Origin of the sequence: Paenibacillus kribbensis (assembly GCF_001705305.1) — a bacterium.
GTDB lineage: Bacteria > Bacillota > Bacilli > Paenibacillales > Paenibacillaceae > Paenibacillus > Paenibacillus kribbensis_B.
Genome location: NZ_MCBP01000011.1, coordinates 57,672 through 173,014 on the forward strand (window position 1 = coordinate 57,672; position 115,343 = coordinate 173,014).

Annotated in this window: 105 protein-coding genes, 1 tRNA gene and 2 pseudogenes (2 of these 108 cut by a window edge); 71 read left to right on the top strand and 37 right to left on the bottom strand. The window is 48.2% G+C overall.

The window, feature by feature from the left end; translation table 11 throughout:
- From BAZ21_RS18915 to BAZ21_RS18935, 5 genes are all read left to right on the top strand, one after another.
- Positions 1 to 93, top strand: the 3' portion of a protein-coding gene (locus BAZ21_RS18915; protein WP_068504032.1) for a bifunctional 2',3'-cyclic-nucleotide 2'-phosphodiesterase/3'-nucleotidase. 2,010 nt of this gene lie to the left of the window's left edge; the window shows 93 of its 2,103 coding nt (coding positions 2,011–2,103); its start codon lies off the left edge, out of view; its stop codon occupies positions 91 to 93.
- Between the two features lie 264 nt (positions 94 to 357).
- The gene (locus BAZ21_RS18920) at positions 358 to 1,404 is read left to right on the top strand and encodes an EAL domain-containing protein (RefSeq protein ID WP_068504034.1); all 1,047 of its coding nucleotides are present in this window, start codon (positions 358 to 360) and stop codon (positions 1,402 to 1,404) included.
- A 402-nt stretch (positions 1,405 to 1,806) separates the two neighbouring features.
- Positions 1,807 to 2,817, top strand: coding sequence for a zinc-dependent alcohol dehydrogenase family protein (locus tag BAZ21_RS18925; protein ID WP_068504036.1), 1,011 nt, complete (start codon positions 1,807 to 1,809; stop codon positions 2,815 to 2,817).
- A 31-nt stretch (positions 2,818 to 2,848) separates the two neighbouring features.
- Positions 2,849 to 4,006: an SMP-30/gluconolactonase/LRE family protein gene (locus BAZ21_RS18930; protein WP_068504038.1), complete on the top strand. Its 1,158-nt coding sequence runs from the start codon at positions 2,849 to 2,851 to the stop codon at positions 4,004 to 4,006.
- Between the two features lie 18 nt (positions 4,007 to 4,024).
- Entirely contained in the window at positions 4,025 to 4,813 is a 789-nt protein-coding gene (locus BAZ21_RS18935; protein ID WP_068504039.1) for an SDR family oxidoreductase, read from the top strand.
- A gap of 325 nt (positions 4,814 to 5,138) precedes the next feature.
- Here BAZ21_RS18935 and BAZ21_RS18940 read toward each other — a convergent pair whose 3' ends face one another.
- Positions 5,139 to 6,230, bottom strand: a complete 1,092-nt coding sequence (locus BAZ21_RS18940; RefSeq protein ID WP_068504041.1) for a hypothetical protein — start codon at positions 6,228 to 6,230, stop codon at positions 5,139 to 5,141.
- Positions 6,231 to 6,364: 134 nt separating this feature from the next.
- On the opposite strand from BAZ21_RS18940, the gene BAZ21_RS18945 reads away from it, so the two are divergent.
- Complete coding sequence (locus BAZ21_RS18945) at positions 6,365 to 8,065, top strand: glycoside hydrolase family 13 protein (protein WP_068504043.1); 1,701 nt, start codon at positions 6,365 to 6,367, stop codon at positions 8,063 to 8,065.
- A 116-nt stretch (positions 8,066 to 8,181) separates the two neighbouring features.
- Here BAZ21_RS18945 and pdaA read toward each other — a convergent pair whose 3' ends face one another.
- Both pdaA and BAZ21_RS18955 read right to left on the bottom strand, forming a co-directional pair.
- Positions 8,182 to 8,979 carry a delta-lactam-biosynthetic de-N-acetylase gene (pdaA, locus tag BAZ21_RS18950; protein WP_068504044.1) on the bottom strand — a complete coding sequence of 266 codons (798 nt, stop codon included), beginning with the start codon at positions 8,977 to 8,979 and terminating at the stop codon, positions 8,182 to 8,184.
- 233 nt (positions 8,980 to 9,212) lie between these two features.
- Positions 9,213 to 9,557, bottom strand: coding sequence for a hypothetical protein (locus tag BAZ21_RS18955; RefSeq protein WP_068504046.1), 345 nt, complete (start codon positions 9,555 to 9,557; stop codon positions 9,213 to 9,215).
- Positions 9,558 to 9,783: 226 nt separating this feature from the next.
- Between BAZ21_RS18955 and BAZ21_RS29085 the strand changes: the two genes are divergently transcribed.
- Positions 9,784 to 9,936 carry a hypothetical protein gene (locus BAZ21_RS29085; protein WP_176718177.1) on the top strand — a complete coding sequence of 51 codons (153 nt, stop codon included), beginning with the start codon at positions 9,784 to 9,786 and terminating at the stop codon, positions 9,934 to 9,936.
- Between the two features lie 125 nt (positions 9,937 to 10,061).
- Here BAZ21_RS29085 and BAZ21_RS18960 read toward each other — a convergent pair whose 3' ends face one another.
- On the bottom strand, positions 10,062 to 11,843 hold the full coding sequence (locus BAZ21_RS18960) for an alpha-glycosidase (protein WP_068504048.1): 1,782 nt from the start codon (positions 11,841 to 11,843) through the stop codon (positions 10,062 to 10,064).
- 150 nt (positions 11,844 to 11,993) lie between these two features.
- Between BAZ21_RS18960 and BAZ21_RS18965 the strand changes: the two genes are divergently transcribed.
- The 5 genes from BAZ21_RS18965 to BAZ21_RS18985 all read left to right on the top strand — a co-directional run bounded on the left by BAZ21_RS18965 (position 11,994) and on the right by BAZ21_RS18985 (position 16,516).
- Complete coding sequence (locus BAZ21_RS18965) at positions 11,994 to 12,668, top strand: response regulator transcription factor (protein ID WP_068504049.1); 675 nt, start codon at positions 11,994 to 11,996, stop codon at positions 12,666 to 12,668.
- Between the two features lie 113 nt (positions 12,669 to 12,781).
- Complete coding sequence (locus BAZ21_RS18970; RefSeq protein ID WP_373441563.1) at positions 12,782 to 14,098, top strand: sensor histidine kinase; 1,317 nt, start codon at positions 12,782 to 12,784, stop codon at positions 14,096 to 14,098.
- Between the two features lie 59 nt (positions 14,099 to 14,157).
- Complete coding sequence (locus BAZ21_RS18975; RefSeq protein WP_068504054.1) at positions 14,158 to 15,075, top strand: ABC transporter ATP-binding protein; 918 nt, start codon at positions 14,158 to 14,160, stop codon at positions 15,073 to 15,075.
- Positions 15,072 to 15,788: an ABC transporter permease gene (locus tag BAZ21_RS18980; protein WP_068504056.1), complete on the top strand. Its 717-nt coding sequence runs from the start codon at positions 15,072 to 15,074 to the stop codon at positions 15,786 to 15,788. The genes BAZ21_RS18975 and BAZ21_RS18980 overlap by 4 nt, the downstream gene beginning before the upstream one ends.
- A complete protein-coding gene (locus BAZ21_RS18985; protein WP_068504058.1) occupies positions 15,788 to 16,516 on the top strand; it encodes an ABC transporter permease in 729 nt (242 codons plus the stop codon). The genes BAZ21_RS18980 and BAZ21_RS18985 overlap by 1 nt, the downstream gene beginning before the upstream one ends.
- A gap of 477 nt (positions 16,517 to 16,993) precedes the next feature.
- Here the strand turns inward: BAZ21_RS18985 and BAZ21_RS18990 are convergent, their stop codons facing one another.
- The gene (locus BAZ21_RS18990; protein ID WP_068504060.1) at positions 16,994 to 17,953 is read right to left on the bottom strand and encodes an L-lactate dehydrogenase; all 960 of its coding nucleotides are present in this window, start codon (positions 17,951 to 17,953) and stop codon (positions 16,994 to 16,996) included.
- Between the two features lie 534 nt (positions 17,954 to 18,487).
- Between BAZ21_RS18990 and BAZ21_RS18995 the strand changes: the two genes are divergently transcribed.
- The 3 genes from BAZ21_RS18995 to BAZ21_RS29405 all read left to right on the top strand — a co-directional run bounded on the left by BAZ21_RS18995 (position 18,488) and on the right by BAZ21_RS29405 (position 20,448).
- Positions 18,488 to 19,237 (top strand): MerR family transcriptional regulator, encoded by a 750-nt coding sequence (locus BAZ21_RS18995; RefSeq protein ID WP_068504062.1) that lies wholly within the window; start codon positions 18,488 to 18,490, stop codon positions 19,235 to 19,237.
- 155 nt (positions 19,238 to 19,392) lie between these two features.
- Positions 19,393 to 20,214, top strand: coding sequence for a serine/threonine protein kinase (locus BAZ21_RS19000; RefSeq protein ID WP_068504335.1), 822 nt, complete (start codon positions 19,393 to 19,395; stop codon positions 20,212 to 20,214).
- A gap of 114 nt (positions 20,215 to 20,328) precedes the next feature.
- Positions 20,329 to 20,448, top strand: coding sequence for a YjcZ family sporulation protein (locus BAZ21_RS29405; RefSeq protein ID WP_218061431.1), 120 nt, complete (start codon positions 20,329 to 20,331; stop codon positions 20,446 to 20,448).
- Between the two features lie 205 nt (positions 20,449 to 20,653).
- Here BAZ21_RS29405 and BAZ21_RS19005 read toward each other — a convergent pair whose 3' ends face one another.
- From BAZ21_RS19005 to BAZ21_RS19015, 4 genes and pseudogenes are all read right to left on the bottom strand, one after another.
- A complete protein-coding gene (locus BAZ21_RS19005; protein WP_068504064.1) occupies positions 20,654 to 20,833 on the bottom strand; it encodes a hypothetical protein in 180 nt (59 codons plus the stop codon).
- Positions 20,834 to 20,941: 108 nt separating this feature from the next.
- Positions 20,942 to 22,495: a gluconokinase gene (gntK, locus tag BAZ21_RS19010; protein ID WP_068504066.1), complete on the bottom strand. Its 1,554-nt coding sequence runs from the start codon at positions 22,493 to 22,495 to the stop codon at positions 20,942 to 20,944.
- Positions 22,496 to 22,536: 41 nt separating this feature from the next.
- Positions 22,537 to 22,644: pseudogene (locus tag BAZ21_RS28070) on the bottom strand (GntT/GntP/DsdX family permease); the annotation flags it as partial.
- A 150-nt stretch (positions 22,645 to 22,794) separates the two neighbouring features.
- Positions 22,795 to 23,490, bottom strand: coding sequence for a GntR family transcriptional regulator (locus tag BAZ21_RS19015; RefSeq protein ID WP_068504068.1), 696 nt, complete (start codon positions 23,488 to 23,490; stop codon positions 22,795 to 22,797).
- 192 nt (positions 23,491 to 23,682) lie between these two features.
- On the opposite strand from BAZ21_RS19015, the gene map reads away from it, so the two are divergent.
- A complete protein-coding gene (gene map, locus BAZ21_RS19020) occupies positions 23,683 to 24,429 on the top strand; it encodes a type I methionyl aminopeptidase (protein WP_007428495.1) in 747 nt (248 codons plus the stop codon).
- Positions 24,430 to 24,656: 227 nt separating this feature from the next.
- On the opposite strand, the gene BAZ21_RS19025 is transcribed toward map, so the two are convergent.
- Together BAZ21_RS19025 and BAZ21_RS19030 are read right to left on the bottom strand one after the other, a co-directional pair.
- Positions 24,657 to 25,154 (bottom strand): CcdC family protein, encoded by a 498-nt coding sequence (locus BAZ21_RS19025; RefSeq protein WP_068504070.1) that lies wholly within the window; start codon positions 25,152 to 25,154, stop codon positions 24,657 to 24,659.
- A gap of 166 nt (positions 25,155 to 25,320) precedes the next feature.
- Positions 25,321 to 25,797, bottom strand: a complete 477-nt coding sequence (locus tag BAZ21_RS19030; RefSeq protein WP_068504072.1) for a disulfide oxidoreductase — start codon at positions 25,795 to 25,797, stop codon at positions 25,321 to 25,323.
- Between the two features lie 237 nt (positions 25,798 to 26,034).
- Here BAZ21_RS19030 and BAZ21_RS19035 point away from each other — a divergent pair, with 237 nt between their 5' ends.
- Entirely contained in the window at positions 26,035 to 26,661 is a 627-nt protein-coding gene (locus BAZ21_RS19035; RefSeq protein WP_068504074.1) for a nitroreductase family protein, read from the top strand.
- A gap of 95 nt (positions 26,662 to 26,756) precedes the next feature.
- Here the strand turns inward: BAZ21_RS19035 and mprF are convergent, their stop codons facing one another.
- Positions 26,757 to 29,399 (bottom strand): bifunctional lysylphosphatidylglycerol flippase/synthetase MprF, encoded by a 2,643-nt coding sequence (gene mprF, locus BAZ21_RS19040; protein WP_068504076.1) that lies wholly within the window; start codon positions 29,397 to 29,399, stop codon positions 26,757 to 26,759.
- A 176-nt stretch (positions 29,400 to 29,575) separates the two neighbouring features.
- Between mprF and BAZ21_RS19045 the strand changes: the two genes are divergently transcribed.
- Positions 29,576 to 30,337, top strand: a complete 762-nt coding sequence (locus tag BAZ21_RS19045; protein ID WP_068504078.1) for an AAA family ATPase — start codon at positions 29,576 to 29,578, stop codon at positions 30,335 to 30,337.
- Positions 30,338 to 30,540: 203 nt separating this feature from the next.
- Entirely contained in the window at positions 30,541 to 31,743 is a 1,203-nt protein-coding gene (locus BAZ21_RS19050) for an MFS transporter (protein WP_068504080.1), read from the top strand.
- A 66-nt stretch (positions 31,744 to 31,809) separates the two neighbouring features.
- Here BAZ21_RS19050 and bioC read toward each other — a convergent pair whose 3' ends face one another.
- Genes bioC through bioA form a run of 5 tightly spaced genes read right to left on the bottom strand, consistent with a single transcriptional unit; the run spans position 31,810 to position 36,681 of the window.
- Positions 31,810 to 32,676 (bottom strand): malonyl-ACP O-methyltransferase BioC, encoded by an 867-nt coding sequence (bioC, locus tag BAZ21_RS19055; RefSeq protein ID WP_068504082.1) that lies wholly within the window; start codon positions 32,674 to 32,676, stop codon positions 31,810 to 31,812.
- A complete protein-coding gene (locus BAZ21_RS19060) occupies positions 32,666 to 33,397 on the bottom strand; it encodes an alpha/beta fold hydrolase (RefSeq protein ID WP_068504086.1) in 732 nt (243 codons plus the stop codon). Before BAZ21_RS19060 ends, bioC begins: the two co-directional genes overlap by 11 nt.
- Positions 33,382 to 34,563 (bottom strand): 8-amino-7-oxononanoate synthase, encoded by a 1,182-nt coding sequence (bioF, locus tag BAZ21_RS19065; RefSeq protein WP_256021879.1) that lies wholly within the window; start codon positions 34,561 to 34,563, stop codon positions 33,382 to 33,384. Before bioF ends, BAZ21_RS19060 begins: the two co-directional genes overlap by 16 nt.
- Positions 34,547 to 35,317 (bottom strand): dethiobiotin synthase, encoded by a 771-nt coding sequence (gene bioD / locus BAZ21_RS19070; RefSeq protein WP_068504090.1) that lies wholly within the window; start codon positions 35,315 to 35,317, stop codon positions 34,547 to 34,549. Before bioD ends, bioF begins: the two co-directional genes overlap by 17 nt.
- The gene (bioA, locus tag BAZ21_RS19075; RefSeq protein ID WP_068504092.1) at positions 35,314 to 36,681 is read right to left on the bottom strand and encodes an adenosylmethionine--8-amino-7-oxononanoate transaminase; all 1,368 of its coding nucleotides are present in this window, start codon (positions 36,679 to 36,681) and stop codon (positions 35,314 to 35,316) included. The genes bioD and bioA overlap by 4 nt, the downstream gene beginning before the upstream one ends.
- A 176-nt stretch (positions 36,682 to 36,857) precedes the next feature.
- On the opposite strand from bioA, the pseudogene BAZ21_RS29795 reads away from it, so the two are divergent.
- Positions 36,858 to 37,328: pseudogene (locus BAZ21_RS29795) on the top strand (lactonase family protein).
- Positions 37,329 to 37,365: 37 nt separating this feature from the next.
- Positions 37,366 to 37,911 carry a lactonase family protein gene (locus BAZ21_RS29800; RefSeq protein WP_256021884.1) on the top strand — a complete coding sequence of 182 codons (546 nt, stop codon included), beginning with the start codon at positions 37,366 to 37,368 and terminating at the stop codon, positions 37,909 to 37,911.
- A gap of 111 nt (positions 37,912 to 38,022) precedes the next feature.
- On the opposite strand, the gene BAZ21_RS19085 is transcribed toward BAZ21_RS29800, so the two are convergent.
- Together BAZ21_RS19085 and BAZ21_RS19090 are read right to left on the bottom strand one after the other, a co-directional pair.
- Complete coding sequence (locus BAZ21_RS19085; protein WP_068504094.1) at positions 38,023 to 38,979, bottom strand: ArsR/SmtB family transcription factor; 957 nt, start codon at positions 38,977 to 38,979, stop codon at positions 38,023 to 38,025.
- Between the two features lie 245 nt (positions 38,980 to 39,224).
- Complete coding sequence (locus BAZ21_RS19090) at positions 39,225 to 40,178, bottom strand: hypothetical protein (protein ID WP_068504096.1); 954 nt, start codon at positions 40,176 to 40,178, stop codon at positions 39,225 to 39,227.
- 143 nt (positions 40,179 to 40,321) lie between these two features.
- Between BAZ21_RS19090 and BAZ21_RS29805 the strand changes: the two genes are divergently transcribed.
- The 3 genes from BAZ21_RS29805 to BAZ21_RS19100 are packed head-to-tail and all read left to right on the top strand — an operon-like array spanning position 40,322 to position 42,850.
- On the top strand, positions 40,322 to 40,474 hold the full coding sequence (locus BAZ21_RS29805; RefSeq protein ID WP_256021889.1) for a hypothetical protein: 153 nt from the start codon (positions 40,322 to 40,324) through the stop codon (positions 40,472 to 40,474).
- A complete protein-coding gene (locus BAZ21_RS19095) occupies positions 40,471 to 41,103 on the top strand; it encodes an NAD(P)-dependent oxidoreductase (RefSeq protein WP_068504098.1) in 633 nt (210 codons plus the stop codon). The genes BAZ21_RS29805 and BAZ21_RS19095 overlap by 4 nt, the downstream gene beginning before the upstream one ends.
- A 34-nt stretch (positions 41,104 to 41,137) precedes the next feature.
- Positions 41,138 to 42,850 (top strand): bifunctional ADP-dependent NAD(P)H-hydrate dehydratase/NAD(P)H-hydrate epimerase, encoded by a 1,713-nt coding sequence (locus BAZ21_RS19100; protein WP_068504100.1) that lies wholly within the window; start codon positions 41,138 to 41,140, stop codon positions 42,848 to 42,850.
- Here the strand turns inward: BAZ21_RS19100 and BAZ21_RS19105 are convergent.
- Positions 42,834 to 43,328: a hypothetical protein gene (locus BAZ21_RS19105; protein WP_068504102.1), complete on the bottom strand. Its 495-nt coding sequence runs from the start codon at positions 43,326 to 43,328 to the stop codon at positions 42,834 to 42,836. The genes BAZ21_RS19100 and BAZ21_RS19105 overlap by 17 nt on opposite strands.
- Before the next feature lie 166 nt (positions 43,329 to 43,494).
- Here BAZ21_RS19105 and BAZ21_RS19110 point away from each other — a divergent pair, with 166 nt between their 5' ends.
- Positions 43,495 to 44,331 (top strand): HAD hydrolase-like protein, encoded by an 837-nt coding sequence (locus BAZ21_RS19110; RefSeq protein WP_068504105.1) that lies wholly within the window; start codon positions 43,495 to 43,497, stop codon positions 44,329 to 44,331.
- Between the two features lie 193 nt (positions 44,332 to 44,524).
- On the opposite strand, the gene BAZ21_RS19115 is transcribed toward BAZ21_RS19110, so the two are convergent.
- Positions 44,525 to 45,475, bottom strand: coding sequence for a beta-ketoacyl-ACP synthase III (locus BAZ21_RS19115; RefSeq protein WP_068504106.1), 951 nt, complete (start codon positions 45,473 to 45,475; stop codon positions 44,525 to 44,527).
- Positions 45,476 to 45,722: 247 nt separating this feature from the next.
- Between BAZ21_RS19115 and BAZ21_RS19120 the strand changes: the two genes are divergently transcribed.
- Together BAZ21_RS19120 and BAZ21_RS19125 are read left to right on the top strand one after the other, a co-directional pair.
- The gene (locus tag BAZ21_RS19120; RefSeq protein WP_068504108.1) at positions 45,723 to 46,400 is read left to right on the top strand and encodes a MarR family transcriptional regulator; all 678 of its coding nucleotides are present in this window, start codon (positions 45,723 to 45,725) and stop codon (positions 46,398 to 46,400) included.
- Between the two features lie 171 nt (positions 46,401 to 46,571).
- Positions 46,572 to 47,378, top strand: a complete 807-nt coding sequence (locus BAZ21_RS19125) for a patatin-like phospholipase family protein (RefSeq protein WP_068504110.1) — start codon at positions 46,572 to 46,574, stop codon at positions 47,376 to 47,378.
- A gap of 108 nt (positions 47,379 to 47,486) precedes the next feature.
- Here the strand turns inward: BAZ21_RS19125 and BAZ21_RS19130 are convergent, their stop codons facing one another.
- Positions 47,487 to 48,518, bottom strand: coding sequence for a ribonucleotide-diphosphate reductase subunit beta (locus BAZ21_RS19130; RefSeq protein WP_068504113.1), 1,032 nt, complete (start codon positions 48,516 to 48,518; stop codon positions 47,487 to 47,489).
- Positions 48,519 to 48,538: 20 nt separating this feature from the next.
- Positions 48,539 to 50,872 (bottom strand): ribonucleoside-diphosphate reductase subunit alpha, encoded by a 2,334-nt coding sequence (locus tag BAZ21_RS19135; protein WP_068504115.1) that lies wholly within the window; start codon positions 50,870 to 50,872, stop codon positions 48,539 to 48,541.
- Positions 50,873 to 51,360: 488 nt separating this feature from the next.
- Here BAZ21_RS19135 and BAZ21_RS19140 point away from each other — a divergent pair, with 488 nt between their 5' ends.
- Complete coding sequence (locus BAZ21_RS19140; RefSeq protein WP_068504118.1) at positions 51,361 to 51,714, top strand: MTH1187 family thiamine-binding protein; 354 nt, start codon at positions 51,361 to 51,363, stop codon at positions 51,712 to 51,714.
- Between the two features lie 74 nt (positions 51,715 to 51,788).
- Positions 51,789 to 51,860, top strand: a tRNA-Thr gene (locus tag BAZ21_RS19145).
- A 169-nt stretch (positions 51,861 to 52,029) separates the two neighbouring features.
- Here the strand turns inward: BAZ21_RS19145 and BAZ21_RS19150 are convergent.
- The gene (locus BAZ21_RS19150; protein ID WP_068504120.1) at positions 52,030 to 52,878 is read right to left on the bottom strand and encodes a hypothetical protein; all 849 of its coding nucleotides are present in this window, start codon (positions 52,876 to 52,878) and stop codon (positions 52,030 to 52,032) included.
- A 482-nt stretch (positions 52,879 to 53,360) separates the two neighbouring features.
- On the opposite strand from BAZ21_RS19150, the gene BAZ21_RS29810 reads away from it, so the two are divergent.
- Positions 53,361 to 54,137 carry a fibronectin type III domain-containing protein gene (locus BAZ21_RS29810; protein WP_256021900.1) on the top strand — a complete coding sequence of 259 codons (777 nt, stop codon included), beginning with the start codon at positions 53,361 to 53,363 and terminating at the stop codon, positions 54,135 to 54,137.
- Between the two features lie 627 nt (positions 54,138 to 54,764).
- Here BAZ21_RS29810 and BAZ21_RS19160 read toward each other — a convergent pair.
- Positions 54,765 to 55,691, bottom strand: coding sequence for an SPRY domain-containing protein (locus tag BAZ21_RS19160; RefSeq protein ID WP_068504121.1), 927 nt, complete (start codon positions 55,689 to 55,691; stop codon positions 54,765 to 54,767).
- A 250-nt stretch (positions 55,692 to 55,941) separates the two neighbouring features.
- Between BAZ21_RS19160 and BAZ21_RS19165 the strand changes: the two genes are divergently transcribed.
- A complete protein-coding gene (locus BAZ21_RS19165; RefSeq protein WP_373441562.1) occupies positions 55,942 to 56,169 on the top strand; it encodes a hypothetical protein in 228 nt (75 codons plus the stop codon).
- A 216-nt stretch (positions 56,170 to 56,385) separates the two neighbouring features.
- On the opposite strand, the gene BAZ21_RS19170 is transcribed toward BAZ21_RS19165, so the two are convergent.
- Complete coding sequence (locus tag BAZ21_RS19170) at positions 56,386 to 57,039, bottom strand: acetylglutamate kinase (protein ID WP_256021904.1); 654 nt, start codon at positions 57,037 to 57,039, stop codon at positions 56,386 to 56,388.
- Between the two features lie 295 nt (positions 57,040 to 57,334).
- On the opposite strand from BAZ21_RS19170, the gene BAZ21_RS19175 reads away from it, so the two are divergent.
- The 10 genes from BAZ21_RS19175 (at position 57,335) to BAZ21_RS19220 (ending at position 68,342) form a co-directional block, all read left to right on the top strand.
- Positions 57,335 to 57,937 (top strand): dienelactone hydrolase family protein, encoded by a 603-nt coding sequence (locus BAZ21_RS19175; RefSeq protein ID WP_068504123.1) that lies wholly within the window; start codon positions 57,335 to 57,337, stop codon positions 57,935 to 57,937.
- Between the two features lie 51 nt (positions 57,938 to 57,988).
- Complete coding sequence (locus tag BAZ21_RS19180; protein WP_068504125.1) at positions 57,989 to 59,728, top strand: sigma-54-dependent transcriptional regulator; 1,740 nt, start codon at positions 57,989 to 57,991, stop codon at positions 59,726 to 59,728.
- 238 nt (positions 59,729 to 59,966) lie between these two features.
- Positions 59,967 to 60,854 (top strand): 4-hydroxy-tetrahydrodipicolinate synthase, encoded by an 888-nt coding sequence (gene dapA / locus BAZ21_RS19185; RefSeq protein ID WP_068504126.1) that lies wholly within the window; start codon positions 59,967 to 59,969, stop codon positions 60,852 to 60,854.
- Positions 60,855 to 60,864: 10 nt separating this feature from the next.
- Positions 60,865 to 62,034 (top strand): iron-containing alcohol dehydrogenase, encoded by a 1,170-nt coding sequence (locus BAZ21_RS19190; protein ID WP_068504128.1) that lies wholly within the window; start codon positions 60,865 to 60,867, stop codon positions 62,032 to 62,034.
- A gap of 13 nt (positions 62,035 to 62,047) precedes the next feature.
- The gene (locus BAZ21_RS19195; RefSeq protein ID WP_068504131.1) at positions 62,048 to 63,325 is read left to right on the top strand and encodes a four-carbon acid sugar kinase family protein; all 1,278 of its coding nucleotides are present in this window, start codon (positions 62,048 to 62,050) and stop codon (positions 63,323 to 63,325) included.
- Between the two features lie 2 nt (positions 63,326 to 63,327).
- Complete coding sequence (gene pdxA / locus BAZ21_RS19200; protein WP_068504133.1) at positions 63,328 to 64,323, top strand: 4-hydroxythreonine-4-phosphate dehydrogenase PdxA; 996 nt, start codon at positions 63,328 to 63,330, stop codon at positions 64,321 to 64,323.
- 119 nt (positions 64,324 to 64,442) lie between these two features.
- Positions 64,443 to 65,861, top strand: a complete 1,419-nt coding sequence (locus BAZ21_RS19205; RefSeq protein ID WP_068504135.1) for a sodium:solute symporter family protein — start codon at positions 64,443 to 64,445, stop codon at positions 65,859 to 65,861.
- 18 nt (positions 65,862 to 65,879) lie between these two features.
- Positions 65,880 to 67,067: a sialidase family protein gene (locus BAZ21_RS19210; protein ID WP_068504137.1), complete on the top strand. Its 1,188-nt coding sequence runs from the start codon at positions 65,880 to 65,882 to the stop codon at positions 67,065 to 67,067.
- A gap of 27 nt (positions 67,068 to 67,094) precedes the next feature.
- Complete coding sequence (locus BAZ21_RS19215; RefSeq protein ID WP_068504139.1) at positions 67,095 to 67,553, top strand: YhcH/YjgK/YiaL family protein; 459 nt, start codon at positions 67,095 to 67,097, stop codon at positions 67,551 to 67,553.
- A 39-nt stretch (positions 67,554 to 67,592) separates the two neighbouring features.
- A complete protein-coding gene (locus tag BAZ21_RS19220) occupies positions 67,593 to 68,342 on the top strand; it encodes an SDR family NAD(P)-dependent oxidoreductase (RefSeq protein WP_084011754.1) in 750 nt (249 codons plus the stop codon).
- Between the two features lie 26 nt (positions 68,343 to 68,368).
- Here BAZ21_RS19220 and BAZ21_RS19225 read toward each other — a convergent pair whose 3' ends face one another.
- Complete coding sequence (locus BAZ21_RS19225; RefSeq protein ID WP_068504142.1) at positions 68,369 to 69,058, bottom strand: ArsR/SmtB family transcription factor; 690 nt, start codon at positions 69,056 to 69,058, stop codon at positions 68,369 to 68,371.
- A 113-nt stretch (positions 69,059 to 69,171) separates the two neighbouring features.
- On the opposite strand from BAZ21_RS19225, the gene BAZ21_RS19230 reads away from it, so the two are divergent.
- The 3 genes from BAZ21_RS19230 to BAZ21_RS19240 all read left to right on the top strand — a co-directional run bounded on the left by BAZ21_RS19230 (position 69,172) and on the right by BAZ21_RS19240 (position 73,066).
- Positions 69,172 to 69,792 (top strand): flavin reductase family protein, encoded by a 621-nt coding sequence (locus BAZ21_RS19230; RefSeq protein WP_068504144.1) that lies wholly within the window; start codon positions 69,172 to 69,174, stop codon positions 69,790 to 69,792.
- 154 nt (positions 69,793 to 69,946) lie between these two features.
- Positions 69,947 to 71,239, top strand: a complete 1,293-nt coding sequence (locus BAZ21_RS19235; RefSeq protein WP_068504146.1) for a homocysteine synthase — start codon at positions 69,947 to 69,949, stop codon at positions 71,237 to 71,239.
- A 159-nt stretch (positions 71,240 to 71,398) separates the two neighbouring features.
- The gene (locus tag BAZ21_RS19240; RefSeq protein ID WP_068504148.1) at positions 71,399 to 73,066 is read left to right on the top strand and encodes a CoA-disulfide reductase; all 1,668 of its coding nucleotides are present in this window, start codon (positions 71,399 to 71,401) and stop codon (positions 73,064 to 73,066) included.
- Here the strand turns inward: BAZ21_RS19240 and BAZ21_RS19245 are convergent.
- Positions 73,051 to 73,419, bottom strand: a complete 369-nt coding sequence (locus tag BAZ21_RS19245; protein ID WP_068504150.1) for a VOC family protein — start codon at positions 73,417 to 73,419, stop codon at positions 73,051 to 73,053. The genes BAZ21_RS19240 and BAZ21_RS19245 overlap by 16 nt on opposite strands.
- Before the next feature lie 142 nt (positions 73,420 to 73,561).
- Between BAZ21_RS19245 and BAZ21_RS19250 the strand changes: the two genes are divergently transcribed.
- The 7 genes from BAZ21_RS19250 to BAZ21_RS19275 all read left to right on the top strand — a co-directional run bounded on the left by BAZ21_RS19250 (position 73,562) and on the right by BAZ21_RS19275 (position 79,837).
- Positions 73,562 to 73,891 carry a hypothetical protein gene (locus tag BAZ21_RS19250; RefSeq protein WP_068504152.1) on the top strand — a complete coding sequence of 110 codons (330 nt, stop codon included), beginning with the start codon at positions 73,562 to 73,564 and terminating at the stop codon, positions 73,889 to 73,891.
- A 264-nt stretch (positions 73,892 to 74,155) separates the two neighbouring features.
- Positions 74,156 to 74,278 carry a hypothetical protein gene (locus BAZ21_RS29815; RefSeq protein ID WP_256021920.1) on the top strand — a complete coding sequence of 41 codons (123 nt, stop codon included), beginning with the start codon at positions 74,156 to 74,158 and terminating at the stop codon, positions 74,276 to 74,278.
- A gap of 139 nt (positions 74,279 to 74,417) precedes the next feature.
- Positions 74,418 to 74,726, top strand: coding sequence for a hypothetical protein (locus BAZ21_RS19255; RefSeq protein ID WP_068504154.1), 309 nt, complete (start codon positions 74,418 to 74,420; stop codon positions 74,724 to 74,726).
- A gap of 724 nt (positions 74,727 to 75,450) precedes the next feature.
- Positions 75,451 to 76,953 (top strand): HD-GYP domain-containing protein, encoded by a 1,503-nt coding sequence (locus BAZ21_RS19260; RefSeq protein ID WP_068504159.1) that lies wholly within the window; start codon positions 75,451 to 75,453, stop codon positions 76,951 to 76,953.
- Between the two features lie 173 nt (positions 76,954 to 77,126).
- Complete coding sequence (locus tag BAZ21_RS19265; RefSeq protein ID WP_068504160.1) at positions 77,127 to 78,572, top strand: ATP-binding protein; 1,446 nt, start codon at positions 77,127 to 77,129, stop codon at positions 78,570 to 78,572.
- Between the two features lie 49 nt (positions 78,573 to 78,621).
- Positions 78,622 to 79,341: an NAD(P)H-binding protein gene (locus BAZ21_RS19270; RefSeq protein ID WP_068504162.1), complete on the top strand. Its 720-nt coding sequence runs from the start codon at positions 78,622 to 78,624 to the stop codon at positions 79,339 to 79,341.
- A 115-nt stretch (positions 79,342 to 79,456) separates the two neighbouring features.
- Positions 79,457 to 79,837, top strand: a complete 381-nt coding sequence (locus BAZ21_RS19275; RefSeq protein ID WP_068504165.1) for a RidA family protein — start codon at positions 79,457 to 79,459, stop codon at positions 79,835 to 79,837.
- Between the two features lie 104 nt (positions 79,838 to 79,941).
- Here BAZ21_RS19275 and BAZ21_RS19280 read toward each other — a convergent pair whose 3' ends face one another.
- Complete coding sequence (locus BAZ21_RS19280; RefSeq protein WP_068504166.1) at positions 79,942 to 80,697, bottom strand: hypothetical protein; 756 nt, start codon at positions 80,695 to 80,697, stop codon at positions 79,942 to 79,944.
- A 247-nt stretch (positions 80,698 to 80,944) separates the two neighbouring features.
- On the opposite strand from BAZ21_RS19280, the gene BAZ21_RS19285 reads away from it, so the two are divergent.
- From BAZ21_RS19285 to BAZ21_RS19295, 3 genes are all read left to right on the top strand, one after another.
- Entirely contained in the window at positions 80,945 to 81,895 is a 951-nt protein-coding gene (locus BAZ21_RS19285) for a bile acid:sodium symporter family protein (protein ID WP_068504170.1), read from the top strand.
- Positions 81,896 to 82,157: 262 nt separating this feature from the next.
- Positions 82,158 to 83,282 (top strand): NADH-dependent flavin oxidoreductase, encoded by a 1,125-nt coding sequence (locus BAZ21_RS19290; protein ID WP_068504172.1) that lies wholly within the window; start codon positions 82,158 to 82,160, stop codon positions 83,280 to 83,282.
- Positions 83,283 to 83,391: 109 nt separating this feature from the next.
- Complete coding sequence (locus tag BAZ21_RS19295; RefSeq protein WP_141695003.1) at positions 83,392 to 83,958, top strand: GNAT family N-acetyltransferase; 567 nt, start codon at positions 83,392 to 83,394, stop codon at positions 83,956 to 83,958.
- Here BAZ21_RS19295 and BAZ21_RS19300 read toward each other — a convergent pair.
- Positions 83,924 to 85,549, bottom strand: coding sequence for a response regulator (locus BAZ21_RS19300; RefSeq protein WP_068504176.1), 1,626 nt, complete (start codon positions 85,547 to 85,549; stop codon positions 83,924 to 83,926). The two genes, BAZ21_RS19295 and BAZ21_RS19300, sit on opposite strands and share 35 nt — an antisense overlap.
- 6 nt (positions 85,550 to 85,555) lie before the next feature.
- Complete coding sequence (locus BAZ21_RS19305; protein ID WP_068504180.1) at positions 85,556 to 87,370, bottom strand: sensor histidine kinase; 1,815 nt, start codon at positions 87,368 to 87,370, stop codon at positions 85,556 to 85,558.
- Between the two features lie 207 nt (positions 87,371 to 87,577).
- Between BAZ21_RS19305 and BAZ21_RS19310 the strand changes: the two genes are divergently transcribed.
- From BAZ21_RS19310 to BAZ21_RS19320, 3 genes are all read left to right on the top strand, one after another.
- Entirely contained in the window at positions 87,578 to 88,459 is an 882-nt protein-coding gene (locus BAZ21_RS19310) for a carbohydrate ABC transporter permease (RefSeq protein ID WP_068504182.1), read from the top strand.
- Positions 88,460 to 89,296, top strand: coding sequence for a carbohydrate ABC transporter permease (locus BAZ21_RS19315; protein ID WP_068504184.1), 837 nt, complete (start codon positions 88,460 to 88,462; stop codon positions 89,294 to 89,296).
- A 222-nt stretch (positions 89,297 to 89,518) separates the two neighbouring features.
- Complete coding sequence (locus BAZ21_RS19320; protein ID WP_068504341.1) at positions 89,519 to 90,817, top strand: ABC transporter substrate-binding protein; 1,299 nt, start codon at positions 89,519 to 89,521, stop codon at positions 90,815 to 90,817.
- Positions 90,818 to 90,926: 109 nt separating this feature from the next.
- Here the strand turns inward: BAZ21_RS19320 and BAZ21_RS19325 are convergent, their stop codons facing one another.
- Positions 90,927 to 91,820 (bottom strand): AraC family transcriptional regulator, encoded by an 894-nt coding sequence (locus BAZ21_RS19325; protein WP_068504186.1) that lies wholly within the window; start codon positions 91,818 to 91,820, stop codon positions 90,927 to 90,929.
- Positions 91,821 to 91,981: 161 nt separating this feature from the next.
- Between BAZ21_RS19325 and BAZ21_RS19330 the strand changes: the two genes are divergently transcribed.
- On the top strand, positions 91,982 to 92,899 hold the full coding sequence (locus BAZ21_RS19330; protein ID WP_068504188.1) for a DMT family transporter: 918 nt from the start codon (positions 91,982 to 91,984) through the stop codon (positions 92,897 to 92,899).
- A gap of 57 nt (positions 92,900 to 92,956) precedes the next feature.
- Entirely contained in the window at positions 92,957 to 93,289 is a 333-nt protein-coding gene (csaA, locus tag BAZ21_RS19335; protein WP_068504190.1) for a chaperone CsaA, read from the top strand.
- Between the two features lie 372 nt (positions 93,290 to 93,661).
- Here the strand turns inward: csaA and BAZ21_RS19340 are convergent, their stop codons facing one another.
- Positions 93,662 to 94,201, bottom strand: coding sequence for a dihydrofolate reductase family protein (locus BAZ21_RS19340; protein WP_068504192.1), 540 nt, complete (start codon positions 94,199 to 94,201; stop codon positions 93,662 to 93,664).
- A 108-nt stretch (positions 94,202 to 94,309) separates the two neighbouring features.
- Between BAZ21_RS19340 and BAZ21_RS19345 the strand changes: the two genes are divergently transcribed.
- The 9 genes from BAZ21_RS19345 to BAZ21_RS19385 all read left to right on the top strand — a co-directional run bounded on the left by BAZ21_RS19345 (position 94,310) and on the right by BAZ21_RS19385 (position 104,695).
- Positions 94,310 to 95,254 (top strand): helix-turn-helix transcriptional regulator, encoded by a 945-nt coding sequence (locus tag BAZ21_RS19345; protein WP_068504193.1) that lies wholly within the window; start codon positions 94,310 to 94,312, stop codon positions 95,252 to 95,254.
- Between the two features lie 143 nt (positions 95,255 to 95,397).
- Positions 95,398 to 98,535, top strand: a complete 3,138-nt coding sequence (locus BAZ21_RS19350; RefSeq protein ID WP_068504194.1) for a DEAD/DEAH box helicase — start codon at positions 95,398 to 95,400, stop codon at positions 98,533 to 98,535.
- 20 nt (positions 98,536 to 98,555) lie between these two features.
- Positions 98,556 to 99,269, top strand: a complete 714-nt coding sequence (locus tag BAZ21_RS19355) for a phosphoribosylglycinamide synthetase (protein WP_068504196.1) — start codon at positions 98,556 to 98,558, stop codon at positions 99,267 to 99,269.
- 150 nt (positions 99,270 to 99,419) lie between these two features.
- Positions 99,420 to 100,325 (top strand): M15 family metallopeptidase, encoded by a 906-nt coding sequence (locus tag BAZ21_RS19360; RefSeq protein ID WP_068504198.1) that lies wholly within the window; start codon positions 99,420 to 99,422, stop codon positions 100,323 to 100,325.
- 327 nt (positions 100,326 to 100,652) lie between these two features.
- Positions 100,653 to 100,946, top strand: coding sequence for a hypothetical protein (locus BAZ21_RS19365; protein WP_029390178.1), 294 nt, complete (start codon positions 100,653 to 100,655; stop codon positions 100,944 to 100,946).
- Positions 100,946 to 101,284 carry a hypothetical protein gene (locus tag BAZ21_RS19370; protein WP_068504200.1) on the top strand — a complete coding sequence of 113 codons (339 nt, stop codon included), beginning with the start codon at positions 100,946 to 100,948 and terminating at the stop codon, positions 101,282 to 101,284. The genes BAZ21_RS19365 and BAZ21_RS19370 overlap by 1 nt, the downstream gene beginning before the upstream one ends.
- A gap of 1 nt (position 101,285) precedes the next feature.
- Complete coding sequence (locus BAZ21_RS19375; RefSeq protein ID WP_068504202.1) at positions 101,286 to 102,746, top strand: glutathionylspermidine synthase family protein; 1,461 nt, start codon at positions 101,286 to 101,288, stop codon at positions 102,744 to 102,746.
- A 136-nt stretch (positions 102,747 to 102,882) separates the two neighbouring features.
- Positions 102,883 to 103,296, top strand: a complete 414-nt coding sequence (locus BAZ21_RS19380) for a DUF350 domain-containing protein (protein ID WP_068504204.1) — start codon at positions 102,883 to 102,885, stop codon at positions 103,294 to 103,296.
- A gap of 322 nt (positions 103,297 to 103,618) precedes the next feature.
- A complete protein-coding gene (locus tag BAZ21_RS19385; RefSeq protein WP_068504206.1) occupies positions 103,619 to 104,695 on the top strand; it encodes a Gfo/Idh/MocA family protein in 1,077 nt (358 codons plus the stop codon).
- An 87-nt stretch (positions 104,696 to 104,782) separates the two neighbouring features.
- On the opposite strand, the gene BAZ21_RS19390 is transcribed toward BAZ21_RS19385, so the two are convergent.
- Both BAZ21_RS19390 and BAZ21_RS19395 read right to left on the bottom strand, forming a co-directional pair.
- A complete protein-coding gene (locus BAZ21_RS19390; protein ID WP_068504208.1) occupies positions 104,783 to 105,283 on the bottom strand; it encodes an NAD(+) diphosphatase in 501 nt (166 codons plus the stop codon).
- Between the two features lie 131 nt (positions 105,284 to 105,414).
- A complete protein-coding gene (locus BAZ21_RS19395; RefSeq protein WP_068504213.1) occupies positions 105,415 to 106,884 on the bottom strand; it encodes an MFS transporter in 1,470 nt (489 codons plus the stop codon).
- A 164-nt stretch (positions 106,885 to 107,048) separates the two neighbouring features.
- Between BAZ21_RS19395 and BAZ21_RS19400 the strand changes: the two genes are divergently transcribed.
- On the top strand, positions 107,049 to 107,471 hold the full coding sequence (locus BAZ21_RS19400) for a MarR family winged helix-turn-helix transcriptional regulator (protein ID WP_068504214.1): 423 nt from the start codon (positions 107,049 to 107,051) through the stop codon (positions 107,469 to 107,471).
- 214 nt (positions 107,472 to 107,685) lie between these two features.
- Here BAZ21_RS19400 and BAZ21_RS19405 read toward each other — a convergent pair whose 3' ends face one another.
- Positions 107,686 to 110,892 carry a fibronectin type III domain-containing protein gene (locus tag BAZ21_RS19405; protein ID WP_068504221.1) on the bottom strand — a complete coding sequence of 1,069 codons (3,207 nt, stop codon included), beginning with the start codon at positions 110,890 to 110,892 and terminating at the stop codon, positions 107,686 to 107,688.
- A gap of 1,067 nt (positions 110,893 to 111,959) precedes the next feature.
- On the opposite strand from BAZ21_RS19405, the gene thrS reads away from it, so the two are divergent.
- On the top strand, positions 111,960 to 113,873 hold the full coding sequence (gene thrS / locus BAZ21_RS19410; RefSeq protein WP_068504222.1) for a threonine--tRNA ligase: 1,914 nt from the start codon (positions 111,960 to 111,962) through the stop codon (positions 113,871 to 113,873).
- A gap of 93 nt (positions 113,874 to 113,966) precedes the next feature.
- On the opposite strand, the gene BAZ21_RS19415 is transcribed toward thrS, so the two are convergent.
- On the bottom strand, positions 113,967 to 114,770 hold the full coding sequence (locus BAZ21_RS19415; RefSeq protein WP_068504223.1) for a GTP pyrophosphokinase: 804 nt from the start codon (positions 114,768 to 114,770) through the stop codon (positions 113,967 to 113,969).
- 266 nt (positions 114,771 to 115,036) lie between these two features.
- Between BAZ21_RS19415 and BAZ21_RS19425 the strand changes: the two genes are divergently transcribed.
- A protein-coding gene (locus BAZ21_RS19425; protein ID WP_068504228.1) for an S-ribosylhomocysteine lyase crosses the window boundary here: on the top strand, positions 115,037 to 115,343 show its 5' portion. The gene runs 155 nt beyond the window's last position; the window shows 307 of its 462 coding nt (coding positions 1–307); the start codon lies at positions 115,037 to 115,039; the stop codon falls past the right edge of the window.

Genomic DNA, 115,343 nt, shown 5'->3' on the forward strand with positions numbered 1-115,343 from the left:
CCTGCGAAAGCAACGGCGAAGCCGGCTGTTAAAACAACCAAACCTGCAGCTGCTAAACCAGCTAAAACAACCAAGCCAAAGGCTTCCAAGTAAGTTTGCCCTTCCGGCTTCAGGTTTAATCAGAGCAAAGCAGCAAGTCTCTATTCGGGAGACTTGCTGTTTTTTTTGCCTTTTATGAAAAATAATATTGAAATTGAAAAATGGTGCAAAAGGCTTTGTCTCTTGTCGTACATACACTTAAGTCCTAAGTTTCGACTAGGAACGAGCTTGTTTTTCTTGATTTTATAGTACTTTTGTTCTAGTTATTTGTGATATAATGGTGAAAAAACCGGAAAATTGTTCCCAGGGAGGACCATTATGGCATGCAGCAGTTGCAGTATCATATTACCTATTAGAGATCAAGGATTGCTGAAGATCAGGCACCCCAGGGTGTCGCTTAATCCGGCATTAGATGGCTTGGGTATACTACCGCAACAATGCTGCGAGGACGGAATAGTGTTTAAGTATGACAGCCATTCAGAGCTGGAACAACTGGTTAGCGGACTGGCTCGTCTTCCCCAGGAATGGCTGCTACATATGGAGGCTGTGGTGACCGGGCTGAATCATGTGGAAGGATATGAGGACTGGCTTCTATTTAGCCAATTGCAAGCCAGAATTCAACACCCGGATATGATGAGTATCATTAGGGATAAAAGCTTTTCAAGCCACATGCAGCCTATTGTTGACCACAACCTGAACATTATCGGGTTTGAGTTTTTACTGCGTCCGTCACATTCGGAGCGGCCCTTTCAGCCTTTTCGGCTGTTTGAAATTGCCCGTGAAGCCGGCTTGCATGCTCATTTGGATCGCTTGGCTCGTATTTCCGCTATTGAAAAAAGTGCAGCATGTCTCCCTGCGGGGATTAAACGGTTTATTAACTTTCTCCCTTCAACCATCTATAATCCAGCCTATTGCTTGAATCATACCTTTGAGACGATTGATCGGTTGTCCATGAATACGGAGGATTTTGTGTTTGAGGTCGTAGAGACGGAAGAAATTGACGACCTGAATGTTTTGCATCAAATTTTTGAACAATATCGCACTCGAGGAGTTTCAGTGGCACTGGACGATGTGGGGGCAGGATATTCTACGACAGAGCTTATGAATTGCCTCCAGCCGGATTATGTCAAAATTGATCGAAGTTTAATTGATGGCTGTCATCGCAACAGTGATCAGCAGCGACAAATTACGGGGATCGTGGAATCGGCTTCTCGCTTTGGCGGCAAGGTGCTGGCTGAAGGCGTTGAGCGGATGGAGGATTTTGAATTTTGTCGTGAAGCCGGTGTGTCCCTGGCTCAGGGTTATTTGTTTGGCAAGCCGGAGCCCCGCCCGCCCTCCGATTTTGTACTTAGTAGAGTAGTGTAGTCATGAGCACATTTAAATCGGCGTAGTTTATAAAAAGTGGAGCTTAAATGGGGCTGTCCCATAAGCAAGTTCCAATCATATTGGACAGTGCTTATACCACCATGAATGTAAAAAAAACGCGAGTGCAGAGGTTATTTCACCCCTGCAACTCGCGTTTTTTGGTCCATGCTTGCTCACCTGAGCAAGCTATGAGCAAGCGAAAGCCACCCTGTCTTCAATTTAACTTGGGTAAGGAACATTAAAAACCCGGGAGCAGTATACGACACGTTTTATTTTTAAAGTAAAGATTGACGTTTTGAAGACAAATCGATACAGTGTATTATACAAGAAACATTGTTTCTTGTATAATACACTGTATCCATACTGGGTAAAAAATTGAACATCGCAGGGAGGACAACCAAAATGAAAGCAGTGCAACTGAAAAACGGTTTTGGCTTTGAAGAATTAACCTTGACGGAACTCGACATACCGATGCCGGGACGGCTGGAAGTTCTGATCCGCATAAGGGCAGCATCTCTAAATTACCGGGATTTGGTGATTATTAACGGAGTAATGCCGGTCGACATTCAATTTCCATTCATTCCGTTATCCGATGGAGCGGGTGAAATTGTAGCTGTGGGCGAAGAGGTGACAAAATTTCAGGTTGGACAAAGGGTAGCGGCAAATTTACAGCAGAAATTCATTGGCGGGAGCACGAGAGCGGAGGTATTAAAGGACAGTCTGGGAGGGCCACTCAGTGGAGTGGCGGCTGAATATATTGTTCTGCATGAAGAAGGAGTCGTCGCCATTCCGGATCACCTTTCTTGGGAGGAGGCTTCCACTTTGCCGATTGCGGCATTAACCGCATGGAGCATGCTGATGGAATCCGGCGGGCTGCAAGCAGGGGATACGGTGCTCTTGCAAGGAACAGGCGGTGTTTCCATCTTTGGGCTTCAATTCTCTCTGATGGCGGGAGCACGGGTAATTATCACATCGAGCAGCAATGACAAGCTGGAACGGGCAAAAACTCTCGGCGCATGGCAGACAATCAACTATTCGGAAGTTCCCGAGTGGGATAAAGCGGCTCTGGAGCTGACAGGAGGAGTCGACCATGTCCTAGATGTGGGGGGAGCGGCAACAATGGCGCAATCCATCAATGCACTTCGTACCGGAGGGACTGTGAGCATGGTCGGATTCTTATCGGGCTTGACCATTCCTAAGTTCGATGTCACCAGCATTTTGCAGAAGGCTGCGACGATTCGCGGCAGTCAAGTCGGTAACCGGGAACATTTCGAAAACATGAATCGTGCCATTTCCCACCATCGTTTACATCCTGTCATCGACCGGGTATTCCCGCTCAGCCGAATCGGCGAAGCCTTCACGCTTTTGGCCGAAGGGAAACAGTATTTCGGTAAAATCGTCGTTCAATTATAAATATTATTCACATCACATAGGAGGCACTCTAATGCCCAGTAAACCTGATTTGTCTGTCAAAGATTCTCAAGGAAGAAAGAATAAGAAACCGCGTAAATGGGTACGCAGAACCGGATTATCGTTGCTGGCGGTAATCCTTCTGGGAGTGGTTATTTTTATGCTCATCCCTTCCCCTGTCCAGCCTGCAAAATGGCTTGCACCTTCGGCCCCCTCTTTTGAAGAAGCGGGTCCATGGCAACAAAACAACAAACTCAGCTCCGCAGAGCTTGTTACAGATGCCCCTAAGTTTCCGGAATTTATCACCTTTGACAAGGAAGGTAATTTATATACGGGAGACTCGGACGGGAAAATTTATAAGGTTGCCTTTGATACAAAGGGCAATCCGCAAAAGGCCCAGCTATATGCAGATACCAAAGGAACGCCCAATGGACTTATGTTTGACGCAAGTGGAAATCTGATCGTTACGGATGTTAAGAAGGGGCTGCTGTCGGTAGATCCTTCCGGAAACGTGACGGTGTTGGCCAATCAAGTCGACGGCACACCGATCTATTTGGCCAACGAGCTGGATATTGCCAAAGACGGCACCATTTATTTTTCTGACACCTCCAATTATGGCAGTGTAGTCTTCAAAGAAATCGCCGAGAACAAGCCGCATGGACGTTTGCTGAAATATGATCCGGCGACCAAGCAGACGACAGTTCTGTTGGAAGGCCTTTATTTTGCGAACGGAGTTGCCTTGTCTGCGGACGAAGATTTTGTGCTTGTGGCAGAGTCGTATCACTACCAATTGACCCGATACTGGCTCAAAGGGCCGAAGAAGGGGACTTCGGATATTTTTGCGGATAATCTCGCCGGTTTTCCAGATAACATTACGCGTGATGATCAAGGCCATTTCTGGGTCGGTCTCTTCACGACACGTATTCCCTTTGTAGATCAGATGCATGGAAGCCCGTGGCTGGCTGGAATGATGGCCAAATTGCCTCAATCGCTGCTCAGCGGTGCAAGCGCACCAGTGAAGCATGGGCTTGCTGTGGAGCTTAATCCACAGGGTGGACTCATCGGAAGCTGGCATGATCCTGAAGGTTCGCTTTATGGGGTAACTACGGCTGTAAACCATGACGGATATTTATATATAGGTACAGCTCCTGGAGGTAGCCAGGGTGTTCATCGCGTGCTTTTAAGCAATTAAGCTTGGGGAGGGTTTAATATGATATTGGATGAGTTGAAATTATCATGGAATGCGAAGGAAAGCCTGGCCGGGAAAGTAGCTTTGGTAACAGGCGCAAGCAGCGGTATTGGGGCATCGATTGCAAGAAAACTGGCAAAGCGAGGCGCGTATGTAGCTGTATTGGCACGCCGTCAGGAGCGATTGGACGAATTGGTTCGCGACTTGCACCAAGAGGAATTGTACGAGGTCATGGCAATACCTGCCGATATCCAAAAAGCTAAAGACGTACAGCAGGCGGTCCACACCATTCTTGAACACTGGGGGCGGCTTGACATTATTGTTGCCAATGCCGGCTTCGGGTATCGAAGCCCTTTGGCAGAAGTGGAACTGGAAAGATGGGAGGAGCTTTACAAGACGAATGTGCATGGTCTTGTCCTGACACTGAAGTACGGACTTCAGCCAATGAGGGAACAGGCCAAGGGGGATGTTGTTATTGTCTCTTCTATTGCAGCGAAGGAAGTGGTTGCCGGAGGAGGGCTATACAGCGCTACCAAGTACGGCGTTAGCGCCATAGCCTCCGCATTGCGTTTGGAGACCAATACGCATGGAATTCGTGTAACTGCGATTCACCCCGGGGCGGTGGCGACGGAATTTTCGCAGGTGGCGGGATATCCCGAGCAGGAGATTCGGGCGTTTGCTTCGAGCGTTTTGCCGCTGCATCCCGATGATGTCGCAGAAGCTGCCCTTTATGCACTGGAGCAGCCGGAGCATGTCAACATTCCGGAGTTGACCATTATGCCTTCGAGGCAGGCCCAGCGGTTCAAATAGAGCGGTATTTATTCTGCTCACAAACGGACAGTAATTTTTAAAGTCCCGATATAACGACCTAGAATGATTGAGCCGGAAAGTGTGTTGGAGGGGGATGCTTTCGCTTGACCATAACCTGCTCAAATGGGCGAGCATGATTCAAAATGCGCGAGTTATAAGGGGAAATAACCCTTGAACCCGCGCTTTTTTTTACGCTAATGACGAAGCGTGCACTGTCCAATAAAGTTTAAAACCGGCTTTTGGAATAGTTCCATTTACTATAGAGAAGATAATATCTGTGAAAATTTTGGCTCCACGTTCGCTCATCCAGTCATCGTGAGCACAGCTATAGCGTGATAACGTACAGACCTAGCGGCGTAGTTGCACTACCTGCCACCATGAAGCTGAGAGCATAGCTGGACCTGCCGGGGGGAACGCTGATATCAGCCAATCGGCATACCTTGGTATTATCTTGTAGCAGAGGAATACCATATACGCGATTGTCTATGCGTACAGACCCGGCGAATGCACCCCCGCGTGGGTTCGCATAAATCCGCACGGTACGCATCTCGTCACTGTCATTAACGATGGGAATGGTCGCGTTGTATATGGTGCCGAATTGTCCGCGGTTGTCCAGCGCAGGGCCCAGCTCGCTGCGTGCCCCGGTAAACAGCAGATCGGCAGGAGTCTCGCCGTTCAGTTTTTTAGTGGCACACGCCCGATAATTGGCGCTTTGCCCTACCACGTATACCGGCATCCGCGCATTCGTTTCGGAAAAGGGCCATACCCCCCGTGGATGCGCCTGCGGTGGAGGTACGGGAAGAAGCGCATCCGTATGAATCTGGCGCAGGTCGACCCGTGTGTCCTTGCTGACCACGGTGCGAATGACGTAGTCCAGCGTACCGTGGCCTTCGCCATATTCCACGGTGAAGTCATAAGTGAATCCGACCAGCGATCCTTCAGGCAGCTCGAATTCCTCCAACAGGGTGGTGCCTCTGCCGAATTTATGACGGTCAACGGGCTTCCGACGTTTCATCGTACCCGCCAAACATCTTTTGGCAATGGATTGCCCGACATCTATAATCCAGTTGCCATCCTCAGGCGCAATCTCTAGAGCGCGTTCCATATGGCGTACTTCCAGCACAGCATGATTTTTGTTTTCCACCGTAATGCCTAGCTTAACGGGGCCTCCAATTTTGTTGTAATGCCAGCCGAAAATGCGGTGCTTGACCGTTCGGGTTGTGGTACGAACCACATCATGCCACAGGGTGGCTTGCTCGGTAGGTACAGTTACGTGGGTAAGTGTCTCCGGGTTATCGCTAAGCATCAGGCGGCGGGTTCCCCCTTCGGTGGCTGACTCCACATCCACATGGATATTTGGCGGGATTACAGCAGACTCTACAATCAGATCTCTAGGCTCCTTGGATCGATGATTCACATGAATTCCTCCTTTGATTTAAGAATGGCATCGCTTCTGGTTCATGTATATGCTGTCTTATTCCTTCAAAAGGTATTGCGTGTATGTTAACAGCATAAGCTATTGGATGTACAGAGAAGCTACAGGAGGGAAACATGCTTAAAAAAATATGGTGGAAGAAAGCTGTGGTATATCAGGTATATCCCATCAGCTTTCAGGATTCTGATGGAGACGGAAAAGGAGATTTGCGGGGTATCCAGTCCAGACTGGATTATCTGTGTGAGCTGGGTATTGATGTAATCTGGATTTGCCCGGTGTACAAATCGCCCAATCATGATAACGGCTACGATATTAGTGATTATTATGCCATTATGGATGAGTTTGGGACGATGGATGACTTTGATGAACTCCTGCACAAGGCGCATGAACGAGGCATCAAAATTATGATGGATCTGGTATTAAACCACACATCAGATGAGCATCCGTGGTTTACGGAATCACGCTCATCCAAGGATAATCCGAAGCGGGATTACTACATATGGCGAACAGGCAAAAATGGCGGATATCCGAACAACTGGGAATCGTATTTTTCTGGTTCTGTGTGGAAATATGACAAGCTTACAGACGAATATTACATGCATTTGTATTCCGAGCACCAGCCGGATTTGAACTGGGAAAATGAAGAGATGGTAGGCGAGCTCTATCGTATGGTGGAATGGTGGCTAAAAAAGGGGATCGATGGTTTCCGTTTTGACGCCATTGCCCATATTGTCAAAGCCGAAGGACTGCCGGATGCTGATAATCCCGATAAAAGAACATTGGTGCGAGCCTATCAGCTTTTTTCCAATCTGGAGCAGGTACATGATCTTTTGCGCATGCTGAATGAAAAAGTGCTGATGCGCTATCCCTTAATGACCGTCGGTGAGACCTCTGGTCTGGGCCCGGAGCAGGCGCTTGATTATGTGGGTGACCAACGGCATGAGCTGAATATGGTTTTCCAGTTTGAGCATATGTTTGTCGATGCCCAAGGACAAGGGACTGAAAAATGGAAATTCAAGCCGTGGACACTGGTGGAGCTGAAACAAATTATGAGCCGTTGGCAGACTGTGCTTCATCTGGAAGGATGGAACGCCAATTATTTGAACAATCATGATCAGCCGCGTGCCCTGTCACGATTTGGGGATGATGGGCAGTATCGTGTGGAGTCAGCCAAAATGCTGGCAACCTTCACACATATGCTCGAAGGTACGCCTTATATTTATCAGGGTGAGGAAATTGGCATGACCAATATCGCATACCCGTCGATTGATGATTACCGGGATGTGGAGACGTTAAATTATTATGAGCAGCAACGGAAGATAGGCGAGCCGGAGGAAGAGATTATGGCTGCGATTTGGAGAAAAAGTCGGGATAATGCACGTACCCCTATGCAGTGGAATGATGGGTATGCAGCGGGTTTTACTGACGGAGAGCCATGGATGAAAATGAACGATAACTATACGTACATCAACGCGGAGGCGGAGAGAAGGAACCCGGATTCGATTTTTCACTATTACCGTAAGCTGATTGCTCTGCGCAAACAGCATGAGGTCATTGTTTATGGTGAATATAAGCTGCTGCTGCCGCTTGATACAGAACTGTATGTATTCATCCGCATGCTGGGACAGGAGCATTTGCTGGTCATTCTGAATTTCTTTGACCGTGATCCGGTTTTCCATTGGCCCGAGGAAGATGGCTACGCTGCTGCCAAAGCGGAGTTGCTGCTGTCTAACTACGAACCGGCACAAGGGGAGAATTTACATGAATTGAAGCTGCGCCCTTATGAAGCAAGGGTGTATAAGCTGATTTTAAAATAGCATCGAATCTCTAGCGTTCCTTACTCGCCAGAAAAGCCCGATTCACACCGGCCTACCGTAGGCACATGTGGATCGGGCTAATAGCATTTAGCGACTCGTCAAATTCAGCTTTAGCTTTAGTGGTAATGCTTAACTTTAAGGTCGTTCAGGCTTTTGAATTCATAGCCTTGCTTGCGAGCTTCGTCGATAATCGAACCCAAGGCCTCGGCATTATCCTTGGATACAGAATGGAGCAGAATGACCGCTCCGGGGTGGAGCTGACGCATGACCTGCTGATAGGCATAGTCTGCTCCCTGCTGGATATTTGTATCCCAGTCCTTGTAAGCCACAGACCAAAATACGCTTGTATATCCGGCTTCTCGACAGAGGGCCAATGCCTTTTCGTTGAAAATGCCGCGAGGCGGCCGGACGAATTTCATTTCCTTTTGTCCGGTTAGCTCTGCCGATGCATTTTGTACCCGATCCAGCTCGGACCGAATCTCTGCTGGAGAAATGGTGCTCATATCAGGATGGCTCCATGAATGGTTGCCGATAATATGGCCCTCACTCGCCATACGGCGCATCAAAGCTGGCTGGTCCTTTACAAAATGCCCGGTTACAAAGAAGGCGGCTGGCACCTTTTTAGCCTTTAAGACATCCAGCACCTTGGGCGTGTATCCATTCTCATAGCCGTTGTCAAACGTGAGAAATAATTCTTTTTTCGTAGTATCCCCTAGAAAGATGCCACCTTGTCTTTCAATCAGGTGCATAAAGCCCTCTTGTGCGATAGAAGGCAGCTCGCCTCCCTTACTTTTTTTAAACCCAAAATGATAAGGCTGTCCGTCAACAGTCTGAGCAGCGAGTAGGGGTTCACCCGTAACTGCTAACATCCCCATAACCGCAACGCATAGCCATAAGGCCAATATTCGCTTCATGTAAGTTCCTCCGCTTTCGTCCCGTTTGGGCAAGGTGTGTATGTTTCGGCATATTCCATATGGTCTGCAATACCATGCCTGTTTATACAAAGATGCTCTCAACTGAGGACGAACACGGCTTTTGACCAAAAACACATATGGACATGAATATTAAAGCAGAGCATAAAAAACCGCTTCGCAGCTTCCCTTGAAGCGGTTTTTACATGGATGGAAATACTCGCTTTTTGTGCGAATTACCGTGTTTTGGTAATCAGATACGGAGTGACCGTTCTAGTGACATTCGTTGGATTTTCGATAATCAATATCCATTGAGTATCCGTAGCCGGAAAGCTGTCGGTAGGCCATGCCGAGGCTAAGTTGGTAATGGTCCAGCCTGCATTGATGACAACCCTGCCAGATCCGGCATTAAAAGTAATAGTGAGAAAGCTATTGGGTGCGATGGTAAATGGGCTGAATTCACTGCGTAAAAATCCATTGCCGAGGTCTCCGGTAGCACGGGCTCTTGTTGGGCCAAGGATGACTTTTCTGCCCTTACCCGCGGCTGCTTTCTTTTTCAGTGATGAGCTTTTTGTTTTCATATGTTGTCCCCTCCTTTTCTCCTGATTGTTTAGCATATGAAGTTGAAAGTATCCTAGATTGGACGAACTAACGTATCCAGTGAACTAAATTCGACTAAATTCATATCAGCCTCTTTTCTCTATGATCTATTATTCGCCGATACAAGCTTTGCTACTCTAGCATATGCATATAGCATATCTCTTCAGAGATTTGAGGAGATCACGTATATATAAGGAGGTAATTCTTTTGGGAAGAAAAAGAAGAAGTGGATTTAAAAATAAAAAAATTTCAGTAGACGTCAGACAATCTTCTTCAGCTCAGACAGGACAAGGTGGCAACCCGATTTCTATCAATGCTTCTGATGTCGGGGTAGTAAGAACAGATGTTCAAAATAAGTAATCTGTCTTATATCAAAGTTTCATCGTCAATATCAAAAGACCACCGGAATATACAGGTTTCCTAACCTGCTCATGGTGGTCTCACTTGTATGGCCGTGCTCGTATGGTACTCCCGCCGACATGAGCCTATATAGGCATTATGCCAGGCTTCACTGACCGGACAGGTACTGCCTTCAGCACGGCGTAGCCGTAGGGTTGAAGCTCGGCCTTTAAGCCTTCCGTTCCTATGGACCACTTGCTTTCGCCAAAGGCTAATTGCCATTCCTGCTCGGGAATGTCCAGTTCAAAAATATGATCCTCATCGGAACGGTTGAGCAGCACGAGCAGCACTTCTTCCTCGCTCCGGCGTTCATAGGCGAGGGACGAGCTTTTCGGCTGTGCCTCCAGAAAAGTAAGGCTTCCCTTGGCGCGGAGGGCTGGATGCGCCTTGCGAAGCGCAATCAGCTTGCGGTAAAAATCGAATAGCTCATGATCCTGCTTATCGGTGTCCCACTCCATGCACTTGCGGCAGCCTGGATCGGCCTCTCCATCCAGGCCGATCTCATCACCGTAATAAATGCAGGGTGCGCCCATGTACGTGAACTGGAACATAGCGGCCAGCCACATCAGCCGCTTGTCACCTCCGCACAGCGTCAGCAGGCGTGGCGTGTCGTGGCTGTCCAGCAGGTTGAAGGCTACTTCAGATGCCTGTTGCGGATAGCGGGCCAGCTGTTGTCCGATGGCAAAGGCGAAGCTTTGGGCATCGGTCACTTTTTTGACGAAAAAATCATTCACCGCATAGGTGAACGGATAATTCATCGTCGCATCGAACTGGTCACCCTGTAGCCATTCTGACGACTCATTCCACATTTCCCCCAAAATGTACGCATCCGGATTGGCCTGCTTGACCGTCGTACGGAATTCTCGCCAGAAGGCGTGATCCACTTCGTCAGCCACATCCAGCCGCCAGCCGTCGATGCCGATCTCCTCAATCCAATGCTTGGCCACGCCCAGCAGGTACTTTTTTACCTCAGGATGCTCAGTGTTCAGCTTGGGCATCATCGGCTCCAGCCCGAATGTATCGTAGGTCGGTGTGTCATCCACCACTTCCAGCGGGAAGCTATGTATATGGAACCAGTCCTTGTAAGGGGAAGCTTCGCCTTTTTCCAGCACGTCAACGAATGGCTTGAAGGTACGCCCTGAATGGTTGAATACCGCATCAAGCAGCACCCGTATTCCCTGGTCGTGGCAGGCATTCACCAGTTTCTTTAATATCTCCTTGTCCCCGAAATGCGGGTCTACCTCCATATAATCCTCGGTATCGTATTTATGATTCGTCGTTGCCTTGAAGACAGGAGTCATATACAGGGCGCTAATCCCCAGCTTGCTCAGGTGATCCAGATGATCCAGAATGCCCTGTAGATCCCCACCGAAAAAATTGTCTCTTTGCGGCGTGCCACCCCATGTCTCCGCACCTTCCGGGCTAATGGAAGGGTCACCGTTCGCAAAGCGTTCCGGGAAAATCTGATAAAATACGGCATCCTTCACCCATGCAGGAGGCTTGAGAATATCAATCGGATTCAAAAACGGGTATTGGAACAGATGATCTGCATTTTGGGGTTCCTCGGTAGTAAAGTCATCCTCATTCATCCACAGGCGTTCATCTCCATCTTCCAGTAAGAATCCATATTTCAGCCGACGATGAGTAGGCTTTACGGTGCATTCGTAGTAATCAAACCTGCCGTCGGTGGCAAATTTGGACATCGGAACAAGCTGCCGGGTACGTTCCCAGTCGTACTTATCTACGGTTAGAGCGTGAACGGTGGTCAGGTCATTTTTCTTGGTGCGAAGCCGCAGGAATATCGTTTCATGATCATAGCCAAAAGCCCAATTACGTTTCGGGTGATGGTATATCGCTTCCAGTAGCATGGAATAGCCTCCTTTTTCACAAGCCATAAAATTTGAAATCGTATAGCGTATGTCGTATAAGGTAGTTATTAACCTTTTTAGGCGAGTTATGTACCATAAATGCTATAATGCCCATTACATAAAAGAAAAAAAGATAAGCAGGTGTCTATGATGAAAACAAGTGTACTGTACATTGAAGATGATCAGGATATCGGTGCTTGGATGCATCAATATTTGGAAGAACGAAATTACACTGTAAGATGGCTTCGCAGTGGGGATGGGGCTGTAGAAGCAGTCCATACGTGCCAGCTAGTCATTTTGGATGTGATGCTGCCCGGTCTGGATGGCTTTACCATTGGCAAACGGCTCAAGAAAGAGCGCCCGGAGCTTCCGATTCTTATGTTATCAGCCCGTACCTCCATTGACGATAAGCTGCAAGGGCTGGATTTTGCCGACGATTATGTGACAAAGCCCTTTCACCCGGATGAGCTCATTGCACGAATGGAGGTTTTGCTGCGTCGAACAGGTACCGCACCCGAAGAATCTATACAACTGGTACATCTCACGGTGTACCCTCCTGATAACCGTATTGTGAATCGTGATACCGGGGAAGAAATTACGTTAACAGGCAAGCAATATCATATTTTTGCTTATTTGCTGCGGCATTTGGGCCAGATTATGACCAAGGAGCAAATGTATGAGGCTGTGTGGGGCGATCCGTATATCGACGGAGACAAGACACTGATGGTTCATATCCGGCACCTGCGCGAGAAGCTGGAGATTGACCCTGCGAATCCCCGTATCATAGAAACGGTCCGTGGTGTAGGCTATCGGGTGAAAGCGTAGTGAGCGGGCTGCGTAAAGGTGGGGGGAGGCTGCGGCGTAGCTTGGAATCTGGTCAGGGAGGGCGATTTCGAAGTTCGCTGTTATTTCGCTATCTGCTCATTATTGTGGTAGCCATGTTGCTATTGCCTATTATTTTGCCTGCCACCATGATTATCTATGATATGTTGTTTAACTGGAAGACGAGTCTCACGCCTAAGAACCCAAGCTACCCCTCCTTTGCCCATACCGAAAGTAGCTGGCATCGTGAAGCTGTAGCCTTGAAAGGAGCCTCACCCGAGCAAATCTCGGCCCATCTGCGCAAAATACAGCGGGACATATTTCCCGATTCGCAGATATTTTGGGTGGATGCTACCGGGAAAACAAGGTTGGAGCTACCCACTCAACCAGAAGTTCCAGATCAATGGAGTGCGGCGCAAGCTATCGCCTTTATGAAGCAAGCAAGCTACAAGGGACCGTTCACAGTAGTGGCCTTTATTGGTGGCGGCAAAGAAGATGTGAATCAGGGTTACATGGTATTAAAAGTGCCCCGTTCATTCTTTGAACAGCAGCATACAAATAGCAGCATATTGATGTACTACCTCTTTTTCATAGTATTGATGCTTGCAGGCTTTATATTCGTGTCTCTCCTGTTTTTTGTAGGCATTCGGCGCAGACTGGTGCGGCTTCAGGCGGCCATGTCGCAGCGAGGGGAGGATGGATTACCCATTTTTGTCACTACTGGACGCCCGGATGAAATCGGCAAGCTGGAGGAAGCGTTCAATCAGATGGTTGAGCAGTTGGCAGATAGTCGGGGACGTGAGCGACAGGAGGAAGAGCTGCGGAAAAGGCTGGTCGCGGATCTGTCACACGATATTCGGACACCGCTTACGGTTGTGCGCAGTCATCTGTACACACTGGATGCGGAAAATCTGAGCAGCAAAGGGAAGCAGTCGATTACGCTGATGGAAAACAAGTTAAAGGACCTTGGGAGTCTGATCGACAACCTGCTTACCTACAATCTGCTATCCAGTGGCAAATACACATTGCATAACGAACCACGCGATATCCTGCGGCTGGTGAGGGAATGTGCAGCCAGCTGGTATCCGGTGTGGGAAAAGGAAGGCTTTGAGGTGGATATCGATCTGCCCGAGCATAGTATCGTATGGAAGGTCGATGAGCAGGGCTTCCGCCGTTTGCTGGATAATATTTTCCAAAATGTAGTTCGCCATGCCGCTTCAGGCTGCTATATTGGGATTCATGTACAAGAGCATTACGGGAAATCGGCGCTAGTTATTGCAGATAAAGGTCCGGGAATGGAGCGCCAGTCTTGTGAAAAAGGAGCGGGGATTGGCTTGGCGATTACGGAATTGTTGGCTCGTGAAATGAAGCTGGAGAGGGATATTGTCAGTTCCTCTGCCGGGACACAAATTCGCCTCTTAAACAAAACTTAAACAAAGGGTTCCCTCAGCTTTAAACTTGGTACGTTACGATAGGTGCCGAGGTGAGGAATTTGAACGAATACATTATTGAAACGAACGGTCTCAGCAAAATATACAAAGGCCGTGCTGCGGTTAATCAACTGGACCTGAAAATAGGCCGTGGAGATATTTATGGCTTTCTCGGTCCGAACGGAGCGGGGAAAACGACAACGATCCGAATGCTGCTTGGACTCATTCGTCCAACCCGGGGAACGATCCACATATTTGAACAGGATATTCGCAGACATAAGCTCGATATTTTGCGCAAAGTTGGCTCGTTGGTAGAGTATCCTTCGTATTACGGTCATTTGAACGCAATCGAAAATCTGGAGGCCATTCGCCGCATTTTGAATGTGCCCAAAGAGAACATTGCCGACGTATTGGAGGTCGTTCGACTGACCAAACACGCCAAACGCCCGGTCAAAGGCTACTCGCTGGGCATGAAGCAGAGACTTGGCATTGCAGCAGCACTGCTCGGGAATCCCGAAGTGCTTATTCTGGATGAGCCTACGAATGGTTTGGACCCGGAGGGCATTCAGGAAATGCGCGAATTGATTCAGATGATGCCCGAGAAACGGGGGATCACTGTACTGGTATCCAGCCATCTGCTGAGCGAGGTGGAGCAGATGGCGAATACCGTCGGCATTATCCGTGAAGGCGAATTGGTCTTCCAAAATACGATTCACAATCTCCGTCAGGAATCCGCAGGGGGAATTCGTATCGTCGTATCGGAGCCGGAGGCAGCTCAACTCATTGCACGTGAGCAAGGCTACCATTCGGTAAAGGACGGAGCAGCACTGGATTTTGAAAATATGAACGATGCGGCTGTTGCATTGCTGGTCAGAAGATTGGTCGAAAACACGCATGCCGTGTATCGTGTGGAGGAACGCCGCAAATCGCTGGAGGATATGTTCATGCAAGTGGTGGGCAAAGGAGGGGGCTCCCTATGATGCTGCGGGCGCTGACGGCGGATCTGCTCAAAGCACGCAGAAAGGGAATCTGGTTCCTGGTATTCCTCGGCCCTCTTGGGCTGGTGGCCATGCAGGGACTGAACTTCGGACTCCGCTATGACTATCTGATTCCGCGATACAAGGGTCATTTGTGGGAATCCTTGATGGATAACATTGCTCTTTTCGTCCCCCTTGCGCTGGTGCTAGGAGCCACCATGGTCTCTTCCATGCTGGCGAATGTGGAGCATTCGTCTAATTCCTGGAAGCAGCTACTGGCCTTGCCTATTTCAAAATTCAGTGTCTATATGGCGAAGCTGACGCTGGCCATCGGCATGCTGTGTGTGTCCTGTCTGCTCCTGACGGCTGGAACGTGGGGGCTGGGAATGCTTCTCGGCTTCGGAGGAGAGCCTGCGCCAATAGGCGAATTACTGCGGCTCGGGTTTTGGCCCTTGGGTGGTACACTGCCTATGCTCGTACTGCTGTTGTGGCTAACGGTCACGTTCCATAATCAGGCGCTGCCTGTAACACTGGGCATTACGCTGGGCATCGGCAGCCTGTTTGCTTCACAGCTGTCCGAATGGTTTCCGCCGGCTTGGCCGCAATTCGCATGGGCTGCGCCTCAAGCGTGGATATTCGCGTCCATCGGCTGCGGAACGGGTGTACTTCTCAGCCTGCTGACAGCGGCTCATTTTAGCCGAAAGGATGTGGCGTAATGCTCGGAGGATATGTACGGCTGCTTTCTGTCGAACGGTTGAAAATGGCTAAATCGCCCGTCTGGCTGCTTGCGCTCGTCAGCCCGGCGATTGCCGTCCTGATTGGATTGCTGGCGAACCCGGGAGGGAACTGGCTGCTGCTGTTGACTGCCATGCTTACAGTACATGCGCTGCTGCTCATGCCGATGCTCACAGCCGTGTTTGCATCCCTGATCTGCCGATTCGAGCATGGGGGCGGCGGTTGGAAGCAATTGATGTCATTGCCATTGTCCCGCACCAGTCTGTACGCGGCCAAGCTGACGATTATTATGGCCTTGGTCGGATTGACCCAGCTATTGTTCGGGGGAGCGCTGCTGGGTGTTGGAGCTGTGCAGGGTATGAACGGACCGATTCCTTGGGAAGTGATCGTCCAAAGTCTGCTCGCAGGCTGGGTTGCCTGTCTGCCGCTAGCTGCGTTGCAGTTGATGGTGTCCTTCCTGTGGTCCAGCTTTGCCGCACCGCTTGCATTGAATTTCGTCTTTACCGTGCCGAATATTCTGATCGCCAACTCCCAGACCTACGGCCCATATTATCCGTGGGTGCAGCCTTTGCTGGCGATGATGCCGAGCGGAAAAGACAACTTCGGGGCGTTCATGGTGCCAACCGATACGCTGATTACGGTTGTCCTGGGTAGCTTTGTTGTGTTTTTGTTTGCGGGTCTGACGGTGTTTCGTTATAAAGAGATTTAGAGTGAGAATATAGGAGGTTAGCTTGCTGGTACATGGGGCTCACCTCCATCTGTTCGAATATTTCATCTTCCAGGGACATCTCAGAATTGGAATATAGAGCTGATTCAGCTTCTGATTCGTGAAGTGATCCTAAATGAAGCATAAGTAATCAGGGCATACATAATACCGTATATCGCCCATGCGTCCAAGTTGGATTTGAAGGTGGCTATACTTGTTGTTATAAACAGGAGAGGAAGTAAAAGAGCGATCCCTACAGCTAGCAGAACCCTCGAATGAAAAAACGAACAAATAACCCCGATTATAATAGCAATTAACGGGCAAATGAGCAGAGTGGGGACAAGGGGGTTCAGTTGGTTGAAAAATAAATATATCATAATAATCCCTCGCTTTGAAGAGAATGTGGTGACTTGGTAGCTAGTTTGTCCCCACCGGATTGAAATGAGAACACTATACCTCAATCCGGCGTAATGCAGGTCTTTACACCAAGCCCGGCATGGCACGAATATTATTGCTAATGAGACGGCAGGAGGCGTCGAACTTGGCTTGTTCTTCAGGGCTTAGCTCCAACTCGATGATTTCCTGAATTCCTCCGCTGCCGATGATTGCCGGAACGCCCGTGCAGACATCGCTGTGCCCGTACTCGCCGTCCAATACGGCAGAAACCGCTATAATTTTACCGTCATCATTCAAAATGGAACGGGTAATGTAGGCCAGCGCATTGGCTATACCAAAATAAGTAGCGCCCTTGCGAGTGAAAATTTCCCAGCCTGCATCCTTCGTTTTCCGGGCAATGTCCTCCAGATCCACGTGGCTGAATCGCTCTTTATGCTGACGCAAAATGTGCAAGAGCGGCTTTCCGCCAATCGTGACGTGTGACCAGGCGACGAATTGGGAATCGCCATGTTCGCCAAGGGCATAGCCCTGTACGCTGCGGGGATCGATGGAAAATACTTCAGAAAGCAGCGTCTTGAGGCGGGATGAGTCAATAGAGGTGCCTGTGCCGATCACCTTGCTGCGCGGCAGACCGGAAATACTCTGCACCAGATAGGTCACTATGTCGACAGGATTAGCTGCAATGACGAAGATACCGTCGAAACCACTCTCCATAATGGCTGTTACAATCTCCCGAGTGATAATCACTGCGTCATCCAATACCGACAGGCGGTCGTGTTGCCCCTGCTTCGGATTGGCCCCTGCTGTTATAATCACAACATCCATATCTGTGCAATCTGCATACGTTCCCGCATGTACCTTAGTACGTGTGGACGTAAAATCCATACAATGAGATAGATCGAGGGCATGTGCCAAGGCTCGGTCATATGTGCGGTCAATCATCATGATTTCGTCACAAATGGACTGATTGACCATTGAGTAGGCACAGCTCGAACCGACCATTCCCGCGCCGACAATCGCTACTTTCCTTGCCTTTCCCTTCATTTATGTTTCCTCCTCGTTCCAGTGAACGTTAATATGCTACAAATTATGTCTGAAATCCATTTTACGTTACATAACATAACATATTGATGATCTTTTGAAAATATCCATTGTTTTACCTTTATACTGAAAAATTAAAAAGAAACTGTAAATAGAGCTGCTTTTTTGAGATGAATTGCAGCAAAATCGTGAATTTATCGACATTTTCACTGGAATGGAGGATGACATGGTTCAATCTCATTTTAAGGGAACATCGATATGGACTAAAAAATACATTATATCAATGGAAGGAATAGTGTCATCGAGACACTGGAAATATGACATTTATGTGACGTTTCGAAAAAGTTCTAAAGGTGCATAGATCAGAAGCATTTCCGCGTGTCGTTTCTTGCATTTTTTTATAATCTTCGGTTATGACAAAGGTTCCTAGCAGTCCGCAATATTAGAAGTTTTCTGCCAAAGGGTTTCCATTTGGTTCCGCGAATTGTATATATACAAGCTTATTTCTTTCCATACCATCCGGGGAGGTAATGATCAATGGAAGAAAGCAGATCGACGACGGAAGCGGCCAGACAGTTGAAAATCGGGGCAAGTACCCTTCGTAAATATGCGGCAGCGCTGGAGGAGCAGGGCTATGTGTTTCAGCGTTCCGCGAACCAGTCGAGAATGTTCAATCCAGAAGATGTAGAGTGCCTAAGGGGGATGCGAAAAGCGCTGCGTGAAGATCATATGACGATGGATCAGGCAGTACAGGTGGTGCTTGAGAGGGTGACCGCACCATTCCCAATCGAGGATGAAGAATTCCGTTTGCCGCCCGTCTCGGATGCGGAATCATTGGCTGCAACCTGGGAGGAGATAATGGCGGCGGCTGAGGGCAGGAAGGCGTCTGTGGTACAGGCGCAAGCCGTTGCTACTCTGGAGTCGGCAGGCATACAGGATGAAATCAATGTACAGGAACTTTCAGAAGAAACGGTGCAGCTACAGTTGCAGGAGCCCATAGAGCCGCAAGGACTGACGCAGATGCAGGATATGGTGCAAAGTGCTTTGCTGGAGATGCGAAATCGTTTGGAAGAGCTGGAAGCGGAGCATAGCCGTTTGGTGGAAAAAAATATTAGCCTTTCTAACCAACTGGAGGATCAAAAACGCTGGATGAAAGAACGGGCTGACGAGGAGCGGGATCGACAGCTAATTACCAATTTGCGTACCTATCAGGGCAGGCAGCGCAAATCGCGCAATTCGCTGCTATCCTGGCTCGGGTTGGCGCCACGCAGACGCAGAGAGGCATAACCTTCATTTTTCTGATAGGCCATCAGACCTTCCCGGCTCTGATGGTCTTTATTGTGATGGTATAATGGTGGAACACAAGAACAAAAGAATAAGAGAACAAGTCGCATGGAAAGAGAAAGAGATTGGCTGCGGCATGTAAAGGAAAGGGCAGAAAGATGTTTGCTTGGTTGCGAAACACTTATCAATCATGGATCGATTATCCGAAACAGCCTGGCGATATACTAAGCGGACGGTATCGTATTCTTTCACTGCTGGGCATGGGCAGCTATGGTCTGACCTACCTCTGTCAGGATGGGCAGAGTGGGCAGGAGGTAGCGGTCAAGCTGCCCAGACCGAGCAAGCGGGCGAAGGCAGTTCAGCTGCTGCAGCGTGAGGCCGATATCATGCAGCAGATGGACCATCCCTATATCCCGAAGCTGCTCGAAAGGGTAAAGCATCCGAACGGAATGTACCTGGTTATGGAATATATCCCGGGCAGGACGCTGGAGGAGCTTATATTTGAAGAGGAGCGTTCTTTTACAGAACGGGAATGTATCGTCTACATGCTGGAGCTGATGGAAAGGGTTAAGCATGTGCATGAACGGGGCTATATCCATCGGGATATCCGCATCCCGAATGTGCTTTATCGAGCAGGGAAACTGTACTTGATCGACTTTGGTCTTGCGCTGGCGGTAGGAGAGCGACAGGAGGATGTATTCACCGAAGCCATGCTGGACAAGCGCGCGCCTGAGCGGCAGGACGTCGCTGTCTATAGCGATTTGTATGATGTCGGTCACTTGATGCTTTTTATGCTGTATAGCAGCTACGAGCCGCAACCGGATCAACCACCGGGAAGCTGGCAGGAGGAATTGAAGCTCAGTCCACCAGTTCGTCATATGCTGGAGCGGCTTTTTCAGATGGGTCCACGGTATGAACATAGCCGACAATTTATACTGGAGCTGGAGGAAGCATTGCAGCAGATGGATGTTAATTCATAATAATAGTCCATAAAGATAGCCAGACATTCACCGTAAAAATAGGGGAATGCCCCTTACTCATTTGACCCGATCTACATACAATGATCCTGTAAATGAGCGAAAGGAGTGTTGTAAATGAGTCATATGTATGGATTAGGTGGTATGGGTTGTGGCATGGGAGCCTGGACCTCTATGGGAGCAATTCTGGTGCTGTTTATTTTGCTGGTAATCATTTCCAAAACCATGTTTCTGTAATTTCGGTCATAGCCGATTTCCTGTAAAATGCACAGATGTTGCCCTGCATAAGGAGGGTGTATAACAATAAAGCGAAGCTCCTTGATGAGAAGGATCTTCGCTTTATTAGGATTGAAGGAGCTATGGTTCCTTCTTGTGTTCCGATATACTCCACGCAATATCCTGTTGCCGCTTCCTGTTCCTGTTTCTTGTTCTTGTTACTCGGCTAGGAACTGGAGTAATGACGGCGTTTGTCCTTGTAATATCGGTGTCCGTTATGACTATTTTTGTAGCCGTCTGATGAAGAATGGCGTTTACGGTCGTAATAACGATCTGAGCTGCTGTATCGCCGCTTATGAGAATGAGAGGTGGAATGTAGCAGGCGGTGCAGCATTTTTTTGAGCATCGTCTAATCCTCCTTCGTATCCTGTCCAACTGATTATTTTATATCATTAGCTGACATAGACAGGTTCTTATGAAACGGTAATACGCAACCATGCTGTAACAGGTTCCATTAATTTGAGGTTTGTAGGGACTTGGTCTGAAACTCCGCAATATCCTTGAACTCTTCTTCAAATTTACGCGAGATGCGGATATAAATCGGCAGTAAATCGCGGTAAATATCCACATGGGCTGCCACAGGCTTATGCTGGTGAGTGGTGCCGATCATACCGGATACTGCATCCAGCGAGTCAATCCGTCCGAGGGCGTACAAGCCCAGAATAGCTGCGCCCAGACAGGAGCTTTCCAGACTTTCGGGGATGATGACCTCCTGATCGAAAATATCCGCCATGAGCTGACGCCACAGCTCCGAGCGTGCGAATCCGCCAGTGGCGTGAATGACTGACGGTCTGCCGATGACCTCTTCCATAGCGAGCATGACCGTGTACAGGTTGAACAGCACGCCCTCCAGTGCGGCGCGAATCATATGCTCTTTTTTATGGCGCAGGGACAGGCCGAAGAAAGAGCCGCGTGCATTCGGGTCCCACAGAGGTGCGCGTTCGCCGGATAAATACGGAAGGAAAAGCAGACCGTCCGAGCCGGGACGCACCTGTTCCGCGATTTGGGTCAGCACATGATACGGATCGATTCCCAAGCGTTTGGCCGTTTCCACCTCGGAGGCTGCAAATTCATCCCGTATCCAGCGGAACACAATCCCGCCGTTATTCACCGGGCCGCCGATCACCCACAGCTTTTCGGTCAACGCATAACAGAAAAAGCGTCCCTTGGCATCGGTCAGCGGCTGATCGACCACGGTACGGATGGCTCCACTGGTACCGATGGTGACCGCGACAACTCCCGGCTTGATTGCATTCACGCCGAGGTTGGACAAGACCCCATCACTGGCCCCGATAACAAAAGGAGTCGTTTCCAGCAGGCCCATGTCATGGGCGTAGTTCTTATTCAGCCCTTGTAGCACATGAGTCGTTGGCACCAGCTCGGACAGCTGTTCTTTCGTTACACCTGCAATGCGCAGTGCTTCCTCGTCCCAATCCAGCTGCTGCAAATTCATGAGACCTGTCGCGGAGGCAATCGAATGATCGACAACATATTGATGGAATAGCCGGGCAAATACATATTCTTTAATCGAAATGAATTTGTACGTCTGAGCCGCCACATCCGGTAAATCCCGTGTAATCCACATCAGCTTCGTCAGCGGTGACATGGGATGAACGGGCGTCCCGGTGCGTAAGTAAATGTCGTGTCCGTTGTATTTATGCTTGAGCGCTTCAGCCCATTTGACGCTGCGGTTGTCTGCCCAGGTGATGGAGGCGGTCAACGGCTTGCCGTTCTTGTCCACCGCCAGTACGCTGTGCATGGCCGAACTGAAGGAGACGAAGAGCACATGCTCGGCTGGCACTCCGCTTTGCTTCATGACCTCTTGCACCGTGGTTACAACGGCTTTAAAAATATCTTCCGGGTCCTGTTCCGCCGCATCGGGCTCAGGTGTATGCAGTGGATAGCCTACATGATGCTGGGCGGCAATATTGCCGTTTTCCTCGAAAAGCACTGCCTTGGTACTGGTCGTACCGATATCGACGCCGATCATGTATCGGGTGTCTGTCATAGTCAATCTCCCCTTCACTTACCGTTATTACCTCTTTATCGTTAAATTAACACACTCAGCAGCATAATCAAACCGAAAGCGACCATGGAGAGAATGGTTTCCATAACGGTCCATGATTTTAAAGTCTGCGGAACGGACATGTTGAAAAATACAGTAGCGTGCTGCCCAGTCCTTTGGTAATTTATTCATTCATATGCAGTTGTATGTATACTTGTCGACAACTTCAATTGGAAAAAGAACCGCGCTTGCTGAAAACGCGTAAAGCGCGGTGCATCGGCTCTTTGTCACGCATGTACAGACTAGGACCGTGTCTTGTGATAGGGAGACAGTACGCTATCGTTAACCGCGTTGCGGGTGTCTCGATAATGATCCTCAATAAACTCGAATAAATCCTGCGCATCACCCTGATTTAAAGCGTTCGCAAAGGTGCGATGTTTGTGAATCGTAACTTGGGATTCTTCAATGTTGGACGCAAAGCGTTGTTCTGTGGCAGCCAGCATGACCGTCAGGATCAGCTGTCTCATTCCATTCCAGGTATGAAGAATGCGGGTATGGCCTGCCTCCTGAACCAAGGCTTCATGGAAATTAAAGTCCTGAAGTGAAAATTCAGCGACATCCCTGTGCTTGAGAGCGACTTCCATTTTGTCGATCATCCGGTTTAAAGTGGTCACCAATCCGGTATTATCGCTATGTATGTACCTTTGTACAACAAAATGCTCAATCAGCTTTCTTACGTCGAACAGCTCCTCCATATCAGCGGGGGTCATGCCGATGACAATCGCTCCCATGCGCTCCAGACGGAGAAGCCCTTCACCGGCAAGCACCTTCAAGGCTTCGCGTACAGGAGAACGACTTGTGCCAAAATCGGCAGCAATCTGGTTCTCAGACAGCACGGTGCCTGGGAGCTGTATGCCGCGTATAATCTGGAGCCGGAGTTCACAAGCAATCCTTTCCCCAAGTGACGCACCTTGTAACCAGGTTGTTGGATATTTCATAGGATACTCCTATCTTGGAAATGATTTTTCATACTAGTATACAAGTCATGGGTATTATATACCCAATTTAAGATGCTTGTAAACGGTATCAATGGACATCGGTTCCATTTCGCAGCTTTTAGCGTTACAATAGAAGCAGCAAAAGGAAGTAGTGAAAAGTGGAACGAACACGGAAAAGAAGGAGACCGTTTAATGATTATCATTAAAACCAAAGAACAAATTGAAAATATGAAAAAAGCTGGCGAGATTTTGGCTGCTTGTCACCGGGAAATTGCCAAAATGATCAAGCCAGGTATTACAACACTGGAGATTGATGCCTTTGCGGAATCATTCATGAAAAAGCATGGTGCAACACCGGAGCAAAAGGGCTATAACGGCTACCAGTTTGCAACTTGCGGATCACCTAACGATGTGATTTGCCATGGCTTTCCGAACAAGACACCGTTGAAGGACGGAGATATCGTAACCATCGATATGGTTGTGAACCTGAACGGCTGGCTGGCGGATTCTGCTTGGTCGTATGCAGTGGGTAACGTATCTGAGCAGGCGCAAAAGCTGCTGGACGTCACCAAAGAATCTCTGTACAAAGGGATCGAGCAGGCCGTTATAGGTAACCGGATCGGGGACATTTCCCATGCGATTCAAACTTATGCAGAAGCAGAAGGCTTCTCGGTCGTACGCGAATTTATTGGGCATGGCATCGGGGAAGAAATGCATGAGCAACCACAGGTTCCGCATTACGGACCTCCACACCGCGGGCCGCGTCTGAAAGAAGGCATGGTCATTACGATTGAGCCGATGCTCAACACAGGCACATACCGCAGTAAAATTGATGCGGACGGCTGGACTGCACGTACGCTGGACGGCGGCTTGTCGGCGCAATACGAGCACACGCTGGCCATTACAGCGGACGGCCCGATCATTTTGACCCAGCAATAAGAAGAGATATCATCCGGGCAGCGTACAGATGAATGGCTTGAACGAGCTGGTCATATTACAGAGAGGAGGCTGTCCACAGGACAGTCTCTTTTATCATAGGCCTGCGTATTCTAGGGTATCTTTTGCCCAACTAAACCAAAAGACCAAAAAGGCACGGCTCCTGCTGGGAGAACGTGTCTTCTTGGTCTATACAGCAACATGCCTTGATGCATGTATGTTCCTGTTGGTCAGATGCGGATTTCCTTCTCGTCCGAAGCAAACTCACGATATTGAAAATACATACGCAGCCGCCAGTGCAGCAAGGTTCCGAAGGCTAATATGAAAAATAGCCCTGCTGTCTGCGGAATGGTAATGTAATGCTGAATAAACTCATGCAGCAGCAGTCGGATGATCAGCAGGCTGATCAGGATAAAAAAGAAGGCCCGCGAGCGTTGTACGTAAACCTTCCCTTCTTGAAGCTCAAACTTGGTACTGCGGATCAGCGGGTAGGAAAAAATGAACCAGCCTATCAGAAAAGCGCCAAGTGCCCAAAGCCAGGGAACCCGTATCTCCGGCACGACAAACATCATAAAGCCGGTGCTCATGCCGAGTGGAGGGATGATGATCTTTTTGGCGTTAATAGGACGGTGACCTGTCTTCATGCGGATAAAAATAGCCGAAATAGCGATTAGGATCATGCCGAAGGTCGCGCCATATTGGAGAAATGGGGTGCTGATATGAAACATGAACTGGGCCCCCTCTATAAGGAATGTAAGCGTTATTGGACAGACTGCAAACCGCTATCATTATAACACATATGTAATGGATATATTTAGTCACAGTCTTTCCTCCGGCAAGCGGATTATACGCCTCAAGGTGGTGCCTGGCCCTATAATCGGGTCACTATCATGTTTATGCAGGATTCTTGGCTTGTACCTCTCCCTGAGCTGATTTTTTTTCCTGGCGCATGATATAACCCATCGCTGCAATAATAAGGATAAAGGCAATGAGTGCGAGAAAAGGAATGGTGATAAAATCAAACCAGTTCAGGTAATCCTGTTCACAGGATACTCTGCCGCAGGAGGTTGAGGCTTGCGTAGCTGCTTTGGCGGCTGCATGGATGCGCTGAATCGTAAAATGATAGGCCGAAATGGCACCTCCAATGATAGCCAGCGGCATGACATAACGGCGTATTCCCGTATCTCCCCTAAAATAAGCGATCCCGAGCAAAAGCGTCAGGGGATACATCAGAATGCGCTGAAACCAGCACAGCTTACAAGGCTCGTATCCCAAAATCTCACTGAGATACAGACTGCCCAAGGTGGCCACACAAGCTACGATCCAGGCGGCAAACAAAGCAACATCCGTTTTTTTAAACGATCCAATCATTGTAGCACTCCTTTTTCATTCAAATAAGAACCAATAAACTCATCGTGTCTTGTCCGATCGGCGGGCATCTACCGATATGAATGTCTTACTCGTATTCTACTGTATTTTGAGTGCAGGGTCATCATACTTAAATATATTGACATCATTCACTATCATTTTTATAATTGCAGTAGTTTGGGAAGTTAATGAGGATTCAAGTTAGATATATATTATAAAAACATTAGGAGTGTGCCCACAATGTCGAGCATCCAAAAAAACGAAACACTTTCTGTTATTAGTGAAAGACACGCGGTGAAAAGCTATGTGAAGGATTTTAAATTGCCGGAGGGAGATCTGGAAGCTATTTTGACAGCTGCTATTGAAGCGCCTTCTGCGTGGAACCTTCAGCACTGGAAATTCCTCGTGATCGAAAGCGAAGCGGACAAGCAAAAATTGCTGCCTATCGCCTATAACCAAGGTCAAGTCGCGGAAAGCTCCGTAACGATTGCCGTGTTGGGCGATTTGGAAGCAAACCGTAACACAGTCATTTATGATCAAGCGGTAGAAGCAGGCACATTGCCAGCAGAAATTCGTGATGCCTTGGTGGGTCAAATCAACGGGGCATACCAAAATCCGCAAGTGGCTCGCGATGCGGCGATTCTGAACTCATCTTTGGCGGCGCAAAACATTATGCTGGCTGCTAAATCTTTGGGGTACGATACTTGCGCTATGGGCGGCTTTATTCCTGCACAACTGATCGAGCAATTCAACATTCCTGCACGTTACCTGCCAGTCATGCTTATTAGTGTAGGCAAGGCACAAGTGCCAGCACGTCCATCAGGACGTTTTCCACTGTCCGAAGTTGTTGTAAAAGGCAGCTTCTAAGAATCCTTTCTAAATCAAAAGGGTGTTCCTGCAACCGTCGTGGTTGGGGAACACCTTTTTTATGTTGGGTTTTGCTGTTGTCAGCATGCTATTGTTTAGTCCGAACGCTTGGACACGAGGTATACCATCTCCAGCGTCAGAATCGGCAAAAAGACAGAAGCAGGATAGGCCAGATAACGTGGCTCCCATTGCGGCTTGAACTTATCCTTAAAGCGTCGAAGCCCCTGAAAGCCGTAAAATTGTCCCCCGTATTGAAACACGAGTCTGGCCAGCTTTTCCTCGCGCAGTGCCTTTTCACTTTGTCCTACCTGAGACAGTGGTGCCATGCCGAGATTAAATGTCGTATACCCGTTCTCCTTGGCCCATTCAATGACCCGTGTGAATAAATAATCCATCGTGCCATTCGGCGTGTCAGGCAAGTGTCGCATCAGGTCAATGGAAACCGTCTGTTCACGATCATAGGCAGGGGCCATTGTAGCAAAGGCGATGACCTTTCCTTCGGGGTCCTTTAACAGTGCAATTGGTGCTAGCTGAAGATAAGGTTCTTTGAACCAGCCGAGTGAATACCCCTTTTCCTTGCGTCCGTCCAGCCAGATGTTAGAAATATGACGCAGTTCCTCAATGAGTGACGCCTCTAAAGGCGGCTGAATCATTTCGAACGAGTAGCCCTCGCGGTCAAAGCGGTTTTTGGCGCTGCGCAGCGTCTGGTTGCTTTTGCCTGTCAGTGTAAAGGACTCCAGTGGCACCAGCGCTTCCTCGCCCAGCTTGAAAAAGCGATAACCGTTCTCGTGATAGATGGACAAATACTCCGGTGATGCCTGATAAAATACAGCCGTCAACGCATACCGGTCTGCGAATCGCTGGAATTCCTGAATCGCTTCACTCACACGCTCTTTTGGACCAAGCGGGTCGCCCAATACAATCAGTTTGTCCCGGCTGCGAGCATAAGGAATCACGACTTGTTCGTTCCTGGTCCAATACAGATACTTATCACCGAGAAAAAGCATATGAGAAACGAGATTGCCGCCCTGCCGATCCAAAAACTCTTTTAGCTTATCCAGCTCCTGTACGTCGGGCAGATTGCCAATTCCGCGTTGCGGTCTGAGGAAGAAATACACCGTCAGGAACACCCATGCCAAAATCAAACTGAACACGGCAGTAACCCCATAATCGCTGCGGTTCATAAAAAAATCCAGATGAACCTTGGCATGCAGATGGCGCATAAACGGAGTATTGGAGCCTGCTCCAATCATAAAATAAGCTCCGGTCACAAGGAGAGATAACCCGCCCCATATTAAAATGTTGTGACGATTCAGCGGCGCACTGACCCGGTAAAACCGTGAACGCGAGATCCACAGCATTAACGCCACGAACAGCAGGAACAAGGCTTCTTCAAAATCCAGACCCTTGATAAAGGTAAAAATAGCGCCCGCCAGCAGCAGTATCAGCGTCAATCGCAATGCTCTGCGAATACGCAGAGATATCCCATGGGACAGGACGACAAGCATAATCCCGATGATAACCGAGATTTCATGCGATAAGCGCATGACAGGCAGACTGAGCAAATGCTCGGCAAAACGGAGCCGATATAACAGGCCGGGCGTAGCCGCAGACAAAAGAAGCACAACGCCTGAGATGAGTACCAGCTTGCCAAGCGCCCATACCCCCAGATCGGCCAAAAACCGGAACTGACCAGGCCAGCCCCATACCTTCTGCCAGGCATTAAGGGAGTAATCCCAGCCTGTCTCAGCCAGCTGGCTCAAGCGCTCGTTGCGCGGAATTATCTCCAGCGCGGCCAAGACCAGGCCGATCAGCCACGGAATGATGAAATAAAAGACGCGAAAGACCAATAGCACAGCCAGGGCCCGATCCGGATTGGCGCCCGCCAATTGCAGTCCGAGCAGGGCAATGATGTCGAAAGCACCGACCCCTCCGGGTGCAAGACTGATGAGTCCGGCAATCGCAGCAATGACATAAATGCCGAACACGGCACTGATTGGCAGCTCATGAAGCAAGTATGAGCCGATCCATGCAAAGGTAAGACCGGCCATCAGCCATTCCAGCAGCGAAGCGCCAATGGAGGCGGAGATCGTGGGCCAGGAGAGCCGGCCTTCTCCCTTATTGAACCATTTGGCGTAACGCTTGGATCGTTGAAGGATCAGAAACAGCGGCAGGTACAACGCCATTCCCCATAGCGCCCAATGAAGCCACGGATGAGCATCCAGTACGGGCTGTACCGGATACAGATGGATAATGGCTCCCCAAGCCAGTAAAGACAATCCTGTAATGACGATAGGCGAAAGGAATACGACCGCAGAGGTGATGACACCCAGCGGCACGCCGCTTTTTTTGTACAGCACGGTGCGGAGTCCCGCGCCTGTAAAGCCTGCAAAGCCAAAGACATTATTGAAGGTATTGGAGATCCAGGCGTACCGAAATGTCGTTCCAGGCTTGACCTGAAGCTTGAAATGATGCCTGATCACGTAATCGTATGCGCTCATGGCCGCCACCGCTGCCAGTGAGAACAAGCCGATTTCGATGAGGAACGCGGCATCCATTCGCCGCAGCTCATGAAGCATACGTGCCAGATTGAAGCTTTTCAGCTCACGTCCAGCCTCCCATATAATAAAAGCCAGTACAGCCAGCGGTAGCAAAATACGTGTCATTCGCTGCCTGTAGATGGTTATTAAGAACTGTACGATTTTAAAGGATTGGATTGGTTTGTGATTTGGATTCATCGATTCACCTGCCTGAAAAATAATGAAATTTACCCTACTATATATTATACCTGTATTTACCGCTTGAATAACAACAGAAGGGTTACGAAAATGGATTTCAGATTGATCGCTGTAAATAATTCCAATATAATGATGAAATACCTAGTAAATTGCTTGGCAATGGAGCTGAACTGGACATGAGTATATGGGATCGCAATCTTTTTATACGTCGATTGGAGCTGTTGTTGCCTCCAGATGCTGACAGGAGCCAATACCCTTTTAACTTAAAGGCTCTTCACCAGTGGAATGAACTCAATTTCCATCCTTCCGTTACTTATATTGTTGGAGAAAACGGCGTAGGTAAATCGACGCTTATGGAGGCAATCGCAGTCGCCTGGGGATTTAATGCAGAGGGTGGCACCAAAAATTTTAATTTTTCTACACAGGCCACACACTCCTCACTACATGAGTATATCCGGCTGGTGAGAGGGATAGATAAGCCGAAGGATGGCTTCTTTTTCCGGGCGGAGAGCTACTATAACGTGGCGACTCATATTGACGAGCTGGATCGAGAAGGAAGAGGTCGACCCATTCGAGAGTCCTACGGGGGGAAGTCGCTGCATGAGCAGTCGCATGGCGAGTCTTTCTTTGCTGCATTTGTGCATCGGTTTGGCGGACACGGGCTGTATATTCTGGATGAGCCGGAGGCTGCGTTATCGCCTTTGCGTCAGATGGCCATGCTTGCACGGATTCACGAACTCGTACAGCAGGGCTCACAGTTTATCATTTCTACGCATTCCCCGATTTTGATGGCCTACCCTGACTCTGTTCTGTATCATCTGACACATGAAGGAATCGACACCCGGACGCTGGAGGAAACCGATCATTTCGTCATCATGAAGCAATTTCTGAACAACAAGGAAAAGATGCTGCATGAGCTATTCGAGAATCCCCTTTAAGGAACGGGGGGGGGAGAGGGACAGCCTTGTAATCAGGGTTGTTCCTTTTTGCTGTCCTGCCAAAGGAAAGATTCAGGGTTAACGGAAGTATTTTATGATTGTTATTTGTCTCTTGCTCTATTAATATAGTTTTGTTGATGAAATAGCTGCAAAATAAGATTTTCGTATGCGAAATAAAGAAGCTGAGGAGGACAAAACGCAACATGTCAGATTCACAACAGTTGAAAATGGGACCGCTGGTCATTTTGATGATTAATATGTTTATTGCCATGCTGGGAATTGGGCTTATCATCCCGATCCTTCCCAAATTTATGAGTTCCTTGGGAGGTAGTGGTGAAACGGGAGGCTACCTGGTTGCCGTATTTGGCTTGACCCAGTTTCTGTTTTCACCGTTAGCTGGGGAATGGTCCGATAAATACGGACGTAAAAAAATGATTATTATCGGTTTGGTAATCATGACGGTGTCTTCTGTATTATTTGCTATTGGACACTCGTTGACGATGCTGTATATTTCCCGTTTGCTGGGAGGCGCGGGGGCTGCCTTTATGATTCCTCCGATGATGGCTTATATTGCCGACATTACAACGGTACACAATCGCGGCAGAGGAATGGGCTTGCTGGGCGCGGCCATGTCACTTGGCTTTGTTATCGGCCCTGGTGTGGGTGGCTTTTTGGCGCATACCTCGATGCGCACGCCCTTATATGTTTCGGCCGGCGTATCGGCCGTGGCTGCGCTGATCTCTTTGATTTTGTTGCCCGAAACCTTGTCGTTGGAGAAGCAGTTGAAATTTCGGAATATTAAGGTCAAACGCGATAATGTGATTAAACAGTTTGCCCTTTCTTTCCGCAAGCCTTACTTTATGCTGCTGATTATGATTTTTACGTTAACCTTTGGACTGACGCATTTTGAAACGATGTTTCCTTTCTTTGTAACGGGCAAGTTTCACTATAATGAGGGTGATATTGCCACCATCATTACGGTAGGCGCATTGGTCGGAACCGTGATTCAGGCTGTGGTCATCAGTCCGCTGTTGAATCGTTTTGGTGAAAAAAGTGTTATTATAGGCTCCTTTCTGTTTTCTGCGATTTCTCTTGTGCTTATGCTGCTCTCCGGTAACTTCTATTATGTACTCGGGGTTTCCCTTATCTTCTTTACCGCTACGTCGCTACTGCGACCAGCCATTAATACCGCTTTATCCAAAATGGCGGGAGATGAGCAGGGCATTGCAGCCGGGATGAACAATGCCTATATGAGTATCGGTAATATTCTGGGACCTGCGCTGGCGGGTACGTTGTTCAAGGTGCATATCAATTTGCCGTACATTTTCGGGGCAGCCATTCTCATTCTTAGCTTGGGGCTGGCTGTAAAATGGAACAGCAGAGGTACGCAAACCACAGCGGTGTAGTATTATTGAAAAACAGGATGTTTCTTGAACGAAACGTCCTGTTTTTTTGATTTGTGTCCTTAAAGATCATTCAGGTGTTGATGCCTGCATAAATACAATATCATAAGTCGCTGCAACACCTTCCGGCGTACTGAACCGATTTTCATACTCTTTATACAGGCTGGTGAACAGACGTCGCGATCCGAGACTGTGGGGAATAACGGCATCTGAAGTGCTAGCTCCCAGCGCTTTTACCGATAATAAAAAATCCCTTGGTGAAGCGTATTCTTCCGTTAACAGCTTACATTTATATTGAATATTGGAGAAACCAGCTGTTGTTAGTGAATCTTTCCATTGATTTGCAGATTCAAACGTGAGTCCGTGCCTCTGGGGCACCATACCTTTAGCATGGTAAACTTCTTCAAAAGCTGTATGCAGCTCATGGAAGGTATCAGGCCCGAAGGTCGCGAATGCAAGTATCCCTCCGGGGCGAAGCAGTCGGTAAAGGTAATTCAGTGTTTGCTGCGGCTGGTTCAACCATTGGAAACAAGCGCTGGAAACGATGAGATCGAACGAAGAGGCAGGAGTGTTAGCCGCCCACTTTTCGACATCGGCAAGCAAAAAGCGAATATCAGATGAAGGCCTATCGTTCGAGCCTGCAGGGTTTGCAGTACTCAGCACACGCTGTTCAGCGGCCAGAAGCATTGCAGGTGCAATATCCAGCGCAGTAATAGACGAGTGCGGCCATCTGTTCACCAAAATTTCAGTTAGAATACCGGTGCCACATCCGATCTCAAGCATGCTGAGTTCGTTGGAGTCATCAGCATTGGTCTGTTGCATAAGAAATTCTGCAAGCATGTCCGCCATGGTGCGCTGCACATGGGCATGCGTATCATACAACCCTGCCGCGCTGCGGTTAAATTGCCGTGCAATAGCTGCTTTTCTACTGATCATGCCACCAACTCCTAATTGATTCAGCCATAGGTGCCTCCCTTCCCAAAAACGGAGCATGTCCGCTATCGGGTATGGTTAGTAGTTTTGCCTGAGGCAATTGCATGAGCAACTCCTCTGCCGCCTCGTAAGGACAAATCTGATCTTCGGTACCGTGTATAAGAAGAACCGGACAATGAATGGTCGGAAGTCGAGAGAGGCACTCCACATGACGGAGGGTTTCAAGCCCCGCGATGAGTGCCGGAGTTGTCCAGTTGCCTATGAGGGAACGATGATTCCTGAGATCCGACGCTGTTTCCAAGTCCGTAAACATCATCTGGCTGAATTTGCTCTCTATAGCCTGCCGATCTCTTTGGAGTCCAGTGATCATCTGCCTGACATAGGCATCTGCCCAGCCGCGATTCTGTTGTTCTTTAGGTCGTGTAAACCTGGCTGTTGCTGAAAAAAGTACAAGTCCATCTGCCATTTTCTGATCCGCGAGTTTCAATGCCAATAACCCGCCTAGTGACCAGCCTCCTATCAGAAAAGGACCAGAGCCTGAGGAAAGCAGACCTTTCGCTGCCGTTTCGGTCAAATGCAGTATCTCTTCGGAGGAAGCGGCAGCGCTGTAATCTACAGAAATATGATGAAAATCAGGGAGAAGCCCGCGAAGCCGATCAAAGACCTTATTTGACATACTCCACCCGGTCATCCACAGGATGGTGCCCCCTAATTGTGACCGCATGATTCCAAAACCCCCAGTTGAAGTCCTAGCCTGCAAATTTTCGTAACGGCATCTGTTAGCTCCTCCAGAGAATGTGCAGCCGATAAAGAGAAGCGAATTCGCGCAGTACCCTCGGGTACTGTTGGAGGACGAATGGCTATCGCCGCAATACCTTCGTTTTCCAGAGCACTGCTAAATTGCAGAGCCTTATGATTATGGCCCAGGATCAAGGGCACAATTGCAGAATCTCCGTTACTGATGTTAAAACCCGCTTCACATAATGAGGAACGAAAAAATTTGCTTGCCGCGAACAGCCGCTCACGACGCCAGTGTTCTGTTTGTATCAGCTCCAATGCTTGGGCAGCCCCCGCTATAAGAGAAGGGGGGAGTGCCGTAGAATAGATAAGCGGCCTCGCCTTATTCATCAGCCATCTGATGAGTGTCTCACTCCCACAAACATAAGCTCCGTAGATGCCAAACGATTTGCTGAGCGTTCCCATATGAATATCCACATCATTTTTTACTCCGAGTGCAAAGGTCAATCCTTCGCCACGTGGACCATAAACCCCTCCGCTGTGTGCCTCGTCCACCATCAGCAGGGCATTGAACTCCCGTTTGAGCGCAATAAGGTCGTGTAAGCGCGCCTGATCACCATCCATGGAAAAGACTGCGTCCGAAACGATTAGCTTCCGTCGTTTATCACAGAACTTATGCAATAAGGCACGCAAATGCTCCATATCGTTATGGCGATACCGTGCATGCTCGGCGCGGCTCAGAATAACGCCGTCGACGATGCTGGCATGGTTGAGCTGGTCACTAAATACCACATCGCCGCGGCCCACGAGCGCGCTAATGACACCAACATTGGCTGTATACCCGTTTGCGAAGACAAGTGCCGCATCACAGTTTTGCCATGCTGCCAACGCTTTTTCAAGCTGTGCATAGGGCTGCCGATTGCCGGTTACAAGCCTGGAGGCACCAGCGCCGGCTCCTTCCTTGAGGAGTGCATCACGCATCGCTTCAATAATGGCAGGATGCTGGGCAAGCCCCAGATAGTCATTCGAGGACAAGTCGAGTAGTGCTCGTCCGCTTTGCATCACATAACCAGGATTTTCGGGGATAGGGACATGGGTACGCAAGCGGCGTTCCATTGATGCGTGGTCTAATGCCTCAAGTTCTTTTTTCATCCAAAGGATGATCATCACCACCTTGTAATGACAATGCTTGCCTGATCGGCCCTAGTTGAATGGTTCTTCGAACAGAATGGATAAGCATCTCGGGATTAGCCTCGTCATTAGCCACGTCATATAAGTATGGAAAATGTCCAAGGACCTTCAGGCCGCCGCTGTAGCGTTCGATGAGTTCTGTATTTGTCACGGCACTTGGATCATCCAGGGCGTCAATACATTCGCTGTTGTTCATAATGATGCCTACAATCGGGATTCCGCGCTGCTGTAAGAAGGAAATGGTCAAAAGTGTATGATTGATTGTACCCAGACCGGATCTGGCCACGATCAGAACGGGTACGTGAAGCATGGAAATCAAGTCAATCACCAGCGCGTCATCGGTCAGCGGTACAGCGACCCCGCCCGCCCCTTCAATAAGCAGTGCTTGATAGCGCCCGATAAGTGGTTCTCCTGCGGCGATAATCTCCTTAAGACTGAGCGTCACACCAGCCAGCTTGGCGGCAAGCATTGGGGTCAGAGGTGCTTCGAACGTAAAAGGTGCTACAGCCTCGGGGCGTTCACAGATGCCTGTGCTTTGCAGCAGACGTTCGGCATCCGTTGCTCCGCTGCCAAGAAGGCCGCCGGACTGAACAGGCTTCCAGACACCTGTATTCAGACCTTCTGCACGCAGCGCAGCGGCAAGAGCCGATGTCACAATGGTCTTCCCAACGCTGGTATCCGTACCGGTTATAAACATTCCCCGTAATGTGCTCATATCGTTAATCCATTTTCGGTGACGTCCACAATGGATGCTGTCAAAATATCTGTCATAGCATTCAACTCATCCTCAGTACTGGCAAGAGGAGGGATAAATACGACAACATTGCCAAGCGGTCTTGTAAGCATTCCAAGACTTTTTGCACGCTCGGCAGTGCGAACGCCGATCCGATCTTCCCAGTCGTATGGCTCGCGTGAAGTCTTATCACGTACGAGTTCGATTCCGATCATCAGGCCCTTTTGCCGAATATCACCGACATGTGGCCGTTCTTTTAGTGCCATAAGCTTTTGCTCGACCAATGAGGCCTTTGCCTTTACTCCTGTTAGCATATCTTGCTCCTCGATTCGTCTTAGACTGGCCAAAGCAACGGCACAGCCAAGTGGGTTTCCAGTAAAGGAATGTCCGTGGAAAAATGTTTTTTGCTCTTGATAATCGGCATAGAAGGCATCGTATATCTCGTCAGTCGCAAGTGTCGCGGCGACGGGCAAGTAGCCGCCAGTGAGTCCTTTGCCGACAACCATCAAATCAGGCGAAACGCCTTCCAGATCGCAGGCAAACATGGCTCCTGTACGACCGAAGCCTGTTGCGACTTCGTCCGCGATGAGAAGTACGTTGTGTTTACGGCAAAGCAAGGCCATTTCCCGCAAACAGCCTGGCGGCATGATGATCATTCCTGCCGCTCCCTGCACGATCGGCTCCACCATAAGAGCTGCAATTTCATTCCCACGAGTCTCAAGCAAACTGCGTAAAGCGGTTAAAGTAGACTCCATTGCACCCGCTGCGCCGCCTTTGTGGCGGTAAGCATAAGGATAAGGAATGACCTCTGTGGGAAACAACATCGGTCGGAACACATCATGATACAGGGGAATCGCGCCGACGCTGACTGCCCCGATTGTATCTCCATGGTACGCTTGGTTCATCGTAATAAATGTCTTTTTCTCATGTACTCCGCGGTTGTGCCAGTATTGAAACGCCATTTTGATTGCGATTTCGACACCGGTTGCTCCTGAATCGGAGTAAAACACTTTGTTTAAACCCTCGGGGGTGATTTTCACCAGCTTCTCCGCCAATTCAATGGCAGGTATATTCGCCATTCCAAGCAGGGTAGAATGGGCGACCCGCTCTAACTGATCCGTGATTGCCTGATTCAGTTCCGGTACGTTGTGACCGTGTACATTAAGCCAAACAGACGAGAATCCGTCATAATATGACCGGCCCTGGATGTCATACAGTTTGACACCTTGACCACGCTCAATAATAAGAGGGTCCAACTTGTTGTAATCTTTCATTTGAGTAAAGGGAAGCCATAAGTGCGCCTTATTCATGGCGGCGAGACGTTCATAATGCGTAATGATCACCATCCTTCGCCAATCTAGTATTTTAATTGTCAACCAAAACGAATTTAATAAGGTTGACAATTAACTTTAACAATATAACAAAACAAAAAGTTTGTGTAAAGAGAATCAAAGTGTACTTTGGAGTCGATTATGGGTAATAATGCAAGACAACGCAGCAGTCGGAGGGAGGCGTGAGCCGAATGGATGAACGAAATGAGCAGCTATTTTATACAGGAACTTATGCGTCTCGGAATGAAAGAGGGATTTATGTATGCGCTTTGGATATAGAAGACGGTGATCTGCGTATCATTGGCGGTGTGGAGGGGATTGAGCGGCCTTCTTTTCTGGCACTGCACCCGTTATGGGGAGAAGCTGTATGCTGCCAGTGAGACAGAGGAAGGTGAGATGTATGCGTATCAGGTAAATGCCCAGACGGAGAGCTGCATCCTTTGGATCGGAAAGGGACGAAGGGAGCACACACCTGCTATGTATCCGTAACAGCGGATGGACATTATGTACTGGCCGCTAACTATTCAGGCGGGAATGCCGCTGTATTTCCGACGACGGAAGCTGGAGGGTTGGGAGATATGTCGGGGCAGGTTCAGCATACAGGCTCAGGTATTCGCCAGAACCGTCAGGATGCAGCACATCCCCATTCGATTCATTCCTGATCCTTCAGGACAGTATGCCTTAGTATGTGATCTGGGTTTGGATCAGATTGTAGTATACCGTTTGACAGAGGACGGAAAATTGGTGACCCATCGTGAAACAGATTTACCACCCGGCTCCGGCCCGCGCCATCTGGTGTTTCATCCTACACGTCCCTATGTTTTTGTCGCCAATGAGTTGAACAATACCGTCGCCGTATTTGGCTACAATGAACGTAATGGAGAGCTTACATTGCTGCAAAGCCTGTCCACATTGCCACCAGGCATCATTGATGTGGAAAATACAGCTGCAGATATTCGGATTACCCCCTGTGGGCGCTATGTATATGTGTCCAACCGGGGACATGACAGCATTGTACTGTACCATGTCGATCAGGGCAGCGGCAAGCTGAAGGCGGTCGAATGGGTGGAAACTTTCGGCAGCACGCCGCGTAACTTCAACATCCTGTCGGGTTATCTGGTGGTGGCGAATCAGGATGGAAATAACATCGTATCTTTTGCTATCCATGATGAGGATGGTCGACTGACACGAACGGGCTATGTGCTGAAGGTTCCCTCCCCTGTGTGCATTGAACCTGTACGGTAGCCGCAGGGCATTGAAAGAGTGCATAGTAAAACACGGCGCTTTGCTCCCATGACAGGCATGGGGCAAAACGCCGTGTTTCAGGTCTTGAAACAGTCTGAAATGGCTCAACAGCTATTTGCTGGACTCCTCGGCTTCAATCATTGCTGTTTTTGTGTGGTTTTCAGCAGGTTTGTAGTACAAGCGGAACAGAATATCCTGATTGTAGTTACCGAATCCGGTACCGAACAGGGTTACCCCTCCAATATGCTGGGCATCATCCAGTATGGCAATACGGAATTTCCATTGCTTTTGATCAATCAGCACTTGGCTTAAAGTCACATCGGATATCTGCTTGCCATCCATAAAGGTACCCTCGGACGTAATGCGAAGTCTTTTGAGCAGACCGTATTGATTGATGAAGTCTGGCCACCATGCGGGTGTGTATTTGCCACGGTTGTCCCCGAAATCTCCTGGGCTGGTCCAAGTCCCCAGATTGACATCATTCAGAAAAAAAGTAATGTCTGAAGGCCAGTTATCATTGGTAAAAGGCGCCTCGGACGATAGCTCCATCGAAATTTCCAGTTCCTCGGCCTTTTGGCTGGACAGCAGGAAATTGGGTACCTTATAATCCATATATCCCTGGCTAAACCACAGAATTTTGGAATTGAAGCGCTCAGGGTCCAGGAATGAACGAGGCTCGTCGAATTCTCCGATGATTTTTTCGACGGTAGCTAGTCCACAGGTCGGCTGAATTTCAAAATCCGTAAAGTGTCCGACGGAAATTTCCGTCTGATGAAATTGCCGTACGTCCTGCTGATATCGTGGCATGGCGATCTCAATTTTGTCTGTAGCCAGCGAGCACACCTTCTGAACTCCACCACGTCCGGGCAGCATTTTGGTCGAAATAATGGACGCTCTCTCCAGCTTTTTGACATGCATGGTCATGATCGCACTGCTAAGTCCCAGCGCTTCTGCCAGCTCGCGTATATTCATAGGCTTCTCCGCAAGCAGAACAATCATATTCAGCCGAACCTCACTGGCCAGCGCTTCATATACGGGAAGTGATTTTTCAGAAATGTCCAGTTGCATAGTTCCTCCAATTCTAACGTACATCATCAATTGATGGCAGTTTAACATATATGGATTTTTTTCAATATTCATACATAAAAAACGATATGATTTACATTTATATAAACAATATACCCTTTCCTTGATTGCTGGCACAAGCCTAACCCCTCAAAAAGCCCAAAATTGTTCAAAAAACAGGACACCCCTAAAGCCATTCGCTGTTTGTTGGGATGTCCTGATGATGGTATGTGGTTTGAAGGTTAATATCAGGTATGTTCTTCTGTCAAAGAAAGGTCAGACGTTCTATCTTTGTCTGCCATTTGCCCCCCATGCTGAAATGAATCAGCCTTCATCAGACCGGGATGACCGACGTAAGGACGATCACTCCGTGAGCGACCTCGGGTGAGTCGGAAGCCGAGCAAAAACAACACAAGCTGCACAGCCAGTATGTAAGGAGAAGCCTCCGGTCCGATCCATTGAAACAGAGCGACAGCGGATATCACCATAGACAGCAGGCTTGTTGGAAAATGGGAAGCTGTTACGTCCAGATCATTTTGCCTGCGTAGGGTCATCAGCCGATATGCATACAGCAGCGCGATCAAACCGGATACAAATCTCATCCATGTACATCCTATAAGCCAGTAGGCAGATGGCGCAGTATTGGACAGACTGCTATCGATATTGCTGTAGGATGCCAATTCCACAAGCAGCCTTGAGACCAGCCAGATCATCCCGGTCAGCGCCAACGGGCCGGCTGCCGGACGAAGCAGCCTCCATAAAGCTGTTCCCCAACCTGGAGCATGTGACTCCAGCAAGACAAGCCGTCGTTCCTCGATCAATTTGTTCATTTCGCGCTCCAGGGATTTGAGCAGCAATTCCCTGCGAAAAGTATCGCATTCCCGGAGGGATGCCTGCACCTGCTCCTGCAAGTGGGGAGTCAAATAGGGAGCAGTCTTCGCCTCCTGAAGAGCGTGAATCAGTTCGTTCGGGTATTGCTGCTTTTCGTTGCTGCTGTCCAGGGCAGCGGTTTGGAGACAGCCTGCTAATCGCCCGTAGATGCGCAGGGACTCCTGCAATTCATTCAGTCGCTGCTGACGAGAATTTCGAAGCTGGGCTGCACTGTGAACATACAGCCATACCAGCAAGGATAACGCCAGCAGTAAGGCAATCAGACCGGGTGAGATATATGCGGCTAAGGCCGCGAAGTCCGTCGGGGACACCCGCAATCCCTCCTTCCATTGTTCTTCCTACACTATTGCACAGACCGCACAGGCATTTCAAGGGTTGTCTGTGTCTGACCAAGATATATAAAGTATTTTTTGGTAAAATAGACAAGATTACAAGCAGGGAGAGGAGATTCAGTATGGCATCGAATCAACCGTACGGACAGCTTCGCGTGGATTACGCCATTCCATCCGCCCAAGAGTATCGGGTGCTATGTAAGGAAGCAACTGAAATCGAATTTTGCGAAATACTAATAGTAAGTAAATTACAGGAAGAGGGCAAGTTTATATGAAAGTTATTATTTTCGGAGCAACAGGAACAATTGGTCAAGCGTTAGTAAAGGAAGCGATCAAGCGCAAGTATGAGGTAACGGCGGCGGTACGTGATCCGCAGCGGGTGACGGAGCAAAGTGAATATTTGGCGGTCGTTCAAGCGGACATTCTAAATCCGAATTCAGTTACAGAGGTGGCGAAAGGACACGATGCTATCATTAGCGCCTACGGTCCCACATTTGGAGCGGAGGAAGAATTGCTTGAGGCGACCCGGTCTTTATTGGAAGGCACTCGGCGTTCCGGTGCGGAGCGCATCCTTGTGGTTGGCGGAGCCGGAAGCCTGATAACAGAAAACGGTGAACGCCTGATGGATACCGCCGAGTTCCCTGAGGAAGTCAAGCCACTTGCGGCTGCACATGCTGAGGCACTTGAGCTGTATCGCGCTGCCGATGTGGATTGGACATATTGCAGTCCTGCGGGAATTATTGAACCGGGGAAGCGTACGGGGCATTTCCGAATTGGCCTGGATCATCTGGTGGTTGACGAGTTGGGTCACAGCCGTATCTCGGTAGAAGATTATGCGGTAGCCCTGATTGATGAGCTGGTAGAAGGGGAGTTTGTCAATTCCCGTTTTACGGTTGGATACTAAGCACTAGGTACTTCAATACGGGAGGGGAAAAAGTATGTACATGGTGACCGCCGATGAAATGCGGCAATTGGATCGGTATACGATTGACAAGCTGGGTATCCCGGCTCTCACGTTGATGGAAAACGCCGGGCGCGCGGTAGCCGACGAGGTAATGAAACTTTGCGCGGGGAAACACGGATCGAGCAATGAGAGCTCGGGAGGCCATACCAATCCAATCTGCGATGCTGATGCTGCTGATGTGTTCAGGGGGCAGGCGACAGAAAACGTCGCTCAGACAGGACCGAGGGATCTGCCGGGTCACGGCGAGGTCATTCGGGTGGAGCCGTGGAGTCAGGGGCGCCATGCTGTATGGCAACGGGAGCATTGGTATATCCTCGCAGGCAAAGGCAACAACGGGGGCGACGGACTGGTGGCAGCCCGCCATCTGACCGATGCAGGGCTGCGCGTCACCGTTGTCTACGCCGACTCACCGGATACGCTGCGCGGTGAAGCGGCTGCGCAGCGCGATGTCATCGCGGCTCTGGGCATCCCGGTTATCGTCTACGGCCGGGATGCCCTCGACCTGCGCGGCGCCTCAGGCATCGTCGATGCCCTGCTGGGCACGGGCACGCAGGGCCCGCCGCGCGAGCCCTATGCCTCGCTGATCCGCGAGGCCAATGCCAGCGGCGCGCCGCTCGTGTCGGTAGACGTGCCTAGCGGCCTCGATGCCGACACAGGTGCGCTGCATGAGCCGTGCATTCGTGCGCGTGTCACCGTATGCCTCGCCTATCTGAAGCGCGGGCTCGTCCAATACCCGGGCGCCGAGGCCGCAGGCGATGTGGTGGTACGTTACATCGGCATTCCGCCCGGACTTGCCCGTGAGTGCGGCGTACAGCTGCGTCTTCTGACCCGCGACACGCTGCGCGAAGCGCTGAACGTGGACGTAAGCCGCAGCCGCGTGCCGGACGGGCACAAGGGCACCTACGGCCACGTTCTCGTCGCTGGGGGAAGCCTGCGCATGAGCGGCGCGGGCTTGCTGGCCGCACGTGCCGCCCTGCGGATCGGCAGCGGCCTTGTGACGTGGGCGGTGCCCGAAGGGCTGCTGCCGCACGTGATCGGTGCCGCGCCGGAGCTGATGCTGGCGGCCGCAGCAACGGGGAGAGACGGCGAATGGAACGCCGACTCTGCGGAGGAGCTGCTGCAGCTCGCGCAGGCGCGCGATGTGCTGGCCGTCGGTCCCGGCCTTGGCCGCTTCACCGGGGACACCGGCTGGCTGCGCTGCCTGTGGGAGAACTACGAGGGCCCGCTCGTGCTTGATGCGGACGCCCTGAACATCCTTGCCTCTGCGGGGTCTGAGCTGGAGGCCTGGAAGCCGAGAAGCGCGGCGGTCGTGCTGACGCCGCACCCCGGCGAAATGGCTCGTCTGCTGGGCATATCGACGGCAGAGGTGCAGCGTGACCGTATCACCCATGCCCGGCAGTATGCCCGGACACGCGGGGTTACGCTGGTACTCAAGGGAGCGCGTACCGTCATCGCGTGCCCTGACGGAACGGCCTACGTCAATACGACAGGTCATGCCGGGATGGCGACAGGCGGCGCGGGCGATGTGCTGACAGGCATGATCGCGGGCTTGCTGGCGCAAGGCTTGAACGCTTCGCAGGCAGCGGCCTTTGGCGTGTATCTGCATGGCGTGGCTGGAGAAACAGCCGCGCGTCATCGCCAGCATCCCGCCGCAGTGGTGGCCGGTGACATCATTGAAGCCCTATAGGCCATAGCAGTAGCGGCAGGAGGAAGGCCAGCATAATCTGTACTCCATACCCACGGTTCAGCCAGCGCCTTCCCCCGTAGTACAGCAGTGTGATGACTGCGCCAGCTATGCCGTTGCTCCATAAAATGCCGGCTCCGGCAGACGACATCAAAGTACCTAGCAGGAGAAAGATACTGAATCCTGCGGCAAGGTACAGGCTGAGCTGCTCGGGCTTTCGCAGCCAGGGCAAAAAATCGCGCAGTGCATCGGCAGCAAGAGCTGCCGGGAGGGCAAAGCCATAGGCCCACAACTGCGCGGTCAGCTCACCACTATTGCCTGCTATAGTTACGGGAATCCCCGTTATTTCCTCTGCCAGATAGCAGTATATCCATAAGAGGGCAAAGACCAATCCCCCACAGGCCAGTTTGTTCAACGCATAACAACCAAGTTCCATTCGCCAAGGCATTTTGGAATTAAATTCATTCCAGGGCTGTCTCATGTTGCGACTCCTCCTTAGGGCACCCAGTAATCTACAACCAATCAAGGAATTAATTGCTATTACAATCCGCTTACGGTTTACGGCATTTCATTTTACGTTAGCTGTGTATCATGTTCCTAAGCAATAAAGATTGCGGATAGCCGCGGTACGGAGAGGCGGGGATTGCATGATACAGGCGGTTATTTTTAATCTCGAAAGTACATTGTTGGACCCCGGAGGACGGGGCCTGATCCAGGGAATGCTTGATATTTTCAGATGGAAAGGTGTACAAGTAACCGAAGAGCAGGTATCTCATGGGCGAGGGTTGCCGATCCGTGACCATATTGCCAATGTGCTGGGACTTTCAGAGGTTCGAAAAAAATGGTTGGAGCGCTTCGGTACACATCCGGGGAGAACGGATATTGAGCATATTTATGTTGAGCTTGTCCCGGTTCTCCGTTCCTTGATTCAAGGAGCCGAGCCCGCGATTGGTATAGACAAGGCACTGCAAGAATTGCAGGATCGTCGTATTCAGTCAGGTGCCACCGCAGCCTGCCCGATGGAGATGTTGGGGCCTATTTTCTCGCCTGCACAGTCACCCTATACGCTGGATTGTATGGTAGCCCCTTGTGAAGTGTCGCAGGGACGCCCTTACCCGTGGATGATCTACGAAATTGCACATCGTTTGCAGGTATTTCCGCTCAGCGATATTGTGAAAGTAGGAGATACGGCAGCCGATATGCAAGAGGGAAGGAATGCAGGCGTATGGACGATCGGTGTGTTGAACCATAACGATAGTGCGCTAATCGCAGCGCAAACAAGCAGCCGTGAAATAGACGACAGAGTGACAGAAGAACGACGCAGACAGAGCGTTTACGGATTAAAAAGGGCAGGAGCTCATATTGTCATGAATTCGATCGCTGACTTGCCGCGTATTCTACGTGAAATCGAGATGCTCCAGCATACGGGCGGCTATCCCTCTTATACGAAGCAGGTAAAAACAGCGTTGATGCCCCCGTCTTGAAGTGCCTCAATACACAGTTCTAGTTATATGTATGCGCCACGCCGGATGAAGGTGAACTTTTCAGGTTCTGGGCATGCGACTATTTTAAATTGTATCTCGAACATCCTGGATAAAGGGGGAAAAAAGGAGATGACCTGCCCGCAACCGGCGTCAGGTTCACCTCCTTTTCAAAATGCAATGTTCCGTATAGAATTCATGCGATCTGAATGACCTGTACACCCCATGCCAAGCCCGCCCCGAAGCCCATCAGCATCACAATATCACCACCACGAACGAGCTTTTGTTCCATGGCTTCCGCAAGGGCAATGGGAATAGAAGCCGCTGACGTATTTCCGTAATTTCCGATATTTACAAAAAATTTGTCCAGAGGAATATTCATTTTGCCAGCGGCACTCTCGATGATTCGAATGTTGGCTTGATGTGGAATGATTAAAGCAATATCATCAATGCTTAAATTCAATGTTTTCAGAGCTTTTGTTAGCATGGATTCCACAATACGAACCCCGAACTTGAAAACCTCTCGACCTTGCATGGTGATGGGGCCTGTAACCGGGGATGTCAGCGCTTCTGCCCCACGTTCTTCCGAGCCCAGCAGGGAGAAGCACGGGAAAGCGCCGGGGCGAGATTGAAGGACGACAGCGCCCGCACCATCTCCAAACAGAACAGCAGTATTACGGTCCTGCCAATCTATGATTTTGGAGAACTTGTCCGCTCCAATCACCAGAGCATTGTGGTAGGCGCCCGACTTCATCATGTCGCTGCTGACTGAAAGGGCGTACACAAAACCGGAGCAGGCTGCCGATAAGTCGAATGCAGGTGCGCGGCTTCCGAGCTTTTGCTTGACCAGCATGGCGGTGGAGGGGAAGGCATAATCAGGAGTTGAAGTCGCCACGACAATGAGATCCACATCTTCCAGGGATAAATGGGCACGGCTTAAAGCCTGGGCTGCAGCAGCGACGGCAAGGTCAGAGGTGTCCGTGGTTGCTTCTGCAATATATCGCTGACGGATGCCTGTTCGCTGGCTGATCCATTCATCGGATGTGTCCAGAGATGCGGCTAATTCCACATTGGTTAATAGTGAGGTCGGAACGTAGAATCCTGTACCTGTAATTGTAACCCCGTTCAGGTTGAGAGCTGATTGCATTTAGGTTTCCCTCCAATGAAATAATCACACAAAAGACCGTAAAGACCAAAAAAACCAAAAAATTAGTATGAATAAAAATATAACACAGTCGGATTAAAAAGAAAATGTGCCGAGTACAGCTTGCTGTACGGAGAAATCTGGAGTGATCCTGCTGCTTGATTATATAGATATTCAGTGCTAAGATTTAGACACAAAAAACCCAAGAACGTATTCGTAGAGAATACACAGGGAGGTATACAACAATACCGTGCCACTTACTAAACGTCGTCTGCAATTTCTGCATACATTGGTGGAATTGTATCAAAAAACGAATTTACCCATTCATTACGAAGCTTTGGCTAAATCATTAGGCGTTAGCAAATGGACGGCCTATGACATGCTGAAAGAAATTGAAAAGCTCGGTTTTATTACGCGCAGCTATGAGGTGAATGCCAAGGTAACCGGGCGCTCTCAGGTCGTATTTGTGCCTACAGATAAAGCTTCGGATTTGTTCAACCAGTCCAGGAATGAATTAGTCGATCTGGTGGATTGGAAAAAAACTGTCGAGAACATTTCAGAATTGCTTAAAGATTTGAACAACACAAGCCTCAATGAGGCTGTCCGAAAAATTTGGGCTGAAATTCCTGAAGCTAGCGTCAGAATCAATTTTTGCGCCTATATTATAGGACTTCTTTTGATGTACTTGAAGAAGCTGGGAGGTAAAACGGGTCCCTGGATTCAGCAGATTGTCCTTACAGCGCCAAGCAAGGAAATGGGCATGACCATGTTTGTTGGCACTGTGCTAGGCATGGCTGTACAGATGATAAACGATGAATTGGGCCTTGAAATTACGGAGCTGGTTTCCCGTTTTCTGCAATCCATTTCGGATCTTTCTGACGAGGAAAAAGGGTTGCTTTATAATTTTCTGAGCGAGGCTTTTATATAAGCCGTATGGAAAAGTTTCCTATCGTGTCACTACGCAGCCGGAGAGTGCTCCCATCAAAGGATGTCAATCATCCGTGAGGAGAGGGAGCTGGTCTCCCTGCATTTAGTTTTTGGGTCTTCTGTGTGTTTGAATGCATTCAGTAAATAAAATACAGGTAAAGGGGCTGCGTATATGCCGAAGGTAGGATTGGTTTTGGGTGGTGGGGCAGTCAGAGGACTTGCTCATCTGGGGGTGCTGAGAGCGTTCGAAAGACACGGGATTCAGGTCGATTGTATCGTCGGTACGAGTATGGGCGGCATCGTTGGAGGGCTTTATGCGGCGGGTGTTCCTGCGGATGCTCTATTGGATTGTATTAAAAAGACACCTAAATACCGTCTGCTGGATATCGGCATACGCCATCGTGGTTTAATTGCCGGCAACAGCATGAATACGGTGGTGAATGAGCTGCTGCAACAGTATGGGCAGCATACGCAGAAGATTGAGGAACTTCCTATCCGTTTTAAAGCTGTTTCTGTCGATCTACTGGAAGGCAAGCAGATCGTTTTTGAACAAGGTGATTTGGTGACAGCACTGCGGGCTACGATGGCGTTTCCCGGCTTATTCGCTCCTGTGATGCATGAAGGCAAGATGCTGGTCGACGGAGGGGTATTAAACAATTTGCCTGTAGAAGAAATGAGACGGGAGGCGGATTGTTTAGTGATTGCTGTTGATGTGGCGCGGGGACATGAAAAAAAGCCACCGCGCAATATGGTAGAAGTCGTATACCGCTCCTACAGCCTGATGACTGCTGAACGAAAGCACAACAGTCTCCGGCTTGCGGACATTGTCATTCGCCCTGAAGTCGGACATATTGCGGCGTTTGACTTTACGAAATGGCCTGAATGTGTCGAGGCGGGCGAGGAGTCGGTCAAACACATTATGGATGGGCTGAAGTTGCAAATAGCCAATCATGGGCAACCAGCACAGATGCATGTATGAATAGTAATTCACATAATTTCGTAATTTTTTTGCGTGTTTGCGTAATTTTCATTCCTCATGAAAAAAGCCTTAACCCGAAGATACCGAGTTAAGGCTGTATTTTGCTACTTACAAATCGTCAAATCCGTTGTCATCTCCGACCTTGCCATAATTGCGTGATTTTGCTTCGAAAAAGTCTGTTTTTGTCGCATTCAGCGCTTCATCCGAAAATGGCTTGATCCAAGGCATGGAATTTACGTCTACGCCTTCGTAGGCTTTGTCCATACCGAGCAATCTTAAGCGCATATTCGCCATATATTTGATATAATCGCTCAGCTCGTTCAAGTCGATGCCGCGAACCTCCTTGAGTGTATAATGCGCCCAATTCGTTTCCAGCTCCACAGCACGGTTGATCATTTGGTAGACATAGTCCATATTTTCCTTTGTATTCAGCTCAGGGAAATCGGCCAATAGCTGCTTGAACACTTCGGCAAAGAAGTAGCAATGCTGATTTTCATCGCGCTGAATATACGAGATCATTTGGCTGGTGGCCATCATTTTTTGGTCACGGGCCAAATTGTAGAAGAAGGCGAATGTACTGTAAAAGAAAATGCCTTCCAGAATCAAATCGGCTACCATCGCCTGGAAAAAGGTCTGCGGGTTCTGCTTATCGCGGAACTCCTGGTAAATGGACGAGATAAATGTGTTACGCTCCAGCAGGACAGGATCATTTTTCCAGTATTCAAAAATTTCCTTTTGCTCCTGCTCTGATACCAGGGAAGACAGCACGTAGGAGTAGGACTGGTTATGCACCACTTCCTGTTGCCCAATAATGGCCGAGATAGCTTCTAGCGAAGAGTCGGTAAAATAGCGTTTTACATCTCCGACAAACATCGTTTGCATGGAATCCAGCACGGCCAGCAGGCCGATGTTAATTTTGAATGTGCGCTGTTCTTCGGCATCCAGCACAGGAAACTGGGAAGCGTCTTTGGACATCGGAATTTCATCCGGAATCCAGTGGTTAAGCAGCAGCACTTTATACAGCTTGTACATATGCGGCATCCGAATATCGTTCCAGTTCAGAATGCCGGAGTTTTCGCCTTCAATAATACGGGTAGAGCGATTAGGCGCTTCCGTGTTAAAAATCTTTTGTAACTGCATGAGAGCTTCTCTCCTTTAGTTTAGGATGCGCAGCTTTCGCATTCTTCAATCGTCAGTGCGCGGCTGCGTACGTAATAGGTCGACTTCATACCTGATTTCCAGGCATGGATGTGCAGCTCTAAAAATTCAGTAGCTTTAATATCCGGACGTACATACAGGTTAAAGCTTTGGCCTTGGTCAATATGCCGCTGACGTGCAGAAGCCATGTTGATCGAGGCATGTTGATCCAGCAGGAAAGCCGTTTTGTAGTACCAGATGGTCTTTTCGTTCAAGTCCGGTGCAGGATTCGCGATCTTGTAGGTTGTTTTCTCTTCATAGGAAAGCAGCTCATACAATGGATCGATACTGGCCGTAGAACCTGCAATGATCGACGTGGAACCGTTAGGCGCGATGGCGAACAGCCATGCGTTGCGAATGCCGTTTTGTTTGACCTCTTCGGCAAGCTCACTCCACTCGGACGAGGTGACGAATTTGCCTTCACGCGTACCGTCTGTATAGCCACGGGATGTGAAATAATGCCCGGTTGACCAGTCAGAACCCTCAAATTTGGCATAACGTCCTTTTTCCTTTGCCAGCTCCATGCTGGATTTAACGGCCAAATAGTTGATTTTTTCATACAAATGATCGTTATAGGTTACCGCTTCATCAGACTCCCAACGGATGCCTTCGAGTGCGAGCAAGTGATGCAGACCGAACGTGCCCAGACCGACTGCACGATATTGGCTGTTCGTATATTGTGCTTGCAGCACTTCAATATTGTTGATATCAATGACGTTATCCAGCATGCGCACCTGAATCGGTACGAGACGATCCAATACCCCTGCCGGAACGGCGCGAGCCAGATGGATGGAGTTCAGGTTGCAGACAACGAAGTCGCCAGGGATTTTGGAGATGACAATGCGTGTTTGTCCGTCCTTCGTCACCAGTTCCTCTTTTTCTACGACGGTCGCAGATTGATTTTGCATAATTTCCGTACACAGGTTGGAGGAATACACCATACCGTGGGCCCGGTTCGGGTTGGCCCGGTTTACCGTATCGCGGTAGAACATGTAAGGCGTACCGGTTTCCAGCTGCGATTTCATCAGGCGTTTCATGATGTCGATGGCAGGCACCGTGATACGTGAGAGAATCGGATGCTGCGACGCTTCCTCATATTTCTCGCGGAAGGAGCCAGCACCAAAGGACTCATCATAAAAATCCTCCAGTCCCAGTGAACGCCCTTTCTCATCTGTCCAGCCCATGACCTTCTTCACTTCATGCGGGCAAAACAGGTTCCATTCGCCGCGTGCTTCGACCTGCTCCATGAACAGATCGGGCAGACATACGCCGTGGAACACGTCATGTGCGCGCATCCGCTCATCACCGTTGTTCAGCTTCAGGTCAAGGAACGCGAGAATGTCCTTGTGGAATACGTCGAGATAAACGGCAATCGCACCTTTGCGTGTACCCAATTGGTCTACACTGACCGCCGTATTGTTCAGCTGGCGAATCCATGGAATCACGCCGGAGCTTGTATTTTTATGTCCGCGGATATCGGAGCCGCGCGCCCGTACTTTACCGAGGTACACGCCGATACCGCCGCCCATTTTGCTGAGACGGGCTACATCGGTATTGGAATCGAAAATACCTTCCAGCGAGTCGTCTACCGTATCGATAAAGCAACTGGACAGCTGTCCGGCCACCTTTTTTCCCGCATTGGACATCGTTGGTGTAGCAGCGGTCATGTACATGTTGCTCATCGCCCAGTAAGCTTCCTTGACCAGTTCCATGCGCTTGTCCGCAGGCTCCTGGTGCATCAGGTACATCGCGATGATCATGTAGCGTTCCTGTGGCAGCTCCATCACACGTCCGTCAAAATCGTTCGCCAAATAACGCTCAGACAGCGTCAGCAGCCCGATATAATCGAACAGCAGGTCATTTTTCGGCATAATGGAAGCGCCCAACTCATCAATTTGCTCCTTGGTGTAGTAGTCGAGCAATTCCTGACGGTAGATTCCCTTTTCGACCAGCTCCGTGATCAATGGGTAAAAGGCGCCGTAAGGCTCGTCTGCGTAGGATTTGTAACGGCGATGGGTCGCCGCTTTTTTATATAAGGAAGTGAGCAAAGCACGTGCAGCGGCGAATTTCCAGTCCGGTTCTTCCTTGCTGACCAGCTCAAGTGCAGCCATCACAAATGCGTTGCTGATTTCATCTCCCGTGACTTCGTCCCGGCGCAGCTTGGTGGTCACACCGCGAATAAGACGATCTTTATCCAGCTTGTCCAATCCGCTGAGCACACGGTCGGCATATACGGAAATGCGTATTTCATCAAAAGCCAACTGGCGGTTGTTTGGTTTTGTTACGAGTTGTGGCATAGGATTAATTCCTCGCTTTCCTGATTTGGAATACATACTTAGGGAATAGACATGAAGAATGAACATGTTGACCGAGGCGAAAATGAATAAAAACGACAGTATTTTGGGGCTGTATGTAATCCCATAACATAGAAATAGCGATGCGCTTGCCAATGAAGGAAGAGAAAGTTGGTTCCCATGCAATTTATCGGCTACATCACTATATTTAGAAGTGTTATGAATATTTAACCCAACATATTGTGTTTATAAACTTAAAATTTCAAATAAGTGCAAGGAGTATTATAGCAACATTCGCAGCCGTACGTAAAGGAAAAGGAATGGAAAATCAAAATATGCAGAGGAAGCAAGGGCTGTATTTGAATTGAGGCTGCGTGAACGGTACAATGAATGATAGAGAGGTTTCTTTCAGAAACAATCAGTATATCAGCATACATATGCCCTTGTTTAAAAGTGAAGTATGAGTTCAAAAATAAAGGAGGCACACCTCGATGGCCATTGCAGAAGTGACTGTAATCCCGATAGGAACGGGCAGTACCAGCCTGAGCGACTATGTTGCTCAGATGCAAAAAGTGTTAAAGATGCAAAAAGGAATTACCTATGAGCTTACCTCTATGAGTACGATTATTGAAGGCTCGTTGGACGATGTGTTTACCGCCATTGCAGCGCTGCACGAAGCGCCATTCCTGTCAGGTGCCAAGCGCGTCTCCACCTCGGTCAAAATCGACGACCGCCGTGACAAGCCTTCCTCCAGCCGTCAAAAGCTCCGTTCCGTCGCAGATAAGCTGTCTGGCACAGGGATAGGAACAGGGAACGTCACCGAATTAAATCCAAATCCTAGTTGAAAAAATGGATGTAAGTCATTGATTTTTATGTAAGGAAGAGTATAATAGTTTTTGTTGTCAGCTTAACCTGACTCGCTGGTGTAGCTCAGGGGTAGAGCAACGCACTCGTAATGCGTAGGCCGGGGGTTCAATTCCCTTCACCAGCATCCTATTAAACTCAAGCACAGCGCGGCTTCCAAGCTTTTTGGAGGCCGCGCTTTTTTGTTGAATTGAGCATTTTTCTAACATTCTTCTAACCTTTAGTCTAGTCTAGTGAAGTGAGTAGATGTAAAAAAGACTCCACTGGCATCTAGCCGGATAGAGTCCTCTTGTTGTTTATTTGGTTGAATACTCGCTTACTTCAAACGTGAGGATTTTGTTAAATATGACGTAGTCCTTGCGGTTGCTAAATGGACCTTTGTTATTAGAATGTTTATCGATGGCATAAGATGCTGTACCTGATCCAGATTGCTTACCTTCGTACCATGAGATAAAAGAGTTTACTTCTTTCATACTCAAATCGAATTCCTTTTCCAAACCAGTATCCATTGTTACAGTCAGAATAGCACGGTCACCAGTTGGTTGTGCTGGTTCGGTTGGATCAGCAGGTTCAGACGGATTAGGATTAGGACTTGGTGTCGGATCCGGTGTTGGCGTTGGATCTACAGGCGCAGGATTAGGCTCAACAGATTGGTAAGGGCTTAATGGGCCGTCAGTGTCAATACCATATAATGCTAAGTACTCTTTTGTATTGTTAATAAATTCTACAGAATGATTACCATTGTCTAAATTAAGTTTCTCAAATTTGATTCTTTTTGTACCATCATCCGAACCATATAGTGATATTTTTTCAACGAATTTTCCATCAATAAATACATCAATGTCTTTTGAGAAAGACCACCATGTTGTGGAAATAAGTCGGATTTTTGTCCCAGTAAAATTAAACTTTAGAATAGCACCTTCCTTTTGCCATTGAGATGCGTATGTGGATACTCCAGTATTAATCGCCCATTTCCCTCCTAAATATGTAATATACTCAGAATCATATTTATGACGTGTCCATCCAGACTCGGGTTCGTTCAGTGCTTCACCAACAGATGCAGCCATGACTGTGTTGTGATTAAGGCTAGTAATGAAAAATAATCCCAGTAAAAAAGAAAATAATAGTTTTTTGAATATATTCATTTTTCTCCTCCTAATGGTTGTTTAATGATATTATGGTACATCTAGCAAAAAGGATTGTCTAAACATTAATGTCTATATATTCAAATAAAAGTTTAAAAATTAAAATTTTCCGAGGATAATAAGACTCTGCTGTTGTATATCTGGTAAACCTTTATTTTAATAGCTATATTTTCAGTGCAAGGAGTTTAAGCTAAACCAGCAGCAATCAGTCAACAAGTAGCAGCTGAATGTACGCTGGAGTTCCGAGTTCACACTACCCAGAAACCGGAGCACGCATTAGGGATGCCATTGAAGTTGGGTATTGCCTGAGCCTGGATGGACTCGGTATGATGACCGATCACCAGAATTGATGTATGGGAATGACTGGGTTAAAATTGATAATTCAGAAGATTACAATAAAACAGCATTAGGAGCTGTTCACAATAAACCAAGTACGATTGATTTTAAGTTTGGAGGGGACTAAAATTAGACTTATTCTTAACATGTCAGACTCATACACTAATAAGGTAGGTATTAGCATTGATGGTAAAATAGAATACTTTAGTGCTTATAGGGAGTCTTGGTCACATCAGCGGTTGGCGTATGAAAAAGTGGGATTAGAGAGAGGAATACACAACGTTAAAATTTGGACAGAGGTACCTTCAAGCAACTATGTTGTTTATGATTATCGGTTTGATGCTATAGATGTGGATTCTGATGGTAAGCTGACTGATTACAATGGTTCAGAAATTAATCTAAGTGCTGAGGCAGGAAATAGTCAGGTTACATTGAAATGGAATCAGATCAAAGATGCGGAAAGCTATACAGTCAAATACGGAACAGTATCAGGTAAATGCACCGAAACAGTAACAGCAACAAAAGATGCCTATGGAAACTTCGTCATTCCAGGTCTGACCAACGGAACAAAATACTACTTTGTTGTGAGTGCTAAATTGAATGGAGTAAATTCTGAATACTCCAATGAAGCATCTGCCACTCCACAAGGAGGAGGAGGTCAAACTGGCCCTGAGCAACCAACAGGAAACCGTGCGATTCTGGTAGTTACCATGACTACCGGTTTGGAGAAAGAATTTGACTTGAGCATGAAAGAGGTCAATGACTTTATTGCCTGGTATGAGGGTAAGCAGACCGGATCTGGATCGGCTTCATACTCGATCAACAAGCACGATAACAATAAAGGTCCATTTAGTAGCCGAAAGGATTATATGCTGTTCAATCGTATCCTAACATTTGAAGTAAGTGATGAATACTCTAAATAAAATCCAATCTCCGCTAGCCCTATGCAGGTTAGTGGAGATTTTGCTATGTTTTGAATGAATTTCGATTAGGAGAGTAAAATAAAAAGCCCTCATATTTTAGAGGGCTTGTGGTATAATCTGGATTGTACAACACACCTTGAGTGGGCGCACCCTCCGAAAGGAGGTGATGCGATGCACATTTCGTTTGGTGAAGTGCTGACCTTCGGGATATTCTTGATTGCTCTGCTTACTTACATTGATAAACGAAAGTGACCCACTCACAGGTTCGCGCCAGTGTGGGTCACTCTATCTGATTAAGCATTAACTCGGGAGGGTTTCCCCACTCAAGTTGTTTGTACTAGGGACGGTTGGCGGACCGTCCTTATTTCTATTCTTATGTTATCATATCCATTTTATTCAGACAATAAAATTGTCTTTGTTACCTAACATTACGAGGAGTAGCCAGATTTCTGCGTTGCTCATTTTTGTGTCTTGAATAACGAACGAAAGCTACTACGGATACTCTACAATTACCCAACACAAAAGCGGCGAATGCAAACAGTTTGCAAACCTTTAGTTTAGTAAGTGAGTAGATGTAAAGAAGGACTTCATTGGCATTGTTAGCCGATATGAAGTCCTTCATAATGCTTATTTAGTTGAATACTCACTAACTTCAAATGTAAGGATTTTGTTGAAAATTACGTAATCTTTTCGATTGCTGAATGGACCTTTGTTATTATTGTGCTTGTCAATGGCAAAGAAGGAAGCACCTCTGCCAGCATCTTTAGCATCATACCAAGCGATGAATGCACTCAGTTCTTTTTTACTCAGATCGAATTCCTTATCAAATCCATTGTCCATTGTTACAGTCAGAATAGCACGATCGCCAGTAGGTTGCGAGGACCCATCTGTATCCGACGGATCAGGTGTCGTAGACGGATCAGGTGTTGTAGACGGATCAGGTGTTGTAGATGGATCAGGTGTTGTAGGTTCGCCCGAAGCTTGATAAGGTAAAAACCCTTCTGGAACAGAATATTTAAAAGCGCTTGCTCCAAAATTGGCTTCGTAAGTCATTGTTCCAGATGTTCCATTCATGACCATCGGGAAGACCTGAGACCCTTCTAGTTCAGATGGTTTAACAGTGTTGGCTCCCAGTGCAACACCATTCTTGTACCAAACAATTTTATCGCTATCTAAATCCAGTGCAACACCGATAACATCATTAAGTCCAAACGTAGGACCATAAGCTGTTCGCACGTCTGATGTAATATTATTTATAATTTGACCACTATAACCGTAGTACCCTTGATATTTCGGACCAGATTCACCTGTTATTCCTACTAATGAAATACTGTGGCTAACCTTTACTTCCCAATACCATTTTCCTTTTGTTTTTCCCACTGTCGCTTTGTCGCTTTGTCCTACGGCCCCGAGAGAAGTTACTACAGATCCGTTTTTCCAAGTCACATTTGTAGTCTCTGCTTTTGTAACGGTAGGGAACAATGAGAACACGGAAACCCCAATGATAAGAGCTAACATGATTGTTCCTAGTTTTTTGAACATGATATTTTTCATGACTTCCTCCTAAAATATATATAATAACAAGTGAATTATAGAACTGGATTGGGAGAATTGTCCAAACATTAAATGGTTTTATTTCAAATATGAGTAATATTATGGAATTTAAATTATTTAAGTGGAACGTAAACATCAATAATGTATAAAGGTACTCGGCATTAAAATTTGGATGGAACATGGGATAATATGCACAGAAATGACTAGCGTAGAAGGAAACTATATATTGTTCACCGAATGAAATATTGAGGTGATCGTTTTGAATCGCACATTTAAAATATTGAAAACAGATATGGAATTGTTTGGATCTGCATTGGTTCAGGCGCATGTATACGTGGTATCTGTTGATGAGGAATTACGTGTGACCTTTGAGGATTATGGGGGAATCGTAGAGGAGATTGCACCGGAATCGGTCAGGATTGCGGGTAAAATGTTTAGGCGAGACCAGCTTGAATTTCGGGTAGACCTAGGATCATGAAAAAACACTGGATGATCTTATAACTCCGCTGGTTTATAGCCAGTACGGAGTTATTTTTTCATTATTAGGATTTTTCGTTCGTTTGCGCTAAGATCAGCATTTTGCATAATTCAATTCCTAACGCTCAAAAGTACAAGACATAGACAAACTAAACCGTTTTGATCTATATATTGCTTATTTAAAACCGCTCTTGTGACTTATGAAAAATATAAATGCTCACATATATATGTTAGGGAATTGTTTAGCGATTGCATCAGTGATCATATCAGCCATCTCTAACGCTTGTGCTTCAATTTTATCGTATATTTGAATGCTTGTTTTATAATCTTTGGTGATCATGGCGACTGCTTCCGCCTTGGTTAAGGCTAGGTGCTCGTAGAACATTTTCCTGAATTCTTCTTTTGGTAAATAAGGATTGATGCGGCTTAAAAACTCGGCAATTTCGTCGGCGTTGGAATACCATTTTTTCTCAGTGGCTGCAACCAGATTTTGATATCCTGCTATGGCAGCTTTAACAAGATCCGCAGCTATGACCAAATGCTCTCTTATCAAGTTGCCGTATGTTTGAGCTACCTGATCACCGTACAAAGGCCGAAGTGAATTCCCCATATCTGTAGCATTTTGAAGCAGCCGCGCGGTTACCACGTCCACATCGGGCAAATGAAAGACCAAGCTAAGGATGGTCATCCTTGTCCAGGCTATATGTTGTTCCCACAGCATACGCATGAAGCTTTTCAATTCAACTTTTGCCTTGCTTACACATGGAGACATCTTGGTTATGGGAAAAGCAGGTGCAGCTTGATCTGAACGCCAGCTATAATCGCATGGTTCTACGACATATAGAAATCCGCCTGTTATATATGGGTACATACTCCTTCACTCCTCGTATCGATAAATTTCGATGCTAATCGCGGCTGCATTTAGTGCTACATTATTCAAGCTCATATTGTTGGGTGAATGTCCCTTAGAAAAAGTCATACAACGTGGTTTCTGAGGTGGCCGAGAAGGTGGCGACAGCATCTTTTGAATTTATCAAAACAATATATACCATCATGCTCGGAATCGATATAATGTTCCTATTGTAAGCATTATTGCTGCAAATGATAGGGTGGCATGCAGGAAAATTTATTAGCGAAAATGGGTCGATAAAGAGGGGGGAGGGAATATGATAAGCATGGATAAAAAGTCGGACACCGTAATCGTTGTGCTGCACGAGATATACGGGATTAACCAGCATATACAGCATATGTGCAAATTATTATCGGATCAGGGTTATGACGTTGTTTGTCCAGACTTACTGGGAAGAGAAACCCCCTTCGACTATTCACAAGAAGAAGCTGCCTATCTTAATTTTGTGGAAAATGTAGGCTTTGCCCACGCTTCATCTCAAATTAAAAGCTTATTAATAAGTATTCGAGATCGCTATAAAAAAATATGTATCGTTGGGTTTAGTGTAGGGGCAACGATTGCCTGGCTGTGTAGTGAAGAAAAAGGTATCGATGGAATCGTAGGATATTATGGCTCACGTATTCGAAATTATTTGGAGATGGTCCCACAATGTCCAACGCTGCTATTTTTCCCACAGGAGGAACCGTCATTTGATGTAGATGAGCTGATTTCAGCCTTAAATAATCACCATAATGTCAGGGTATATCAATGTAACGGACAACATGGATTCAGTGACCCGTATTCTCCACGATATAATGCGCATTCAGCTCAAAAATCGTTAAACGAAATGCTGGTTTTTTTCGAGAAAAAGGAACGATAATAGCAAATATAACCTGTTAGGCGAAGAAGAGAGAGCACTGGGGTGAACCAAATGAAAGTATTGGCAATTGCACCGTATGAAGGATTAAAAGAATTGATGATCGAACTGGCGGAAAAAGAACAATTTGACCTGGAAATAGAGGTTGGGGATTTGCAGGCCGGACTGAGATTGGCCAAAAAGGCTGTTGCAGACGGTGTAAATGTGATCATCAGCAGAGGCGGTACGGCTGAGATGATACAAAAGGAAGTCTTGGTGCCGGTAGTAGAGATTGAAATCTCGGGCTACGATATTTTGCGGGTGCTGACACTGACTAAAAATTATAATGAAAAAACAGCTATTGTCGGTTTTCCGCCAATTGCGCACGGTGCAGCTGCGGTATGCGATGTCATGGATATGGATATATCCACTTACGTCACGGATAAAGATAGCGTTGAGGGATTACTGGTCCGCCTTAAAGCTGAGGGATACAGAATGATTATCGGTGATGTAGTGACTGTGGGCAAGGCTGAGCAACTCGGACTAAGTGGTGTGCTCCTGACATCAGGAAGAGAAAGTGTGCTAAAGGCTTTTCAGAATGCGAAGAAGATTCATGAATTGATGGAGAGATTGAAGGATGAATTTATAGTTCCGCATCGTGTTGTCAAGGAGTCATCTACCGGGTTTGTGGTATTTGACGAGAACGGGAAATCTGTATTTGCCAATAATTCTGCTCCGAATCCAGCAGCCTTCGAACAGATGGTCCAGGAAAAGAATGCTTTTTCTGTACTAAAGGAAAAGGGCTTTTTCCAAGGGACATTCAGAACAGACCAGCATAGCTGGCAAGTAGAGGGGGAGCGGCTAGACCAATCGGACCGTATGCTGTACAGCTTCCAGATCAAAAGCAGCAGTGACGTGAAGTTTCGGGAAATACAAGGAGTTACGATGATCCGTCCATTTGAGAAGAATATGACCTATATGAATCATATGGATATGGTGAAGTCAGAGCCCATGAAAAAATTAATCGATGAGTCCCTGAAGCTGTCCGAAATGGATGAACATTTTGAGATTCAAGGGCGAGTAGGCACGGAAAAGGAATTGATAGCTGAATACATCCATTTTAAAAGCCGACGTCACCATGCGCCGTTGCTGATCGTGGATGCTTTGCAAATTTCAGACCAGCAATGGAGTTGTTTATTTGAAGAAAATACTATACCACCGGATGGAACTCTATATATTAAAAATATAGATTGCACTACGTCAGAACAGCATAAGATGCTACTGCAGTGGTTACTTGACTCTGCGCCCAAAGCCAGGCTGATTACGTCCTGGGCAAAAACCCCCGAGAACGATATTCAGGAAGACAGCGTTCTTTATCCATTATATGAACTCTGTGGTCGGCTTCATATCCGTATTCCGGACTTGAAGGAGAGGGGCGAGGATATGATTCGTCTTGCCAATCTTTTAATCCATGAATGCAATGAAAAATTCGGAAAGCAGATTGTTGGGCTGCGGCCAGAGGCAGAACAATTGCTTAGAGCATCCATGTGGCCGGGCAATGTGGATCAATTACGCAGAACAATATACCAATGTGTCATGCAGACGAATACAGCATATGTGGAAGCACGTGATCTGGAGACTGAAATATATGCAGTCGACACTACGTATGAGACAGGAATAAATTTACAGGGAACGCTGGAGGAAATTGAACAGGACATCATCCGAAAGGTCTTTATAGAGGAAAACGAAAATCAGACGAATACCGCCAAAAGGCTAGGCATTAATCGGACCACCTTATGGCGTAAATTAAAATAGTATACCATGCTATATTTGCAGCCCCCTAAAGCCGGAACGAATTCATTGGAAATTCGTCCAATACGGCTTTAGGGGGTATTTTATTGCGAAAAAGGGTCAACAACGCAATAAAAATGTTGCATTATGAAACAGTTAAAATTTATTTTTGGAATTCCAATAAATTTATGTTGCTAAATAGAACATGTTGAATTACAATTTCATTGTAAACGCTTAACAAACATTCGTCAGGGGGATATACATGCTACTTAACTTTGAGGGGATATACCCCGCTTTATTGACTCCTTTTACGAAAGAAGAAGCAGTGAACGAGCCTGTGTTGAAACAACTCATTCATCGTTTGATTGATGCGAACGTACATGGAATTTTCGCCTTGGGCACCAACGGGGAGTTTCATGTGCTTACGACCGAACAAAAGCTGAAAGTAGCTGAAATTGTAGTGAAGGAAGCAGCCGGTAGAGTTCCTGTCATGGTGGGAAGCGGGGGCAATAGCACCAGGGAAGTGATTGAGCTTTCGCAGGCCATGGAGCAGTTGGGTGTTGATGCCCTGTCGGTCATTACACCTTACTTCATACCTCCGACGCAGGAGGAAGTTGAGGAACACTACACAAAAGTTGCCGCTTCGGTCTCTATTCCGGTACTGCTATATAACATCCCTTCCAAGACAGGTTTTTCCTTTACTCCGGAAACGGTAGCTCGTTTGGCCAAGGTTCCGAACATTATTGGCATCAAGGACAGCAGCGGCGATTTTAACAATATTAAGCAATACATTGATCATACACGTGATGAAAATTTTGCAGTCATCGCAGGGACGGATTCCCTTATTCTGCAAACGCTTCAAGCGGGCGGCACGGGTGCCGTGGCGGCTACTGCCAACCTGCTGCCGGAGACGGTCGTGGCGATCTACGAACACTGGAAGGCCGGAGATAACGACAAGGCACAGGCCGCACAGCAGGAACTGCAACCTTTGCGTGACACATTCGGGCTGACGAGTATACCCGCTTCATTAAAGAAAGCAGTCGAATTATCCGGCATTCCGGTAGGCCCGCCCAAAGCACCTATTCAGGAGGCCAAAGGAGAAGCGCTAAAACAAATAGAAGCGGCTGTGAGATATTATCAATCCAAATAGGAGGCTCTCTATGCTAACAACTTACCAATTTCAGACGGCGGCCCGTATTCTGGCTGGTGAAAATACATTATTACAACTGACGGATCATCTGGCAGCGGTTCATCCTCATATTCAAAGAGCGCTCATTCTGACGCAGCCTGCACTCCAGGAAATGGGTTACACCGGCAGTATAGAGCAGCAATTGACGGACAAGGGCATTTTGTTCGATGTATGCACCTCCATTTTACCGGAGCCGACGGAGCAGAATATTGAAGAAACCTTTGCGGCTTTTTCAGAGCACAAATATGAACTGCTCATCGGCTTGGGTGGTGGCAGTGTCCTGGATGCGACCAAAATTTTATCCGTGCTTATGACCAATGACAAAAGGATTAAAGACATGCTGGGCACGAATCTGGTCGAGCGTCCCGGTATCCCGACGGTCTTGATTCCAACCACATCGGGTACAGGGTCCGAGGTTACACCCAATGCGATTGTTACCATCCCGGATCAGGAATTGAAAATCGGGATTGTCAGCTCCTATCTGCTTCCGCAACTGGTCATTCTCGACCCGGTGCTGACATTGGGACTGCCGAAGCCGATCACCGCGGCGACCGGAATGGATGCCTTTACCCATTCGATTGAGTCATTTATATCGAATAAAGCCAACTATTTTAGCGATATGTTCGCTTTGGAATCCATCCGGCTGATTTCCTCCAGCATTATTGAAGCCTATGAGGATGGTGCTTCTATCTCGGCCCGTGAAAAAATGCTGCTGGGGTCAACCTATGGGGGAATGGCGCTTACTGCCGCAGGCACGGCGGCTGTTCATGCTCTGGCTTACCCGCTGGGTGGCAAGTATGGTATTCCTCACGGGGTAGCCAATTCGATGCTGCTGCCGCATGTAATGGAATTTAATATGGACCATTGTGTGGAAAGGCTAACACTCGTTGCCGAGCCGATGGGAATTGATACAGCAGGACTATCACCGGAAGACGCAGCTCTGCGCGTTATCGAACAAATCCGGGAATGGACAGCAAAACTGAACATTCCGCAGGATCTAAAAGAGTACGGCGTGCAGGAGAAGGATCTGAAAGCCTTGGCACAGTCAGCTTCCGAGGTTACGAGGCTGCTAAACAACAATCCCAAAGTGCTGAGTCTTGAGGATATAGAACAGATTTATCGCAAACTGATTGACGTTTAAAGGGAGGATTTATGTGAGAATTGCCATTGTCGCCGACGATCTTACAGGTGCAAATGATTGCGGGGGACAGTTGGTTCGTTACGGAATGAACGTTTCCGTTCAGATTAATCCGGTCTTTTCCGAAGAAACGGATTATGATGCCGTCGTGTTTAACACGGTCAGTCGCTCTCTTCCCGCAGATCAGGCATCAGCCATTGTAAAAGAGATCAGCACGTACGTGAACACCCAATCTTTTGACATTATTTATAAAAAAATTGATAGCACGATGCGTGGCAATATCGGTACGGAGCTGAACGCCATGTATGAGGTCATACGACCCGATTTTGTTATGATCGCTCCCGGTTATCCCAAAAATGGCCGTCAAATTATTGAACGAATACACCACTTGAACGGCCAGAAGCTGCATCATACCGAAGTAAGCCGGGACCCCAAGACCCCTGTATTGAAGTCCGATGTTGTGGACCTGATTGCAGAGCAAACAGGCCACCGTGTCGGCCATTTGTCCAAAGCAGATCTGGATCAGGGCGAGGCTTATATTTCACAGAAATTGCACGCGTTCAAAGAGCAGGGGCTTACGTATATTGTTTCCGATTCTGTAATTGAACAGGATTTGGAGATGCTGGTGAAGGCGATTACAGCCCTGCCGTACAAAATTGTCTGGGTCGGCTCGGCTGGTATGATGAACCATCTACCCAAAGCTTATCAGGTTCAAGAGAAGCATATGGCCAAACCGATTCAGCTTACAGCACAGCCTGTTCTGTTGGTTATAGGAAGTGTTAGTAAAATGGGACGTGCTCAGCTCCAACACCTGATGGATAGCGGACGTGCACACCGAGTGGAGGTTCGCTCGGAAAAGGTACTGACAGAAGGTCATGAAAGACAACAAGAGATGGAACGTGTACACAGAGAAGCATCCATCGGCCTGTCCAACGGTAAAAATGTCGTCATTGTAGCGTCCGACAACATGAAAGAAACCAGAGAGACGGGAGCACAACTAGGTATGACTCCTATTCAGATCAGTGACGCGATCTCCACTAGTCTGGGCATATTAACCAAAAAATTGGTGGAAGAGCTTGAAATCAAGAAATTATTTCTTACAGGTGGTGATACGGCATATCAGGTATTAGAGCATTTGGATATCCAGGAGATTGAATTGGTGGAGGAACTGGAACCGGGTGTGCTGTTGGGCCAATCCATTGCCAACCAAATGTATGTTGTCACAAAAGCGGGGAATTTTGGTTCGGATAAGACTTTGGAAAATGTCATTGTCAAACTTCAAGGAGGTGTGTAAGCGTGGGCAAGCCAATTATCGGTATTACCATGGGGGATGCAGCAGGAGTGGGACCGGAGATTATCGTCAAAGCACTCCTGCATGAACAGGTCTATAAGCAGTGTAGCCCGGTTGTCATCGGAGACGCCAAAAGCATGCTTCGGGCCATCGATCAGACGGGTGCAGCACTTGTGCTCAACAAGGTGAACAGTATAGAGGAATGTCAATTTACACGTGGTGTCATCGATTGTTATGATCTGGATTTGCTGCCTGATCATCTGAAGCAAGGGGAGGTTTCGGCAGAAGCGGGAGATGCGGCATTTCAATTTATCCAGAAGGCAGTTGAACTGGCTCTATCCAATCAATTGCAGGCCGTGTGTACGGCTCCGTTAAACAAAGAAGCCTTGCATAAAGGAGGCCATTTATATCCCGGTCACACTGAAATTTTTGCCGAACTGACGGATACCCAAAATTACTCCATGATGTTGTCGTCTCCCAAGCTCAAGGTTATTCATTTGACTACTCATGTGGGTTTAAAAAAGGCAATTGATATCATCACACCAGAGCGAACCTACAATGTCATTCGGTTGGCGCATGCTACGCTGGTACGGGCAGGCTATGAAAGCCCTCGGATTGCTGTGTGCGGTATTAATCCGCATGCCGGGGAAAACGGTCTGTTCGGTGAAGGGGAAGAAGAAGAGAAACTGATTCCGGGCATTGAAAGAGCGATACAGGAAGGGATCAATGCCAGCGGCCCGCATCCGGCAGATACACTGTTCTTCCGCGCTGTACGTGGAGATTTCGATATCGTTATCGCTTGTTATCATGACCAGGGGCACGTCCCGATCAAGGTGCTGGGACTGGAAGAAGGCGTCAATATCACAGTCGGGCTAAAAGGCGGTTTCATCCGCACTTCGGTGGATCATGGTACGGCATTTGATATTGCCGGCAAAAATGTTGCTGACGAAAGAAGTATGCTGGCTGCCATAGCGTCAGCTGTAGAGCTATCTCCCAAATAATACGAGTGCAAGAGATGCGAATAGGACCTGATGATCCGGCTGTTGCCGGTTCATTTCAGGAAATGTAAGCGCTTATAATTTATTTTTTAAGTATTTTGGAGCATGAAGGGAGCTTTCAGATGGAAAATTTAAGCGCAGGTACGGTACTTTTTATATTGATCGTAATTGCTGTCTATATCGTTTTTACAACCATATTGACTTTTAAAATGCGTAGTAAATCCAGTTCTGAGTTTAATAATGCAGCCAAATCTTTACCCGCTATTGTCGTTGGTGTCTTGATGATGTCCGAGTTTATCGGAACCAAATCGACGATAGGCACTGCAGAATCCGCATTTACACATGGTATAGCTTCTTCATGGTCACTTTTGGCGGGATCTATCGGCTTTTTCCTATTCGCTTTCTTTCTGGTCAGCAGGTTTTATAATACAGGCCATTACACCATTTCCGGAATCGTGCGTGAAAAGTTTGGCGCATCCACCAAAACAGTCGTATCCATTATTATGATTGTGTCCCTGCTGGTCGTCAATTTAGGGAATTATCTGAGCGGGGCAGCGGCTATTTCTACTATTTTGGGAATTCCGATTATGGCTTGCGCCATCATTACGATGATTATCAGCACCATCTACTTTACGTTTGGCGGGATGAAGGGCGTGGCATGGATCACCATGATTCACTCGGCCTTCAAATATGCGGGCATTTTGCTTACTGCCTTTATTGCGCTGTATTTGACAGGTGGTTTGAAGCCGATGCAACTCGCGCTGCCTGAACACTATTTTACATGGGACGGCACCATCGGAACGAGCAAAATTATCGCATGGATCATCGGTACGATGGGGGCGATCTTTTCAACCCAATTTATTATTCAGGCCGTTACGTCTGCCAAAAATGCCAAAGCGGCCAAGCGTGCAACCATCTATGCCGGTCTGCTGTTTCTTCCGCTGGGTTTGGCTGTATCCATCATCGGTGTATGTGCGCGCTATTTGTACCCGGATATTGATCCGATTTACGCGTTTCCCGTGTTCTTGCAGCATATGAATCCGATACTCAGTGCGATTGTCGCCACTTCACTGGTAGCTTCCATTTTTGTAGGCGTGTCTACTGTAGCACTTTCAACGACAACGTTGTTAATGGACGATTTTGTACTCCCGAGAATGAAAGAGGTTACTCCGGAAAAGCAATTGAAAATGACGCGGATCATCTGTATTGTGGTAGGAATCATTCCGTTGCTGGGCGTGGCTTTTGCCCCGGAATTACTGTCTCTTTCCTTCTTTACCCGCGCGTTGCGTGCATCGATTGCCGTTGTTGCGGGAATGGGCTTCTTCCTGCCAATGTACAGCTCCAATCGTGGAGCAACCATCGGGCTTTCCATGTCCGCTTTAGGCACAACCATATGGTACTTGCTGGGTGATCCTTACGGAATCGATAATATGTATATTGCTGTTGTGACACCGCTGATTGTGATGTTGATTGATCGGTTCATCGGTAAACCCCAACAAAGCGAAAAGTCTCCTGAGACGGAAATTATAAACGAGAATTAGAAACAGGGAGGATTCAAAATGAATAACGAGCAGGAAACAGCTGCCTTTCATTATAAAGTTACGCAGGCAGCCAACGAAACATATCGTAAAGACGCTTTTATTCCTTCGGATGCCGTACAAAATCATGCGGCCAATCTGTTGCCTCTGGATAATGGCGACTTGTTATGCGTATGGTTTGCCGGGACCCAGGAAGGGATTCCTGATATTTCTATCTATCTTTCCAGATTGAATAAAGGAGCGGAGGAGTGGACGGAGCCTGTTAAATTATCTGACGATCCGACACGTTCGGAACAGAATCCGGTTCTCTTTTCCGCCCCTGACGGCAAGCTGTGGCTGTTATATACAGCGCAAAAATCCGGCAACCAGGACACGGCAATTATCCGTTACCGGATCTCCGAGGACGAGGGTTACACTTGGGGGGATATCGGTACGTTGTTCGATACGCCCGGTACTTTTATTAGACAGCCGATCACGGTGCTGGATAATGGAGACTGGCTGTTGCCTATCTGGTATTGCTACACGAATCCCGGTGAGAAGTGGACGGGAAATAAAGATGTGAGCGCGGTGAAAATTTCCTCCGATCAAGGTCGAACCTGGATAGAGGTCAGCGTGCCGGATAGCTTGGGTTGTGTCCATATGAATATCGAAAAATTGGATGACGGCAGGCTGATTGCACTTTTCCGCAGCCGCTGGGCTGATTATATCTACCAAAGTGAGTCCGTGGACCACGGAAGAACATGGAGCAGTCCGCAGCCGACCTCACTGCCCAACAACAATTCGTCAATTCAATTTACTAAACTGGACAACGGCCATCTGGCGCTAGTTTTTAATAACATCAGTGCGAATGAATCTATGGAGCGTAGAGCTTCGTTGTATGATGAAATTGAAGATGAGGAGGAAGAAGCAGTTGTTGAGCCTGTCACTGTCCCGGCAGCCGAGGAGCGTCAAGCCTTCTGGGGAGCACCGAGAGCGCCAATGACCGTTGCCATTTCCAAAGATAACGGGCTCACCTGGTCGGAAGTCAAAAATATTGAGGTAGGGGACGGCTATGCCATGACGAATAACTCCAGGGAAAAGCTAAATCGGGAATATTCCTACCCTTCCATCAAGCAATCCAAAGACGGGAAAATCCATATCGCATTTACCTACTTCCGACAGGCCATCAAGTACGTTGTTATTACCGAGCCATTTGTAGAGAGCAGATAATCACGTGCAGCAAAGGAGGTTGTTCCTATGATTGTGGCTACATTAGAGCAGGAGGAGCGATACCGTCGTATCCATCCGCGGTTTGAGCAGGCTTTCTTATTTCTGCAGCAAACGCCGCTGGCAGAGCTTGCAGAAGGGAAATATGAGATAGACGGTCAGCAGGTTTATGTGTTGGTGCAAGAGTATGATACTAAGCCCGAGGCTGAATGCCGCTGGGAAAGTCACCGTGAATATATCGACATCCAATATATAGTGTCAGGCAGGGAACAAATTAATTATGCACCGCTCGACCAGCTCACGGGGGGTTCTGATTATGTAGCGGATAAGGATAAGATCAACTACGAATCCTCAGTGAGTCCGGGCAGTTCATTGCAGCTAGGTGCAGGTCAGTTTGCTGTGTTTTTCCCCGAAGATGGCCATCAGGCATGCATTCGTTCCGGCCAGACCGAGCACGTCAAAAAAATGGTTATTAAGGTGAAAATTTAACCTTGTTAAAACATAGAAATGGAAAGGGAGGAGTGGCCCATGATGCTCTTGGAGGGGCGTATAGCAGTTGTGACCGGAGCCAGCAGAGGGATCGGCAGATCTATAGCACTCACACTAGCCGAACAGGGGGCCTCCCTCGTTATTAACGGGACCCGCGAAGACCTGCTGCTTGATCTGGCGGCGGAAGTGAATGCGCTGGGTCAGACATGCGTCATCTGTACAGGCGATGTCTCGGATAAAGAGACTGCCCATAAAGTGGCCCATACCGCTATTGAACATTTTGGTTGTATAGATATCCTTGTGAATAATGCCGGGATCAACATGCGTACCTCGACCTTGGAAATGGATACAAAGGATTGGCAAAAGGTGCTGGATGTGAATCTGAACGGTACGTTATATTTGTGCATGGCTGTATTACCCCATATGATCGAAAAAAATTATGGAAAAATTGTGAATGTGACTTCTACAACTGCTAAAACACCTCATCGGAATGCGGCACCGTCGTACGGAGCATCTAAAGCAGGGGTGAATTATTTAACCCAGCATTTGGCGCTGGAGATGGCCAAGCACAATATTTACGTAAATGCCGTGTGCCCGGGTCCGATTGATACCGATATGAGCAAACAATGGACACAGGAATATCGTCAGCAAGCCATCGCCCGGATACCGCTTGGGAAGCTGGGTACTCCCGAAAACGTAGCTGATACGGTATTATTTTTAGCTTCGAAGATGTCAGATTTTATAACCGGGGAATCGATAAATATGAATGGTGGCACTTATATGAATTGATAGCTTTCCATAGAGCCTATCTAACTCTAGCCGATCTCTATCGAAAACACCTCTTTAAAACCCCTTTTACCATCTGCTGTAATGCGGATCGCCCGGTTGGTGGGTAGGCGTTCAATCCAGTGTAATGTCAATAATCTGTCCAAAAGGGCACTCCCCAGGGCCCCGGCCAAATGGTGGCGCCGTTCACTCCAATCCAGGCATTTATGGGAGAAGGAGCGGCGCCTTTGTTTTATTTGTGTAAGGTTAATCTGAAAATCTGCAAAGAAAGCCTCTCCTTTCTCAGTGACATGCAGTGCGTCCTGCCCCTCGGAAAGCATCCCCTTTTCAATCAAGGAATCCATGATCTGCACGCCTAAATGACCTGCAAGATGATCGTAGCAGGTTCTTGCCAGCCGAATGGCCTCGTTTTCAGAGGCTTGCTTGAACGATTTAATTTGAACAGGCGGAGCTATGGACAAAAGTGACTCCATCACCCGGGCAACTTCAGGATTTTGTATGCCAAAATAGCGGTGCCGTCCTTGTTTTTCCACAGTAACGACCTGTGCCTCTGTCATTTTAGATAAATGAAAGCTGGCAGTTTGCGGTTTAATACCAGCCATATGGGCCAATTCGCTTGCCGTATGGAACCTGCCGTCCAATAAAACGGTAAGTATGGCAGCACGGGAAGGCTCGCTTACGAGAGAAGCAATCATGGCTACGTTTGATTTGGTGCTCATGGCACAGGTATCCCCCTTTGTAACTCATACTTCTGTAATCCATACTTCGATGAAGGTTGAAATGTTTACATTTTACAATAAGGAGGCGGATATGAACAGAAGGAGAAGGGATGATGGACCCATTGAATCATAATCAAGACATGAAAACGATTAAGCCAAGTATTTTATATTACGGCACCCCTGTGATTTTACTCAACACGCTGAATGAGGATGGAACGACGAATATTAGCCCCATATCCTCCTCATGGGCATTGGGTGACTGCCTGGTGCTAGGCATTGGAATAGGCGGAAAAGCGTTTGAAAATATGAAACGGCATCCTGAATGTGCGATCAACGTTCCGGGACCTTCCATGTGGGAGAATGTAGAGCGCTTGGCTCCCTACACCGGCAAACATCCTGTACCGACGGAAAAGGAGCAAAACGGATTTACCTATCAAAAGGATAAGTATGCGATCAGTGGACTAACTTTGGTCGACTCCAAGTCGGTCAAGCCCGCTCGAATCAGGGAATGTCCTATTCAGATTGAAGCTGAGGTGAGGGATATACGCATACCTGAACATGCTCCTTATTTTGCGATCGTCGAAACCCAGGCTGTGCAGGTACATGTTCACCAGGATATGATTCTCGGAGAGAATCATATTGATCCGGCAAAGTGGAGCCCGCTCATCTATAATTTTCGTCATTATTTCGGTCTGGGTGAGCATTTGGGCAAAACCTTCCGAGCCGAAACCTGATTATTCAGCAAAATAATAATTTATCCTACCTGAATAATGAGAATTATCTTCCCAAATGGTTCTTTTTGTGCGAGAATGATTGAAAAATCATCCATGACTACGCATACAGGAAGAGACGATTCATACAGCACGTATAACAAGGGAGGAAATAACCATGTCAGAAGAACGCAAGCTGTCATTTGAAACTCTCGCTGTCCATGCCGGACAACAAATTGATCCTACTACTTTTGCTCGTGCCGTTCCGCTATATCAAACGACTTCGTATGGATTTCGGGATGTCGAGCATGCGGCTGATTTGTTCTCACTCAAAGAGTTCGGCAACATTTATACGCGTCTGATGAATCCGACTACGGATGTGTTCGAGCAACGGATTGCAGCTCTGGAAGGAGGAGCTGGCGCGCTCGCGACGGCTTCGGGAGCAGCAGCGATTTCCTTTTCCATCCTGAACATTGCGGGAGCAGGAGATGAAATTGTATCGGCCTCCAGCCTGTATGGCGGTACATATAATCTATTTTCTACCACACTGCCGAAATTGGGCATTAAGGTGCATTTTGTCGATTCGGATGACCCGGAAAACTTCCGCAAAGCCATTACAGATAAAACGAAGGCCATATTTGCTGAAACGATTGGCAACCCGCAGGGCAATGTGCTGGATGTGGAAGCTGTGGCGGCAATTGCGCACGAATATGGCATTCCGCTGATTGTGGATAACACGTTTCCAAGCCCATATTTGTTGCGGCCTATCGAATATGGAGCGGATATTGTTGTGCATTCGGCAACGAAATTTATCGGTGGGCACGGCACATCCATTGGCGGTGTAATCGTGGATAGCGGCAAATTTGACTGGAAAGCGAGCGGTCGTTTCCCGGGACTGACCGAGCCGGACCCAAGCTACCACGGGATTGTGTATACCGAGGCGGTGGGACCCATCGCGTATATTATCAAAGCGCGAGTGCAATTGCTGCGCGACCTGGGAGCGGCTATTTCACCGTTCAACTCGTGGCTGCTGCTGCAGGGCTTGGAGACACTCCATCTGCGGCTGGAGAGACATAGTCAGAACGCACTGAAGGTAGCGCAATATCTCGAAAGCCACAAGGATGTGGAGTGGGTTAGCTACTCTGGATTGCCAAGCCATCCATCCTACGAGTTAGCCCAAAAATACTTGCCTAAAGGGCAAGGGGCGATTCTGACCTTTGGCATCAAAGGCGGGAGTCAGGCGGGAAGCAAGCTGATTGCGAATGTGAAGCTATTTTCTCATCTGGCTAATGTGGGCGATTCCAAGTCTTTGATCATTCATCCGGCGAGCACAACGCACCAGCAGCTTAGTGCGGAGGAACAGGTTGCTGCCGGAGTCAAACCGGAGCTGTTGCGTCTATCCGTTGGGACAGAAGCGATTGAAGATATTTTGTACGATTTGGAGCAAGCGATCGCGGCCAGTCAGCAGTAGGCAGTGATCGTTATGGGCTGGATAGACGATTGTGATGTGGCATTCGTGCAGGATTCAGTGGTTGATCAGGTGGGGGATATCCTCCACCTTTTTTTGCGTTGACAGCATACCCCTATAGGTATATATTATACCCTGTAGGGTATATAAGGAGGCGAAGGAATGGGCAGAAAAATAGTTGTTATTGGCGGGGTAGCAGGTGGAGCTTCTGCTGCGGCGAGATTGCGCAGATGGAATGAGGAAGACGAGATTATTTTGTTCGAGCGCGGAGAGCATGTTTCTTTTGCGAACTGCGGTCTTCCTTACTATATTGGCGGGACGATTCAGGCGCGTGAGAAGCTGTTTGTCCAGACACCCCAAGGGATTCGAGAACGCTTTAATATAGACGTGCGGGTACTGAACGAAGTGGTACAAATCGACCGCGAGCATAAGCTCGTCCGTTTCCGCGACATGACGACAGGAGAGACGGGGGAGCAGCCGTATGACATTGTGGTATTGTCGCCGGGAGCCAAGCCGATGATACCGGACATTCCCGGATTACATGAAGCTGCGAATGTGTTTACATTAAGAAACATTCATGACACGGACGTCATTAAGACATATGTAGATGAAAGCCAGCCAAAACATGCCACAGTGATCGGTGCCGGATTTATCGGGCTGGAGATGGCCGACAATTTGCGGGAGCGCGGCCTTGCGGTGACCCTTGTTGACATGGGACAGCAAGTCCTTAATCCGCTAGATCCTGAAATGGCCAAGCTGGTAGAGCAGCATATGAAGCTGAACGGGGTGGAGATACGTTTGGAGGAAGGAGTTGTGGCTATTGAAGGCCAGGGTACACGGCTACGTTTGACCTCTGGCGATATGCTTCAGACAGACATGGTTATTCTGGCGATTGGTGTGGTTCCTGAAAATGAGCTGGCCAAGCAAAGCGGATTGGAGCTTGGTTTTCGCGGGGCCATTCAGGTAAATGCCCAACTGCAAACCAGCGACCCGGCCATTTATGCGGTAGGGGACGCTATACAGGTCAAAGACCGCAATCATGGGTTTGCAACCATGGTACCGCTGGCTTGGGGAGCCAATCGGCAGGGGCGTTTGGCGGCAGATCACATTAACGGTCAGGCGATTTCCTATGATGGCGCACTTGGTACATCCGTCATTAAGGTCTTTGCATTGACCGCAGCCTCTACAGGAAATAACGAAAAAACATTGTCGCGGCTGGGCGTTCCCTATGAAGCGATTCATATTCATCCCGGTTCGCATGCAGGTTATTATCCCGGAGCATCGCCCATTGCGATCAAGCTGCTTTTTAATCCAGAGACTGGCGTGATATACGGAGCCCAGACTGTTGGAGCCGATGGAGCAGACAAAAGGATCGATGTCCTTGCGACAGCTATTCGTGGCAATCTGAATGTCCGTGATCTGGCTGACCTTGAGCTTGCTTATGCGCCTCCTTATTCTTCGGCAAAAGATCCTGTGAATATGGCTGGATACGTCGCTTCCAATATCATGGATGGGCTGGTCCAAACGCTACAGTGGCATGAAGTTGACGATTTTCACCGTAATGGCGGTGTCATTATAGATGTCAGGGATAAGGTGGAGCTACAGGCTGGAGCCATTCCAGGTTCTATTCATATTCCCTTGGCTGAGCTTAGAGATCGGATGTCGGAAATCCCTCGTGATCGGGAGATCGCGGTATCTTGTCAGGTCGGCTTGCGCGGCTATCTGGCGGCCAGGATTTTGACTCAACATGGTTATTCGGTGAGAAATGTTGATGGTGGCTACAAGACGTATTCAGTCATGGCTGCTGAGCGTGCTCATCTCTTGAAATAGTTCATTACCCATTCAATCTGATTCAGGTGATCCGTTACTTGGCCGTGCAGCGCACCGAAGAAGGTATCTTGCAGTTCCACGGTGATCGTCCCTTTTTCGGCCAATGCGTGGTAAGCGTTCTTAAGCTCCTCCTCACTCTCACAGTCGAGAATGATTTGTACATGCTGTGCTTTCAGCGGTTTACCGTAGGAATCGGAAAAATGGATAAGACTGTTGCCCAAGTGAAGCTCTGCGTGTAAAAGTTTGCCTTCATGCTTGTTCAGCACTTTGATTTCTCCACCAAAAACAGATTGATAATAATCAACCGTCTGCTGTACGTCGTTTACAATGATATAAGGGCTTGCACTTCTCATATGATCGTTCCTTTCAAGTCTTTGATGTAGGACTTCTACTACTATACAGTATTTACGTTGTCCGTGGGAATTACCCCTTCTCTTATCAAAAATGGCTTGGTTCACTGTGTGACGTCTGTTACAATAGAAGAGACATTTATGAATGGATAGAAAAGAGGTCGAACAGGTGGGCACTTCAATGATTTGGGAAGCAGTTATATATTGGGTGATCTTGGTGATCTCTGCGCTGTGCGTGATCACAGTATCAGGTAGCCGAAAGACAGCAAGCACAATTATTTTGGCGCCCGTTGTTTTATTTTGTACCATATTTATGATGCAGGGCTCGATGTTGAATACAATGAAGCACCCGACGATGGGGGCGAATGTCGGTTTGGGTATGGCATTTCTGACAACATGGGTAGTCAGCGGAATATTGTTTGCCGTAGCGCTTGTGATTGCTTTTATTAGATACAGCAAGAGGAATAAGGCGTAATCCAGCCTGAGAACCTCAGATGAATAAAGGCTTTCGGTGATATGCCGAAAGCCTTTTTTGTATTGCTTTTAACCAGCGGATGTCTAAGGCCAGCTTTACTGCGTCTTCTCATAAGCAAAACAACGATCAACACGACGATGATGCAACAAAATAGCTCAGGCAGATATTTAATGTCGCGAATTTGGTAAAAATAGAGTGGAAGGCCAAAAAGAGGTTTACACTCTTGGCTGGAAAGTGTATACATAAAGTAAGGAGGCGATTGCTATGAGTGATCGTGCATTTCATTTGTTTTATATTATTTCCCTGACGGTTCTGGCACTGGGAAGCGTTGGGGGAATCGTCTGGTGGCTGCGCTCTGTCGGCCGTGAGGAGAAGGAAAAAAACTGAATTTGGCATGGGCATACAAGCCCAAATGCATCTTCCAGTAGGAGGGTGCATTTTTATATGCTATAATGGGAACGTATGTTCTTTGTGATAACCATCCCGGTCACTGGCTGGCCGGGAACCTGGAAAGGGAGGAAAGATGATGCTGCCTGATTTGGAACGAAAGCTGTTGCGTATTTTGTATAATTATTTTGCCCAGCATCGCCATATGCCGACGATGACGGAATTAACCGTCAAAACGGGCAAGCGAGACACTGAAATTACAGCCGCCTTGCGACATATGGAACAAGAGCGCTATATTACATGGGAAAATAACACAGGTACCCAACATGTAATTTTACTGGAAGGATGGGAGCGGCCTTCGGTCCATAGGCGTACTCCAATGGAGACAGGGCGTTCCACTACACCAACGATACCGCCGAATAATACAGAATATTGGACTAATTATTAGAAGGTGAAGTGTTAACAAAATTCTCAGATATTTCACACTGGAAAATTAATGAGTTTTTAAGGTGCATATCATTTAATTTTAAGAAAGAGAGACTATAATGACCTTATTAACCCCTTTTTGATCAAGCTATAGGCCCTGCCGATGTATCGGCAGGGCCACTTTTTTGTTCAAACACAGGCTCATCAATATAAAAAATCCCCCGGGGATCATCCGGAGGATTGGGTGCAGTCTACGTATACTGCATGGCCTGTTCAAACTTTATCGTTTGACGGCATAATATATATTCAACCCCTGCTGCCTTGCATAATATGGTCAGCATGTTCATAAGGGGCAGTCTGATTCCACTGTTCATTTTCCAAACGACAAAAGCCCTACCTCTCTTTCGTCCTTGCGGCTCCGATGACCGCGCCAGTGTGAATGTGAAAATCTTTTGGCAAAAGCTCAAAATTCTACATTAGGGTTATACATAAAATTTGGAGAAGCTCCATGTGGTGATTAGGAGTGTAGCCTGTTGCGCGGAATCCTATGGGGTTAATACATACTCTAACAGTATAGCAAGAATGATTCTAAAACACAAGGGGTTTTATTTGTAATCACGACAACCGCGTATCATCGGATATGAGGTTGTTTTGTTGGCAAAGAAGGTTAACTTTTGACAATTGGACTCCGATATTGAATAAACAAGATATTATATGAGCGTACGGATGAAAAGAGGGGTAGCAATTTGCCGATCTATAAGCGCTTTATTCATCATGTTATCCTGAACTATGTTATAGGTTCGTTTACCACTGTATTATTGGTAGGTGCGATTTTTGTATTTTCCACGTTAAATATAGCCCAGTATGAATTTCTTGGGCTTGCGAAAATCATTGTAATTTCCAGTGTCATTATGATTGGCTGTGAAGTCATGGCGTTCCGGATGCATTTGAGACCGGTTCGTCGTTTTTTTTACGGCAAATCAGCAACATTCAAGGATGCAGAAGCGGTGTATGTACGGATTCACCATCTGCCTAATTTGTCGGTTTTACGTATTATTGGGCCGCATTTGTTGGGGTTTTCCATACCGGCAGCAGGTCTAGCCCTATGGATGATACATACCGGACAGCTTACCTTTCCACTTTATTACGTAGGAATTGCTTGTATAGGGGCTTGTCTGGTTGCTTCCATGCATGCACTGGTTGAATTTTTCCTGACGATGAGAGCGATTCGGCCGTTGCTGGAGGAGCTGCAGGAACAGACCCATCAGCAATATGGACTGAATCTGTCACTGCGCGGACGTGTGCTGCTATCACTGCGGCATAAGTTTCAGCTGAGCGCGACGTTGATCGGTGCTTTTCCGCTGTTTTTATTTTGTCTGGCTGCGCAGATTCGGTTGGAGCGATCGGATGCGACGCATTCCAGCTCCTACTGGCTATGGGCGGGAACGATTTTAATTTTTGGTGTGGCTTTTGCCTATTTGGGAGGAAGGTTGCTGACCCGCGAGATTGAGCAGCCGATCCATCATCTGCTGGAGAAAATGAACGAAGTAAGGGAAGGCCGGTTGAACAGTAATGCCAGCGACTTGTATTCCGACGAATTTGCGGAGCTGGTCGAAGGCTTTAACATGATGATCGAGGGCCTCAGGGAGCGGGAAGAAAAGAACGGTCAGCTATTGGAAAGTTATTTTGCTACCCTGGCGGCAGCACTGGATGCGCGAGATGCCTATACCGCGGGACATTCTTTGCGTGTGGCTGAATATTCTGTACTCATTGGGCGAAAGGGTGGCTTGAACGAAGCGGATCTCGACTTGTTGCGTAAAACAGCCTTACTGCATGATATCGGTAAAATCGGCGTGCCTGATGCTGTATTGCTCAAGGATGGCAAGCTGACGGACGAGGAATTTGACCAGATTAAAATGCACCCCGTCATGGGAGAAAGCATTCTCCGTCAAGTTGAACCGGCTTATGCCATGGCTCCTTATTTGCCTGGCGTGCGTTCGCACCACGAGCGTTTTGACGGCAAGGGATACCCTGACCAGCTCTCCGGTGAAGATATCCCGCTTTTTGGACGGATAATTGCCGTAGCAGATGCATTTGATGCGATGACGTCGGATCGCCCATACCGTAAAGGTATGAAGGAGGAGAAGGCGGTTATGATATTGGAGGAGGGAAAAGGGACTCAGTGGGACCCTTACTTTGCCGAATTATTTGTTCAGGAATGGTGCCGGAATAAAGGTGTTATAAGCTAAAATCAGAGATATCTCCACGAGGGCGAGCCGCTGCGGTTCGCTTTTTTTATGCACCCATGGAGTGTCTTTGGGACATGTCGAAAGATGAGGCTTCATGTTATGATTACAAGAAAGGCAAAGGCGGTTAGCGTAGGCGTGGCATCCAATTTCTTGTGCTATGGGAGTGTGAGTCCATGCAATTTTCAATAATGTTTGTAATCAATTTGGGGATGCTGATAGCTGTTGCCTATGTGGCAAACGTGATTTATAAGTATGGCTTGAGTCGTACCTCTTCGCGGTTCAAATATATCAGCTCAGTACTGCTGGTGGTATTTGGCGGATGGATCAGCTCTTGCTTTGGTTTTAATTTTAGTGAGACGGTGATCTTTGATCTGCGCTTCGTTCCGTTGATTATTGCGGCGTTGGTATATCCGCGTTCCTATACGCTTATTATAATTGGGGTAGCGATCGGGCTTACGAGATTTACCTTCGGTCTGAATATGGCGGCGTGGGTTGGCTTCCTGAACATGAGTATTCTGGGCGTGCTGTGCGCTGGATTGAACTACTGGATGCGTCGGTCCACCTGGCGTCTGATTATTAAGGCGTCGGTGACCATTTTAGCGGTTAATATCGTTAATACGATAAATATTGCCTTCCTCGGCGTCATTCCCTGGCGCTATTATGTAGCGGAAGTTGTTCCTCTTACACTGCCTATCGGCGTGGTCCTCAGCTTTTTGTTTGCTCTGATTTTACGTGATTTTCAGATGGAACAACTGCGTAATTATCAGATTAAAAAGGCAAATCAGCTACTATCGAAGCAACGCAATGAGTTGCAGAAGGCGAAGGTTGTTTTGGAGGAACGTGCCAAGCAGCTCATGATGGCCTCTCAATATAAATCGGATTTTATGGCAACGATGTCGCATGAGCTACGTACACCTCTTAACAGCATTATTAATCTGGCGCAGATTATCAACGAGCAGGGGAAGGAACTGGATGAGGACGAGCTATCCTTGTATAGCGAGCTGATCTATGCCTCAGGGCATGATTTGCTTCAATTGATCAATGACATTCTGGATCTGTCCAAGGTCGAGGCTGGGCGCATGGAAATTGTAAATGAACCGGTCAATGTACGCGAGATTGCGCAGGTGATGATGATGCATTTTGAAGTCACTGCCAAGGAAAAAGATCTTGAATTTAGCCTGAAGGTACATGAAAATATACCGGATGAAATTCGGTCTGATCCCAAACGTGTACAGCAAATTTTACGTAATCTATTGTCCAACGCCTTTAAGTTCACTCATGAAGGACGTGTATTGCTGGAAATCAGCACACAGCATCTGGATCGAAAGGGACAGGAGGGGGATTGGGTTGTCATTGCGGTGAAAGATACGGGTATCGGTATTTCAGAGCTTCAGCAGCATATTATTTTTGAAGCATTTCAGCAAGCGAACGGTTCCATTAATCGCAAATATGGAGGAACCGGGTTGGGGCTGTCCATTAGCCGCGATTTTTCGCGCTTGCTGGGCGGTTTTATTCGTCTGGAGAGTGAAGAAGGCAAGGGAAGCAACTTTTCCCTATACCTGCCTATGTGTCCGTCCGAAAGCAAGCAGGCAGACGAACAGCCGTTTAAATTAACCTGATGCATCATGGCAGGAGCAGGAGCGTTAGGGTGGACAAAGGAGGTCTATCATGGAACGTAAAGCGGTCGTTGTAGGGGCAACGGGGCTTGTCGGGGGATATGTTGTACGGGAGCTGCTGGTACAAAAGGAATATAACCGCGTCATGGTTATGGGCAGACGTCCGCTGGAAATCAAGCATCCCAAGCTTGAGCAGGCATCTATCGACTGGGAGCAGCCGCAGAAGGCGGCGTTCGCCTTCGAAGGGGCTGATGATGTTTTTTGCTGTCTTGGCACGACGATGAAAAGGGCTGGCTCCAAGGAGCAGTTCCGCAGGGTGGATCTGGACTATCCGGTTCAGGCTGCCCGCTTGGGCAAAGAAGCTGGTGCAATGCAGATGCTCGCTATTTCTGCGATGGGAGCCGATCCGAATTCACGAGTGTTTTACAACCGTACCAAAGGAGAGGCGGAAGAGGCGCTTGCTGCTATTGGATTGCCAGCGCTTCATTTGTTCCGTCCGTCGCTCATTTTGGGTTCGAGGCCAGAACGACGTCTTGGCGAAGCCGTTGCAACAGTTGTCATGAAGGCACTGGATGGCATGATGACGGGCAGGTTCGCACCTTACCGTGCCATCCCGGCTTCGGTCATCGCACGAGCCATGGTACGAATTGCCCTCGCGCAGGCAAGCGGCGTACATATTTATCCGAATGATATCATTCGAGTCATCGGTGCGGAACTGACGTCTGATGAGGATGATGCTGGCACAGGAACGGGTACGGGTGACCATGTATAAGACCGCGTTCGGGATACGGTAATCCATAAGTGCAGGCATGAGTGCGGAATAGTGGCATCAAGCTTCCCGTGCTATAATACGGTAAACCAGTATCAGGAAGGAGACTCCAACAGATATGAAGAAAACAATTGCAACTGAAAAAGCACCCGGTGCTATCGGCCCTTATAGTCAAGCGGTAGAGGCGGGCGGGTTTATTTACACCTCAGGACAGCTTGGACTGAATCCGGCGACAGGTGAGTTTGGTAAAGACGTACAGGAGCAGGCACGCTTGTCCCTGAGCAACGTACAAGCCATTCTGGAAGCGGCAGGCAGCAGCATGAACCAGGTGGTAAAAGCGAATGTATTCCTGAAGGATATGAACGATTTTGTCAGCGTCAATGAAGTGTACAGCTCTTTCTTTGAGCAGCCGTATCCGGCCCGCAGTGCGGTAGAGGTAGCCCGTCTGCCTAAGGATGCGCTGGTGGAGATTGAAGTCATTGCATGGAAGGGCGAATAAGTCCAATAGACTCGTTAGAATAAAAATGGAACGCCAAACGGGTGCCTCTGCAATAGGGGCACCCGTTTGCACTTGTTAGTGGATGATCTTAATTCCTTAATTCCCTAATCCCGATCACGGTTGCGGGCCAAGAATAGCCATAGCGCATACACCAGAATAATGGCCGCCAAGATCAATGCAGCCAGCCGTATCTTCTCATGGTCTGGATGCCCGATGGCGATGGCGACGTAGGCCCATACGAATACGAGTGGATAAATGCTGTCACGATAAGGGAAGCTGACCATGATGGCTAACGCGGCACTGATGAGCAGGATGATGATTGCCCGTGTAGTTTCATGGAGTCCCCAGCCGCTCCATTCATTTTTTTTCAGGGCAACCATGATGCCGATGATGGTAGCAACGGATACCCAACCGAAATTCAGGCTGAATGGCAGCTTGACGAACCACATTTCCCCGCGAGTTGGCTGTGGCGTGCGGGTACGTAAGTATATGATGCTCAGGGACAGCAGGTACAAAAACATGACGATGACGCACAGTTCTACATATACATACTGCCACAGGAAAATCCAGATGATGTTGAAGAGACAGCTTAGAATAAAGAAAATACCGATGGATTGAATACTTGTCTTGGCTTGCCCTGTAGATGTGGCTTGATACACGACAAAGCAGGCGAGCAGCGGGTAGATAAGCGACCAGATGGAAAAGGCATAGCCTGCCGGCGTTACCAAGGTAGGATACATATTGGATACAGCAGCAGTGCTCCTGCCGCCGATGGGAAGCGTAGAAGCCAAGATATTAACGACGATCACAGCGATGAATGCAAGGATATTCCACCATGTATACGGATGGCTTCGTGACATAGAGATATCTCCTCCTAAATGAGTGATGAACCAAAATGACCGGCTGGTCACAAGCTTTTATTATGAATATACCCATTTTGCTATCCAATATGTCCGAACAGGAGAAAGCCGCATAATCCAAATAAATTCATAAAAAGTTGTATGTATATGCAGTCATATGTAGTACAATGATAAAAATTTTAACCACTATATGCTGGATTGAGGATTCCTCAAATTCAGCTAATATAGGAGTAAGGAGATAAGTAGAATGAATGGTTTAGAAAAAGTAGGGAAATTTGTAGGAGGAACCTTTTCGATTTGGGTACTTTTATTTGCATGTCTGGGATTTTTCTTTCCTGCGGCGTTTATAGGGTTGAAAGGATACATACAGCTATTTCTTGGTATCGTCATGTTCGGCATGGGACTGACCTTATCCTCGGCAGATTTCCGTGAAGTATTCCGGCGTCCGGTGGATGTAGCTATTGGTGTGGTCGGGCATTATCTGATTATGCCGTTTCTGGCGTTTGTATTGGCGCTGGTATTGCAGCTGCCGCCGGATATTGCGGTGGGTGTTATTCTGGTAGGTTGTTGTCCAAGTGGAACCGCGTCCAACGTAATGACTCTTTTATCTAAGGGTGACGTGGCGCTCGGCGTGTCGATTGCTTCAGTGTCGACGCTGATTGCTCCGCTGGCGACCCCGGCCATGATTAGTCTGCTTGCCGGGCGCTGGATGAATATTGATGCAAAGTCGCTGATTATGGATATTCTCATTGTGGTTATCGTACCGATTGTGCTGGGCGTTATCGTCAAATCGCTATTCCGCAAACAGGCGGATGCGAGTGTCAAGGCACTGCCGCTTGTATCGACGCTGGCGATTGTACTGATCGTGGCCATTGTAGTAGCAGGCAGCAAGGGCAAGATTTTGGAGACCGGTCCGATTATTTTTGCTGTAGTCATTTTGCATAATGGCATCGGGTTCCTGCTCGGGTATTGGTTTGCCAAGCTGTTCGGCATGAATCTTTCCAAACGTAAAGCCGTTACATTGGAAACGGGGATGCAAAATTCCGGATTGGGCGCTGCGCTGGCAGCCGCACATTTTAATCCGATTGCTGCTGTACCGAGCGCGATTTTCAGTGTGTGGCACAATATTTCCGGCTCGTTGCTCGCCACCTGGTTTTCCCGCCAGGAAGAGAAGAAGAGCACAGGTGGCAGCAATTAAGCTACTTGTCATAATCTACTGTCGTTGGCTTGTGACAGTGGCTAAGGTTCAGGTTTTCCGGACAGTTAAGGAAGGTTAGAAAGGTTGGATTTGACTTTATAGGGGCGGATCATTATACTGTGGTTGTTATAACCACTGTATTAAAGTAAGCGACAGTACACAGGCTTTATCATTGAAGTAAAGTAGTATCGAATTCATATTCATACTCGTTTTATGGCTTACAGCCTATCTGATTTGACCTAAACTGAAGGAGAGAGAACGAATGAACCCGAAATATAATCCTTTATTTGATGCTTTTACCCTGCCATCTGGCGTTACGCTGAAAAACCGTATCACGATGGCTCCTATGACTAACTTTGCTTCCCATGAAAATGGCGAGGTCAGTGACGAGGAACTGGCGTACTACCGTGAACGTTCCGGTGGGGTGGGCGCAGTCATTACGGCTTGCGTGTATGTAACTCCAGACGGCAAGGGCTTCGTGAATGAGTTTGGTGCGGACAAGGACGAAATGATTCCGAGCCTGCGTCGTCTGGCTGACACGATTCATCAGGAGGGTGCGAAAGCGATTCTGCAAATTTACCATGGCGGTCGCCTGTGTCCACCGGATCAAATTCCGGACGGACAACCGATCAGTGCAAGCGCAGTAGCCGAGGAAAAAGAAGGAGCACCTGTGCCGCGTGAAATGACATCCGACGATATTCACCGTGTCATTCGCGCCTATGGCGAAGCGACTCGCCGCGCGATTGAAGCGGGTTATGACGGTGTGGAGCTTCACGGTGCGAACGGCTACCTGGTACAGCAGTTCTTCTCCCCGCACTCCAACCGCCGTACTGATGAATGGGGAGGCAGTCTTGAAAAACGTATGGCTTTCCCGCTGGCGATTGTCCACGAAGTGAAAAAAGTGATCGCTGCCCATGCCAAGCAATCGTTCATCTTTGGGTATCGTTTGTCTCCCGAGGAAGGACACACGCCTGGCATCACGCTGGACGATACGATGGTGCTCGTAGACCGTTTGGCGGATCAAGGCCTGGATTACCTGCACATTTCCGTAAACCATTTCTTCGGTGGTTCGTTCCGCGACCGCAGCGACGAACGGTCACGTACCGTTCTCATTCATGAGAAAGTTGGAAATCGCGTACCGATTATGGGAGTTGGATCGCTGAATACACCGAACGAGGCGCTTGCAGCGCTGGAGACAGGTGTGCCGCTTGTTTCGCTAGGACGTCCACTTCTGATGGAGCCGCAATGGGTTCAGAAAGTGCAAAACGGCACAGAAGATACCATTCGTACGACATTGTCCAAGCAAGCCCAACAGGAGTTGGTCATTCCGGACTACCTGTGGGGGGCGTTGACGACGGTTCCCGGCTGGTTGCCTGTTACGGATTAAATTTTGAATGGATCGAAATACCCTGGGTCGCTTCCATGCACTCAGGGTATTTTCCTGTCTTGTGTCCGTAATTACCAAAAAACATATAAAAAACAGAGAAAGAAGGAAAATGACAATGTTACAGTCCACCCATCCCGGACTGCAAATTCGGCTTTTACAAGTTCATGATGCAGAACGATTATTAGAGATCAGACGTGAAAATTTTGATTTTTTCAAGCCGTTTGAGCCGGAACGAGCTGAGGTTTACTTTACGCTGGAAGAACAGGCACGTCTGATTTCCGTCGGCCTTGAGGCTGCACAAGCGGGACAAGGATATACGTTTGGACTTTTTTTGCCGGAAAATGATAAGCTGATCGGCAGAATGGAGCTGTCGGGCATAGCTAGAGGCCCTTTTCAAAACGCGAATCTGGGCTACTTTGTAGACCCTGCATATCACGGACAAGGCTATGCCACCTCCACAGTGAAAGACATTGTACGTTATGCCTTGAGTGAGCTGGGATTGCATCGTATTCAGGCCGGGGTCATGCCGAGGAATACGCCATCTATTCGAGTGATGGAAAAGGCCGGATTCCGCCAGGAAGGGCTGGCACTACACTATTTGAAGATTAATGGTGTCTGGGAAGATCATGTGCTGTATGCGATTACGGCTGAGGATTTGCAGCATGGTGTTTTCTGAATTCACCAGGCGTGACCCCCTCCAGTTTTTTGAACACCTTGCCAAAATATTTTTCATCCTGATACCCGACCATACCAGCTATATGATGAAGTCGCAGCTTGTTATTCAGCAGTAGCAGCTTCGCCTTGTCCATCCTGATCCGGCACAGATAGTCGGACAGATTCACGCCGTATTCCTGCTTGAATTTGCGAGAGATATATTCCCGGCTGAGGTAAAAACGGCTAGCCATATCCTGTAGAGAAATATCCTCGTCGTAGTGGGCCTCCAGATAGCGGGCAATATTATGGATCGTCGGGTTATTGGGACTATGGCTTGGTGTAAGTGCCTGACCGGCTGCCAGCATTCGGTTTTCGATCTGCTTTCTCCATAAGGGCAGGGATAGCAGACCACGATTGTCGATGGGCAGGGCAGGAATGGAGCCTGCTCCATCGGCCAGTTCCTCGCCTTCGGTGTCTCCGGGTCTGTCATTCAGCCAACGGGCCAGCATCCAATCCAGCTCCTGATTCCAGCCGGCGAGCTGCTCCGCCGTAACCGAAGGCAGCTCGGCAACAGCTGCTATCCAGCGGCCTACCGTTGCAGCTACTCGACTGGCATTGCAGCTAAGCGCGCTAAGTCGCAGCTCCTCTTCCATCTCGGGCAGCCGGGGGAGACGTACGGACTGTCGTACAACAGAGCTAGGGTGCAGCCAATCGGTGGCTTGTAGCACATCCCGCTTCCACAATGCTTGCCGAGCCTCATGGTAGGCTGTAGCAGCCGCCACGGGAAAGGCACCGAAAGAGCCAATCCCGATATGCATATGGCAGCGCAATGCTGTTCTGATCCCTGCATGGATATCCTGCAGCAGCAGCGGCCAACGGGACGGCTCGCCCCAATACAGCAAAATAATTTCGTCCATACGCTCCAGATGGCGGAATGCAATTCCGGTTTGGGAGGCCATGAGAAACTCATTGCAGATGTTAATCAGGGAAAAGCTCAGCAGCGGACGCCGCGTTTTGTATTTATCCAGCATATCGGCATCCAGTTGAGCAATGCTCATCACGGCTGCATTGCACATTTGAATCACCGCGGGAAGACCTAATTCCTCGCGCAAGGGCGTGATAGAAAGAGCGGTATTCGTCGTACCGGACACCAGCTCAGTCAAGAGCTTATCCGCATAGTGCGGCCTCATCCGGTTTACTTCGATGGCCTGCATTGTCTGCCTGCGCCGATCTTGCTCCGCTGTTCGCCAGGCCTTGGTGGCTTTGGATAGAGCCTCATTAATCTCTACCGGGTCTACAGGCTTGAGAATGTAGTCCATGCCTCCGCGGCGGATGGCCTGTCGGACCAAATCAAAATCGTCATAGCCGCTTACCACCACGACTCTGGTCGCGGGGGAATGGACCTGAATCCACTCCATCAGGGCTACTCCATCTTTGCCGGGCATCCGCATATCCGTGAGTACAACAGGTGGGGAAAGGGCGGTGATAACCTCAATCGCCTGATCGCCCGACTCGGCTTCAATCACCTCGGTCACGCCGCAAGCCTCCCAATGTACGAGCATCCGAATGGCATGGCGCACATGCTTTTCATCATCCACAATCAGGACTTTCATAACAGATCACTCTCCCTTAATATGAATTCCGGTATGAGCTTCAGTACGAATTTCGAGTGTATAACGAACGCCATGAGGCAAAATATTGTCTACAGACAGGGTATTAGAACCGTCCTCCGAATGAAGCTGAATACGCCATAGAACATTGCGGAGTCCGATGGAATCCTGTTCGCTGGTGTTCGGCTCCGCGTAGGCTTTGAGCGGACGCTTCAGCATATGCTGAAGCTGCTCCAGCTCGGCCTGCGGAATGGATGCTCCGTTATTTTCCACTGCAATTCTTACAATTCCTTGGCGAATTCGGCAGCCTGTAATGTGAATTTTACCAGGACCCAGCCGGGGATCAGCACCGTGTTTGAAGTAGTTTTCGACTAATGGCTGGAGAATCATTTTAGGCACGCGGTCATTCAGCACCTCATCATCCCACTGGTAAGTCACCTCTAATTGCTCCCCAAAGCGTTCTTTTTGCAAATCAAGATATTGCCTCACATGCTCGGCCTCCTCCTTGAGTGTAACGACTGTATGATCCCGCATGTTATAGCGCAGCATTTTGGCGAGGGAGGAAAGCAAAGAATAGATTCGTGGCACCTCATGCTGCAGAGCCAGTGTTCCAATAGACTGTAGCGTATTATATAAAAAGTGAGGATTAATCTGTGCTTGAAGCGCTTTCAATTGATGTGTCTTATTTGCCAGCTCCAGCTTATATTCCCGCAAGATGAGGTTGTTGATGGTATCCATCATCTGTCTGAAGCTGCGTGATAGCACCCCGATCTCATCGTTGCTCATGGCCCGAATGTCTACATCGAGCTGACCGGACTGGATCTGGTTGATGTAGCGAGTCAGTCGTTTAATGGGCTCCGTAATTTTTATGGAAATCCATAGCGTGGCGACAATGACTAGCAGCAACGCTGTGCTTGCAATAACTACATTGATCTGGGTCAGGCGAGTGGCTCGTAAATAAAGCGTTCGATTAGGGATTTTCTTAACGAGCGTCCAGCCTGACAGGATGGCATCCAGCTTGCCGTACACGTGCAGTGCCGTATCATCCTCGATTACTCCGTGCCCGCCTTCATTAGAAATTCGATTGAGCAGGCCAGATTCCTTCCAGTGTGTTCCAATTGCTGCTTCATTTCCACTATATATGATCGTTCCGTGCCGATCGACCAAGAACAGCTCTTCTGTATCTGCATTGTACAATTGACGGCAAATGCTGCGCAGCGGCTCCAGACGAACATCTATGGCCAGTACCCCAAGCGTCTCTGAGGAGGGAATGTTCCGAATCGCCCGATGGAGTGTAAATACCTGCCGCTGTGTGTCGTGTTCTGCATAGGAAACCGCCGAAAAGCCGTACAAATGCTTTTTATGCGATGGCTGTATGAATAATCCGGAGGAACCGTAATGAACAGAGCCGGGGAAGGCCTCCAGCCGGAATTCCCGCAGAGGGACCGTGCTGGTAATCAGGGTAGATTGCGCTGCCTGAAAAGAGTGCAAATACACCTGATCGATGCCTGGCGAAGCATTCAGCATCGTTTGCAGCGTCGTGTAAATTTCGGCGACAGCCCGGTAATCATCGGGAATTTTGGCCAGATTGCGCAGAAAGTGAGGGTCATTATAGACCCCGATGGATGCCCGATTCAATCCCTGCAAATAGTTATCCAAATTCGTGATTCCCTGAAAAATAAGCCGTTCATTTTCTTGTGTGGCCTGCTCTCGCAAGGATTGCTTGGTGAGAAGGAAGGTCATGGTCATCGACAGCAGCAGAGGCAGGGTGACTGCAATGAGCAGAAACCAGATCAGACGGGAACGAATGCTATGAAATTTCATACAGATGGCTCCTTTCACGATTCAAGACAAGCCGGAGGTCAATAATTTCCCCCTAATGGTTCACGATCTTGCGTGTTCTCCAGAGCGCTTATTCGACATAATGAAGATGTGAACCGCCAGTCATACGGTCAAAGCGTCCATGCTACTTGCTGAGGAAGCCGTAGGAGCGTTCCAGACACCAACAGACAACAAAAGGGGGGGATCGGTTTGAAACGCGCCAAGTCGTCGCAATGGCTCCAGCAATGGATTTTTGTAGGGCCGTCGACGTTATTTTTCGTTATCATTATTGTAATCCCTTTCATTCTGGGAATGTACTATTCTTTTACAGAGTGGAATGGGGTTGCCAATCAGGCGAAATGGGTCGGGCTAGATAATTTCAATCACATTTTATGGGATGATGACAAATTTAGGACAGCGTTCTGGTTTACGGTCCGTTTTACGGTGATCGGAGTGGTGGCTGCGAATTTTTTGGGTTTTCTGCTGGCATATTTTCTAACCAAGCCGCTAAAAACGAAAAATGTGCTAAGGACTATTTTTTTCATGCCTAATGTGATCGGGGGGCTGCTGCTCGGCTTCATCTGGCAGTTTATTTTCGTCAAGGGCTTTGCCTCGATAGGGGAAAGTACGGGGTGGTCTTTCTTTAATCTATCCTGGCTGGGAGACGAGATTACGGCCTTCTGGGGCATTGTGATCGTGTTTATCTGGCAAACTGCCGGGTATTTGATGGTCATTTATATTTCTTCCCTGACCAATGTGCCTCGGGAGATGCTGGAAGCAGCCGAAATGGACGGAGCGAGCCGGATGCAAATATTAAGGTCGATTATATTGCCATTGATCATGCCTGCCGTTACAGTATGTCTTTTCCTGGCGATATCATGGTCGTTTAAAATGTTCGATCTTAACTTGTCATTGACCAAGGGCGGGCCCTTCGGGTCTACGGAGTCGGTGGCACTCAATATTTATAATGAAGCGTTTGTGAATAATCGTTATGGATTGGGGACGGCCAAAGCGCTCATTTTCTTTATTATAGTTGCGCTTGTTACGAGCCTTCAGGTGCGCCTGACGAAAAGCCGGGAGGTGGAGGCGTAAATGGAAACAAGCAAGCGCTACCGCTTTGGAACATGGACGACTGAGCTGGTCATGATCCTCGTCGCTTTGTTATTCCTCGTTCCGTTTTACTTTTTGTTCGTGAATTCGGTCAAAAGCTTTGGTGACCTGCTCACCGATTCTGCGGCCTGGCCACAAACTTTTGTATGGAGCAACTATGCCAGGGCGTGGAGCATTACACGTTTTCCTGAAGCTTTATGGAATTCACTTGTGGTAACGGTAGTCAGCAATCTGCTGCTCGTGCTGATCAGCTCAATGGCTGCTTACCGGATGGTTCGGCATCCGACGCGTTATAACCGGGTATTATTCAGCCTGTTCGTGGCTGCGATGGTCATTCCTTTTCAATCGGTGATGATCCCTTTGGTCAAGGTCGTAAGTACGCTGGATTTAATGAACAGCATCGGTGGGCTGGTGATCTGTTATCTGGGCTTCGGGGCGCCTATGTCCATCTTTCTCTTTCACGGGTTTGTTAAAGGTGTGCCAGTCGAGGTGGAGGAGGCGGCTACGGTGGACGGTTGTACGCCTTATGGCGTGTTTTTCCGCATAGTGTATCCGTTGATGCTGCCGATGATGGTGACGGTTATTATTTTAAATACGCTCTGGATCTGGAATGACTATCTCCTGCCGTCTCTGGTGCTGCAAAAGGCTGAACTGCGCACGATTCCGATTGCTACCTATGCCTTTTTCGGACAATACACGAAGCAGTGGGATTTGGCATTGCCTGCCCTGGTACTGGGCATTCTGCCAGTTATCGTATTCTTTCTGACCATGCAAAAGTATATTATTCAGGGTATTATGGCTGGTTCGGTCAAAGGCTGAGTATGGGATGAACTGAAAATGTTCATGTTGTGCCACTCCGCAAACGGATGGTACTTACCATCGCTGTTGCCTCCAGATTCCCCTGAATAAACGAATAAAGGTGGGAATCTAGAGACAAAGGCGAGCGCTATCGCTTGTTCAGCACCATTCCGTTTGCTCCGTTTCCATATGGATTTTTCGAGTTCATCTTATTTGGAATTTAAAAAGGAAAGGAACATGAATATGAAAACGCGTTCTTTTAAAAAGAAAGCCCAGGCAATGATTCTGCTTTTCGCAGCCTTTACGCTGATTTTGACAGGTTGTAACAGTAGTGGCAGCGAACAAAAGGCAGGCAAAGAGGAAGTGAAGGAAAAGACGATTCATATTTTCCAATTCAAGGTGGAGATTGCAGAAGCGCTAAATCGCATGAAGGCGGAATATGAAGCGACTCACCCGGGGATCAAGCTCGACATTCAGACAGTGGGCGGGGGCAGTGACTATGGGGCTGCGTTAAAGGCGAAGTTCGCCTCTGGCGAACAGCCGGATATTTTTAACGTCGGAGGCTACCGTGAGCTGGATACGTGGCTGGAGTATCTGGAAGATCTGTCCGACCAGCCTTGGGTCGCTGATGTGGTCGATGTGGCCAAGGAGCCGATGACCAAAGATGGCAAGCTGTACGGTCAGCCGATGAACCTGGAGGGGTACGGCTTTATTTATAACAAGGATTTGTTCAAAAAGGCGGGGATTACGGAAACACCTAAAACACTGTCCGAGCTGGAGGGAGCCGCTCAAAAGCTGAAAGCCGTAGGGATTACACCTTTTTCAAATGGATATCAGGAGTTTTGGGTGCTGGGAAATCATTTGCTGAACGTGGCATTTGCCAATCAGCCGGACCCGGCAGCCTTCGTTAAGGGATTGAATGATGGAACCACGAAAATTCCGGGCAATGCTGTATTCGCCGAGTGGATTAAGCTGTTCGATCTGACGCTCAAGTATGGCAATGCAAAGCCGCTGACGACTGATTATAATACGCAAGTAACGAATTTTGCCACTGGCAAGGCAGCGATGATGCAACAGGGGAACTGGACGCAGGTCCAAATTGACGGGATTAATCCGAAGCTGAATCTGGGTATTCTGCCTATGCCGATTGGTGAGGATGCCGCCGCTGGAGATAAGCTGTTTGTAGGTGTCGCCAACAACTGGGTGGTTAATAAAAATTCTGCTGTTAAAGCCGAGGCCAAGGAATTCTTAAACTGGATGGTGACATCCGAGCAGGGGAAACAGTATATCACGAAGGAGTTCAAGTTCATCCCGGCGTTCAAAAGCATAAAAGGAGCCGAGGCCGATATGGGCCAATTGGGTGCCGAAGTCGTGAAATATAGTCAGGAAAACAAGCTGCTGGGCTGGTTCTTTAACCGCTATCCTGAAGGAGCGCAGCAAGAATTCGGAAGTCAGATGCAGGCCTATGTGGCAGGCAAGTCAGATGCCGCGAAGCTACTGGAGGATTTCCAGAGCACGTGGGATAATTTGAAAAGCAAATAGTTGGAACGAAATCGGGGACTCATGCAATCCATGTTCCGTTGCCTGTCGAAGTTAAATCGACAGGCTTTATTTATTTTAAGCTTTCCGATACAGAACCAGCACTTAACTCCTAATCATTGATTTTATTTCTAAATTTCCGGAGATTTTTAGGTGTTACATTATGATGTTTTTTAAAAGACTGAATAAAGTGATTTACATGATTGAAACCAACTCTGTGGGCTATTTCAGTTATTGTATAATCTGTTGAAATTAATAACTCGCTGCCTTTCTTGATACGGTACTTAATTAAGTAGTCGTAAGGTGTCATATGAATGGTTCTCTTAAAACTGCGAGTGCATTCCGAAACACTTAGATGCGCTGCATCAGCAATCTCTTGCAGTGTTATATTATTGGGGTGGTTCTGATGGATGAAGCTGAGCATTAATTGAAGTCTTTCTTGTTGCAGCTTTAAGTATTTAGGTGCTTCCTCAGAAGAAAGCGAAATGTTAGAAATTAAGGTGAACCACAATTGTACAGTTTTGATAGAAACCTCATATTCCCATCCCCAGTTTTTTTCCGTATCAAATCTTTTTTTCATATCCCAAAGCATTTCCAGTACTTTAGTTTGCCATTCAACATCCCCCTTGATTACTAGTGACAATAAGAGAGAATTTGTAAAAGGCAGTACATAATTTTTTTCCATCGCACTATCCGCATAAAAGGCCAACAGCTTCTCAGGAAAATTAAAACTCACGTATTGACCGTTATGTGTCAGGTGTGTAGTAACATGCAGGACCCCCTTATTAATTAAAATGGCCTGACCTGTTTCTAATTCATGATTAATCCCATTGACTTGTATAACTAGTTTTCCTTTAGTTACTAAAGTAATTTGTAGTTCTTCGTGCCAGTGTAAATCGTTAAATCCTCTACCTTCAGGAGTACTTTCATGAATAGTATGGGTGTACATAATGTATGGAAATGAAACATCGGGATATAAAATGGTCTCGTGCAATTGTTTTTCCATTTTTAGCTAAGTCCTTTCTGACGACGATATTTCTATATAAATTAAAGATATAGTTACACAAATAAAATAAAAGTGGTGATATTATTATATAAGATCTTTGGCTTATCATTACAATCCTGTGCACAGACGATCGGATAAGACATCTTGGAGGCATAATTAAGGTGAAAATAAAGAAATCGAAGTTAGCGTTTCATCCGTATATTTTACTTTTTATCAGCATATTGTCTGTTTCTGTCTCTTCCATCATGATCAAATCTTCGGATACTCCAACCTCAGTGGCTGGAATGTACCGATTGTACATGGCAGTAATCATTATGCTTCCTTTCGTACCCTGGAAAACGGTACGATCCTTGCAATTAGGTAAAAAAGATTGGGGTACCATTTTTTTAGCTGGCCTATTTCTCGGGTTACACTTCTTATGTTGGATGGAATCATTAGTGTATACCTCTGTTGCAAGTTCGATGGTCATTTTAGCATTACAACCTTTGTTTGTAATGATTGGTTCATACTTCATATTCAATGAACGATCCAATATATTAACCATTCTTTGTTTGATAGCTGCCCTTTTCGGTTCAGTAATTATAGCTTGGGGAGACATAGGGATTTCAAGGGAAGCGTTAATAGGTGATGGATTATCTTTGTTAGGAACAATCTTAGTTTCAGCATATATGTTGGCAGGGCAAAAGGTCAGCCATAAAATAGAGACAAATTTGTACAGTGTTATTGTTTTCTTTATTGGTGGGAGCGTCATGTTGGTCTATAGTTTGTTAAATCATTATTCAGTGATAGAATATGACTCTGTTGATTGGACATATTTCTTTTTACTTGCAGTAATCCCAACTATTTTTGGACAATATATTTTTAATCAGTTATTAAAGTCTTTAGGCGCAACCACTGTTTCTGTAGGTATTATTGGAGAACCTGTTCTCGCTATAATCCTTGCCTATTTATTTTTGGGTGAAACAACCTCTATATTTCAATTTATAGGAGGGTTTATGACTCTCTTGGGTATGGGAGGATTTTTTTGGACAAAATCTATGAACTATACAGCTGCTAAAAATACAGTAGCTAAGAATTAAATTTGTTATTAACTAGTGTGTGATTTAGAAAAAAATAGTATATGAGGAGAATTCTAAATGGCAACGATTGATGATTTTTTGAAGCTGGATATTCGTGCTGGAACCATTGTTAAGGCTGAGTTCTTCGCAAAAGCAAAAATACCAGCTATCAAACTTGAGATTGATTTTGGACAAGAGATCGGAATTAAAACGTCTAGTGCACAAATTACTAAACGATATGTAGCTGAAGAAATAATAGGGAAACAAGTCATTGGGGTGGTCAACTTCCCTCCGCGACGTATAGCCGGATTTAATTCAGAGGTATTAGTACTTGGTGGGCTGCCGGATAAAGGGGACGTGGTTCTCTTACAACCGGATGTTAAGCTGCCTGATGGAACACCGATTGGATAATAGATATAATTGCCGATAAGATGCGAGCATATAAGGTGAGTACTGAAGTTGGCAACGTTCGGAATAACGATAAAGCACGCAATGGAGCCCTCGTATTTCAGGTAGAGATATGGTCCTGAAATACGAGGGCTCTTTTTGTAAACCCATTATGCAGCTATAAAAGGGGAGCTATCGTGCCACTGCGCAGACGGATGGTGCTTCCCATCGCCACCGCCCCCGGATTTCTTGAATAAAGCCATTTATAAGGGTAGAAATCCGGGGAGGTGATGCTTCCGAAGCGAGCTTTCCTACGGAAAGCTTTTAAAGCGACCGCTTCGCTTGTACAGCACCATTCCGCCTACTCCGTTTTTTTGTTCATTTTTCGAATTCGGCTTATACAAGATAATGAAGTAAAACGATGTCCCCGCGGTGTTCTATTTCTTTGAGTTCAAACGTACTAGGCAGCGTGCCTTCCGGAAATAGCGGTATTCCTTGTCCGAGCACTTTGGGAATAATCGCAATGATAGCCTTATCCAGCAGCCCCTCCTGCATGAAGGCTTGAACTAACTGGCCGCCACCTACCAGCCATACTGCTCCTTCCGATTGCTCTTGCAGACGTGGAACCAGCCTAGTCAGGACCTCGTCTGTAAACGTAACATGCGGTGCTTGCTGATGCTCCGTTAATGACCGGGTGAGCACATAACAAGGCTTGCCAGCGTAGGGGAAATCATCCGAGAGCTTCAATACCTCCTCATACGTCAGCCTGCCCATCAGTACCGTGCCTACAGTGTCGTAAAAGTCGGCATATCCATTGTCGCCACCATCCCCTTTGACATCAAACAGCCAGTCCACCGAGCCATCCGGCAGCGCAATATACCCGTCAAGACTCACGGCAATATACAATACGACTTCGTTGGATTTTATAGCATCCATTGTTCATCGCTCCTTTCTATCGCCTATGTTACAATATATTTACGACATACTTTGTCGTAGTTAAGTCATCGTTTAAATTTAACTTCTAATCGGTCAAAGGAGTACTTTATGAACGAACGCAGAATTGCTCTTATGAGAATACTGGATTCCCGGAAAAAATACACGGCACGTGAGCTGGCCGAGCGTTTTGGCGTCTCCGTCAGGACGATACAAAGAGATCTTGACTATTTGCAGCAGACCGGGCTACCCCTGTATACCGAAACCGGACCTCATGGCGGCTATCGGGCACTTCCCAATCGACTTCTCCCTCCCCTTCATCTTGCCCGCGATGAGGCATTTGGTCTTTTTCTCATGCTGCAGCTGCTGGAAAATATCCCGGACATCCCCTTCGGATCGGTGCGGGAGCATCTGTCCGAGCATTATTATGCCGAGCTCCCACAGGATGTGCGGGACAGCATTGATCAATTCAAGGATCATATCTCTTTTCGCATGCTGCCCACTCACGCAGAATCACCCTATACCTCGCTCATTTTGGAGGCTGCGCTGAATAAACGCCGGGTGAGCATGCTTTACCGCTCCGCTTCCGGGGACAAATGGACTGAAGTATATCCGGTGGGGCTCTATTTTGATCATGGATATTGGTACATGCCTGCGCAAAGCAGAGACCGGATCATTTTGTACCGCTCAGATAGAGTGATTACAATGACCATACTGGAAGACACCTTATCCGGTCTTCCCACCCTTAAGGAATGGTTGGCTGCGGAGGATTCACGTACGGGAATTCCGTCAAGAATAAAATTCACACCATTAGGTGTTCGACTGGCGGAATCAGACCCCCTCTTCCAAAGTGTTTCTCGTGAGGAATGGCGGGGTCAGGAATGGCAGGGACATATTCCAGCCGAAGAGTTTAAATATGTATCCAAACTTCTGTTAAAATACGGGCCGGAGGCCGAGGTCATATATCCGAAAGAGCTGCGGATGCGGGTCAAGCAGCTGCTGCAAGACAGCCTGAATCCTTATCTGAAGGATGAAAAGGCGGATGATGAAGAATAAGTCTCTTAATCGTTAATTACATAAATATTTAAGGTTATGAATGGATGGCCTCCCGTATTTATTTTTGCGATAAAGTTTTGAAAAGAGTCGATTTTCGTATATGATGAAGAGTAATAATTCAAAAGGCTGGACGGGAGACAGATATGAATCAACCGCTTTATGGAATATGGCTCGGAGATGTGTTTTTTTGCTTTTCTGGCGAGACCTCAGAACCGCGTATAGATGCGTGGAGCAGTGTAATCCGCAGGCTGACGCTGAAGGGAGACCTTCGGCCATTTCGGCAGGCTGCGTTGCGTCTTGCCGAGGTACGGATACCGAACACTGCTCGTGTGGAGACCGCAGGCAGAGGTGGCAAAAGACGCTCCATGCTGGGGCGCACGCTGGAGGGCTTGGCGCTGGAACCGCGCGAGACGATGGCTTTGTTGACCCGCATGGACGAGAAGGGCTGCGCCGCGTCAGGCATTACACTGGGCGAGGAAATGCAATATTGGCAAAAAGCCGCCTATTTTGCGTTGGAGCTGATGCAGCGGGGCGAAATCGTGCCTTCGCTCACAGAGGCGCGTCCCTCCGGACCGCGCCGTCGTGGCCCGGAGGCGGCGGTCGGGGTGTGGATTCCTCGGCTGCGCCAGGAGGAGGACATCCGCCGCTTTCATGAGCTGGCTGCTGCGATGCCAGCTGTCTGTATGGCAGCTCCCGCTGTCTTCGCGGGCAAGGAGCCGGAAACACGAGAGGATGCAGCTGGAATCGTGCTATATTCCTTCCTGCGCGCGGTCGTCCATGCGGAAACGACTGCGGTGCTGGCTGCCTCGGACCGTGAGCTGGGCAGATATCGCGCCGAATATCGGCGCGGAGGATCGCCGCTAGCGGAGCTGTGGTGGAACAGTCTGCTGACAGGTTCACGCCAGGTTGCAATTTCGGGAACGCCTGTCGAGATGGAGGAGCTGGTTCTTCAAGCGTCCTCTCTTGAGGGAAGCGCGATGCCTGTCACGGAACGGGAGGAGAAGGAACCGATAGAAGGACAGCTGCGTTTGTGCCTTCGTTTGGAGCCTGCTCTGGAGGAGAATGTGAAGGAATGGCGCATCACCTTTTGGGTGGAAAGCGATGCTGAGCCGGGACTGAGACTGCCTGCTCTGACGCTGTGGGCGCATCCTGAACGTGATTTGATTCGCCGTGGAATCGTATATCGCCAAGTGCAGGCACAGCTATTGATGCGGCTCGGACAGGCGGCTGATGCGGCACCTATACTGCTGGAAGCGTTGAATCGTCCTTATCCCGAAGGGCTCATACTGGAGCCCGAGATGTTCTTCCGCTTCCTGACGGAAGCTGTACCCGCTCTGCAAAAGAACGGCATCACGGTGCAAATGCCTTCACGCTGGAGCCGGGAGGGCCGGAGACGTGCAGGCTTGCGACTCAAAATGCGTTCGACGGAGCGTGGTGCAAAGCCGGATGGTGTGATCACCGATACGTCGTCGGTCGGCATCAACCGCATGATTTCCTTTGATGCCGAGGCTGTGCTAGGCGATACGACCTTGACGATGGAGGAATTGGAAAGCATTGTCGCGGCCAATTTGCCGTATGTACGTCTCGGAGGGGAATGGATCGAGGTCGATCCCAAGGAAATCCGTCAGGTGCTGCGCTTTATCAAGCGCGGGGAAGACGGCGAAATGACCTTGTCCGAATGGATGCATCTGGCTGCGGAAAATGAAGGCGCAGGCGAGGCCTCATGGAAAGGTTTGTCCATATTCGGTGCGGAATCCGTTGGATTGCTGGCGTCTTTGGCTGAGGGCGGCATGCTCCGTTCTGTGGAGCCGCGACCTGTGCCGGAGACGTTGCACGGCGCATTGCGGCCCTATCAGGAGCGCGGTTTTCAATGGCTGGCTGCGATGCGCGGTTTGGGCTTTGGCGTCTGCCTTGCCGACGACATGGGGCTTGGCAAGACGATTCAGGTCATCACCTGCCTGCTCGATGGGGGGATTGGCGCTGTGGATCAGAGCCCGGCGTTGATCATTTGTCCGACGTCTCTGCTTGGCAACTGGCAGCGGGAGTTGAAGCGTTTTTCACCGGATTTGTCGCTGTATATTCATCATGGTAACCAGCGACTCCACGGAGAGTCGTTTCAAGAAAGTGTACGCGAGTATGATATCGTCCTCACCACCTATCATCTGGCGGGCCGGGACGGCAGTGATTTATCTGCGGTCTATTGGTCCTCCATCGTACTGGATGAGGCGCAATATATCAAAAATGCACGAACCAAGCAGGCTCAAAGCGTGATGAAGCTGTCTGCACCGCACCGGATTGCCATGACGGGTACTCCGGTGGAGAATCGGTTAAGCGAGCTGTGGTCTATTTTCCAATTCCTGAATCCAGGCTATCTCGGTACAGCGTCTTCGTTTCGTCAGCGGTACAGTACTCCAGGGAGTACTACAGGGGAGGAACGCGGGTCTGCGCTGCGTGAGCTGCATCGTCTCGTCTCTCCGTTCATGCTGCGTCGACTCAAAAGCGACCCGGATATACGTAAGGATCTGCCGGAGAAGTTAGAGCTGAAATCCTATTGTGTGCTGACACCGGAGCAGGCCGGATTGTATCGCGGCGTGGTGGATCAGTTGTTGGGGACACTTGAAGGGCAGATCGGCATGGCCCGCAAAGGGCTTGTTCTGTCTTCGCTAACCAAGCTGAAGCAGATTTGTGACCATCCGGGTCTGATCGTCCCGGGACGGGCTGATGCCGGTAAAACCGAAAACTCGGGAAAAATGGAGCGACTGCTGGAATTGGTGGAGACCATTCGCGAAAATGGCGAATCGGCGCTGATTTTCACCCAATATGTGTCGATGGGAGAATTGTTAGTATCGCGTTTGGCCAAAATCTTTGGCGAAGAGCCGTATTTTCTGCATGGAGGACTGGCGAAAACCAGACGGGACGAAATTGTTCATAACTTTCAAAAGGGAGAAGGCCCGGATATATTTGTGCTTTCCCTGCGTGCAGGCGGCGTAGGTCTGAATCTGACGCGTGCCAGCCATGTTATTCACTATGATCGCTGGTGGAATCCCGCGGTGGAGAATCAGGCGACCGACCGGGTATTCCGTATTGGCCAAAGCCGCAATGTACAGGTGCATAAGCTGATTTGCCAAGGCACGCTGGAGGAACGGATTGACGAATTGATTGAGAGTAAAAGGGCGCTTTCCGAGCAGGTTGTAGGCTCTGGTGAACACTGGCTGACCGAAATGTCTGACGATGAACTGCGCGGCCTGATTGCGCTGCAAAATGATGTATGGATTGATTAAGTAAAGAAAGGATGAGGGCGATGACAAGGCCGCGAGTGAAGCTGAAAGTAGCTGACAGTCAATGGGTAGTGGAAGTAGACGTGGACGGGACGGAAGGCAGCTCGGCGGCTGTAGCCGCCCGTTGGACGGGTTCCGTACCTGCACTGAACCCGGAACAGCGGATGGCATGGCTGGAACAGCTCAAAGCGGAGCCCTGGGACATATACCGTTTCTTGCAGGGGGAGGCCTGTCTCTCACTGGAAGATGTCGTGCAGGCAGCAGCCGGAACAGCCGTTTCCAGCCTAAAGGATGGCATGGGTACAGCCGACGATGTGAAGAAAGCTCTGCAGGCCGGATTGAAAAGCGAGCCACACTTCTGCCTGGAGCTGATCGGAATGACGCGGGAAGAGCTGCTGGAGTACGTATTCAGCGCTTGGGCCGGAGAGCTGTCCCATGTACGAGGGACATCCCCCGCACTTGAGCCAAGCTCGCGGTCAGAGGGCGGACGCAGCGGATCGGCGGCGATTAGCGAATGGATTGCTGAATCTGCCGCCGAGGGAGCATTGCACCGTCCTGGTGCGGGCTTTCATGCGATTGAGATTCGTCTGCCGCAGAAGCTTGCTTCAAAGAATGAAGCGGATATTACGGCTTTGCTGCCGGGATTACCCCGCGCGAAAGAGGCATTGAAGCTCATACGTGAGCGTGTAGCTGAGCGCGCGCGGGCTGCAATCCCGCAAAAACGTCATACTCCGTAACAATTCGGGTCTATACTTCCTTTTTCGGGCCTATTCACCTGCATCGAACTGGATAACGGCTTCGAAGAGTGTCGAAAGTTCAGTTACAATAGGGGAACGGAAAGTGATAGCAAGTCATGCATCAATTGCGATATTGGAGGAGATACCAGCATGAAACGACATATGCAACAAACGCGACCCCCTCAGCGCTGGACGAAGGCGCTCATTCCAGGGCTGATCCTGCCGGGGCTCCTGCTGGCGGCCTGTCAGCAGGGAGGGTCTGGTGGACAGGAAAGCGAGCCGTTGAAGTCATCTACTACGGTACAGGAAAATGCACAACCTTCCACCCAGCCGGAGGCGGACAACAGCAGCACTGCCACAGGACAAGCTTCCGCAGGTACAGAAAGCGGACAAGCTGACTCTGTGATGGCAATGCGAAGCCAGAGTGCGCTGCAGGCCACGGTTAAGGAAGAGGGTGGAACCGCGATTGTTACCAATGCGACGTCTGACACGGTCGTTGTTAACAAACAGCGCAGTTTGCCTGAGGGCTATGCCCCAGACGATCTGGTAGAGCCGCAGGTGCCTTTTTCCTTCGACGGGCCGCATGAGAAACGGCATATGCGCAAGGAAGCGGCAGAGGCCTTGGAGAAATTATTCGACGGTGCCAAGAAGGACGGTATAGAGCTGCGTGCAGTATCAGGATACCGTTCCTATAAGCGTCAGGTTTCTATTTTCAACAACAACGTAAAGACCAAGGGAGAGGCATATGCCTCTCAGGTCAGCGCCGTACCGGGTACGAGTGAGCATCAGACGGGGTTGGCGATTGACGTATCCAGCCCGAGCGTGGGCAATGTGCTGGAGCAATCCTTTGGGGCTTCCAAGGAAGGCGAATGGCTGGAGAAGCATGCGCCGGAATACGGATTTATTATTCGCTATACGAAAGGCAAGCAAGATATCACTGGCTATGTGTACGAGCCTTGGCATATCCGTTATGTGGGAAAAGACATTGCGGAGGATGTAGCCAAGCAAGGGCTGACGTTGGAGGAATATTTCGACGATAAGAATATTAAACTGTAGCAGCCAAAAAACAAAGAAAGCCGTAATCCTGTGGGATTGCGGCTTTTTTACATATTTTTCTTCCAAATTGAACCTTTTCAAGGTAGAATCTCGTATAGTGAATGACGACAGAAGCGTACAGAAGGGAAGGGAGTCATCATTTATTATTCATTAACGTACCGGGAATGGTCAGAAGACACACAAAAGGAACTGCGCAGCCTGACACGGGAATCCGTATCGGGTGATGAGCTGTTTCTGCGCAAGCTTGTAGACGCCACGCGTCTCCATGACAAACTATGGGCGCATACCTCGAATGAAAGTGAGGATTATACAGAGCATTCCGTCTATGTGACCGAATTTACAGGGGAACGTGCGAAGCCTTACGGTGCGTCGATTACGGACCTCGTGCTGGCAAGTGAGGGGGGTTACACCTCCACGTTCAGCGCAGTTTACTGGGTATGGCATGAGCCTGCGTTCCGTAGTATGGAGCATCGGGAAGGATCGGTATTTACGTTGGAGCTGGCCCAGCGTCTATTGGATCACTTTACGGTACTGGATGGCACAACATATGAATTTATTTATTCAGTATTGGACCCGCAGCTGAAAAAGGTACATCTGTTTGTGAAGGAGGTCGATCTGTGATGGAGCACTCTTGGGAGAACATCAAATCCAAGCCCGGCTCTCGTACACGGATGGCGGCCTTTGCTCTGATGCTGGCTGTGCCAGCCGCCCTGACGGGCTGTGGTGACGACGAGTATTATGACTGCGATGAGCTTCCTGTGTCGGAGCAAACAGCGTGTCGGGATGCAGGCAGCAGCGGGTACTACTATGGCGGATCGACCTATTATAGTGGAGGCTCCTCCTATAATAGCAGTCGTTCTTCTTCAAGCTCTTATCGCAAGAGCTCATCTTCATCTTCAGGCTCACACAGCGGCTTTGGCAGCAGTGGCTCGCGTAGCGGCTTTTTCTCTGGAGGTTAAAATGAGTATGCGTACCATTCGGCAAATGCCCTATGATCATGACGAGCTTTTTAACGGTGAAATCAGCTGCAGGATTCCGTACCATCGCATGTACGGCAAATCCTATTGTGTGCCCGCGTTAACGATGTATGAGGAAACCGAACTGACAGAGCTTCAGGCTGCGGCTGAGGCCGTACATAGCATCTATCGCAAGGTTCAGCACTTCGTTCAGCGCTATATGCCGGATGAGTATCTGGTGGAACGATTGGGTATCCATCCGGGCTTGCTGCGTGCTGCGCGCATGGAGGTCGCGCCGGATGGAATTACCCGACAGGACTGGATTGTAGGAGAAGCGGGTATCAAATGTATTGAGAACAATACGGACACCCCAACTGGAATCCCCGAGGCAGCCTATCTCGAAGGGAAGCTGCTGGAGATACTGAATGAGGGCGGAGGATCACGGGAAGATACTGCCCTAGTGGGGCCGTCTTCTGGAATGGATGAAGCGATTCGGTGTGCGATGACTGATTTGATTCATTTTTATAGCAGCAGGGGATTAGGCACAAAAGTGTATTTTACTTGCTATGACTGGCATATTGAGGATCAGACAAACACGAAATATATCATGCGCTTGTGTGAACAAGCCGGGTTTGAAGTGGTTTATGCGCCTTTGGAAGAACTGGAGATTATCCCGGGCGAAGGATTGTATCACCGGGGAGAATCCATATACATCCTCTATCGCCTGTATCCCCTGGAATATCTGATTGATGACCGGGAAGAGGACACGGGGCTGGAGGTAGGGCAGGCCTTAATGGATATGGTAGCAGACGGTAAAATAGGATTAATCAATCCGCCGCAGCATATGATTACCCAAAGCAAAGGGTTCACTGCAACCGTATGGTCGCTGCATGAGCGTAATGAGCAGACACCAGAGTTCTGCGGCTTTCGTTTGTTTGACGATCGGGAGCTGGAGGTGATACGAACCTACCTGCTGCCTACGTATTTTGAACCCACGGTGTTTGTGCAAAATAAAGAGCCTTATGTGGCCAAAGGCATATGGGGCCGGGAAGGAAAAGGGACGCATCTGTTTGAGCCTGCCGATACCGAAAATAAGCTGGAGGTTCCAGTTCTGACGGAACCAGCTCTCACGGAACAATGGGCGAAGCTTGTCCCATCTAACGACTCTGGCGACCCTAATGAAGCAGATGTCCCGCTAACACCTGAGCAGGAGGAGGCCGCACATATTGCTGCTTATTACGAAAGCCAGCCCAAGATTTATCAGCGGCTATGGCCTATGCAGAGCGCAGAGGTGCAGACCGAAGAAGGTCTATATCATGGCTACGTGCTGACAGGCGTATTCGTCATTGGCGGGCGTTTTGCAGGCATCCTGCCACGAATCGGGGAAAAGGTCACCGGCGATATGGCCTATTATTGTGCAGCCGCCGTTCCGAACGCATCTCATGAGCCATCTGGGCGTTTCTAGCCTTTTTACGTGATTAATAAGTATTTGAACATAGCTATTTATAGTGTTAAGTATGCATATGCTTAAGTGTCTCTAGGGTTAAATATCCATAATGTTAAATATCCATATGGTTAAGTATCTATAAGGAGGAAGAGGATTGGACTCACATATCAGCTTAGGCAATGCATTGGGCAATGTAGGCATCGGCCTGCTTATCCTGTTTGCCATCTTAATCGTAGGTTATTTTGTGTTCAGCTTGCTGACGCGTTATAACGATAATCAAGAAATTGCACGCGGCAATGAGGCGGCAGGCATCTATATGGGGGCAAAGCTGCTGGGTCTGTGTATTATCGTCGGCATGGTGTCATACAGCAGCCACTCATGGCTTGATATGCTGATTTGGTCAGCCGTAGGCATAGTGGTGCTGTGTCTGGTCTATATTATTTTTGATCTGCTGACCCCGCGTACCAAAGTGTGCGAGGAAATTGCCAAAGGCAATGTGGCTTTGGCGCAACTGCTGCGTTCGATCATCGTCGGGGTATCCTTTGTGGTAGGTACATTTTTGATGTAGCCCTGTATAAAGAATCGGTATAGAGAAGGTGTATAAAAGGATCTGCAAAACCGGACAGCGGAATTGCAGATTTTTTTGTTTTCAGGATTTTGCAAAATTCGATTCCAGTCGCTCCAAAGTGCAATATATAGACGAACTAGAACATTTCGATATATGTATTGTTTATTGGAAGTCGCTTATTGGATTTTTGCAAAATCCTCATTTTATGGATATCTGTCGCTTCTGCAGGGACTATTCTGCAAGGCTACGGGTGATACTGCATAGCAAAAAGAAATTTGCTGCAGGTATAAAGCCAAATTGCAGAGAAGGGAATCCAGATAACATGAGTACCTCCATCTCCCCAACCAAACTCATTCGCATAGGTGTCATCGGCCTTGGCCTGATCGCTGAATATCACATTAGATCACTATATACGATCTCGGGGGTTTCTATTACAGCCATTAGTGATGTGGACTCCAATCGCCTTCAACTGCTGGGTAAGCAATTGCAACTTCCTGCTGCCAAGCAGTACCCCCATTATGAAGCCTTAATCCGTGACCCGGAGGTGGATGCGATTCTGTCGCTGACACCCAACGATGTGCATTTTGACATTATTCGGATTGCGCTGGAAGAACACAAAGCTGTCCTGGCAGAAAAACCGTTGACACTCACGTGGCAGGAAGCGGATCAGTTGAAAAAGCTGTATACAGCGAGCCCGGTGCCTTTCCTGGTTCATTATAAGCATCGTTACGGCGCTGCCTTCCAATATGCCAAGCAATTGCTGGATGAACACAAGCTGGGCAACATCTATAACATTCAATTCCGGTATCTGATGGATGCATTCTCACCGTATCGTCAACATCCGTATACATGGCGCCATAATTTAGCCAAGGCAGGCTCCGGGGTTGTGGGCGATACAGCCTCACATATTGTTGACCTGGCTCGTTTTCTGGTGGGTGAATTTAAAAGTGTCGCAGCGCTGCTGCATACGTTTACACCCGAGCGTCCCGATCTGGTCACAGGTTTGCCTGTAAAGGTGGATGTGGAAGACTTCGCTTCCTTTCATGGGATTGTGGGCGACAATACGGTAGGTACATTCATCACCCACAAAAATGCCATTGGCAAACGTCACGATATCGAAGTGGATATCTACGGCGAACTCGGTGCGCTGCACGCCAGTCTCAACAACCGGGAAAATATCCGCATTGTGCTGCGTGACCCCGATCATCCGGATGCCGAATACGAGACTTGGGCTGTCCCTGCAATCTATGACCACACGGCCTATGAAGACTTCGTGAAGCTGGCCAGGGGGGAGTTCGTGGATCGTGCCCCATTGTTCGAGGACGGGTACAAAAACCAGTGGGTCCTTGAAAAAATACTGCAATCCTGGAGAGAGAACGGGCGTTTAGTGGAAGTGTAGGGAAGCATATCAACTGTGGACCACAAGATGGAATCTTGCACAAAGTGACCCTCTTGCGGTTCACAGTTCCGCTCGGTTTGCATCAGTTCAAATGAATCCTGCTTCGATCTTTTGAATAATGGTCAGCAGGAAGGATTCGGCCAAGCTGTTTTTCAAAATAGCCTGTTTGGCTTCCTCCAGCGTAAACCAACGTGCTTGGTCTACCTCCGCACTGAGAACATCCAGCTTGTCATCGTTCACGATGGATACAAAGTTCAGCATCAGTGTATTGCTTCGTTCAAAATACTCGCTGCGGATATACTGATATTCGTCCACTTGTAATCCGACTTCTTCCATAATTTCGCGCACCAAGGTCTGCTCGGCCGATTCCCCCTTACTCACATAGCCGGCCAACAAAATAAAACCCTGGATATTGTACTGCTGTATCAGCAGCACTTTATTGCTCTGTCTATGGAAGACAGCCGTACTGATTGCAGTGCTGAATATCGGGAACCGAAAGACTTGGCATGTATTGCAAAAGGGGATAGGGCCTTCGCCTTCACACTCCTTCACCATTAGTTTTGTTCCGCATTCATAGCAATAGTTCATCTAAGCGCCACCTTATATCACATTTTCAGATTGTGCATGCTGTTTTTTATCCCGTTTTATACGGCAATACTCATCATCTTAATTCTGCGATAGCCATTCTGTCTACGGGTGATTTGTTCTATTGTTGGTCTTTATTCCTGTTCTTGCTGTACCTTTGCCCGTTTAGCCGCGATCAACCGCCAGCCTGTCAGCAGGGCCCCCACGAGACAGATGGACGCAGAAGTCATGAAAACCACGTGCATTCCGGCCAGAAAGATCTCCGGGTGACCCGGAATTAATCCGGTGACGCGATAACCAGCCTCTTTGCTCATGATATAAAACAGGATGGACGTGGCCAAAGTGATCCCCACCACCATACCAACGTTACGGACCAGCGAGTTGACACTTCCGGCTGAGCCGAGCTGTGTACGAGGAACCTTGGACATAATCAACGAATTGTTAGGCGATTGGAATAGACCGCTGCCGATGCCCAGCATGGCGATCCACAGACCTACGAACGGAACGGGACTGCCTGCATGGAGTCGAGCCAAGCCAATCTGGGCAATTGCCATGACCACAAGCCCGGCAAATGTGAGCAGTTCAGACCCGATTTTATCGGAAAGAGCACCACTGAGGGGGGCGACGATAACCATGGAGATGGGAAACAGCATCAGCAGGAATCCGGCATAAAAAGGCGACAAATTCAGCATATTCTGCGCATAAAAGGGTGAAATGATGTTAAAGCAGAAGTTAGCGACGAAGACGAGAAAAGCGCATAATATACTGAGCGAAAACAACGGATTTTTGAATAAACTGAGCTGTAACAGCGGCCCTGGACGACGGATTTCCAAGCGAATGAAAACGACAAAAGCAATCACAGCGACCACCAGCGAAGCGATAATACGGTTGTCTCCATATCCGACCTGCTGCCCCAACAGCAATCCGGCGAATAAAGCGAGAATAAAAACAGCAAACATCAAGCTGCCGGGAACGTCGATCTTGTCTTTTACCTTGATCAGGTCCTTCGGCAGAAGCTTCCAGCCCAGAAGGACAGCCACCAATCCTATCGGCACATTGACCCAGAAAATGTACTGCCAGCCCAGCGAGGACACGATAATGCCACCCAAGCTCGGTCCGGCGATGCTGCCCAGGGATACGAAGGTTCCGATTAAGCCCAGCGCTTTGCCTCGTTCATAGGAAGGAAAAATATCCGTCACGATCCCTTGGCTGTTGGCCATGGTCATGGAGGCTCCAATCGCCTGAATGATACGTGAGATCAGAAGCATGGGCAGCGAAGAACTAAGACCACACAACAGTGAGCCGAGAATGAACACGATTGTACCGATCTTGAATATTTTGATTTTACCGACCATATCTCCGAGCTTGCCAAAAAATAAAATGGCTGTACATATAGCCATCAAATAGGCGGTTGTTACCCATTCAATCTGGGCCACAGGTAAATGTAACGTGCGGGACAACACCGGTAGAGCAATATTGACGATGCTTCCATCCAGCGTAGACATAAACGTAAACAGATTCAATACAATCAAAATCATCCAACGTTTCCTCTGGATTTCGTTATTTTCCTGATAGGTTGCAGCGGTTGTAGCGGTTGAACTCATGTTTAGCACCTCTTCATCGTTGAGCATTACTAATTAGTTGCACATGCAACTAATTGACGGTTCTAGTCTACAGTAAATTAGTTGCGTGCGCAACAATATTATTGTAAACTTGGCTTTGGTCCCACCTGCGGATTTGAAATTTGTAAGCCGATGAGGTGTATTTGATGAGAAAAAAACCGATTGGAAAGTTGATTTCCTACCTACAGCGCCGAAATCAAAAAATATTGTCCAAAAAATTGGCTCCGTATGGAATCGGCAGTGGCGGCCAGCACAGCTTTTTAAAGCTTATTCTGCAGTATCCGGGCATTACACAGGAACAATTGACGAATGAACTTAAATTTGACAAGGCAACTACAGCACGTTCGGTGAGACAATTGGAGGAATCCGGCTACATTGAACGGAAACCGGACCCGAATGACCGTCGTTCTCATCTTTTGTCCCCAACCGCCAAGGCATTAGAATTTTCTCCTGTCCTCCAAGGAATCTTTGATGAGCTCAATGCCGGTCTTGTCCGCAATTTATCTGACGAGGAAGAAGACCTTCTCATCGATTTATTGCAAAGGATTAGTGTAGAGCCCGACGAATAAAGAGAAGAGAACTAGCTTGGGGCAGAGCAGTAACAAGAAAAAGCAGCCATTGCAGAAGTTGCTCTGCAATAACTGCTTTCCGGATCTCAGTACCAATCTTTAAGCTGCAAGTCTTGTAGATTGGATTAATGGAGGCGAACCGCGGCTCAGCAAATCCACAATCCGCCGCCGTGTGATGCTAAAATTATTTATGCCTTAGATTCTCTTAGACATATTACTGTTTGCAAACTCCGGTTTGCTCGCAAGAGGTGGCCGTTACTCCAGCGACAGCTGCACTTGTAACACTTGCATCAGTAGCTGGCCCCGATAATAATGTGCGCGTTACGCTTGGCCCGTGCCCGGTCCATTTTCCAAAGGTCACCTGGTTCCGAGGAAGGGTGGTATTTTTTGTACCGGTAAAACCTGTGGAGCCGCTAAGTCCGCCTGCGCCGGACGCATATTTCAGAATCTCGCTTCCCGCTTCTACCGAGATTGTATAAGGAGTGTTGGGAAGAAATCCGGCAGTGGAAAGCACATAAGTATGTTGCCCCGGTTGAACGGTTGGTTTCGCGTTTGCTTGAACTGCCCCGCCGTCCACAGGTACGCCGTTAACCAAGATGCGGTAGCCGGCAAATCGTGCGGTATCGCCATTTGAATAATCCGTTACGTCTTTTTCGTTCCATGTGATGGTCATATCTTGCCCAATCCACTTGCCGCCACTGACGGTAAGCTTGCTGCCAGGAGCCCACTTTGGAATCTGCATTAAAGTGCCGGGAACGGTAGTGATCGTAACCGGACCCCACTGAGGCCCTTCCTGTCCAACCCAGTTGATGGCTTTCATCGTAACATCATAGGTCACGCCATCATCCAGCCCCCACAGCGAATAACCTTTCCGGGTGGAGGTGTCAAAATAGACTTTGTATTTTTTGGTAGCATATTTAGGATTTTTCGGCGTTGCCGTTAGCTCATAATAATGCACGCCGTAGACAACATCGGTAACGGTATCCCAAGTGAAATCCTGCCAGGAAATGCCCGTGATGTCTGCAGCTTTGACTCTAAAATTCGGCGAAGTAGTCGAAATCGTGGATCCACCAAGCGTTGCAGCACCCGTGGTTACCGGCGCCTCCAGCAGTTTCCCATAGGAAGCGTTTGTACCTATCGTCTCCGGTCGGACCGCAACTTTGTAAGAGGTGCTCGGGCGCAGCGCGATTACCGTGGACTGCGGACCCGATCCCGTACTCGCTACAATCTTGTTTTGCTGATAGCCATGGCCATCCAGCATATCAACCAACACAACGTACTGCGTCGCATTACCGATGGCGGGCCAATTTAAAGTGATATTATAAGTATTGGCCGTCAAGGTTAGTGCGCCACTCGTATTCAGCGCCTCCGGCTTGCGATCGGTGGTCTTGTCGACATTCTCGATCGTGACGTTTTTGCTGTTTGTGGTGGTAATGGCATTTTGAAGACCTGTAATGTTGCGGAAGGTAACATCCGACAAGCCATTTATCGCAATCGTACCGCCAGTTGATCCTGAATAATTTAGGATCTTGATATCCTCGAACTTGAAATTGCGCAGCACCGGGCTTTTAGCATAGTCGGAGCTGCCGGGTGCCGCCGCGCTAATCAGCGGTATGGTAGTGTTTGATACCGTCATATTGCGTACCAGAATGTTTTCGAAAGTCAGCGGCTGCTCGCTTTCCGGACCGAAAGCTGTGCTGGCGTTGCCGTCGCTGTAGGATGTGTCAATTACAATCGTACTGTTTTCAGTAGCGGCAGTATAATTGACCGCATTATCGCGCACTGCAATATTGCGGATGCCGCCGCCGGTGGTAGCGCCAGATTTTATACGCAAGACGCCTTTGCTTCCTGTTTCGCTCGTATTATAGACGTTCTCTTCCGCGACCATATCGCCCATCCAACCGCCGGTATGGCTGCCCATCGCCAACAGGCCGCCATGGCCGTTGCGCACAAAGTTATTGACAACGCGGCCCTCTCCGGTTGCCACTTTGTTAGCCAAATTGCGTACGACCGTGCCCTGACCGGCTGCAAAGTTGATGGCGTCGTCGCCGGTATCCCAAAAGCTGTTCATGACCATAAGATCAAGGCAGTCACCAAACTCGACACCGTCGCCGTTGTTGGCGTCGAAACTCATCACAGAAACGCCGTTCACAGCAATCTGCTCGGACTGATAGTTGACGATTCCGTGGAATGCCGGATTATAGAAGGTCAGCCCTTCGTAATACAGGCCATGCACACCGCGCGCTACCGTCAGGTTGGGGCGGGCATTGTAGAATTGGGGGGTACCGGCATTCGGTGTTTGATCCTTACGAGACTGCCACATCGCATCAGCCGCGACGATGCCTCTTACCGAGGCGGAATCAGCTGCGCTATTATTATCAACATTGGTGTTGTTGCCTTCCTGGTAGTTCGGCAAACTCCAGCCATTTCCGGTTGGATCTGCGAAACCGGGAGATGGATCATTCGCCGTTTTGGTCTGTAAGCCACTTCCGGTGGTATTCTTCCACCCGTTGCCGTCTATTGCGCCCTTGCCGACGATGCGGATGTTTTCCAAGGAACCATAGTCCCAGGTTACAGCATTCAACAGGCCATATGTCCGGATATCCTGTGAATAAGGATAAACCAGAAGGCTGCGCGAGTAGTGGTCAAAAACAGGAGAACCGAGAAGCACAGCCCCTTTTTCAATTTCGAAGGTCATATTGCTGTGCAGAAACAATGCGCCGCTTGTATAATACCGAGGCGCCGTATTGTCTCCGCTTCCCTTCAATACAACCTTGCCGCCTGGAGGGGTGGCGTCGATCGCAGCCTGTATCGCGGCGGTGTTGTCTTCGATTTTCTTTATAACCGTTGCATTGTTGTTTGCGCGCCGAATTTTATAGTCGGCATTGACGCCAGAAATAGAGGTAATATAGCTTGCGCCATAGTTGGCGGCGTCTATGATGATAGGTGTAGCCGCGGTTGAAAAGATAAGCGGCGCGCTAAAAGCAGACGTTGTCTTGTCGGCGTAAACGGCCCGCACCTTAAACTCATAATTCGTCTTCGGTGCTAGACCGGTCGCCGTAAAGGAAAGAATACTGACCCGATGATGCTGTGCGCTCAATTTCCCGTAAAATGCGTCCATATACGCATTAACATAGGAGTAATTCTCTTTAAAATTATCGCTTGCAAGACCGAGACTGACTCCATCCCGGAATACCTCATAGTCCACGATTTTTACTGCACTTGTGTAATAGTCGTCCGGCTTTTCCCAGGTAAGTACAATTTTTGATTCATCAAATGCTAATGGAGGTACGGATAATTTTTGCGGCGCTCCGGAATAGCCGCCCGCCGCATGAACAGGCACAGACATTACCGGAAATAAACCTACCAGTAGAGCCAGTACGAGCATGAAGCTGCAAATCATATTGGTGTTCTTCTTCATTTTCATTTCCTCCTTTTATTAAATTTGTTAGCTTTATGTTTTTGTCTTTGAAGCGCTTTCCTGTACTGCGGGAAAGATTGTATTGTTTCCCCATATCCCCCTCTCTTCATTCCCCTCTCATATTTACTTGGATTGCTAATAAGTACAGTTACAATACTATTAAAGCGCATTGATAGAATGAAAAAAATACATTATCTCACAACTTTGTAATATCACCTATATAACGGGGAAATTTGTTCGAATTTCTGCAGGAAAGGGATTGCATATCTTTTCACAGATTCCCTACCATAGAAACTCCAAAAAATTCAGCCATTGTAAATAAGGAAAGAAAGATTGAAATTGTTCTGTATGTATTTTATTTAAAGCCTAAGGCACCATGGCTCTTATGTGAGGGCTTGAATTCCCACGTTACTGCTTCTTGCTTTAGCATCATTATTGATCTCTTCTTCCTTATTGTAATCGGGCTGTTCGCAAGCTTCAGGTCGTACATCTCCAACAAGAACATTCCAACGATTCAAGTGATGTAATGCAAAAAAGGAGCTTTTTGTGGATTTGGCTCATGGAGGCGAGGGGAGTCGAACCCCTGTCCGAAGATAATTGCATGGCTCAAAGAGCATAGTTGTTTTTATAAACTCCATTCTCATCTGAGTCACACTTACATAAACCCCCTCTTGAAATAGCTGCAAATTTCATCTATAATGCTGTAGCATATAGTAATACTCAAGGCATTGACCAAAGACATGATTTCCTTGAAGGACCGTTCAGAGAGAAAAGACAAGGCTGAGAGCTTTTCCGGTATCCACATGTGAAGTTACCCCTTTGTAGCCGTGACGTTGAACGTGCAGCTGTGTAATAGGACAGTGAGCATCAGTAAGCGCCCACCGATTTATCCCCGTTAACGGATACCAATGGAGGGTCGCGCATGTCGTGCATGTTTGTACAAAAGCGGACCGAACTAGGGTGGAACCACGAGCTGAACGCACTCGTCCCTTGAGGGAGAGAGGCGTTTTTTTGCGTTCAATTTTAATATATAGCTATAGCACACAATTAGAATGGAGGCTTTAATCGTGAGTATTCAAGTGAAATTGCCGGATGGAGCCGTACGTGAGTACGAGCAGGGTGTAACGATTGCCGATGTGGCGGGTTCGATCAGCTCCGGGCTGAAAAAGAACGCAGTAGCAGGTAAAGTGAACGGGAAGGCTGTAGATCTGAACACCGTTTTGGATCAGAACGTTGACCTTGAAATTATTACGCTGGACAGTGGGGACGGTCTGGAAATTTATCGTCACAGTACAGCGCATTTGCTGGCACAAGCTCTCAAACGTATTTATGGTGAGAAAAACGTGAAGCTCGGTATTGGCCCGGTCATTGAAAGTGGCTTCTACTACGACATTGATATCGAAAACCCGTTGTCCGTTGACGATCTGGCGAAGATCGAGAAGGAAATGGCCAAGATTACACAGGAAAATCTGCCGATTACACGTCGTGTGGTCAGCCGTGAGGAAGCAACTCGTATTTTTGGAGAGCTGGAAGATCCATTGAAGCTTGAATTGATCCGTGATTTGCCGGAGGATGCGGAAATTACGATCTATGATCAAGGCGAATTTTTTGACCTGTGTCGTGGCCCGCATTTGCCATCTACTGGCCGCATCAAAGCTTTTAAACTGCTGAGTGTAGCGGGCGCATACTGGAGAGGCGATTCCAACAACAAGATGCTGCAACGTATCTACGGAACCGCATTCCCGAAAAAAGCACAACTGGATGAGCATCTGCACCTGCTGGAGGAAGCGAAAAAACGCGACCACCGCAAGCTGGGTAAAGAGCTGGAGCTGTTCATGTTCTCCGAAGAAGCGCCGGGTATGCCGTTCTACCTGCCTAAAGGTATGGTTGTCCGTACTGCGCTGGAGGATTATTCCCGTGAAATTCAACGCCTGCATGGCTATGAAGAAGTACGTACACCGCTGATGATGAACAATCGTCTGTGGGAGCAATCGGGACACTATGAGCATTACAAAGAAAATATGTACTTCTCCGAAGTAGATGAAACAACATTTGCTTTGAAACCGATGAACTGCCCGGGACATATGCTTGTGTTCAAAAATGAGCTTCATTCTTACCGCGATCTGCCGATTCGCATATCGGAATTTGGACAAGTGCATCGTCATGAGCTGTCCGGTGCATTGAACGGTATGATGCGTGTTCGTACATTCTGTCAGGATGACGCACATATTTTTGTAACACCAGGTCAGATTGAACAGGAGATTACCGATGTAATCAAGCTGATTAATGAAATGTATAGTGTGTTTGGCTTTGACTTTACGGTAGAGCTGTCTACACGCCCGGATGACTTTATGGGCGAGCCGGCGCTGTGGGATCAAGCGGAGCAAGCTCTGCAAAACGTATTGGATCATCTGGGTATCAGCTATCGTATTAATGCGGGAGATGGCGCGTTTTACGGTCCGAAAATCGACTTCCACATTCTCGATGCGCTCAAACGCAGCTGGCAGTGCGGCACGATTCAACTGGACTTCCAAATGCCTGAGAAATTCGACCTCACCTATGTGGGCGAGGACAACCAGAAGCACCGTCCAGTCGTTATTCACCGTGCCATCTACGGTTCAATCGACCGTTTCATGGGTATCCTGACTGAGCATTTTACAGGTGCATTCCCATTATGGCTGGCTCCTGTCCATGCGAAGCTGCTGCCTGTGTCCGAGAACTATATCGAGACTGCCAATAAGGTACAGGAAGCGCTGCTGCAAGCAGGTCTGCGTGTTGAAGTGGATACTCGCAATGAGAAGCTGGGCTATAAAATCCGTGAAGCGCAATTGGAGAAGGTTCCATATATGTTCGTCATCGGGGAAAATGAAAAAACAACCGGTACTGTAGCGGTTCGTAAACGGGGCGAAGGTGATCTGGGATCACTCAGCATTGCGGATATCGTTGAGAAAATCAGCACAGAGATTCGCGAGAAGCAGTAAGTTCTGAATAAAAGAATATAGAGTAAAAGAGCGTTCAAAACCACGATAAAAGTGGTTTGAGCGCTCTTTATTTTATGATGCATCCACCCATACCTAGCAGGTCTGTGGCCGGGATTCAGCGTGATCCGTGGCGAGGGAAAGTGTCTTCGAAGAAGGTTCCGCAGCAGTTGGCTGCTCGGAGGCTTCTTCTTGATCCTGCTCCTCGCTCAGCGATAATATTTCGCTTCGCAGCTTCAACATTTTCTGATCCAGCTCATAAGTTGCATGTGCAGCCTCGGATAATCCGTTAACGACATGCTCAGGTACTTTCTTATCAAACTTATAGTACAGAATGTGCTCCATGCTGGCCCAGAAATCCATAGCCAGTGTGCGCAGCTGAATTTCAACCTTGATCCAGCGTGTGCCTTCAAACAAGATGAGCGGAATCTCCACAATGACATGAAGGCTCTGATATCCGTTGGGCTTGGGATGGGCAATATAGTCCTTGATCTCCAGAATACGAATGTCTTCTCGTGTACGGAGGTGATCCATCAGACGGTAAATATCTTTGACAAAAGCGCATACCACTCGCATTCCTGCAATGTCATGAATTTCACGCAGTATATTATCCAGGGTAACTTCATACCCTTTGCGCCGAACCTTCTCCACAATGCTGCGTGGCTCTTTGATACGGGTTTTAATATGCTCAATCGGGCTAAAACCGTCCAGCAGCTTCCATTCGGTTTGAATCAGCTTAATTTTGTTCTTTAATTCCTCCAAAGCCAACTGATACAGGACGGGGATTTTTCTCCACTCCTCCAATTGCTTGGCGTTCACATTGTTCTGATCCAGCTGCAGCTGAAATTCCTGCAGGGGCAAAGGGACAGCATTCAAGTGCTTCCAATCCGGTTCATTCACAGGGCATTCTCCTCAATGAGGCTTACGATGTCCTCGATCTATTTCGTATATAGGCACTACCTTATATATTGTACACTATGTCAAAACCCGCAGGCAAAGCAGGTCAGGAGGAAAAAACAATTATTTAGAGTGGTAAAACCGAGTAATCCGATGTATAATTACAAAAATATTGATTTTCAGCATTTTATTTTTACAAAAATAGAGAAACTTCAGATTAGCTTCTTTAGATTATTAAATATAAATTATATAAAATGAGGATGAGAACAATGGCAAAAGTAGAAAGCTTTCAACTAGATCACACGATTGTAAAAGCTCCTTATGTAAGAGCAGCCGGAGTAGAGCATGACGAAAAAGGGAGCACGGTTCAAAAGTACGACTTGAGATTTTTGCAGCCGAATGAAGATGCACTTCCAACAGCCGCTGTACATACGTTGGAGCACTTATTAGCGACGTATTTGAGAGATGAAATCAAAGGGATTATCGATATTTCTCCGATGGGATGCAGAACGGGATTTTACCTGATTTTGTGGAATGAGCATGAGCCTGAGGAAATTGCACTTGCGCTGGAAAAAA

Coding starts and splice junctions, on each gene's coding strand:
- BAZ21_RS19240 (WP_068504148.1), top strand. CDS start 71,399: ATGGGCAGAAAAATAGTTGTTATTGGCGGGGTAGCAGGTGGAGCTTCT.
- BAZ21_RS19295 (WP_141695003.1), top strand. CDS start 83,392: ATGACAATGTTACAGTCCACCCATCCCGGACTGCAAATTCGGCTTTTA.
- BAZ21_RS19110 (WP_068504105.1), top strand. CDS start 43,495: ATGATACAGGCGGTTATTTTTAATCTCGAAAGTACATTGTTGGACCCC.
- BAZ21_RS19245 (WP_068504150.1), bottom strand. CDS start 73,419: ATGAGAAGTGCAAGCCCTTATATCATTGTAAACGACGTACAGCAGACG.
- BAZ21_RS19035 (WP_068504074.1), top strand. CDS start 26,035: ATGTCGAGCATCCAAAAAAACGAAACACTTTCTGTTATTAGTGAAAGA.
- BAZ21_RS19405 (WP_068504221.1), bottom strand. CDS start 110,892: ATGAAGAAGAACACCAATATGATTTGCAGCTTCATGCTCGTACTGGCT.
- BAZ21_RS18960 (WP_068504048.1), bottom strand. CDS start 11,843: ATGCTACTGGAAGCGATATACCATCACCCGAAACGTAATTGGGCTTTT.
- BAZ21_RS19355 (WP_068504196.1), top strand. CDS start 98,556: ATGACAAGGCCGCGAGTGAAGCTGAAAGTAGCTGACAGTCAATGGGTA.
- BAZ21_RS19115 (WP_068504106.1), bottom strand. CDS start 45,475: ATGCAATCAGCTCTCAACCTGAACGGGGTTACAATTACAGGTACAGGA.
- BAZ21_RS18935 (WP_068504039.1), top strand. CDS start 4,025: ATGATATTGGATGAGTTGAAATTATCATGGAATGCGAAGGAAAGCCTG.
- BAZ21_RS19205 (WP_068504135.1), top strand. CDS start 64,443: ATGGAAAATTTAAGCGCAGGTACGGTACTTTTTATATTGATCGTAATT.
- BAZ21_RS19160 (WP_068504121.1), bottom strand. CDS start 55,691: ATGAAAAATATCATGTTCAAAAAACTAGGAACAATCATGTTAGCTCTT.
- BAZ21_RS29810 (WP_256021900.1), top strand. CDS start 53,361: ATGTCAGACTCATACACTAATAAGGTAGGTATTAGCATTGATGGTAAA.
- BAZ21_RS19025 (WP_068504070.1), bottom strand. CDS start 25,154: ATGTTTCATATCAGCACCCCATTTCTCCAATATGGCGCGACCTTCGGC.
- BAZ21_RS19190 (WP_068504128.1), top strand. CDS start 60,865: ATGCTAACAACTTACCAATTTCAGACGGCGGCCCGTATTCTGGCTGGT.
- pdaA (WP_068504044.1), bottom strand. CDS start 8,979: ATGAAGCGAATATTGGCCTTATGGCTATGCGTTGCGGTTATGGGGATG.
- map (WP_007428495.1), top strand. CDS start 23,683: ATGATTATCATTAAAACCAAAGAACAAATTGAAAATATGAAAAAAGCT.
- BAZ21_RS19360 (WP_068504198.1), top strand. CDS start 99,420: ATGAAACGACATATGCAACAAACGCGACCCCCTCAGCGCTGGACGAAG.
- BAZ21_RS19320 (WP_068504341.1), top strand. CDS start 89,519: ATGAAAACGCGTTCTTTTAAAAAGAAAGCCCAGGCAATGATTCTGCTT.
- BAZ21_RS18920 (WP_068504034.1), top strand. CDS start 358: ATGGCATGCAGCAGTTGCAGTATCATATTACCTATTAGAGATCAAGGA.
- mprF (WP_068504076.1), bottom strand. CDS start 29,399: ATGAATCCAAATCACAAACCAATCCAATCCTTTAAAATCGTACAGTTC.
- BAZ21_RS19050 (WP_068504080.1), top strand. CDS start 30,541: ATGTCAGATTCACAACAGTTGAAAATGGGACCGCTGGTCATTTTGATG.
- BAZ21_RS19005 (WP_068504064.1), bottom strand. CDS start 20,833: ATGCTCAAAAAAATGCTGCACCGCCTGCTACATTCCACCTCTCATTCT.
- BAZ21_RS19150 (WP_068504120.1), bottom strand. CDS start 52,878: ATGAATATATTCAAAAAACTATTATTTTCTTTTTTACTGGGATTATTT.
- BAZ21_RS19275 (WP_068504165.1), top strand. CDS start 79,457: ATGAAGAAAACAATTGCAACTGAAAAAGCACCCGGTGCTATCGGCCCT.
- BAZ21_RS19030 (WP_068504072.1), bottom strand. CDS start 25,797: ATGATTGGATCGTTTAAAAAAACGGATGTTGCTTTGTTTGCCGCCTGG.
- BAZ21_RS19175 (WP_068504123.1), top strand. CDS start 57,335: ATGATAAGCATGGATAAAAAGTCGGACACCGTAATCGTTGTGCTGCAC.
- dapA (WP_068504126.1), top strand. CDS start 59,967: ATGCTACTTAACTTTGAGGGGATATACCCCGCTTTATTGACTCCTTTT.
- BAZ21_RS29815 (WP_256021920.1), top strand. CDS start 74,156: ATGAGTGATCGTGCATTTCATTTGTTTTATATTATTTCCCTGACGGTT.
- BAZ21_RS19370 (WP_068504200.1), top strand. CDS start 100,946: ATGGAGCACTCTTGGGAGAACATCAAATCCAAGCCCGGCTCTCGTACA.
- BAZ21_RS19135 (WP_068504115.1), bottom strand. CDS start 50,872: ATGCCACAACTCGTAACAAAACCAAACAACCGCCAGTTGGCTTTTGAT.
- BAZ21_RS19105 (WP_068504102.1), bottom strand. CDS start 43,328: ATGAGACAGCCCTGGAATGAATTTAATTCCAAAATGCCTTGGCGAATG.
- BAZ21_RS19250 (WP_068504152.1), top strand. CDS start 73,562: ATGGATAGAAAAGAGGTCGAACAGGTGGGCACTTCAATGATTTGGGAA.
- BAZ21_RS18965 (WP_068504049.1), top strand. CDS start 11,994: ATGAAAACAAGTGTACTGTACATTGAAGATGATCAGGATATCGGTGCT.
- BAZ21_RS19215 (WP_068504139.1), top strand. CDS start 67,095: ATGATTGTGGCTACATTAGAGCAGGAGGAGCGATACCGTCGTATCCAT.
- BAZ21_RS18955 (WP_068504046.1), bottom strand. CDS start 9,557: ATGAAAACAAAAAGCTCATCACTGAAAAAGAAAGCAGCCGCGGGTAAG.
- BAZ21_RS19345 (WP_068504193.1), top strand. CDS start 94,310: ATGAACGAACGCAGAATTGCTCTTATGAGAATACTGGATTCCCGGAAA.
- BAZ21_RS18945 (WP_068504043.1), top strand. CDS start 6,365: ATGCTTAAAAAAATATGGTGGAAGAAAGCTGTGGTATATCAGGTATAT.
- BAZ21_RS19340 (WP_068504192.1), bottom strand. CDS start 94,201: ATGGATGCTATAAAATCCAACGAAGTCGTATTGTATATTGCCGTGAGT.
- BAZ21_RS29405 (WP_218061431.1), top strand. CDS start 20,329: ATGAGTCATATGTATGGATTAGGTGGTATGGGTTGTGGCATGGGAGCC.
- bioC (WP_068504082.1), bottom strand. CDS start 32,676: ATGATCAGTAGAAAAGCAGCTATTGCACGGCAATTTAACCGCAGCGCG.
- BAZ21_RS19235 (WP_068504146.1), top strand. CDS start 69,947: ATGTCAGAAGAACGCAAGCTGTCATTTGAAACTCTCGCTGTCCATGCC.
- BAZ21_RS19060 (WP_068504086.1), bottom strand. CDS start 33,397: ATGCGGTCACAATTAGGGGGCACCATCCTGTGGATGACCGGGTGGAGT.
- BAZ21_RS18990 (WP_068504060.1), bottom strand. CDS start 17,953: ATGAAGGGAAAGGCAAGGAAAGTAGCGATTGTCGGCGCGGGAATGGTC.
- gntK (WP_068504066.1), bottom strand. CDS start 22,495: ATGACAGACACCCGATACATGATCGGCGTCGATATCGGTACGACCAGT.
- BAZ21_RS19230 (WP_068504144.1), top strand. CDS start 69,172: ATGGACCCATTGAATCATAATCAAGACATGAAAACGATTAAGCCAAGT.
- BAZ21_RS19375 (WP_068504202.1), top strand. CDS start 101,286: ATGAGTATGCGTACCATTCGGCAAATGCCCTATGATCATGACGAGCTT.
- BAZ21_RS19210 (WP_068504137.1), top strand. CDS start 65,880: ATGAATAACGAGCAGGAAACAGCTGCCTTTCATTATAAAGTTACGCAG.
- BAZ21_RS19045 (WP_068504078.1), top strand. CDS start 29,576: ATGAGTATATGGGATCGCAATCTTTTTATACGTCGATTGGAGCTGTTG.
- BAZ21_RS19350 (WP_068504194.1), top strand. CDS start 95,398: ATGAATCAACCGCTTTATGGAATATGGCTCGGAGATGTGTTTTTTTGC.
- BAZ21_RS19100 (WP_068504100.1), top strand. CDS start 41,138: ATGTACATGGTGACCGCCGATGAAATGCGGCAATTGGATCGGTATACG.
- BAZ21_RS19225 (WP_068504142.1), bottom strand. CDS start 69,058: ATGAGCACCAAATCAAACGTAGCCATGATTGCTTCTCTCGTAAGCGAG.
- BAZ21_RS19000 (WP_068504335.1), top strand. CDS start 19,393: ATGTTTGCTTGGTTGCGAAACACTTATCAATCATGGATCGATTATCCG.
- bioF (WP_256021879.1), bottom strand. CDS start 34,563: ATGAAAAAAGAACTTGAGGCATTAGACCACGCATCAATGGAACGCCGC.
- BAZ21_RS19125 (WP_068504110.1), top strand. CDS start 46,572: ATGCCGAAGGTAGGATTGGTTTTGGGTGGTGGGGCAGTCAGAGGACTT.
- BAZ21_RS19300 (WP_068504176.1), bottom strand. CDS start 85,549: ATGAAAGTCCTGATTGTGGATGATGAAAAGCATGTGCGCCATGCCATT.
- BAZ21_RS18930 (WP_068504038.1), top strand. CDS start 2,849: ATGCCCAGTAAACCTGATTTGTCTGTCAAAGATTCTCAAGGAAGAAAG.
- BAZ21_RS19140 (WP_068504118.1), top strand. CDS start 51,361: ATGGCCATTGCAGAAGTGACTGTAATCCCGATAGGAACGGGCAGTACC.
- BAZ21_RS19170 (WP_256021904.1), bottom strand. CDS start 57,039: ATGTACCCATATATAACAGGCGGATTTCTATATGTCGTAGAACCATGC.
- BAZ21_RS19395 (WP_068504213.1), bottom strand. CDS start 106,884: ATGAGTTCAACCGCTACAACCGCTGCAACCTATCAGGAAAATAACGAA.
- BAZ21_RS19325 (WP_068504186.1), bottom strand. CDS start 91,820: ATGGAAAAACAATTGCACGAGACCATTTTATATCCCGATGTTTCATTT.
- BAZ21_RS18985 (WP_068504058.1), top strand. CDS start 15,788: ATGCTCGGAGGATATGTACGGCTGCTTTCTGTCGAACGGTTGAAAATG.
- BAZ21_RS19400 (WP_068504214.1), top strand. CDS start 107,049: ATGAGAAAAAAACCGATTGGAAAGTTGATTTCCTACCTACAGCGCCGA.
- BAZ21_RS19015 (WP_068504068.1), bottom strand. CDS start 23,490: ATGAAATATCCAACAACCTGGTTACAAGGTGCGTCACTTGGGGAAAGG.
- BAZ21_RS19265 (WP_068504160.1), top strand. CDS start 77,127: ATGCAATTTTCAATAATGTTTGTAATCAATTTGGGGATGCTGATAGCT.
- BAZ21_RS18925 (WP_068504036.1), top strand. CDS start 1,807: ATGAAAGCAGTGCAACTGAAAAACGGTTTTGGCTTTGAAGAATTAACC.
- BAZ21_RS19180 (WP_068504125.1), top strand. CDS start 57,989: ATGAAAGTATTGGCAATTGCACCGTATGAAGGATTAAAAGAATTGATG.
- BAZ21_RS19085 (WP_068504094.1), bottom strand. CDS start 38,979: ATGCAACTGGACATTTCTGAAAAATCACTTCCCGTATATGAAGCGCTG.
- BAZ21_RS19280 (WP_068504166.1), bottom strand. CDS start 80,697: ATGTCACGAAGCCATCCGTATACATGGTGGAATATCCTTGCATTCATC.
- BAZ21_RS18980 (WP_068504056.1), top strand. CDS start 15,072: ATGATGCTGCGGGCGCTGACGGCGGATCTGCTCAAAGCACGCAGAAAG.
- BAZ21_RS19095 (WP_068504098.1), top strand. CDS start 40,471: ATGAAAGTTATTATTTTCGGAGCAACAGGAACAATTGGTCAAGCGTTA.
- BAZ21_RS18995 (WP_068504062.1), top strand. CDS start 18,488: ATGGAAGAAAGCAGATCGACGACGGAAGCGGCCAGACAGTTGAAAATC.
- BAZ21_RS29805 (WP_256021889.1), top strand. CDS start 40,322: ATGGCATCGAATCAACCGTACGGACAGCTTCGCGTGGATTACGCCATT.
- BAZ21_RS19220 (WP_084011754.1), top strand. CDS start 67,593: ATGATGCTCTTGGAGGGGCGTATAGCAGTTGTGACCGGAGCCAGCAGA.
- BAZ21_RS18970 (WP_373441563.1), top strand. CDS start 12,782: ATGTTGCTATTGCCTATTATTTTGCCTGCCACCATGATTATCTATGAT.
- BAZ21_RS19390 (WP_068504208.1), bottom strand. CDS start 105,283: ATGAACTATTGCTATGAATGCGGAACAAAACTAATGGTGAAGGAGTGT.
- bioA (WP_068504092.1), bottom strand. CDS start 36,681: ATGGTGATCATTACGCATTATGAACGTCTCGCCGCCATGAATAAGGCG.
- BAZ21_RS19130 (WP_068504113.1), bottom strand. CDS start 48,518: ATGCAGTTACAAAAGATTTTTAACACGGAAGCGCCTAATCGCTCTACC.
- BAZ21_RS19385 (WP_068504206.1), top strand. CDS start 103,619: ATGAGTACCTCCATCTCCCCAACCAAACTCATTCGCATAGGTGTCATC.
- BAZ21_RS19305 (WP_068504180.1), bottom strand. CDS start 87,370: ATGAAATTTCATAGCATTCGTTCCCGTCTGATCTGGTTTCTGCTCATT.
- bioD (WP_068504090.1), bottom strand. CDS start 35,317: ATGAGCACATTACGGGGAATGTTTATAACCGGTACGGATACCAGCGTT.
- BAZ21_RS19270 (WP_068504162.1), top strand. CDS start 78,622: ATGGAACGTAAAGCGGTCGTTGTAGGGGCAACGGGGCTTGTCGGGGGA.
- BAZ21_RS19290 (WP_068504172.1), top strand. CDS start 82,158: ATGAACCCGAAATATAATCCTTTATTTGATGCTTTTACCCTGCCATCT.
- BAZ21_RS19285 (WP_068504170.1), top strand. CDS start 80,945: ATGAATGGTTTAGAAAAAGTAGGGAAATTTGTAGGAGGAACCTTTTCG.
- csaA (WP_068504190.1), top strand. CDS start 92,957: ATGGCAACGATTGATGATTTTTTGAAGCTGGATATTCGTGCTGGAACC.
- BAZ21_RS19255 (WP_068504154.1), top strand. CDS start 74,418: ATGCTGCCTGATTTGGAACGAAAGCTGTTGCGTATTTTGTATAATTAT.
- BAZ21_RS19315 (WP_068504184.1), top strand. CDS start 88,460: ATGGAAACAAGCAAGCGCTACCGCTTTGGAACATGGACGACTGAGCTG.